Annotated in this window: 99 protein-coding genes and 3 tRNA genes (1 of these 102 only partly in view); 37 read left to right on the top strand and 65 right to left on the bottom strand. The window is 35.7% G+C overall.

Annotation, left to right across the window (positions count from 1 at the left end; genetic code table 11):
- Positions 1–535 carry the 5' portion of a SusC/RagA family TonB-linked outer membrane protein gene (locus AABL87_RS00805; RefSeq protein WP_006266896.1) on the bottom strand. The gene continues 2,525 nt to the left of window position 1, outside the view, so only the first 535 of its 3,060 coding nucleotides appear in the window; the start codon lies at positions 533–535; the stop codon falls past the left edge of the window.
- Between the two features lie 407 nt (positions 536–942).
- Between AABL87_RS00805 and AABL87_RS00810 the strand changes: the two genes are divergently transcribed.
- Positions 943–1,542, top strand: a complete 600-nt coding sequence (locus AABL87_RS00810; protein ID WP_006264663.1) for a ribonuclease HII — start codon at positions 943–945, stop codon at positions 1,540–1,542.
- Positions 1,543–1,800: 258 nt separating this feature from the next.
- Here the strand turns inward: AABL87_RS00810 and hemL are convergent, their stop codons facing one another.
- From hemL to AABL87_RS00830, 4 genes are all read right to left on the bottom strand, one after another.
- Positions 1,801–3,081 carry a glutamate-1-semialdehyde 2,1-aminomutase gene (gene hemL / locus AABL87_RS00815; RefSeq protein ID WP_341276773.1) on the bottom strand — a complete coding sequence of 427 codons (1,281 nt, stop codon included), beginning with the start codon at positions 3,079–3,081 and terminating at the stop codon, positions 1,801–1,803.
- Position 3,082: 1 nt separating this feature from the next.
- Positions 3,083–3,979, bottom strand: a complete 897-nt coding sequence (locus AABL87_RS00820) for a glucosaminidase domain-containing protein (RefSeq protein WP_341276774.1) — start codon at positions 3,977–3,979, stop codon at positions 3,083–3,085.
- An 81-nt stretch (positions 3,980–4,060) separates the two neighbouring features.
- Positions 4,061–4,939 carry a 1-aminocyclopropane-1-carboxylate deaminase/D-cysteine desulfhydrase gene (locus AABL87_RS00825; protein ID WP_341276775.1) on the bottom strand — a complete coding sequence of 293 codons (879 nt, stop codon included), beginning with the start codon at positions 4,937–4,939 and terminating at the stop codon, positions 4,061–4,063.
- A complete protein-coding gene (locus AABL87_RS00830) occupies positions 4,932–5,264 on the bottom strand; it encodes a hypothetical protein (RefSeq protein WP_006264659.1) in 333 nt (110 codons plus the stop codon). The genes AABL87_RS00825 and AABL87_RS00830 overlap by 8 nt, the downstream gene beginning before the upstream one ends.
- Before the next feature lie 180 nt (positions 5,265–5,444).
- Between AABL87_RS00830 and AABL87_RS00835 the strand changes: the two genes are divergently transcribed.
- The 3 genes from AABL87_RS00835 (at position 5,445) to AABL87_RS00845 (ending at position 9,940) form a co-directional block, all read left to right on the top strand.
- Complete coding sequence (locus tag AABL87_RS00835) at positions 5,445–7,433, top strand: urocanate hydratase (RefSeq protein ID WP_341276776.1); 1,989 nt, start codon at positions 5,445–5,447, stop codon at positions 7,431–7,433.
- 20 nt (positions 7,434–7,453) lie between these two features.
- The gene (locus AABL87_RS00840; RefSeq protein ID WP_341276777.1) at positions 7,454–8,011 is read left to right on the top strand and encodes a DUF4136 domain-containing protein; all 558 of its coding nucleotides are present in this window, start codon (positions 7,454–7,456) and stop codon (positions 8,009–8,011) included.
- A 177-nt stretch (positions 8,012–8,188) separates the two neighbouring features.
- The gene (locus tag AABL87_RS00845; protein WP_341276778.1) at positions 8,189–9,940 is read left to right on the top strand and encodes an aromatic amino acid hydroxylase; all 1,752 of its coding nucleotides are present in this window, start codon (positions 8,189–8,191) and stop codon (positions 9,938–9,940) included.
- Here AABL87_RS00845 and AABL87_RS00850 read toward each other — a convergent pair.
- The 3 genes from AABL87_RS00850 to alaS form a co-directional block, all read right to left on the bottom strand.
- Entirely contained in the window at positions 9,935–10,567 is a 633-nt protein-coding gene (locus AABL87_RS00850) for a DUF4230 domain-containing protein (protein WP_025124932.1), read from the bottom strand. The genes AABL87_RS00845 and AABL87_RS00850 overlap by 6 nt on opposite strands.
- A gap of 2 nt (positions 10,568–10,569) precedes the next feature.
- Positions 10,570–11,535 carry a GSCFA domain-containing protein gene (locus tag AABL87_RS00855; protein WP_341276779.1) on the bottom strand — a complete coding sequence of 322 codons (966 nt, stop codon included), beginning with the start codon at positions 11,533–11,535 and terminating at the stop codon, positions 10,570–10,572.
- Between the two features lie 235 nt (positions 11,536–11,770).
- Complete coding sequence (gene alaS / locus AABL87_RS00860; protein WP_341276780.1) at positions 11,771–14,398, bottom strand: alanine--tRNA ligase; 2,628 nt, start codon at positions 14,396–14,398, stop codon at positions 11,771–11,773.
- 224 nt (positions 14,399–14,622) lie between these two features.
- Between alaS and AABL87_RS00865 the strand changes: the two genes are divergently transcribed.
- From AABL87_RS00865 to AABL87_RS00885, 5 genes are read left to right on the top strand one after another with little or no spacing between them, the layout of a single operon-like run.
- Positions 14,623–15,600: a M23 family metallopeptidase gene (locus tag AABL87_RS00865; RefSeq protein WP_006259637.1), complete on the top strand. Its 978-nt coding sequence runs from the start codon at positions 14,623–14,625 to the stop codon at positions 15,598–15,600.
- Positions 15,600–15,929, top strand: coding sequence for a MerR family transcriptional regulator (locus AABL87_RS00870; protein ID WP_006259638.1), 330 nt, complete (start codon positions 15,600–15,602; stop codon positions 15,927–15,929). The genes AABL87_RS00865 and AABL87_RS00870 overlap by 1 nt, the downstream gene beginning before the upstream one ends.
- A gap of 17 nt (positions 15,930–15,946) precedes the next feature.
- Positions 15,947–16,531, top strand: coding sequence for a LemA family protein (locus AABL87_RS00875; RefSeq protein ID WP_006264653.1), 585 nt, complete (start codon positions 15,947–15,949; stop codon positions 16,529–16,531).
- An 11-nt stretch (positions 16,532–16,542) separates the two neighbouring features.
- Positions 16,543–16,983 carry a TPM domain-containing protein gene (locus AABL87_RS00880; RefSeq protein ID WP_039328589.1) on the top strand — a complete coding sequence of 147 codons (441 nt, stop codon included), beginning with the start codon at positions 16,543–16,545 and terminating at the stop codon, positions 16,981–16,983.
- Positions 16,984–16,987: 4 nt separating this feature from the next.
- Positions 16,988–17,818: a TPM domain-containing protein gene (locus AABL87_RS00885; protein WP_039328591.1), complete on the top strand. Its 831-nt coding sequence runs from the start codon at positions 16,988–16,990 to the stop codon at positions 17,816–17,818.
- A 291-nt stretch (positions 17,819–18,109) separates the two neighbouring features.
- Here AABL87_RS00885 and AABL87_RS00890 read toward each other — a convergent pair whose 3' ends face one another.
- From AABL87_RS00890 to era, 3 genes are all read right to left on the bottom strand, one after another.
- A complete protein-coding gene (locus AABL87_RS00890) occupies positions 18,110–20,809 on the bottom strand; it encodes a TonB-dependent receptor (protein ID WP_341276805.1) in 2,700 nt (899 codons plus the stop codon).
- Between the two features lie 105 nt (positions 20,810–20,914).
- A complete protein-coding gene (gene der, locus AABL87_RS00895) occupies positions 20,915–22,225 on the bottom strand; it encodes a ribosome biogenesis GTPase Der (protein ID WP_006264649.1) in 1,311 nt (436 codons plus the stop codon).
- 67 nt (positions 22,226–22,292) lie between these two features.
- Positions 22,293–23,180, bottom strand: coding sequence for a GTPase Era (era, locus tag AABL87_RS00900; RefSeq protein ID WP_006259644.1), 888 nt, complete (start codon positions 23,178–23,180; stop codon positions 22,293–22,295).
- Between the two features lie 157 nt (positions 23,181–23,337).
- Between era and AABL87_RS00905 the strand changes: the two genes are divergently transcribed.
- The 3 genes from AABL87_RS00905 (at position 23,338) to AABL87_RS00915 (ending at position 24,794) form a co-directional block, all read left to right on the top strand.
- Positions 23,338–23,994 carry a CatB-related O-acetyltransferase gene (locus tag AABL87_RS00905; RefSeq protein WP_039328593.1) on the top strand — a complete coding sequence of 219 codons (657 nt, stop codon included), beginning with the start codon at positions 23,338–23,340 and terminating at the stop codon, positions 23,992–23,994.
- A 76-nt stretch (positions 23,995–24,070) separates the two neighbouring features.
- Positions 24,071–24,143, top strand: a tRNA-Met gene (locus AABL87_RS00910).
- A 96-nt stretch (positions 24,144–24,239) separates the two neighbouring features.
- Entirely contained in the window at positions 24,240–24,794 is a 555-nt protein-coding gene (locus AABL87_RS00915; protein WP_039328595.1) for an HD domain-containing protein, read from the top strand.
- A gap of 29 nt (positions 24,795–24,823) precedes the next feature.
- Here the strand turns inward: AABL87_RS00915 and AABL87_RS00920 are convergent, their stop codons facing one another.
- Complete coding sequence (locus tag AABL87_RS00920) at positions 24,824–25,267, bottom strand: hypothetical protein (RefSeq protein ID WP_039328597.1); 444 nt, start codon at positions 25,265–25,267, stop codon at positions 24,824–24,826.
- A 332-nt stretch (positions 25,268–25,599) separates the two neighbouring features.
- On the opposite strand from AABL87_RS00920, the gene AABL87_RS00925 reads away from it, so the two are divergent.
- Positions 25,600–25,672: transfer RNA gene (locus tag AABL87_RS00925), tRNA-Met, on the top strand.
- Positions 25,673–25,785: 113 nt separating this feature from the next.
- Here AABL87_RS00925 and AABL87_RS00930 read toward each other — a convergent pair.
- The 8 genes from AABL87_RS00930 to topA form a co-directional block, all read right to left on the bottom strand.
- The gene (locus AABL87_RS00930; RefSeq protein WP_039328599.1) at positions 25,786–27,702 is read right to left on the bottom strand and encodes an ABC-F family ATP-binding cassette domain-containing protein; all 1,917 of its coding nucleotides are present in this window, start codon (positions 27,700–27,702) and stop codon (positions 25,786–25,788) included.
- Between the two features lie 12 nt (positions 27,703–27,714).
- Positions 27,715–28,776, bottom strand: a complete 1,062-nt coding sequence (locus tag AABL87_RS00935) for an NAD(P)/FAD-dependent oxidoreductase (RefSeq protein ID WP_039328601.1) — start codon at positions 28,774–28,776, stop codon at positions 27,715–27,717.
- A gap of 58 nt (positions 28,777–28,834) precedes the next feature.
- Positions 28,835–29,722 (bottom strand): type IX secretion system ring protein PorN/GldN, encoded by an 888-nt coding sequence (gene porN, locus AABL87_RS00940; protein ID WP_006259648.1) that lies wholly within the window; start codon positions 29,720–29,722, stop codon positions 28,835–28,837.
- A 37-nt stretch (positions 29,723–29,759) separates the two neighbouring features.
- The gene (gene porM / locus AABL87_RS00945; RefSeq protein ID WP_006262171.1) at positions 29,760–31,322 is read right to left on the bottom strand and encodes a type IX secretion system motor protein PorM/GldM; all 1,563 of its coding nucleotides are present in this window, start codon (positions 31,320–31,322) and stop codon (positions 29,760–29,762) included.
- A gap of 28 nt (positions 31,323–31,350) precedes the next feature.
- The gene (gene porL, locus AABL87_RS00950) at positions 31,351–32,013 is read right to left on the bottom strand and encodes a type IX secretion system motor protein PorL/GldL (RefSeq protein ID WP_006259650.1); all 663 of its coding nucleotides are present in this window, start codon (positions 32,011–32,013) and stop codon (positions 31,351–31,353) included.
- Positions 32,014–32,047: 34 nt separating this feature from the next.
- A complete protein-coding gene (porK, locus tag AABL87_RS00955; protein ID WP_006262172.1) occupies positions 32,048–33,448 on the bottom strand; it encodes a type IX secretion system lipoprotein PorK/GldK in 1,401 nt (466 codons plus the stop codon).
- A gap of 121 nt (positions 33,449–33,569) precedes the next feature.
- Positions 33,570–34,712, bottom strand: coding sequence for a formimidoylglutamase (locus AABL87_RS00960; RefSeq protein ID WP_341276781.1), 1,143 nt, complete (start codon positions 34,710–34,712; stop codon positions 33,570–33,572).
- 6 nt (positions 34,713–34,718) lie between these two features.
- Entirely contained in the window at positions 34,719–37,250 is a 2,532-nt protein-coding gene (gene topA / locus AABL87_RS00965) for a type I DNA topoisomerase (RefSeq protein ID WP_341276782.1), read from the bottom strand.
- A 476-nt stretch (positions 37,251–37,726) separates the two neighbouring features.
- On the opposite strand from topA, the gene AABL87_RS00970 reads away from it, so the two are divergent.
- The 8 genes from AABL87_RS00970 to groL all read left to right on the top strand — a co-directional run bounded on the left by AABL87_RS00970 (position 37,727) and on the right by groL (position 44,952).
- Positions 37,727–37,870 carry a hypothetical protein gene (locus tag AABL87_RS00970; RefSeq protein ID WP_155242163.1) on the top strand — a complete coding sequence of 48 codons (144 nt, stop codon included), beginning with the start codon at positions 37,727–37,729 and terminating at the stop codon, positions 37,868–37,870.
- Positions 37,871–38,226: 356 nt separating this feature from the next.
- Entirely contained in the window at positions 38,227–39,675 is a 1,449-nt protein-coding gene (miaB, locus tag AABL87_RS00975) for a tRNA (N6-isopentenyl adenosine(37)-C2)-methylthiotransferase MiaB (RefSeq protein WP_341276783.1), read from the top strand.
- Positions 39,676–39,701: 26 nt separating this feature from the next.
- Positions 39,702–40,991, top strand: a complete 1,290-nt coding sequence (locus tag AABL87_RS00980) for a sigma-54 interaction domain-containing protein (protein ID WP_006259655.1) — start codon at positions 39,702–39,704, stop codon at positions 40,989–40,991.
- 2 nt (positions 40,992–40,993) lie between these two features.
- Positions 40,994–41,497, top strand: a complete 504-nt coding sequence (locus AABL87_RS00985; RefSeq protein WP_006259656.1) for an LptE family protein — start codon at positions 40,994–40,996, stop codon at positions 41,495–41,497.
- Positions 41,498–41,516: 19 nt separating this feature from the next.
- Positions 41,517–42,482 (top strand): tetratricopeptide repeat protein, encoded by a 966-nt coding sequence (locus AABL87_RS00990; protein ID WP_341276784.1) that lies wholly within the window; start codon positions 41,517–41,519, stop codon positions 42,480–42,482.
- 4 nt (positions 42,483–42,486) lie between these two features.
- Positions 42,487–42,861, top strand: a complete 375-nt coding sequence (gene secG, locus AABL87_RS00995) for a preprotein translocase subunit SecG (RefSeq protein WP_006259658.1) — start codon at positions 42,487–42,489, stop codon at positions 42,859–42,861.
- Positions 42,862–43,011: 150 nt separating this feature from the next.
- Positions 43,012–43,287, top strand: a complete 276-nt coding sequence (locus tag AABL87_RS01000) for a co-chaperone GroES (protein ID WP_006259659.1) — start codon at positions 43,012–43,014, stop codon at positions 43,285–43,287.
- A 36-nt stretch (positions 43,288–43,323) separates the two neighbouring features.
- Entirely contained in the window at positions 43,324–44,952 is a 1,629-nt protein-coding gene (groL, locus tag AABL87_RS01005; RefSeq protein ID WP_006259660.1) for a chaperonin GroEL, read from the top strand.
- 138 nt (positions 44,953–45,090) lie between these two features.
- On the opposite strand, the gene rpe is transcribed toward groL, so the two are convergent.
- The 3 genes from rpe to AABL87_RS01020 form a co-directional block, all read right to left on the bottom strand.
- Positions 45,091–45,753 carry a ribulose-phosphate 3-epimerase gene (rpe, locus tag AABL87_RS01010; RefSeq protein WP_259637853.1) on the bottom strand — a complete coding sequence of 221 codons (663 nt, stop codon included), beginning with the start codon at positions 45,751–45,753 and terminating at the stop codon, positions 45,091–45,093.
- A 67-nt stretch (positions 45,754–45,820) separates the two neighbouring features.
- On the bottom strand, positions 45,821–46,525 hold the full coding sequence (gene lipB / locus AABL87_RS01015; RefSeq protein ID WP_006262179.1) for a lipoyl(octanoyl) transferase LipB: 705 nt from the start codon (positions 46,523–46,525) through the stop codon (positions 45,821–45,823).
- 11 nt (positions 46,526–46,536) lie between these two features.
- Positions 46,537–46,701, bottom strand: coding sequence for a YqaE/Pmp3 family membrane protein (locus AABL87_RS01020; protein WP_006259663.1), 165 nt, complete (start codon positions 46,699–46,701; stop codon positions 46,537–46,539).
- Between the two features lie 190 nt (positions 46,702–46,891).
- Here AABL87_RS01020 and lysS point away from each other — a divergent pair, with 190 nt between their 5' ends.
- Positions 46,892–48,592 (top strand): lysine--tRNA ligase, encoded by a 1,701-nt coding sequence (gene lysS / locus AABL87_RS01025; protein WP_341276785.1) that lies wholly within the window; start codon positions 46,892–46,894, stop codon positions 48,590–48,592.
- Positions 48,593–48,702: 110 nt separating this feature from the next.
- Here the strand turns inward: lysS and AABL87_RS01030 are convergent, their stop codons facing one another.
- The 10 genes from AABL87_RS01030 to AABL87_RS01075 form a co-directional block, all read right to left on the bottom strand.
- The gene (locus AABL87_RS01030) at positions 48,703–49,575 is read right to left on the bottom strand and encodes a helix-turn-helix domain-containing protein (protein ID WP_341276786.1); all 873 of its coding nucleotides are present in this window, start codon (positions 49,573–49,575) and stop codon (positions 48,703–48,705) included.
- Between the two features lie 85 nt (positions 49,576–49,660).
- Positions 49,661–50,029: a hypothetical protein gene (locus AABL87_RS01035; RefSeq protein WP_006264640.1), complete on the bottom strand. Its 369-nt coding sequence runs from the start codon at positions 50,027–50,029 to the stop codon at positions 49,661–49,663.
- Between the two features lie 69 nt (positions 50,030–50,098).
- Positions 50,099–50,962 (bottom strand): sigma-70 family RNA polymerase sigma factor, encoded by an 864-nt coding sequence (locus AABL87_RS01040; protein ID WP_002987652.1) that lies wholly within the window; start codon positions 50,960–50,962, stop codon positions 50,099–50,101.
- 187 nt (positions 50,963–51,149) lie between these two features.
- The gene (locus AABL87_RS01045) at positions 51,150–52,535 is read right to left on the bottom strand and encodes an NAD(P)/FAD-dependent oxidoreductase (RefSeq protein WP_341276787.1); all 1,386 of its coding nucleotides are present in this window, start codon (positions 52,533–52,535) and stop codon (positions 51,150–51,152) included.
- Positions 52,536–53,016: 481 nt separating this feature from the next.
- A complete protein-coding gene (locus AABL87_RS01050; protein WP_058699094.1) occupies positions 53,017–55,173 on the bottom strand; it encodes a polyribonucleotide nucleotidyltransferase in 2,157 nt (718 codons plus the stop codon).
- A gap of 173 nt (positions 55,174–55,346) precedes the next feature.
- Positions 55,347–55,616, bottom strand: coding sequence for a 30S ribosomal protein S15 (gene rpsO / locus AABL87_RS01055; protein WP_006259669.1), 270 nt, complete (start codon positions 55,614–55,616; stop codon positions 55,347–55,349).
- A gap of 206 nt (positions 55,617–55,822) precedes the next feature.
- Positions 55,823–56,287, bottom strand: coding sequence for a GAF domain-containing protein (locus AABL87_RS01060; protein WP_006266872.1), 465 nt, complete (start codon positions 56,285–56,287; stop codon positions 55,823–55,825).
- A gap of 210 nt (positions 56,288–56,497) precedes the next feature.
- Positions 56,498–56,920, bottom strand: coding sequence for a CBS domain-containing protein (locus tag AABL87_RS01065; RefSeq protein ID WP_341276788.1), 423 nt, complete (start codon positions 56,918–56,920; stop codon positions 56,498–56,500).
- 545 nt (positions 56,921–57,465) lie between these two features.
- Positions 57,466–57,539, bottom strand: a tRNA-Arg gene (locus AABL87_RS01070).
- 10 nt (positions 57,540–57,549) lie between these two features.
- Positions 57,550–58,002 (bottom strand): GatB/YqeY domain-containing protein, encoded by a 453-nt coding sequence (locus AABL87_RS01075; protein ID WP_259637855.1) that lies wholly within the window; start codon positions 58,000–58,002, stop codon positions 57,550–57,552.
- Positions 58,003–58,341: 339 nt separating this feature from the next.
- On the opposite strand from AABL87_RS01075, the gene AABL87_RS01080 reads away from it, so the two are divergent.
- The 7 genes from AABL87_RS01080 to AABL87_RS01110 all read left to right on the top strand — a co-directional run bounded on the left by AABL87_RS01080 (position 58,342) and on the right by AABL87_RS01110 (position 65,949).
- Positions 58,342–59,193: a helix-turn-helix domain-containing protein gene (locus AABL87_RS01080; RefSeq protein WP_341276789.1), complete on the top strand. Its 852-nt coding sequence runs from the start codon at positions 58,342–58,344 to the stop codon at positions 59,191–59,193.
- A 373-nt stretch (positions 59,194–59,566) separates the two neighbouring features.
- The gene (locus tag AABL87_RS01085; RefSeq protein WP_006259674.1) at positions 59,567–60,121 is read left to right on the top strand and encodes a hypothetical protein; all 555 of its coding nucleotides are present in this window, start codon (positions 59,567–59,569) and stop codon (positions 60,119–60,121) included.
- Between the two features lie 198 nt (positions 60,122–60,319).
- Positions 60,320–60,835: a hypothetical protein gene (locus AABL87_RS01090; protein WP_006259675.1), complete on the top strand. Its 516-nt coding sequence runs from the start codon at positions 60,320–60,322 to the stop codon at positions 60,833–60,835.
- A gap of 62 nt (positions 60,836–60,897) precedes the next feature.
- Positions 60,898–61,377: a hypothetical protein gene (locus AABL87_RS01095; protein WP_006262242.1), complete on the top strand. Its 480-nt coding sequence runs from the start codon at positions 60,898–60,900 to the stop codon at positions 61,375–61,377.
- A 20-nt stretch (positions 61,378–61,397) separates the two neighbouring features.
- The gene (locus AABL87_RS01100) at positions 61,398–62,189 is read left to right on the top strand and encodes a hypothetical protein (protein WP_341276790.1); all 792 of its coding nucleotides are present in this window, start codon (positions 61,398–61,400) and stop codon (positions 62,187–62,189) included.
- The gene (locus tag AABL87_RS01105) at positions 62,186–63,220 is read left to right on the top strand and encodes a hypothetical protein (RefSeq protein ID WP_006259678.1); all 1,035 of its coding nucleotides are present in this window, start codon (positions 62,186–62,188) and stop codon (positions 63,218–63,220) included. The genes AABL87_RS01100 and AABL87_RS01105 overlap by 4 nt, the downstream gene beginning before the upstream one ends.
- On the top strand, positions 63,220–65,949 hold the full coding sequence (locus tag AABL87_RS01110) for a hypothetical protein (protein WP_341276791.1): 2,730 nt from the start codon (positions 63,220–63,222) through the stop codon (positions 65,947–65,949). Before AABL87_RS01105 ends, AABL87_RS01110 begins: the two co-directional genes overlap by 1 nt.
- A gap of 66 nt (positions 65,950–66,015) precedes the next feature.
- On the opposite strand, the gene ftsZ is transcribed toward AABL87_RS01110, so the two are convergent.
- Genes ftsZ through mraZ form a run of 13 tightly spaced genes read right to left on the bottom strand, consistent with a single transcriptional unit; the run spans position 66,016 to position 81,718 of the window.
- A complete protein-coding gene (gene ftsZ, locus AABL87_RS01115) occupies positions 66,016–68,076 on the bottom strand; it encodes a cell division protein FtsZ (RefSeq protein ID WP_341276792.1) in 2,061 nt (686 codons plus the stop codon).
- A 13-nt stretch (positions 68,077–68,089) separates the two neighbouring features.
- Positions 68,090–69,517, bottom strand: coding sequence for a cell division protein FtsA (ftsA, locus tag AABL87_RS01120; RefSeq protein WP_016650327.1), 1,428 nt, complete (start codon positions 69,515–69,517; stop codon positions 68,090–68,092).
- 9 nt (positions 69,518–69,526) lie between these two features.
- Positions 69,527–70,264 carry a cell division protein FtsQ/DivIB gene (locus tag AABL87_RS01125; RefSeq protein WP_341276793.1) on the bottom strand — a complete coding sequence of 246 codons (738 nt, stop codon included), beginning with the start codon at positions 70,262–70,264 and terminating at the stop codon, positions 69,527–69,529.
- 17 nt (positions 70,265–70,281) lie between these two features.
- On the bottom strand, positions 70,282–71,625 hold the full coding sequence (murC, locus tag AABL87_RS01130) for a UDP-N-acetylmuramate--L-alanine ligase (protein ID WP_131540286.1): 1,344 nt from the start codon (positions 71,623–71,625) through the stop codon (positions 70,282–70,284).
- Between the two features lie 2 nt (positions 71,626–71,627).
- On the bottom strand, positions 71,628–72,722 hold the full coding sequence (gene murG / locus AABL87_RS01135; RefSeq protein ID WP_341276794.1) for an undecaprenyldiphospho-muramoylpentapeptide beta-N-acetylglucosaminyltransferase: 1,095 nt from the start codon (positions 72,720–72,722) through the stop codon (positions 71,628–71,630).
- Positions 72,723–72,744: 22 nt separating this feature from the next.
- A complete protein-coding gene (locus tag AABL87_RS01140) occupies positions 72,745–73,983 on the bottom strand; it encodes an FtsW/RodA/SpoVE family cell cycle protein (protein ID WP_006259685.1) in 1,239 nt (412 codons plus the stop codon).
- A gap of 7 nt (positions 73,984–73,990) precedes the next feature.
- On the bottom strand, positions 73,991–75,322 hold the full coding sequence (murD, locus tag AABL87_RS01145; protein ID WP_341276795.1) for a UDP-N-acetylmuramoyl-L-alanine--D-glutamate ligase: 1,332 nt from the start codon (positions 75,320–75,322) through the stop codon (positions 73,991–73,993).
- Between the two features lies 1 nt (position 75,323).
- Positions 75,324–76,535 (bottom strand): phospho-N-acetylmuramoyl-pentapeptide-transferase, encoded by a 1,212-nt coding sequence (mraY, locus tag AABL87_RS01150; protein WP_341276796.1) that lies wholly within the window; start codon positions 76,533–76,535, stop codon positions 75,324–75,326.
- A 19-nt stretch (positions 76,536–76,554) separates the two neighbouring features.
- Positions 76,555–78,012 carry a UDP-N-acetylmuramoyl-L-alanyl-D-glutamate--2,6-diaminopimelate ligase gene (locus tag AABL87_RS01155; protein ID WP_006259688.1) on the bottom strand — a complete coding sequence of 486 codons (1,458 nt, stop codon included), beginning with the start codon at positions 78,010–78,012 and terminating at the stop codon, positions 76,555–76,557.
- Positions 78,009–80,012: a penicillin-binding protein gene (locus AABL87_RS01160; protein WP_006264624.1), complete on the bottom strand. Its 2,004-nt coding sequence runs from the start codon at positions 80,010–80,012 to the stop codon at positions 78,009–78,011. Before AABL87_RS01160 ends, AABL87_RS01155 begins: the two co-directional genes overlap by 4 nt.
- Entirely contained in the window at positions 80,003–80,362 is a 360-nt protein-coding gene (locus AABL87_RS01165; protein ID WP_006259690.1) for an FtsL-like putative cell division protein, read from the bottom strand. The genes AABL87_RS01160 and AABL87_RS01165 overlap by 10 nt, the downstream gene beginning before the upstream one ends.
- Entirely contained in the window at positions 80,359–81,270 is a 912-nt protein-coding gene (rsmH, locus tag AABL87_RS01170) for a 16S rRNA (cytosine(1402)-N(4))-methyltransferase RsmH (RefSeq protein ID WP_006259691.1), read from the bottom strand. Before rsmH ends, AABL87_RS01165 begins: the two co-directional genes overlap by 4 nt.
- The gene (gene mraZ / locus AABL87_RS01175; protein ID WP_006259692.1) at positions 81,263–81,718 is read right to left on the bottom strand and encodes a division/cell wall cluster transcriptional repressor MraZ; all 456 of its coding nucleotides are present in this window, start codon (positions 81,716–81,718) and stop codon (positions 81,263–81,265) included. The genes rsmH and mraZ overlap by 8 nt, the downstream gene beginning before the upstream one ends.
- A 354-nt stretch (positions 81,719–82,072) precedes the next feature.
- Here mraZ and AABL87_RS01180 point away from each other — a divergent pair, with 354 nt between their 5' ends.
- On the top strand, positions 82,073–82,840 hold the full coding sequence (locus tag AABL87_RS01180) for an alpha/beta fold hydrolase (protein ID WP_006259693.1): 768 nt from the start codon (positions 82,073–82,075) through the stop codon (positions 82,838–82,840).
- A 1-nt stretch (position 82,841) separates the two neighbouring features.
- Entirely contained in the window at positions 82,842–83,462 is a 621-nt protein-coding gene (yihA, locus tag AABL87_RS01185) for a ribosome biogenesis GTP-binding protein YihA/YsxC (RefSeq protein ID WP_006259694.1), read from the top strand.
- A gap of 42 nt (positions 83,463–83,504) precedes the next feature.
- Here the strand turns inward: yihA and AABL87_RS01190 are convergent, their stop codons facing one another.
- From AABL87_RS01190 to tyrS, 4 genes are all read right to left on the bottom strand, one after another.
- Positions 83,505–84,161, bottom strand: a complete 657-nt coding sequence (locus tag AABL87_RS01190; RefSeq protein ID WP_006266806.1) for a response regulator transcription factor — start codon at positions 84,159–84,161, stop codon at positions 83,505–83,507.
- Between the two features lie 192 nt (positions 84,162–84,353).
- Positions 84,354–85,883: a RagB/SusD family nutrient uptake outer membrane protein gene (locus tag AABL87_RS01195; protein WP_006266805.1), complete on the bottom strand. Its 1,530-nt coding sequence runs from the start codon at positions 85,881–85,883 to the stop codon at positions 84,354–84,356.
- Between the two features lie 14 nt (positions 85,884–85,897).
- On the bottom strand, positions 85,898–88,996 hold the full coding sequence (locus tag AABL87_RS01200; protein WP_006266804.1) for a SusC/RagA family TonB-linked outer membrane protein: 3,099 nt from the start codon (positions 88,994–88,996) through the stop codon (positions 85,898–85,900).
- A gap of 768 nt (positions 88,997–89,764) precedes the next feature.
- Positions 89,765–91,057, bottom strand: coding sequence for a tyrosine--tRNA ligase (tyrS, locus tag AABL87_RS01205; RefSeq protein ID WP_006259698.1), 1,293 nt, complete (start codon positions 91,055–91,057; stop codon positions 89,765–89,767).
- A gap of 182 nt (positions 91,058–91,239) precedes the next feature.
- On the opposite strand from tyrS, the gene AABL87_RS01210 reads away from it, so the two are divergent.
- Entirely contained in the window at positions 91,240–92,238 is a 999-nt protein-coding gene (locus AABL87_RS01210; protein ID WP_006266803.1) for an NAD-dependent epimerase/dehydratase family protein, read from the top strand.
- On the opposite strand, the gene AABL87_RS01215 is transcribed toward AABL87_RS01210, so the two are convergent.
- The 3 genes from AABL87_RS01215 to AABL87_RS01225 are packed head-to-tail and all read right to left on the bottom strand — an operon-like array spanning position 92,171 to position 94,696.
- Positions 92,171–92,623 (bottom strand): DUF4296 domain-containing protein, encoded by a 453-nt coding sequence (locus AABL87_RS01215; protein ID WP_006266802.1) that lies wholly within the window; start codon positions 92,621–92,623, stop codon positions 92,171–92,173. The two genes, AABL87_RS01210 and AABL87_RS01215, sit on opposite strands and share 68 nt — an antisense overlap.
- Positions 92,624–92,636: 13 nt before the next feature.
- Entirely contained in the window at positions 92,637–93,974 is a 1,338-nt protein-coding gene (locus AABL87_RS01220; RefSeq protein WP_341276797.1) for a dihydroorotase, read from the bottom strand.
- Complete coding sequence (locus AABL87_RS01225) at positions 93,974–94,696, bottom strand: polyprenol monophosphomannose synthase (RefSeq protein ID WP_006259702.1); 723 nt, start codon at positions 94,694–94,696, stop codon at positions 93,974–93,976. Before AABL87_RS01225 ends, AABL87_RS01220 begins: the two co-directional genes overlap by 1 nt.
- Positions 94,697–94,800: 104 nt before the next feature.
- Here AABL87_RS01225 and AABL87_RS01230 point away from each other — a divergent pair, with 104 nt between their 5' ends.
- The gene (locus tag AABL87_RS01230) at positions 94,801–95,475 is read left to right on the top strand and encodes a DUF4271 domain-containing protein (RefSeq protein WP_006262256.1); all 675 of its coding nucleotides are present in this window, start codon (positions 94,801–94,803) and stop codon (positions 95,473–95,475) included.
- Positions 95,476–95,489: 14 nt separating this feature from the next.
- A complete protein-coding gene (locus AABL87_RS01235; RefSeq protein WP_006259704.1) occupies positions 95,490–96,233 on the top strand; it encodes a uroporphyrinogen-III synthase in 744 nt (247 codons plus the stop codon).
- Positions 96,234–96,373: 140 nt separating this feature from the next.
- On the opposite strand, the gene pckA is transcribed toward AABL87_RS01235, so the two are convergent.
- The gene (gene pckA / locus AABL87_RS01240; RefSeq protein WP_341276798.1) at positions 96,374–97,987 is read right to left on the bottom strand and encodes a phosphoenolpyruvate carboxykinase (ATP); all 1,614 of its coding nucleotides are present in this window, start codon (positions 97,985–97,987) and stop codon (positions 96,374–96,376) included.
- 74 nt (positions 97,988–98,061) lie between these two features.
- Entirely contained in the window at positions 98,062–98,457 is a 396-nt protein-coding gene (locus AABL87_RS01245; RefSeq protein WP_006259706.1) for a DUF423 domain-containing protein, read from the bottom strand.
- 117 nt (positions 98,458–98,574) lie between these two features.
- Here AABL87_RS01245 and AABL87_RS01250 point away from each other — a divergent pair, with 117 nt between their 5' ends.
- Complete coding sequence (locus AABL87_RS01250; protein ID WP_006266798.1) at positions 98,575–99,930, top strand: saccharopine dehydrogenase family protein; 1,356 nt, start codon at positions 98,575–98,577, stop codon at positions 99,928–99,930.
- Positions 99,931–99,969: 39 nt separating this feature from the next.
- Here AABL87_RS01250 and AABL87_RS01255 read toward each other — a convergent pair whose 3' ends face one another.
- From AABL87_RS01255 to AABL87_RS01270, 4 genes are all read right to left on the bottom strand, one after another.
- On the bottom strand, positions 99,970–101,655 hold the full coding sequence (locus AABL87_RS01255; protein WP_341276799.1) for an ABC transporter ATP-binding protein: 1,686 nt from the start codon (positions 101,653–101,655) through the stop codon (positions 99,970–99,972).
- A 126-nt stretch (positions 101,656–101,781) separates the two neighbouring features.
- Positions 101,782–102,231: an OsmC family protein gene (locus AABL87_RS01260; RefSeq protein WP_006259709.1), complete on the bottom strand. Its 450-nt coding sequence runs from the start codon at positions 102,229–102,231 to the stop codon at positions 101,782–101,784.
- A gap of 463 nt (positions 102,232–102,694) precedes the next feature.
- Positions 102,695–103,408, bottom strand: coding sequence for a 3'-5' exonuclease (locus AABL87_RS01265; protein WP_006259710.1), 714 nt, complete (start codon positions 103,406–103,408; stop codon positions 102,695–102,697).
- A gap of 3 nt (positions 103,409–103,411) precedes the next feature.
- The gene (locus AABL87_RS01270; RefSeq protein ID WP_341276800.1) at positions 103,412–104,569 is read right to left on the bottom strand and encodes a serine hydrolase domain-containing protein; all 1,158 of its coding nucleotides are present in this window, start codon (positions 104,567–104,569) and stop codon (positions 103,412–103,414) included.
- 439 nt (positions 104,570–105,008) lie between these two features.
- Here AABL87_RS01270 and AABL87_RS01275 point away from each other — a divergent pair, with 439 nt between their 5' ends.
- Positions 105,009–105,650, top strand: coding sequence for an O-methyltransferase (locus AABL87_RS01275; protein WP_025125441.1), 642 nt, complete (start codon positions 105,009–105,011; stop codon positions 105,648–105,650).
- 46 nt (positions 105,651–105,696) lie between these two features.
- Here the strand turns inward: AABL87_RS01275 and AABL87_RS01280 are convergent, their stop codons facing one another.
- From AABL87_RS01280 to AABL87_RS01305, 6 genes are all read right to left on the bottom strand, one after another.
- The gene (locus tag AABL87_RS01280; protein WP_006259713.1) at positions 105,697–106,260 is read right to left on the bottom strand and encodes a phosphatase PAP2 family protein; all 564 of its coding nucleotides are present in this window, start codon (positions 106,258–106,260) and stop codon (positions 105,697–105,699) included.
- On the bottom strand, positions 106,260–106,559 hold the full coding sequence (locus AABL87_RS01285) for a Sec-independent protein translocase subunit TatA/TatB (protein ID WP_006259714.1): 300 nt from the start codon (positions 106,557–106,559) through the stop codon (positions 106,260–106,262). Before AABL87_RS01285 ends, AABL87_RS01280 begins: the two co-directional genes overlap by 1 nt.
- Before the next feature lie 87 nt (positions 106,560–106,646).
- Positions 106,647–107,408 (bottom strand): hypothetical protein, encoded by a 762-nt coding sequence (locus AABL87_RS01290; RefSeq protein WP_225581470.1) that lies wholly within the window; start codon positions 107,406–107,408, stop codon positions 106,647–106,649.
- Between the two features lie 146 nt (positions 107,409–107,554).
- Positions 107,555–108,322: a hypothetical protein gene (locus AABL87_RS01295; RefSeq protein ID WP_341276801.1), complete on the bottom strand. Its 768-nt coding sequence runs from the start codon at positions 108,320–108,322 to the stop codon at positions 107,555–107,557.
- A gap of 263 nt (positions 108,323–108,585) precedes the next feature.
- Positions 108,586–109,323, bottom strand: coding sequence for a hypothetical protein (locus tag AABL87_RS01300; protein WP_341276802.1), 738 nt, complete (start codon positions 109,321–109,323; stop codon positions 108,586–108,588).
- 83 nt (positions 109,324–109,406) lie between these two features.
- Positions 109,407–110,159, bottom strand: coding sequence for a hypothetical protein (locus AABL87_RS01305; RefSeq protein WP_341276803.1), 753 nt, complete (start codon positions 110,157–110,159; stop codon positions 109,407–109,409).
- Positions 110,160–110,204: 45 nt separating this feature from the next.
- On the opposite strand from AABL87_RS01305, the gene pepE reads away from it, so the two are divergent.
- Positions 110,205–110,957, top strand: coding sequence for a dipeptidase PepE (pepE, locus tag AABL87_RS01310; RefSeq protein WP_341276804.1), 753 nt, complete (start codon positions 110,205–110,207; stop codon positions 110,955–110,957).
- Positions 110,958–111,049 lie beyond the last annotated feature (92 nt).

The following is a 111,049-nucleotide window of genomic DNA, read 5'->3' on the forward strand; positions in this document are numbered from 1 at the left end:
ACGGCTCATTAGTAGCAGTCATAGAGTTACGTCCACGAATACGAATATTTTGTTTTGCTCCAGGAGAACCAGATGAAGCAGACATTTGTAAACCTGCTACACGTCCTTGTAAAGCTTGGTCTGCAGAAGCCATAGGAGTAGCTGAAACAGCATCACCTTTAATAGCTACAGCATTACCTGTTACTTCATTTTTAGTTTTAACCTGACCGTAAGCTAACACCACAACCTCTTCTAAAACAGAATCTTCTGATTCTAAAGAAACATTATAGTTATTTGCTGTAGACACTTTATACTCCTTATCGTTCATTCCGATAAAAGAATATACTAATACATCTCCAGGTTTTACCTTAAGAGAATAGTTTCCATCTAGATCTGTTTGAGTACCCTCGTTAGTTCCCTTGATTACCACGCTTACACCTGGTAATGGAAGACCTCCTTCTGATACTACTCCAGATAGAGTCTTTTCTTGTGCAAAAGAAGTTTGCACAGCTAGCCCTGCTACCAGAGCTAAAGTCCATCTTAACTTAGAAATCATTATTAAATTGAATTAGTTAGTTCACAAATCTAAAAAAGTAATTAGATAACCTAACCTCAATACCAATTATTAACAATACAAGCCATACTTATTCACAATACATTATTTAATATTCAAAATATTAACAAATAAAAAACATTACAAATCAAATAAAACAACAACCAACACACATCAAAACAATTGTTTTTTTAACTCATTGCTAAAAAAAACAAAATTGACTTATTTTTTTTAACAATTAAAACCTACAATACTAGTAAATACGCCTTGTCACCCAAAATAATTCACTAATAAACTAACCATTTTTTAACAAAACATTGAACTAAGAACTATAAAATTTATCATAAGATTCTCTGTAACTATCCAGCTTATATTATTTACATTTGCGATAATTAAAAACGAAACTTCAGATGTTATTAAAAAATTTCTCAGAGTTTAGCTTAGAAGCTGGTACTGACGAAGCTGGTAGAGGGTGTATCGCTGGCCCTGTAACGGCTGCAGCTGTTATACTCCCACTAGACTTTATCAATGAAGAAATAAACGATTCTAAAAAAATCACCTCTAAGATACGATACAAACTCCGAGATATCATAGAAGATCAAGCATTAACTTATAAAGTAACACATCTACACGAAAATGTGATCGAAGAACTAAACATCTTACATGCTTCTATTAAGGCAATGACTCTTTCTGTACTTGACTTAGACCCTAGACCAGAGTTTCTTATCATAGATGGTAATAAGTTTACTCCTATACCAGACTTACCTCATCAGTGTATAGTCAAAGGGGATATGAAATATCTAAGCTTAGCGGCAGCGTCTATATTAGCGAAGACGTATCGAGATGATTATATGGATAAAATCCACGAGGAATTCCCAATGTACAATTGGAAGAAAAACAAAGGGTACCCAACTAAAGAACACAGGGAAGCTATTGCTAAATATGGCCCTTGTAAGTACCATAGAATGTCTTTTAAACTTCTACCTGATCAATTAAAACTAGACATATAACAACCTTATACAAATTATAAATACAAGCAGAAACTCAATAAGTTTCTGCTTTTTTTATTGATCTAATTTCCTATGATAGGATAATGATGGCACTTTGATCGCATAATGGTCGCATAAAAAATAGGCAAAAACATGCGAGCACTATCCCATAACTATGCGACCACTATGCGATAACTCCCAAAATAGCCTATAAAAAAACAACCTATTCTATCGAAAGAATAGGTTATTGATCTGTATTTTGAAAGTGCAATAAATCGCTTAAGAGAAGATCTTATTCACCGCATTAATCGTGTAATCTAAATCTTCGTAAGTCAATGCATCTGTAATAAACCATGTTTCATAAGATGATGGGGCGATATATACTCCTTCTGCTAATAGTCCATGGAAGAACTTCTTGAACGTATCGTTATTACCATACCCTGCCGTTTCGAAATCCACTACTTCTCTTTCGTCAAAGAATACAGAGATCATCGATCCTACACGGTTAATCGTATAAGCTACTTTATTATCTGTTAATACCTTGCGCATACCTTTTTCTAAATAAGCTGTCTTTTCTTCAAGACGTTTAAATAGATCAGCATCTTTATTAATCTCTTGTAACATCGTAAGACCAGCAGCCATAGCTAATGGGTTCCCAGATAGTGTTCCTGCTTGGTATACAGGCCCCACTGGTGCAAGGTAATTCATGATTTCATTACGAGAAGCAAAAGCCCCTACAGGCAATCCTCCACCTATCACTTTACCAAAAGTAACGATATCAGCATTCACACCGAATAATTCTTGTGCTCCACCTTTCGCTAGACGGAATCCTGTCATCACCTCATCGAAGATCAATAGTGTACCATGTTTATCACATAGTGATCTTAATCCCTCTAAAAATCCTTTAGCCGGAGGTACACATCCCATATTACCAGCTACTGGCTCGATGATGATCGCTGCTACCTCTCCTTTATTTGCTTCTAGGATAGACTCTACATTACTTAGATTATTATAATCTGCTAATAAAGTATCTTTTGCTGTACCAGCAGTTACACCAGGACTATTAGGAGACCCGAAAGTAACAGCTCCACTTCCTGCAGAGATCAAGAACGAATCTGAATGTCCGTGATAACAACCTTTAAACTTGATGATTTTATCTCTATCTGTATACCCTCTAGCTAATCTGATAGCACTCATACAAGCTTCCGTACCAGAATTCACAAAGCGTATCTTATCAATATTTGGCACCATAGATACAGCTAGCTCTGCTATCTGTGTCTCTATCTCTGTAGGCATCCCGAAAGAAGTACCTAATTTTGCTTTTTCGACTACAGCATTAACTACAGGCTCATAAGCATGTCCTAAGATCATAGGTCCCCAAGAGTTAATATAATCTATAAGCTTATTACCATCCTCATCGTATAAATATGCTCCTTTAGCCTCTTTAACGAAGATAGGAGTTCCTCCGACAGATTTAAAAGCACGTACTGGAGAGTTTACTCCTCCTGGTATCACTTTCTCAGCTTCTGCAAAAAGCTTACTACTTCTTTGGTATAACATATTATTTTATTTTTAAAGTTTGACCTATTGAAAGGTTTGTTCCTGTTAATTTATTCATTTTCTGTACCTGTGCTACAGTCGTATTATATCTCTTAGAGATAGAGTATAATGTATCACCTTTTTTCACTATATGTACAGTTCCTTTACTCTTAGTACTAGACTGAGTAGACTTCGATGTAGATTTAGTTTCGGTTACTGTACTCGGCTTATCAGTCGTTGTAGCTACTGTTCTAGGTCTTGGCCCTGTCACAGTCTTATTTAGCACCTCAGCATCGTATTTATACAGTTCATATCGTTCGATAAGACTGATCAGTTTATCAGCATATCTAGGATCAGTAGCATACCCTGCACTCTTTAGCCCTACTGCCCATCCTTCATAGTCATCTTTTTCTAATAAGAACAGATCACTATAACGTCCTCTATTCGTTAAAAATAGAGAGTGGTCTGTATAAGATTCGTTAGGATTACTATATTTTCTAAAGCATTCGTCTGGAGCATCATCTGTATGGCGCACAGACTCACCGTCCCATCCTTGATGACATTTAATACCGAAGTGGTTATTCGCATTTCTACTCAACGTCCCTTGTCCTGATCCAGATTCTAATACCCCCTGCGCCAACTTAATACTAGCAGGGATTCCGTATGTCTTCATATTATCTTGTGCAGCATCTTTATACGTAAGGATATAGTCACGTATCATATCAGTAGTCACACTCAGTCTAGACGTAGCTTCTAAGACTTCACTAGAGCTTCTCTTCTTTTCTTCTTTTTTTCTATCTACTTCATTCTTCTGAAGCTTATCTCTATACTCAGACTTAGACACGAGTTCTTTTTCTTTTACTTTTTTCCCAGTAGGAGCAGGATATCTCTTCGTAGTTAGAGCCTTACTCTTAGGCATTGGAGTTTTCTTGCTAGCACATCCAACAAGAAAGACCATACAAATAAAAAAAATGATTCTTCTATACATACATTACTATTGCTAAATTTTAATCTTTTCGTTCCAACCTTGTAAGCCACCAGTGTGTATTACAAGTATTTTACTATTATCCTTAAATCTTCCTTTCTTAATCTCTTCTAATACCCCGTATATCATCTTACCATTATAAATAGGGTCAAACAAAACACCTGTTTGCTTATAGAGTTCTCTTAGAAATGACAATAACCCCTCATTATACTTAGCATATCCTCCGAAGTGATAGTCTAAGACTAGGTCCCAATTATTGTTAGTAACAAACTTACGAATATCCTCATATAAAAAGCTTCCTTTAAGGGCAGGAAAGCCTAATATTGTTTGATTCGGATGAGAACTGTTAATAATACCAGCTATCGTCCCCCCTGTTCCTACAGCTGTACAGATGTAATCGAAGGTCTCGTCACCTTCTTTTAATATTTCTTCAGTCCCCTTTATTGCCTCTTCATTGGTTCCTCCTTCTGGTACTAAGTAAAAATCTCCATAAATAGCTTTTAAACTATTGATGATCTCTACCTCTCCTTTATTTCTATAATCCGTACGCGTCAGAAAGCCTAATGTCATTCCATCCTCTACTGCCTTCGTTAGTGTTGAATTACCTGCGTAGTTATTCTCTAGCTCTTCGCCTCTAATGATGCCTATCGTCTCTACTCCACAGATACGTCCTGCTGCTGCAGTAGCCGCTATATGGTTAGAATATGCGCCACCGAATGTCAAAAGCTTACTATATCCTAACTCTTGCGCTTTTAAAATATTGTACTTTAATTTTCTAAACTTATTACCCGATACTTCCTCATGCAATAAATCCTCTCTTTTGACAAAAATAGTAATCCCTCTAGGCAATTCTACTTTTAATTGTTCATTATATACATTCTCGTTCTCAAACATTGTTTCTATTTCTTAAGAATGAATAAAGTCTTCTCGTTTTTAAATACTCTAGATTGTGTTCATATTGATACGCCTCTCTCTCAAACAAGTTCTTTCTATATGCCTTTTTCATATCCTTAGTTTGAAAATAACGCCATACAAAATCTAAAACATACCAAAGGTAAAAGAACACAATCAACAGCTCTACTTGTTGTCTTAGATGGATGCGCTCATGGTTTAGCAAATAACGATCTCCTTTAGATTCTGCCGATCTTAAAATAATAAAGGGAAACAATGTTATCCCTTGATATCCTTTAGGAACTAAATATTTACAAACAACTACCACTCGCTTTTTTTAGAACTTTTTAATAATCGAGATATTAATTTTATCCAAGTTTATTACTATCTTCCCATCAGTTTTACTACAGCTAGTGTAATAAAGCGTCAACGTAGCAAAAATAGTTAATGATTTGGCTAATTCACTAGTATTTAAATAAAAATTAATAACAAACAAAAAATTATAAAAATGACTTTTCAAGAACATATTTTACAAGGGATACCAACTGTGTTACCTCCTAAGAAAGAGTATGATTTATCTATCAACCACGCTCCTAAGAGAAAAGAAATCTTATCAGATGATGAGAAAGTACTAGCTCTTAAGAATGCGCTACGCTATTTCCCAAGTGAGAATCACAGCACGCTTATCCCTGAGTTCAAAGAAGAACTTGAAAAGTACGGAAGAATCTATATGTACCGTCTACGCCCTGACTACAAGATGTATGCTAGACCGATAGATGAGTATCCTGGACAATGTCTACAAGCGAAGGCGATCATGCTGATGATCCAAAACAACCTTGACTATGCTGTAGCTCAACATCCACATGAGTTAATTACTTACGGAGGGAATGGGGCTGTGTTCTCTAACTGGGCACAATACTTACTGACGATGAAGTATTTAGGAGAGATGACTGACGAGCAGACATTAGTAATGTATTCTGGTCATCCTATGGGACTATTCCCTTCTCATAAAAATGCGCCTCGTGTAGTGGTGACTAATGGTATGATGATCCCTAACTACTCTAAACCGGATGATTGGGAGAAGTTCAATGCATTAGGTGTTACACAGTACGGTCAAATGACTGCGGGTAGCTATATGTATATAGGCCCTCAAGGTATCGTACACGGGACAACTATCACAGTGCTAAACGGTGGTAGAAAAATAGCTAAAAACGGAGAAGGATTAGCAGGTAAGTTATTTGTAACCTCTGGTCTTGGAGGTATGAGTGGCGCTCAACCAAAAGCAGGTAATATAGCTGGATGTATTACAGTATGTGCAGAGGTAAACCCTAAAGCAGTACATACAAGACATTCTCAAGGATGGGTAGATGAAGTAGTAACTGATATCAATGCTTTAGTCGTTCGCGTTAAAAAAGCACAAGAAAATAAAGAAATCGTATCTATCGCATACCAAGGTAACGTAGTGGATATATGGGAAGAATTTGACAAACAAGATCTATACATAGACTTAGGTTCTGATCAGACTTCTCTTCACAACCCTTGGGCAGGTGGATACTACCCAGTAGGTGTTGCTTTTGAAGAAGCGAATGACTTAATGGCTAATAACCCAGCTAAGTTTAAAGAACTAGTACAAGAGTCTCTAAGAAGACAAGCTGCTGCTATTAATAAACATACAGCTAAAGGAACTTATTTCTTTGACTATGGGAATGCCTTCTTATTAGAAGCTTCTAGAGCAGGAGCTGATGTTATGGCCGCTAATAATATCGACTTTAGATACCCTAGTTATGTACAGGACATTATGGGACCAATGTGTTTTGACTACGGATTTGGGCCATTTAGATGGGTATGTACATCTGGAAATCCAGAAGATCTAGCGAAAACAGATGAGATTGCTTGTGAGGTATTAGAAGAGATGATTAAAAACTCTCCTGTAGAAATACAACAACAGATGGCTGATAATATCCGTTGGATAAAAGGAGCTCAAGAGAATAAACTAGTAGTAGGGTCACAAGCTCGTATCTTATATGCAGATGCAGAAGGCCGTATTAATATCGCAAGAGCATTTAACGACGCCATTAAAGCAGGTAAGATAGGCCCTGTAGTATTAGGAAGAGATCACCACGATGTATCAGGTACAGACTCACCATACAGAGAAACATCTAATATCTATGATGGCTCTAAATTCACAGCTGATATGGCTATCCATAACGTTATCGGAGATAGCTTCAGAGGAGCTACTTGGGTATCTATCCACAACGGTGGTGGTGTAGGATGGGGAGAAGTAATCAACGGAGGTTTTGGTATGTTACTTGATGGTACTATTGAAGCACAAAAAAGATTAGAGTCAATGCTATTCTGGGACGTTAATAATGGAATCGCTAGAAGAAGTTGGGCTAGAAATGACGAAGCTATTTTTGCAATAAAAAGAGCGATGGAAATAGAGCCACTTCTAAAAGTAACTATTCCGAATATAGTAGATGAAAACTTATTGAAATAACAATTAAAACAATTTCACTCATGAAAGCTATTAAACTATTACCTCTAGCTCTATTGATGTTATTTGTAGCATCATGTAGTAGCGTTAAAGTAACAGCTGATTATGACAAAGCTGTGGACTTCGAACAATACAAAACGTATGCTTTCTTTAAAGAAGGCATTGATCAAACAAAGATTAATGACTTAGACAAGAAGAGAATTCTAACTGCTATTGATAACAATCTTACTGCGAAGGGTTTTACAAAAGCTAGTAGCAATCCTGATTTTGTTATTAATATTTTCACTAAAGCGTCAAAACAAGTCAATGTGACAACCCATAACAACTTCTATTCTCCTTACGGATACTATGGTTGGGGATGGGGACCATATTGGGGACCTAATAATACGACAGTGTCAACTTCTATAGAAGGAACACTTTATATAGACGTTCTAGACACAAAGAAAAAAGCATTAATCTGGCAAGGAATAGGGACAGGGTACTTAGACAATGCTCCTACTCCAGAGAAAAAAGAAGAGAGAATACACGAGTTTATCGAAAAGATACTAACTAAGTTCCCTCCTACTCTAGAGAAGAAATAATTCTTCCTGTAGATGATATACACAGAGGCTTTCCTTTAGAGGAGAGCCTCTGTTCGTTTATAGTTTCCTAAAGAATTATCTTAATGATTCGATTAAAAACACAACAATAAGGTATTCTGAGTGCCTATCGTCCATTGTTTTTATTATATTTACGACAAACAATAACAAATTTCATTTATGAAAACACAAGAATATGAAAGTAACGACTTGATCGAAAGATTACCACAGCATTTAAAACAATTTATCAAACCACAGAGTTATCAGGAGTATACACCTATTAATCAAGCTGTGTGGCGATACGTTATGCGTAAAAATGTTGATTATCTATCTAAAGTTGCACACGAATCATATCTTGACGGTCTAGCTAAAACAGGTATTTCTATAGAAAGCATTCCTAGTATGTATGGAATGAATAGAATATTAAAAGAAATTGGTTGGGCTGCTGTAGCAGTAGATGGCTTTATACCACCGAATGCCTTTATGGAGTTTCAGGCTTATAAAGTACTTGTTATTGCATCAGATATTAGACAACTAGAGAATATAGAATACACACCTGCACCAGACATTATACACGAAGGTGCAGGACATGCTCCTATTATCGCTAATCCAGAGTATGCTGAGTATCTAAGACGCTTCGGAGAGATAGGCTGTAAGGCTATTTCTTCAGGGAGAGACTATGAGATATATGAGGCTATCCGCTTACTGTCTATTTTAAAAGAAGCTGAAGGTGTAGACCCAGAAGAAATCAAAAAAGCAGAAGAGCAAGTAGATTATTTACAAGGCATAACAGAAGAACCTTCTGAGATGGCACTTATCCGTAATCTACACTGGTGGACAGTAGAGTATGGACTAATCGGTACTACGGATAACCCTAAGATATACGGAGCAGGCTTATTATCTTCTATTGGAGAGAGTGCGTGGTGTATGACTGATAATGTAAAGAAGCTTCCTTACAGCATAGAAGCTGCATACCAAGGCTTTGATATCACTAAACCTCAACCTCAGCTATACGTGACTCCTGACTTTGCTTACCTAAGTGAAGTACTAGAAGAGTTTGCGAATAAGATGGCTTTAAGAAAAGGGGGCTTAATGGGAATAAACAAACTAATAGATTCTAAAGCCTTAGGTACGATAGAACTGAATACAGGACTACAGATATCTGGTGTATTCACACGTGTAATTGAACATGAAGGTAAACCTGCTTATGTACAGACAACAGGAAACACTGCTCTAGCATATAGGGAGAAAGAGCTAGTAGGACATGGTACAGAGACACATCCACACGGATTTGGTACTGCATTAGGTCGTTTAAAGGGAATCAACCTTGCTATCGAAGACATGAGTCCTAGAGACCTTAAAGCTTATAACTTATATGAAGGCAAGCCAGTAACACTAGAGTTCGAAGGAGGTATCACTGTGTCTGGAACTAATATTACAGGTATTCGCAATATACATGGGAAGATTATTCTGATTAGTTTTAGTGATTGTACAGTGAAGCACAATGACGAAGTACTATTCCAACCGGAATGGGGTACTTATGATATGGCTGTTGGTGCTCATGTCATATCTGCTTTTTCAGGGCCTGCTGATTACCACAGTTTTGATCTAATCAATCACGTTCCTTCTAGCCAAACAATCAAAGCAAAAAGAGACGAGAGTAAAATAAAGCTCGAAAACTTCTACCAAGAAGTTAGAGCCATGAGAGAAGAGAATAAAACAACTGATTTAAACAACGTATTAGACGTTCTAATCAACGACTACTCTTCTGATTGGTTACTTACAGTAGAAATACTAGAATTAGCTAAAAAAGCTTCAAATACAGTATTAGCTGAAAAAGCAATGAGCCACCTTAAATCTGTTCAAACAAACAGACCTGAAGTAGCTCATTTAATCAAAGACGGTATAGATATTATTCTAAAAAGCTTATAAAGCCATATCTAATACCAAGTCTTTATCACTTTGAATAACGTTGCCCTGATACTCTAGTTTCCAACCTAGAGTATTGGTAACTATTAATATTTTAGAAAGTTCACTGATAAGTCGATTCTCTGCATTCGATTTTAAAGTGGACTTTTCTATTTTATCCTCTAAGTCTTTCTTTACTTTCGCATTAATCTTATTGTAGTCATCCCCTTTAAAAGGGTTGAAAGTACTCTGTTCTACATCTAATATTTTATAGTCAGGATAGATATTTACTTCCGCTTCTGGGATATATATTAATTGCACTACCTTATTCTTCTCATCGATCTGATATTGCAGTTGACTCAAATCATACGCTACAGTAGCCTTAGCGTTAATAATAACAACAGCCTTCTTGTCAAAAGAAAGCATATTTAAAAAGTACTTCTGCTGATCCTTATACGTCATTACTTGTGAGAAGGTAGCTTCTGTCACTACTAGTTTGCTCACATTTTTTAACTGCTCTTGGATTAGAGCTGTATTGTATTGCATATCGTCTTTACTTCCTTTTACAAAGCTGTTATACAAAACAACTCCTGCAAACATAAAGAAGAGCACTATAAATATACCGAAGAGTACGCGCAATAACTTTCTCATAACTATCTAAAGTTCATAAATGGATATTTCTCTAATAAGTAATCTATCTTGGCTACCAATGTATCTAAGAAAGCTAAATGTTGCTCTGCAGTAGGGTTAAAAGGTCTATGGTTCAGTCCTTTTTGTACCTCATCTACTTTATGCATGATCGGATACATATCAGGATGAATCCATGTCGTCACAAAGCGCTCCCAGATATAGTCTATCGCCAACTCATTTGGATGTAACATATCAGCTTTATAAAAGCGATAATCTCTCAGCTCATCCATCACAATCTCATAAGAAGGGAAGTAACTAATCTCTGCTCCCTGCTCATCTTTTTGCACATCTAACACATCGTGTAAGGCAGTAAATAATGCTGACTTACTTCTCTGATTCTCTACGATACCATCTTTAAAATGTCTCACTGGAGATACTGTAAACACAATCTGTATATCAGAGTTAATAGCTTGTACTAATTTAATGATTTTAAACAGACTAGCCTTTATTTCCTCGTAACTTAATAATCTCTTTTTGAAACTGTGCTGTGGTACCTTATGACAATTAGCAACAACCATTCCACTCTCGATATGCTCATACACCCAAGCCGTTCCTAAAGTGATATACATAAAGGCACTTTCTTTTAACGCTACCTGTAGGTCAAACAACTTTACATTCAGCTTCGTCACAATATCTTCTTCTTCTAACTCATTCAAATCAGAATGCGCGATAAAGCTACTCCACACCTCGTTATGACAGAACACATCTGCACTAGTAAACTCATGCCCTTTCACAGCATATTCTAATACACGCTCTATCACAATAGGATGAAACAGAATACCGAATGGGTTCACCACACTCTGGAACTGATATTCTTTTAACTTATCACTGATATTCACAGCAAAGCAAGACCCCATAGATAAGATCTTATCCTCATACTTAATTCTGTCCTTGGCTACCTTAGTAGGCACTACTGTACTAAACTTCATCCTCCTAAATTTATTAATGCACCTTAAATCCACAGTTACCATTTACTGCGAATAAATTCTACTTTACATAGCTTCAATTAGCTTTAAAACCACACTATAGTGTGCTTTAATCACTAATCTTGCTCTGTTTTGTATAATTTATTCTCGTTTAAACGTTTTCTATAGATTTAAGGTTGTATAAAAAAAGATTCTCATATGAGAATCTTTTTTATCTATTATTATTACAAATATAATACTATTTCAAATAATCTTTTGCGTGAGCAATAGCTTCTGCCATACCAGCTGGGTTCTTACCTCCTGCTGTAGCGAAGAATGCTTGTCCACCACCACCACCTTGGATGTGTTTACCTAACTCACGTACGATAGTACCAGCATTAAGACCTTTGCTTTCTACTATATCTTTAGATACATAACAAGTCAACATTGGCTTATCATTAGCTACACTACCGAACAGTACATATAGATTAGAGAACTCATTACCTAACTCATACGCTAAGTCTTTCGCTCCTGAAGCATCTAAATCCACTTCTACTGCTAAGAAAGCAATACCGTTCACTTCTTGGATTTGACCTTTTAAGTCTCCTTTTAAGTTCTTCGCTTTCTCTTTTAATAGTTGCTCTACTTGCTTTTTAAGCTTAGCATTCTCCTCTTGAAGAGCACCTACAGCTTTTAGAGTATCTTGTGGATTCTTTAATACCATCTTGATCTCTTTAAGAGTCAACTCTTGTTCAGCGTAGAACTGACGAGCAGCTTTATTCGTAATCGCCTCAATACGACGAATACCAGCAGCTACAGCACCTTCACTTACGATCTTGAACTGCCAGATATCACTAGTATTCCCTACGTGAGTACCTCCACACAGCTCCATACTCTCTCCGAACTTAATAGCACGTACCTCATCACCATATTTCTCACCGAATAATGCCATAGCACCCTCAGCGATAGCCTGAGCCATAGGGATACTTCTGCGCTCTACTAATGGCAAGTGATCGTGAATTCTATCATTCACAAATGCCTCTACTTGTGCTAACTCTTCTTCTGTCACTTTAGAGAAGTGAGAGAAGTCAAAGCGCAAGTGCGTAGGAGCTACTAACGAACCTTTTTGTTCTACGTGAGTACCTAAGATAGTACGCAATGCTTGGTGTAGTAAGTGAGTAGCAGAGTGGTTAGCCATAGATTGTTTACGAGCATCTACATCTACCTTCGCTACTAAAATTCCTTCTACATTAGCAGGAAGCTCTCTTACGATATGTAATATTAAGTTATTCTCTTTTTTCGTGTCGATTACTTGGATTGTATCATTAGCAGATACTAATACTCCAGTATCTCCTACCTGTCCTCCTCCTTCTGGATAGAATGGTGTAGCGTCTAATACGATTTGGAATAACTTACCATCTTTTTTACTATCAATCTTTCTATAACGAGTGATCTTCACTTCATTCTCTAACTGATCATATCCTACGAACTGCTCTACATTACCTGATACTAATACAGTCCAGTCATCTGTAGATACTTCTGAAGCTGCACGAGAACGTGTTTTTTGTTCTAACATTGCCGCGTCAAATCCAGCTTCGTCTAGTTCATACCCTTTCTCTCTTAGGATAAGAGCTGTCAAGTCAATAGGGAAACCAAAGGTATCGTATAGTTCAAAAGCCTTCACTCCTGATACTACTTTACCTTCTGTTTGTTTGATCACATTGTCTAATAAATGTAACCCTTGCTCTAACGTTCTTAAGAAAGAAGTTTCTTCTTCTTTAATCACGTTTTTCACTAATTCTTTTTGACTTGTGATTTCTGGGAAGAATGCTCCCATTTGTGCACTTAATACTTCTACTAATTCGTAGATGAATGGTTCTTTCTTATCTAAGAATGTGAATGCATAACGAATAGCACGACGTAAGATACGACGGATCACATACCCTGCACCATTGTTAGAAGGCAACTGTCCATCTGCAATAGCAAAGGCAACTGCTCTTACGTGGTCAACGATAACACGGATAGCGATATTAATCTTCTCTTCCTCATCATCTTTCGCTTTTATTGTGTACTTACCACCTGTAAGCTCAGATACTTTAGCGATAAGTGGAGAAAACACATCTGTGTCATAGTTAGACTGTACTCCTTGAAGCACCATACATAGACGCTCAAATCCCATACCTGTATCTACGTGCTGAGCAGGTAACTTCTCTAGAGAACCATCTGCTTTACGGTTAAACTCCATAAATACGTTATTCCAGATCTCTACTACCTGTGGGTGATCTCCATTCACTAATTCTCTACCCGCTATCTTTGCCTTCTCCTCAGCACTACGGATATCTACGTGAATCTCAGTACATGGTCCACAAGGTCCTTGATCTCCCATTTCCCAGAAGTTATCTTTCTTATTCCCCATCAGGATACGATCCTTATCGATTAGGGTACTCCAGATATCATAAGCTTCTTGGTCAAAAGGAACGTTCTCCTCTTCGCTACCTTCAAATACAGTAACGTATAAAATATCTTTAGGGATGTTATAAACTTCAGTCAATAATTCCCAAGCCCAATTGATAGCTTCTTTCTTAAAGTAATCTCCGAAACTCCAGTTCCCTAGCATCTCGAACATTGTGTGGTGGTATGTATCGATACCTACCTCTTCTAAGTCATTGTGCTTACCAGACACACGAAGACACTTCTGTGTATCAGTGATACGGTTACTTTTAGGCTTGGCGTTTCCTAAGAAATACTCTTTAAACTGGGCCATCCCAGAGTTATTAAACATTAAAGTTGGATCGTCTTTAAGAACGATCGGCGCAGAAGGTACAACCATGTGACCTCTTTCTTCAAAAAAGTTTAAAAACTTCTGACGAATTTCTTGTGATTTCATATCCTTTGGAAACTAATTTATTCTTTTATATTCTTATTATTAAGTTATTCGGTTAGTTGTTAAACATATTATAAATTAACGAATAACTAGCTTTTATTTTATTCTCTTTGGCACTTAAACTATCATTATAACGAAAACATTTTTTAAATTTGTTAGCTAACCAATGACAGCACTTTTTATAAGATACAAAAAAGATAGTGCAAAAATAGTGTTTTTTTAAAAATATGGCTAAGGTAAAATATTATTACGACCCTGAAAAATTAGCGTTCCTTAAAATACGCCCTAAAAAGTTTAGACAGATAGGTAATATACTCTTGTTTTTACTGACAGCAGCTATTTTTGGAGTGCTTGGATTAATCTTTTTAATTAATAGTGACATCCTACAAACTCCTAAAGAAAAGAAACAAGCTAGAGAAATAGCAGAATTCAAAACTAACTATACTCTTCTTAACAAGAAACTTGACCTGATCACAGAGGTACTAGACGAATTAGAGGTGCGAGATAACGATATTTATAGAGCTTACTTTAATACCGCGCCTATCCCTGATGAACAACGCAAGTCTGGTCTAGGAGGTATTAACAGATATAGATCATTCGTAGGGCTTAACAACGAAAAGCTATTGACAGAAACGAATGTGAAGATGGATCAACTACTGAAACAGGTAGCCATACAGTCCCAATCTTTAGATGACATCATCGCACTAGCCAAGAAGAAAGAAGAATTCTTATCTTCTATCCCAGCGATACAGCCAGTGAAGAATGAAGATCTAAAGAGAATGGCGTCCGGATACGGATATCGTAGTGACCCTTTTACTAAAATCAAGAAATTCCACGCTGGTATGGACTTCTCTGCAGAGGTAGGTACTCCGATATATGCTACTGGAGACGGTAAAGTAATCCGTGCTAACAATGAACTATCTGGGTATGGTAACCTAATCGAAATAGATCACGGATATGGATATCTAACTAGATATGCTCACTTAAGCAAGTACCAAGCTCGAGCTGGACAATCTGTTAAACGTGGAGATATCATAGGATATGTAGGTAGTACTGGGCGTAGCTCTGGTCCTCACTTACACTATGAGGTACACTACCAAGGGAATGTAGTCAATCCACTGAATTACTACTACGGAGAAATCTCTGCTAAAGAATTTGAACTTCTATCACAAGAAGCTAACCAAGAAAACCAATCACTTGACTAATGGAATTAAACTTACCTGATAAACGATACTATAGCATTGGCGAACTTGCCAAGGCATTTGATGTAAATGCTTCGTTATTGCGATTCTGGGAGAAAGAATTTGACATTATCAAACCTAGAAAGAACGCAAAAGGAAATCGAATGTTCACACCTCAGGATGTGCAAAATCTTCAACTCATCTATCACTTAGTGAAAGAAAGAGGATTCACACTAGACGGTGCTAAAGAACACATGAAGAAGAATGCAAAAGACATTATGGATAACTTCGAAATCATACAGAAACTAGAAGGAATCAAAACAGCGCTACTGAATATTAAAAATGAACTCTAAATAACAATAAAATCAAAATGAAAAAAGCTTTACCAATTATCATCGTACTTGTAGTATTAATCGGAGGATTCTTTATGTATTCAATGAGTGTACGCAACAAAGCATTAGCATTTGACCAAGAAGTTAATACCTCATGGGCAGATGTACAAGGGGCTTACCAACGTAGAAACGACCTTATCGGAAACTTAGTAAACACTGTAAAAGGGGCTGCAGATTTCGAAAAATCAACATTAGAAGCTGTAGTAAATGCGCGCGCAAAAGCTACTTCTATTAATATAGATCCATCTAATGTAACTCCTGAACAATTCCAAGAATTCCAACAAGCTCAATCTGGTGTATCTAGTGCTTTAGGAAGACTATTAGTAACTGTAGAGAAATACCCTGATCTAAAAACAAATCAAAACTTCTTAAAACTACAGGATGAACTAGCTAGTACAGAGAATCAGATCTTTACTCAACGCAGTCGTTTTAATCAGACTGTAAAAGCATACAACACTTATATTGGTGGAGAACCACAAACTTATTTTTTAGGAAAATACCAACCTAGAGCGCACTTCCAAGCAGAAGCTGGAGCAGAGAAAGCACCTGAAGTAAAATTCTAAAAAACTAGATAATGGATAGACTAAGAGAGTTTTTAACCAAAACGGATGAAGAAGAAATTGTTCTTGCTATTACTCAAGCAGAGAAGAATACTTCTGGAGAGATTAGGGTTCATATCGAAACGACTTCTAAGAAAGATCCTTTTGAAAGAGCTCAGGAGGTCTTCTTCGAATTAGGCATAGATAAAACAGCTGCTAGAAATGGTGTGCTGTTTTACATCTGTATTAGCTCTAAAGCATTCGTGATACTAGGGGATCAAGGAATAGACCATAAAGTTAAATCAGACAACTTCTGGGAAGGAACCAAAGAACTAGTCATTAATCACTTCAGACAAGGTCTGTTCAAAGAAGGATTAGTCTACGGTATCCTTAAAGCAGGAAGTCAACTAAAAGTACACTTCCCTTCTCTAGAAGAAAATAAGAACGAATTATCAAACGAAATTTCAAAAGCATAAATCAATGATCAAGCTATTACTAAAAGCATATCATTTTATAACCCTGATTATAATTCTATTATTATCACAGGTAACTTATGCACAATTAGACGTTCCAGAGAAACCTTCTTTCCAAACTTCTGTATACGACTATGCTACCATACTAGAAGCGAATCAAATGAAGCAATTAGAGCGCAAACTTATTGCTTATAGTGATTCTACTTCTACTCAGATAGTACTAATTACCATTCCTTCTCTAAAAGGAGAAAATATTGGTATACTAGGACCTAAATGGGGACAAGAATGGGGCATCGGACAGAAAGGAAAGGACAATGGTATCGTGATCCTAATGGCGGCAAAAGAACGTCAGATCGGTATCTACCCAGGTTACGGAGTAGAACACCTTATCACAGCTGGACAAGGAGGAGAGATTATCCGTAATATCATTATCCCAGAGTTTAAGCGCAATGATTATTACGCAGGATTAGACAAAGGGACAGATGCTATCTTCGAGCTATTGACTGGTACCTATAAGGCAGACAAGACCGTTAGAACAGATGGGGATAATAGTATCGGTGGTCTAGCCTGTTTAGGAATCATCATATTGATCATCGTACTGACTATTGTATTCGGTAAGAAAGATAACAATGGAAGAGGCGGAGGTAATCATCGCTCACGTGACTTTGGAAGTAGCCTACTAGACATCCTGGTATTAAGCAGTCTTGGCCGTGGTGGCGGAGGCGGTGGAAGCTTCGGTGGCGGTGGTGGCTTCGGAAGTGGAGGTGGTGGCGGAGGCTTCGGTGGAGGCTTTGGCGGCGGTGGATTCTCCGGAGGAGGATCTAGCGGTAGCTGGTAGACATACGTCATTCTAAATATATAAGCAGGTAATATAGTAAGTGCTAGTCGCTTCTACATTACCTGCTTTTTTTATGCACTCTCGCTTGCTTTCATTAAAACACAACTGCTTTACACCTCCGTACTGACTGCGTTATTTCACTAAATAAAACGGAGTCAGTACGGACTCATAACGGACTCACTACGGACTCAGTCCGCACAAATCAAAAAGGCAAGTCGAGTATAACTCCTATTCTAGCTATACTCTACTTGCCTTTATTATATTTTCTTGTATTTTATTTATGTACTGTTTTTAATAACTCATCACACGCATCGGTCTAGAGACTCCTCCTCTTCCTCTATTCCCTCCTTTTTTAGTTCCTGCGAACTCATTAAGCTTATAAGTCAGTGAGAACATCACATATCGCTTCAGTACTAAACTCTCAGAATCCACTATCTGCATTGGGTCTATCGTACGTGTACTACTTGTATTCTGATTTAATACATCATACACTTTCACCTTAGCACTGAATTTGTCTTTATAGAAATCATACGCTAGACTAATATTCCACATATAGAAATCCTTCTTAAACCCTTTAGCAATCTGTGAATTATAATTATAAGCAAAGTCGTTACCAAATGTAACCTTCTTCGGCCAATATGTTGTAGTCTGTATATTAAATCGATGCGTAAAATTAGAAGCCTTATCCACTGAAAAATTAGTATAACTCGTTGTATTATAATTATAGTTATACGATGGTTTTATAGACACCCATTCTCCGTAATCATAGGTTAGGTACACACGTGGCCCCATCGTATTCCCTCTAGCGGTATAGGTCTCTCCGTCTATATACCCATTATTAATGGTCTTATTATATCTAAACATAATACCGTATCTCAGCGCATGCTCACCCCATTTACTATTCTTAAACCAGTCAGCCGTAACTCCCCACTGATAGTTCCCCTGTATATTCTTATACGTAGAGATAGCCTTCTTATCCTCATCATAGATTACAGATCCTACTATACTATTATCAAATATTCCTGCATTAGCCGAAATACTATATCCAGCACGAGTCTGAAAGTCATACGAACGGTAGCTAAGATTAACGTTATGCTGACCAGTAGGTTTTAGATCAGGGTTACCGATCGTAGTCGTTAATGGGTTAGAGATATCTGTGATGTCAAGTAATTGACTTGCGCTTTGATAATTGACATTATATCGATAGATACCGAATAGACTCTTGTCCTTCGTCAGTCTATAATTAATCATTGCATTAATATTCGGGTCGATATAATGTTTATCTAGACTATACCATTTCGCATTATAAAGAGCTGTAGCCGTATTCTTAACGATCTGAGTCCTCGTCGAAATATTAATATTGTACTTATTCTTATTCAACGCAAAGTTTACATAAGGAGACACCTTATTCCCAATATCCGTATATCTATTTGTCTCTAGTACATTGACATCAGTATACCCCTGTTCTGTCTCATTATAGTTAAATACTTGGAGATCATTAATGCTCTGATTTCTACTCCAGTCCACCCCCACAGATACTCTTAATGAATCTGTGATAGGCTGTGTGAACTCTACAGATAGACCATAACTATCCGTAGTCGTATAATTCTTTCTATATTGTCTACGCCAATCGTCTTCTGTATCTGATTGAAAAAACTGCGTCAGAGATTCACTCAATGCATTATTCGTAGCACTCCTATTACTGTTATTAAAACCAATACTTAGATACTGTCCTTCTTTTTTAAACTTGCGTGTATATTGTGCAGACGAACCAAAACTATCAGAATTCCCTCTAGACGAAGAATGAGCATTACTGCTATTCAGTTTTTCTCCATGCTCATCATAAGAAACTTGATTGCTCTCACTAGTCGAATAGGTGTGATCTGTACTAAAATGAGGGCTAAAATAGAAAGCGTCTTTTTCTCCCATATAATCTACAGATACATTCCCTCTATGCCCTTCATTCCCTCCTAGTGAAGAAGAATTAGAATCTGTGCTAAACTGCCCTGAAGGCAAAAACTTAGTACTAGACGACTTATTAGCTTGTTCTGTCTCTGCAAAGTTATAATCGTAACTACCATTAACCTTGAGCTTATCAGATACATCCTCTACAAAGTTTAGTCCTAACATACGCGATTCTGTAAGCCCACCTCTAGAGCGCCCCGTACGCATATTATCAAACACCTTGTCCATAGAGAATCCAACAGCATTGATATTATTAGCAGATCCAATCAAACTAATCTTTCTACGCTTATTAAAGGTATTTAAGAACATTCCTGCTTCATAGTGCTCATCTGTTCCATATCCACCTGATACTCGCCCAAAGTGCCCTTTATTCTTATCCTCGTCTATCGTGATATTGATACTCGCATCATCTGTTCTACTGCGTTCACCTGTGAATTTCTCTTTCTTAGTCTTTTTTTCAGTGACCTGTACTTTCTTGATAATCTCAGCAGGTAAGTTCTCTAGTGCTACTGCACCATCTTCGTTAAAGAAAGGTTTGCCATTGACTAAGATTTCATTGACAGGCTTACCATTGACCGTGATCTTTTTATTCTCATCTAGCTGCACCCCTGGTAGATTCTTTAAAAGTTCTTCAAGATTAGCATCAGGTCTTACCTTAAACGAAGCGGCGTTAAACTCTAAGGTATCTTTCTTCATTCGAATAGGAGGAACATCAGCCACAATCAATACTTCGTCTAGCTGATTGCCATATTCTTTAAGGATAAATGTTTTAAGGTCTATATTCTCTTGTACCCCTTTTTCAAACTTCTTAGCATAATCTTGGTACCCTACCATAGAAAGTTTGAGCACTGAAGGATCAGATAGCTTACTGAAGGCAAGCTTAAAGTTACCTTTGACATCCGTCATGGTGTACTCCACTAGCGTAGAGTCTTTCTCTTTCGATAGATATACCGTCACCGCTTCTATCGGCTGTTTTAAACTATCTACTACTGTCCCAGTAATATTCACAGTGCTCTGTGAGTACATATTCACACAGGAGATTAATAGTAGTAACGTCAATAAGTTTCTCATAAAAAAAGCGGTCAATGTTATTACACAAAGACCGCTAGTATATATAGAATATATTACTTACTATTTCTGACGGAAATAAATATCGATAGGCACACCACTGAAGTTGTACATTTCTCTTAACTTATTCTCAATATATCGTTTGTAAGGGTCTTTGATATATTGTGGCAAGTTAGCAAAAAATACGAATTGAGGTGTAGCTGTAGGCAATTGCATACAGTATTTTATCTTGATATATTTTCCTTTAATTGCAGGAGGTGGCGTATTCTCTACGATAGGCAACATCGCTTCATTAAATTTAGAAGTCGAAATTCTTGCTTTTCTATTTTCATATACTTCCACAGCAGTCTCTAACGCTTTTAATAAACGTTGTTTAGTCACTGTAGATGTAAAGATAATAGGCACATCTGTAAATGGCGCGATTTCTTGACGGATTCTATCTTCAAACTGTTTAGTAGTCATAGTATCTTTCTCTACTAAATCCCATTTGTTTACAAGGATAACAACCCCTTTTCTATTCTTCTCTGCTAACCAAAATATATTCTGATCTTGTCCTTCGAACCCGCGTGTAGCATCTACCATAAGGATACATACATCACTGTGCTCGATAGCTCTCACAGATCTCATCACTGAGTAAAACTCTAAATCTTCTTTTACTTTTGATTTTCTACGGATACCCGCAGTATCTACTAAGTTAAAGTCAAAACCAAACTGTGTAAAACGCGTATCAATAGCATCACGTGTAGTACCAGCAATATCTGTAACGATATAACGATCTTCACCGATAAGTGCATTGATAAAACTAGATTTACCAGCATTAGGACGACCTACAACACAAAAACGTGGTAACTCTTCTTCTTCTGTCTCTCTTACTTCTTCTTCTGGCAATGCAGCTACTACAGCATCTAATAGATCTCCAGTACCACTTCCACTCATCCCTGCGATAGGGTATATCTCTCCTAAACCTAGGTTATAGAACTCGAATGTATCATCCATACGCTTCGAGCTGTCCACTTTATTAACAGCTACGAACACAGGTTTAGTCTCCTTGCGCAATAAACGAGCTACTTCAGCATCCATAGGTGTGATACCCTCTTCTACATCTACTACAAATATTACTACATCACACTCTTCAATAGCTAAAGATACTTGACGTCTAATCTCACCCTCAAAAACGTCGTCAGATCCTTTTATATATCCTCCGGTGTCAATCACTGAGAACTCTCTTCCATTCCACTCTGACTTGCCGTAGTTTCTATCACGTGTCACTCCACTAACCGAATCTACGATGGCATCTCTTCTTTGAATCAATCGATTAAAAAAAGTTGACTTCCCTACGTTTGGTCTACCAACTATGGCTACTATATTACTCATAAATATTTTAAATATGTCGCAAAGTTAGTATTTCAATGCGATATTTTAATGATTATTTTATTATTCCTTATTTCTTTTGATTATATCCAAAACGACGTAGTTGATAGTCGCTCGATCTCCAATCTTTATTCACCTTTACGAATAGTTCTAAGTGAACTTTCTTCATAAAGAATTGTTCCATTTCTTCTCTAGCTGTTATCCCTACTTTCTTTAAAGCAGCACCTTTATGTCCGATGATAATCCCCTTCTGACTATCGCGCTCTACCATAATAACAGCTTTAATACGAATGATATTCTCTTCTTCTTTAAACTCCTCTGTCTCTACCTCTACAGCATAAGGCACCTCCTTATCATAGTTAAGCAAAATCTTCTCACGTATAATCTCGTTCACGAAGAAACGTTCTGACTTATCTGTTAGGGCATCTTTAGGGAAATACGGTGGAGATACTGGCAATAGTTCTATGATGCGATCATATACAGCCTGCGTATTAAACTTCTCTAAAGCAGATATTGGAAATATCTCAGCATTAGGAACCTTCTCACTCCATAGGGTTACTTGTTCTTCTAGTTGTTCTTGATTAGATTTGTCTATCTTATTTAGAAGCAACATTACAGGTACTTTAGAGTTGTTAATTCTAGCGAAGAACGCTTCGTCTTTTAACTCTCTCTCCCCTATCTCTACCATATAAATCAATACGTCCGCATCCTCAAAAGCAGATTTAACGAAGTCCATCATTGATTCTTGTAATTCGTATGCAGGCTTAATAATACCAGGAGTATCTGAGAAAACGATCTGATAATCATCTCCATTTACGATTCCTAATATTCTATGTCTAGTAGTCTGTGCTTTAGAAGTGATGATAGACAATCTCTCTCCTACTAAAGCATTCATTAGTGTTGATTTACCTACATTTGGATTACCAATAATGTTAACGTAACCAGCTTTATGCGTCATATTATTTAATTTTTTCGGTAGCAAAGGTAGCTTATATCAATGACATAGGAAAAATTAAATATTATTTATAACAACACTTTATATATATTTAGCTTTTGAAATATAGATAAACAATTAGCCTATCTAAGGTTATATACTTAAAAATAGAAGAGAACAAATGATAGATGAGAACAAAAAACATTGGTCTAAAGTAGAATACCTACACGAAACAGTCAAGAATCCTAATATACATATCAAGGGAACAACAAGTTATTACAGCAATGCCTGGACGGACAGCTTTGAAGATAGTGTAGTACGTTACCTATATGGTGATGAATACAGTCTACAAGCCTGGGAACCACTATGGCATATAGATCAGTTATACATAGGATCTCATGTCTGTATAGCGGCGGAAGTCGTTATCTTAATGGGAGGGAATAATACGCATCGCACAGATTGGTTTAGTCTATACCCTTATCTAGATGTGATACAAGAAGCGTATCAGGCAAAAGGAGACACTACGATAGGTGATGGCGCATGGTTAGGTATGCGATCTATGATCATGCCAGGCATCACTATAGGTGAAGGAGCTATTATCGCTTCAGGTGCTGTCGTTATAAAGGATGTCGAACCGTATACTATCGTAGCTGGTAACCCTGCAAAGCCAATAAAACAGCGTTTCTCAGAAGAAATAATAAAAAAGTTATTGGATTTAAAAATTTATGATTGGTCAGAAGAAAAACTAAATCATCTCCTTAAACACCTATGTAACAATGACATTGAGGCTTTAGAATCAGCTCATTCTGAGTATACACAAGGCTTACAATCAAAATAAAAGTAAAAAAGAGCGAATTATTTTAGGAGCTCATTTGTGAGTTCCAAATATTCGTTCTATATTTGCACCACAATAACGCGGGATAGAGCAGTAGGCAGCTCGTCGGGCTCATAACCCGAAGGTCACAGGTTCGAGTCCTGTTCCCGCTACTAAGTAAAAGCCATTTCTAACGAAGTGGCTTTTTTTATATCCCTACTTTAGTTTAATTCAGATTTATATCAAGAACAAATAATACATTGTCAAAAATGAATAACCTAATCAAAACTTTATTAGAATTAGAAAAACTAAAATATGTTGAACGAAGTACATCTGTAAAAAATCGAAAAGAAAGTACTGCAGAACACTCTTGGAGTTGTTTAATGATTGCCGATGTATTAATAGAATATATAGATAAACCACTTAATAGACTAAAAGTCTTCGAATACTTACTATACCACGATATAGCAGAAGTCTATGCTGGAGATGCTAAGTTTAATAATCCTCAAGAATTACTTTTAAAAGAACAGAAAGAAAGGGATGCATTAAAAACTATTGAGTCTTTCTATCCTAATAAATCTAGATTAATCAACATATTAGACCAATATGAATCACGTTTAGATTTAGAATCGCAATTTGCTAAAGCAGTCGACTGCCTAGACTCTTGTATTAGAAATATCAACGATACCAATAAAACTAGTGCAGATGGTTTTACAGAAGAACTGATTCGCCATAAATATCTACCTTATGTATCTAAATTTACGATTACATTAAATCTATTTGAAACTTTTATGTCTATACTTAAGGAGCAAAATAAATTATAGTGTTTTATCTAATAGTTCTTATCTAAATATCAGTTTACTATAATACTCTGTTGGTACTTATACATATTTATGGCAACACTTAGCAATCCAAGCAAACCAATACCTAGTACAAGTAAACCAACTGCTATCTCTTCTAAAACACTAGAAACAGCAAAATAGTATCCTACTCCACCACCAATAAAAGAAAGCACAGCCATTAGCGTTATAATATATAAGGCTATTACACCTTTCTTCTTGTCCTGCCATATACGTTTAGAAAAATTATTCTGCGTCTTGGTCGAATCCTGCAATGCCGAAAAGCTGACCCCAATTCCTATAAACATCAATGCATTATTCATACACGATAAATAAGTATCCATATTACCGAAAGCTATTCTATCATAGATCGGTTTAAAGCTATAGAATAAAGCTATTAATAGAAAAGGGTACTGTAGGTAACTAATAATTTGAAATGTTTTCTCAATATTCTTCATATAATAGGGAAGTATTAATTCATAATAAGTCTCAGAAACAGAATAAGTACTATTATTACCCTGACTAACACAGTCAAAAATACTAAAATATTCACAAAATAAATGAATCACCTCTTTTTTAATTAACACTTACACACCTATCAAACAACTTTCTTAAAAAGAATATAACCTTCTAGTAATATTACTTCTATAAAATATATTATCAATAATAATTAAGTAAAAAAGACTCCTAGCAGTGAAAAACATTTAACATTAAAGCCAATAAACACTGTTTTACTCAATTGTCTGATTTTGTCAACCCGAATATTGGTTGTACATTTGTACCACAATAGCGCGGGATAGAGCAGTAGGCAGCTCGTCGGGCTCATAACCCGAAGGTCACAGGTTCGAGTCCTGTTCCCGCTACTAAGTAAAAGCCACTTCAATCACTTGAAGTGGTTTTTTCTTGAAATAATATAACTTTATTACGCCTATTTTATAAAAAAAGGGATTACTTAATGTAATCCCTTTTTTATTATCTATTGTAATTGTTCGTGGATTTCTTCCCACTCAATCATCAAATCATCAATCTTATTCTTTTTCTTCTCATAGTCACTAAAGAAATTAGAGTCAGCCATTAGTTTTTCATAGTCCACAGCTAGACGTTCATCATCCTTAGCTACCTTTTTTTCAAGTTCAGCTATTTCATTCTCAATCTTGCTCAATCTATTTTGAAGTGTCTTTTGCTTCTTTTGTTCTTCATAAGATAAAGCAGGTGCTTTTTTCTCCTCCACCACTACTGCTTTAGCTACTGGAGCAACAGTTACTTTCTCGATTTCACGCATATTCTGTGCATTGCGCTCTTCTAAGAAGTAATTGATATCACCTAAGTACTCTTTTATCTTTTGATCTTTAAACTCATAAACTAACTGCGTTAACCCTTGTAAAAAGTCACGGTCGTGAGATACTAACAGTAAAGTTCCCTTAAAGTTCTCTAGAGCTTTCTTCAATACATTCTTAGACTTAATATCTAAGTGGTTCGTCGGCTCATCCATCAGCAATACGTTGATAGGAAGAAGTAACATTTTACACAACGCAAGTCTGTTACGCTCTCCTCCAGAAAGTACTTTTACTTTCTTCTCGACATCATCTCCTCTAAACAAGAAAGACCCTAGCATATCACGTACTTTCACACGGTTACCATCAGTAGCTGCATCTAACATTGTGTCTAATACCGTTTTCTCACCATCTAAGTAGTCTGCCTGGTTCTGAGCGAAGTATCCTAACTGAACATTGTGTCCTAGTTTAATAGTACCCTCGTATTCAAACTCCTCCATTATAGCTTTAATCAACGTAGATTTACCTTGACCATTCTGTCCTACAAATGCTACTTTAACCCCGCGCTCTACTAATAAGTCGATATCTTTAAAGATCACTTTATCACCATAACGCTTCGTTACTTTATCAATTTCTAAAACTACTTTACCTGGATCTATACTCACAGGGAAAGAGATATTCATTACCGCATTATCATCCTCGTCTACTTCGATACGCTCTACTTTATCCAATTTCTTTATAAGAGATTGTGCCATAGAAGCCTTCGTCGCTTTATATCTAAACTTCTCGATAAGTTTCTCTGTCTCCTCTATCTTCTTCGCCTGATTCTTTTGAGAAGCTAACTGCATCTCACGAAGCTCTTCACGCAATACTAAATACTGTGAATAAGGCTTATTAAAGTCATATATCTTCCCTAGTGATATTTCTATCGTACGATTCGTTACGTTGTCTAAGAACATCTTATCGTGCGAAATAATCACTACTGCACCAGCATACGACTTTAAGAATTGTTCTAACCAAATGATACTCTCGATATCCAAGTGGTTCGTTGGCTCATCCAGAAGTAACAAATCGTTATCTTGTAATAACAATTTCGCTAGCTCGATACGCATACGCCATCCTCCAGAGAAAGTATCTGTCTGATTATTAAAATCCTCACGTTTAAAACCAAGTCCTAATAAGATACGTTCTGTGTTACCAACATAATTATATCCTCCGATAATCTCAAAGCGGTGCGTCAAATCACTTAACTTTTCGATTAACTCACTATAACTTTCAGACTCATAGTCTGTACGTTCATTTAATTCAATATTAACCTTTTCAAGATCTGCTTCTACCTTCTTGATTTCTACGAAAGCTTGATAAGCTTCGTCTAGTACAGTCCTACCAGGTATAAAATCAATATCCTGTCTTAAGAATCCGATACGGAGGTCTTTTTCAACAGCCATACTTCCAGTATCAGGCTCTAAATCTCCTGATAATAATTTCAACATAGTGGACTTACCAGCTCCATTCTTCCCAACTAACCCCACACGGTCACCTGCACCGATGCGGAATGTCACATTCTCAAATAAATACTCACCAGAAAAAGAAACTGATAGATTGTGTATATTTAACATACTTAGATTGTACTAAAATTTAAACTTCTTATATCTATGAATAGAGATATTCTCCTCTAGCTCCATAGCCTTTTCTATATTATTATATAATTTCTCTGCTAAGAAAGGGCCTAATAACACCCCTCTAGTTCCCAATCCATTCAACACATGGATTCTCGCAGACTCTCTACTTCTTCCTAACAATGGACGACGATCTTTTACAGTAGGACGCACACCAGCATTATGAGCTACTACTTCAAAGTCTAAGTCAACAACATCTCTCAATCCTTCTAATAACTCTCTTAACCCTTCTTCTGTAGTCGTATCTGTTTTATCTTCCCAATCATAAGTAGCACCTACTTTATATAGATCATTACCTACTGGGATTAAAAATACATTTGCCTTCAATATAATATCTATATTAAGATTTGGAATCTTCACCAAAAGCACCTCACCTTTAGTACCATCTAAAGGCAAATCTTTAAAGAATGGATTCTGTAACATCCCAAAACCTTCTGCAAAAACAATATGCTTAGCCACTATATCCTTATAGCTAACTTCATCCTCTGTATAACTTAAACAATCGTAATCAAAATCCTCTTGTCTATAACTATTGATTTCGTTCAAATAAGCTCTATAAGCCTTAATCAAGGTTTTAGTTTCGACATAACCTGTATAATTCACTTCACCAAAACCAAAAGGAGACTTCACTCCATTAATTTCATTACGAACTAACTTAGGCGATAAATACTTTTCTAAATTAGGTTTATCAGCTGCATGAAACCAATTATTCTGCTCCTCAACAGATAACAATCTTCTGTACAAAGGCATTTCAAAGATAAACTTCTCTCCTAACTTCTTTTCTAATGCTGCATAAAAAGGCAAAGCAATATCTAATTGTTCTCCTACTTTCCACACATCCGTGAAACGCTTTAATACAACAGGGTTATACATACCACCGGCCATTAGTGAAGATGAGCGCTTCTCATTGTCTATCACCACAAAGGTCTTTCCTTCACTAGCTAGTTTTTCTGTAAAACAGATTCCTGCCAAACCCGTACCTACTACAATATAATCTACCATACTTAAAGCCATTAAAAAAGCTCTTATCTATTCTAATAGATAAGAGCTTAATAAATTAGAAACTACAAAATTAGTAATTCCACATATCATCTTCAAGGTTTCGAATCAATTCTTTAATTCTTTCTGCCTCAAATAAACGTTTTAAATCATTACTCTTGATGTAATCATCAATTTTACGATTACCGTATTGGTTATCTGCTTTATAAATAGTAGCACTGAATCTTCTCGAGTTTAACAAATGGTCAAAATTGATTGGATTAAGTGGGTTCTTAGCATTGAATGCATAGTTTTGGAACAATGTATTACGAGCATCAGCAAAGAATATCCAGAATAACTCTACATAGTTCTCGTTAGCTGATCCTTTAGTATACAAGTCTGCTACTACTGGAGCAATACCTAATAATCTATATTTTAACTGTCCTTCATTTCTATCGAAATACCACATACCCATGATGTGATACTCTTTAACATCAGAAGGTCTTAACTCTACTTTCTGAATATATTCCTCAGGAATAGCTTCTCCAGCATTGTAATATTCGATACCAGCATCTGTAGTATCAACTCTCACGAAAGAGTCTTGAATATCTTTTAATGTACGTTGATTTTTAAAATCACTATTATCATACACTTCAGTAATCTCTCCAGATTTAATACCATCGATTAAAACTTGGAACAGAGGTTTTCTTCCTTCAGATGAATACTCATCAATAGGATATAGATACATCTCATTCGCTTTCTCAGCTAATGAAATATTCTCCCATACTTTAATACCGAATAAGATATCTTTCTCACGAACGTGTCCGTAAGGTATTGGTCCTTCTGCTTTGATTAGAATCTCCGAGATTGGCATAATACCAATATCAGCAGCAGATTTTGCATTCAATAGATTCGTCTGAGCGAATGATGCTATTGAAAACAGCGTAAACACTATATATAGTGAAAAATTCTTCAAGTTCATATTCTTCAAAATTTTCTTCTTATAAATTTAAGTGAAATTACATAATCTCAAACGTACATGGTGATGTTTTTTTCAATGCATAGTCTCCTGCACCTTCTAAACGCACTTTAATATCCGAAATTACTACCACGTCACCTAACTGAGCTCTACGAATAGCCGCTTTTGCTCTTTCATTCATTCTATTTCCAGGAACAACGATACTAGGTTGTCCAGGTATTTGCAATACAAAACTAGTAACTGTAAGATTTAAATCAAAGTCAAAGTCTTCTAATTTAGCACCGATAGTCACAATCTCTAAGTTAGACTTAGGTCCCTTAGCATTGAACTCCCCACGTACTGTTCCTCTTGGAGAAGGAATATCTTTAATACGGAAAACTTTTCTATCAGATACTTTTTGTCCATCAGGTAAAGTCCCTGTTACATTGATAACTACTTCTCTTCCTGATTGTGGTCTTAATGTATATTTACCACCTCCTTGACTTGTAAGTCCTGGAGCAGAAGCTTGTACTTTATCATTAGCGATACCAGCAAACGAAATAGTCATAGGGTTAGAAACACCACGATATACTACGTTCATCTTATCAGCAGATATATTAGCTGAGTTTGGTTTAGGTACTACTACATAACTACCTTTAATATCAATCTCTACTGGCTGGCCATCCTCTACGAAAGTAAACTTACCTCCGATTTGGTGCTCACCTACGTTACCAACAGTAAACCCTAAGTTAACTTGTCCATCAACTAATGATTTAGATAAATCAATGTTTTGACCATTAACAACTACTTTAGTAGGAACAGTTGATTTGTCATAACGACCTAAGACAACTTTACCTTTATAAGTTTCACCAGCAAAAAGAGTAGATTTATCAGCTACTACGATTGCTTGATAGTTCTTCATAGATGCAGCTTTACTAAGTGTATTACCCATTAAGCTGTTATAAATCTCTGCCTCAACTATTTTTGCATCGTTTTGCATTGTTGATAACTTAGTCAAAGAAGCAATAGCTGGGAAACCATAGAAGTTATAATTTAAATAAGCTCTATCTTTTCCTTGGCTATCTTTAACATCGTTTAGATTAAATTTACTATTTATATCTAATACGATAGGTTGGAACTTAGCATCTTTTTCTAAGATATCAAGAAGTGCTTTTTTGTACTTATTAATACCATCGATAAAAGCCTGTCCTTCTGCTGAATAATTATCACCTGTGAACCAAGCATCATTGATAATATCAGATTTATTCATACGCTCAGCAGGTAACTTACCATTCTCTGTGCGTTCTCCTTCAAATTCGCTAGTAATTAGAGTTTTATATTTACCCACGAAGTCATAGAACTCTTGCGTAATTTTCTCTACTTGCTTTGCTTTTTTTGCAGGGTCAGCGAATTGAGCTGGGTTTTCCTCAGCTTTCTTCTCTAAAGCCCCTAGCAAACCTTCATTATTTGCTTTTGCACCTTCATTAGCTGCCTCGAACTTCTCGTTCACTACACCAAAAGCTGATAAAACCTCTGTAGATACCTGAAGTGCCATCATCGCGATAAACACCAGATACATCAGGTTAATCATCTTTTGTCTTGGGGTCAGTTTTTGTTTAGCCATTACCTTATAATATTTTAAAAATTATAAACTAATTAGCATTTCTTCCACCACCCATAGCAGAAAGCATTCCACCATAAACGTTGTTTAATGACGCTAAATTGTTTGTTAATGCTTGCATTTGCTCTTTTAACTGAGCATTGTTTTCAGCTACTGCCTTATTGATTTCAGCATTCGCTGTTGCGCTTTCTAATTGTACTTTATAAGCTTTATTTAGAGACTCTAACTGTTGAGCAGCTAATGTCATTTCTTGCGCATATTTTTGTGTTGAAGCAACAGAATTCACAGAAGGCCCCATCTCTCTAGAAGCAGCCTCGAAGTTACGAATACTATTTCCTAAGCTATTCATTAACTCTCCATCAATTTTAGCATCCTTCAACATCTGATCTAATTTTTTAGAAAGCATCCCTTCTGTATCTTGAGGCTCTACAACAGCTTGTTTAGCCACTTTTACTTCTCTAGCTTTCCCATCTTTTAATTCTGGATATACCTTTGCCCAATCTAATTCCTCATCAACTGGCTCGAATGCAGAGATTGCAAAAATAAACGCCTCTACTAATAGACCTGCAGTTAACATATTGTTACCATTAAAAGGTCCAAATTCCATGTGCGTAATTTTAAATAATGCACCGATGATTACTACTGAAGCTCCCATTCCATAACAGAAGTTCATCACTTTTTTAGATATTGCCATAGCCTTTTTCTTCTTTTATTTTTTTGTTTGATTATTAACGAGCCATTTTTGCTTGGTTAACACGTGATAAAGAACCTGACACAGATTGTACTGTTCTAAATCCAATGTAACTTCTTGCTGAATCTGCGTACTCAGAATCACGAGTAGCAACTTGTAAGAAATATGCTGGGTCTCTCCAAGAACCACCTCTTACTACTTTTAGTGGGCTTTCGCTAGGTCTATTTCTAGGCTTTAAAGCTGACATGTGATCGTAACTAGAAGCATCATAAGTAGAGCTAGTCCACTCTGCTACGTTACCTGCCATATTGTATAAGTTATATCCATTAGGAGGGTAAGAACGAACATTAGCTGTATAAAGAGCTCCATCTGCTGCATAATCAAAACGAGTTGGTTTAAAGTTTGCCATAAAGCATCCTTTCTCATCCGTTGCATAAGGTCCACCCCAAGGATACATAGCTCCTTCTAGACCACCTCTAGCAGCGTACTCCCACTCACTTTCCATTGGCAAACGGAATTCATTGATCTCAAGAGTCATCTTATTATCTTTCAGATAAATGTTTTTATACATTGATCTCCATGCAGCGAATGCTTTAGCTTGGTGCCAGTTTACCCCTACTACAGGATAATCACCAAAAGCTTCGTGCCAGAAGTAATCGTTGTGCATTGGTTCGTTGTAAGAATATTGGAATTCTTTAATCCAACGTGTTGTGTCAGGATAGATTAATAGTGTCTCCGTTTTTAAGTGTCTATTTCTCTTTCCTCTATTTTCTGTTGATCTATCTCTAGTAGCTGCATCTACATCTACATAAGAATATTTAAACTTCAACTTAGAGTTATCGAAAGTAGTCATACCATTATACGTCTCACTAGCTGGGATATATAATGAATCCATTACTTCCACATAGTTAGCGTCTGGATACTTTCTAGTATCTTTCACTAAAGGAACTTTTTTATTTAAACGACGTCCAGAGTAGATATCATCACTCACCTGAAGGCTGTAATAGTTCTCATACATATATCGTTGGTATGGGGTCATTCTTTCTAAATCCTCTTCGGCATCTAAGAATGCATACGCACCGATACCACCTGATTCTTTAGCCACACCCATTTCATCAGCTGCAATAGCTAATTTAGTTCGAACAACTGAATCCTTTACCCATTCTACGAATTTACGGTATTGGTTATTCGAAATTTCAGTTTCATCCATATAAAATGAACCGATAGTAACTGTTTTTGTTGGTGCATCTTGGGCTCCTAAGAAATCCTCATTGGCTTGACCCATGGTAAAAGTACCTCCTGGAATAAGTGACATCCCTTGTGGTTTCTCACTGCTCCATCTTTTTCCAGCCTCACCATGCATCAATTCACCTCGATCTCCAGTTCCACAACTGGTCATCAAAGCTAAAACTGCTCCTAACGTAATGATCTTCTTCATATAATTTTAGGTTTTTATGTACTACTATAAAATACTTACAAGTAATTTTTTTTCTTTTTATTTCACAAAACAAAGCTAAAAATTAATTTAACTTAATTATTTATTTTTGTTAAATTAATTTTTATACTACACTTTTTTTTATTGTTCGCCACCATCTTTCAGGTATAACTTGGCTTATAGCCAGCTCATAATCCTCATAACTACAAGGCAACAACACTTTTCTTTCGGCATCCATCGTTTCTATAGAAGCCTCTATCCACCAGCGTTCAGAGATATCACTCTTATAGAATATCAAGTCGTCATATCCTTCTATCGGCACGATATACTTCATATAACTAGCCTTACTGACAAAAGGGTATTCATTCGATCTATAATTAACACCTTCCACAAAATACCAAAGGATTTGTGCTATTAATAACGTTTCATTTTTATTATTATTATAATTAAATATTCCAAAAGATGAAACTCTATCACTTAACCCACTATATCTAGCTAAGGCACATATCTCTCTTCCATCAAATCCATTCGGATTAAAGAACTCAAAATTACCAGAATCAGCAGACTTAACAGAAGTCATATCGATACTTACGATATCTGCATCTCTAAGTACTGGCTCAGCTAATTTTATATTACCAGATATTTCTCCTACTCTATACGCTTCAAAATATAAACTAGCGATTAAGTCTATTTCTTCTTGCGCATTGAAGTAAGTCTGATACCCGATATTAGAAAAATTAAACAGATTCGTAGGTTCTTCTAGTATAATACGCGTCAGATAACTATTCGCCACATCACCTTCTGTCTTAGAAAGATCTAACTTAGCATCTATAGACACCAGATTCACTGACTGCTCTAGCGCATCATATGCTCTGTACATCGCATAAGTCATATCCTGAGACCCTCCTACGAATACAGGGATTACCCCTTGTCTCACTAGATCAGCTACTAGAGTCTTTACTAAATAGTATGTATCCTCTAGTCTCTCACCAGCCATTATATCACCTAAGTCTATAATATTCACTCCCCAGTTACCAGGATATAACGAATACCAAGCCTTTCTTATTTTAGTGATATCTACTATACTCACTCCTTCACCATTACCTCGATTATCTCCTATTCCGATAATAGCGATATTATATCGACCTTCATTCTCAAAAGAACCACCAGAGAAGAACGTTACTTTCTTCCCTATACACTGACTCTGTAAACCATCTATATAAGTGATTAATTCGTTATTTATCGGTCTTAGCAGTTCGTAGATCATTCTTTATTATTTTTTAGTCGTCTTCTTAGTTGCTGTTTTCTTAGCAGTAGTAGTTGCTTTTTTAGCTGTCGTTTTCTTAGCAGCTGTCTTTTTAGCAGGGGTTTTTGCTTCGATCATTGCCTTTACCTCATCTAGAGATAACGCTGCTGCATCCACATCCTTACCTAGCTCTATCTTCGTTTTTCCTTTTAAGATTACAGAACGACCCCATCTTGCTTTCTCTACTCGGATACCTTCTTCTGCCCAATCGTGAATTACCTTATCCTTCTCTTTCTGAATCTTATCTTCGATTAACTCGTTGATATCCGCTTGAGATAGATTGTCGAAGTTATACTTCTTATTCACGTTGATAAAAATACCATTCCACTTTAAGTATGGTCCGAAGCGTCCCACACCTTTCTGTACAGGTAGTCCTTGGTATGTAGCGATAGGAGCATCTGCTTGCTCTTTCTCTTTGATTAATTCTAATGCTCTATCTAGCGTCACATCAGCAGGCTCTTCTCCTTTAGGCAGAGAGATAAATGACTTACCTACTCTCACATAAGGACCAAATCTACCATTGTTTACCTCTACTTCTTCTCCTTTATATTCTCCTAATACCTTTGGCAATAGGAATAATGCTAATGCTTCTTCTAATGTAATCGTACCGATATTCTGCTCAGCAGTAAGGCTAGCATATTGCTTCTCTTCATCCTCAGGATTACCGATCTGCGCCACAGGGCCAAACTTAGCTAAACGCACTAATACTGTACGTCCACTCTTAGGGTCAATACCTAATATACGCTCTCCAGACTCGCGCTCTGCGTTCTCTTCTACATCTTTCACTGTTGGGTGGAAGTGATCGTAGAACTCTCTCATCATCTTAGCCCAATCTTCATTACCAGCTGCGATCTCATCGAAGTCCTCTTCTACCTTAGCAGTGAAGTTATAATCTAAGATCGTCTTAAAGTTTTTCACTAAGAAGTCATTCACGATCATACCAATATCTGTAGGTACTAGCTTCCCTTTATCAGATCCCGTCTTCTCTGTCAGTACCTTCTCTTTCACCTCAGCACCTCTAAGCATCATCATCTTATAGTTGCGCTCTTTACCTTCAGTCTCCCCTTTTTCTACATACGTTCTAGCGATAATAGTAGAGATAGTAGGTGCATAAGTAGACGGACGTCCGATACCTAGCTCCTCTAATTTCTTCACTAATGACGCTTCTGTATATCTAGCAGCAGGCTTAGTAAAGCGTTGAGTAGCTACTAACGCATTTTGTTCTAATCCTTCTCCTATTCTCAATGCTGGTAAGATTCCTTCTACTTCTTCATCCTCATCATCATGCCCTTCTAAGTACACTTTTAAGAATCCTTCAAAAAGCAATACTTCACCCGTAGCCACAAATAGCTCTTTAAACTTATTTGCCTCTATACGCACATTCGTTCTCTCTAACTGAGCATCGCTCATCTGAGATGCCAAAGTACGCTTCCAAATCAGATCATATAGACGAGCCTGATCTCTATCTACAGGGGCACTGTGCAGAGCCATATTCGTCGGACGGATAGCCTCATGCGCCTCTTGAGCTCCTTTGCTCTTAGTCGTATAAGTACGTGGTTTAGAATATTCTGCTCCGTAAGACTTCGTGATTTCAGCTGCTGCTGCACTCATTGCCTCTTTAGATAAGTTCACACTATCCGTTCTCATATACGTGATCAGTCCACTCTCGTATAAACGCTGTGCTAACATCATCGTCTGACCTACTGAGTAGTGAAGCTTTCTAGCCGCTTCCTGTTGTAGTGTAGAAGTGGTGAATGGAGCTGCAGGTGATTTCTTAGCAGGTTTAGTCTCTAAATCTGCTACTCTATACGCTGCTCCAATATTAACTGCTAAAAAGTCTCTTGCTTCTTTCTCAGTCGCAAAGTTCTTAGGCAGTTTAGCTTTTAATGTTTTTCCTTCAGCAGTCTTAAACTCTGCTGATATATGATAAGATGACTCTACCTTAAAGTCATTAATCTCTCTTTCTCTCTCTACGATAAGACGTACAGCCACAGACTGTACACGTCCAGCAGATAATCCTCCTTTTACTTTTTTCCACAGTACAGGAGACAGTTCATACCCCACTAATCTATCTAGTACACGACGAGCCTGTTGTGCATTCACTAAATTATAGTCTATCTGACGTGGGTTATCTATCGCTTTTAAAATAGCATTTTTTGTAATCTCGTGGAATACAATACGCTTTGTGTTATTACTCTTTAAATTTAGTTCTTCCGCTAAGTGCCATGCAATAGCCTCTCCCTCGCGGTCCTCATCGGATGCTAACCAAACCATTTCAGCTTTCTTCGCAAGATCCTTTAACTTCTTAACTACCGCCTTCTTATCACTCGATACCTCATATTTAGGCTTAAAGTTATTCTCTACATCTACTCCTATTTCTTTAGAAGGCAGATCCGCTATATGTCCATAGCTAGACTCTACCTGATAATCCTGTCCTAAAAATTTTTCAATGGTTTTTGCCTTTGCAGGTGACTCAACAATCACTAAATTCTTTGCCATACTTCATTATTTTGTGAAGCAAAAATATATGATTTTTTTGAATATATCCGTGCCACTACTTATTAATGCTTCTTTTAACTAATATGCCAGCATATAAAAATTGTAATAATTACCTAGTTATTCGTAAAATAAACCAACATTCTAGCAATAAACCGATATATTGATTTTTTTTACAAACAAAATCAAGAAATTACACAATTTAATAACAATTCTCTAAATTTTTTAATTTTTACCTCTCTCAATGCTTTTATCCCCCTTTTATTTCGCACAATGCTTAAAGTTTTCTAAACCTTTAGAAGTAAAAAAGTCAATAGTGAATCTACTGTTTAACAACTAAACAAATTCCATTTTTTTAAAATCACTTTTTATTTATATGTTTTTGTTTAATGTTTATAGTTTTATATATGTGTCCCACTACTAGTCCAGGACTTGTCCCAAAAGTGGGACAAGTCCTGACCACCTATAGTGTCCCACTTTTGGGACAAGTAGTGGACCCTATCACTAGTTCATTTATTGGACTAGTGTATCGAACTATTTATCATATCGCGATCAGAAACTCCCTAGTGATCTATTTTATTTTGGTAGTAGATGGTTCGGGTAGAGATAGGGTACGCTTTTAGAAAACACCTCTCATCCCAAGTAAGCACTGACTATCTCCGAACAACTTCCGAACGAAAATAAACCAAAACAACACTAAATACTGAATATCAATAAAATAAAACCAAAACAAAAGTGCATACGAGGTCAAAAAGGGATTATAGAGCCATAAACGCCAAATCAGTTCATTAGTATCCATTCTGTAATAATCAACTCAACGACTTAGGATTACAACTCAAAGATTATGAGCAAAAAAGGTATTCTATAGCGTTAAATAAAATGGGGTACAAAAAAACTTTAAAACTAACACTGTCATCTTGTCAGTTAGACAAAAAAAAGTATCTTTGTCCCTTAAAGTAAAACATCCTTAAAGTATCTTATGGAAAAGGTAATTGACGAAAATAAACAAGGTACAAGCTTACATTTAGAACAAAAACAAGACAACAACAAGAAGCTATTTATCGAAAGCTACGGTTGTCAAATGAATTTCTCTGACAGTGAGATTGTAGCATCTATCCTATCTAACGAAGGGTATAATACAACAGACAACTTAGAAGAAGCGGACTTAGTGTTAGTAAACACTTGTTCGATCAGAGATAAAGCAGAACAAACTGTTCGCAAACGTTTAGACCAATACAACCAAATAAAAAGAAAGAACCCTGGTATGAAGGTAGGTGTTCTAGGGTGTATGGCTGAGCGTCTTAAAGCAAAGTTCTTAGAAGAAGAAAAAATCGTGGACATGGTAGTAGGTCCTGATGCTTATAAAGATCTTCCTAACTTACTTAAAGACGTAGAAGAAGGTAGAGATGCGATCAACGTGATCTTATCTAAAGATGAGACTTATGGTGATATCTCTCCAGTGCGTCTACAGAGTAATGGGGTGACAGCATTCGTATCTATCACTAGAGGATGTGATAATATGTGTACATTCTGCGTGGTACCATTCACTAGAGGTCGTGAGCGTAGCCGTGACCCACAGAGTATCATAGAAGAAATCACAGACTTACAAGAGAGAGGTTTTAAAGAAATCACGTTACTAGGTCAGAACGTAGATAGCTACCTATGGTATGGTGGAGGTCTTAAAAAAGACTTCGATAAAGCTAGCGATATGCAGAAAGCGACAGCTGTAGATTTCGCTCAGTTATTAGATCAGTGTGCTACTACATTCCCTAAGATGCGTTTCCGTTTCTCTACTTCTAACCCTCAAGATATGCATATCGAGGTGATAGAGTCTATCGCTAGACATGAGAACATCTGTAAGTATATCCACTTACCAGTACAGTCTGGAAGTACACGTATCTTACAGGAGATGAACCGTCAGCATACTAGAGAAGAATACATCGAACTAGTAGATAAGATCTATGCATTGATACCAGATATCTCGTTATCACAAGATATGATCACTGGATTCCCTACAGAGACTGAAGAGGATCACCAGGACACATTATCACTAATGGAACACGTGAGATATGACTTCGGGTTTATGTTCGCCTACTCTGAGAGACCAGGTACATTAGCTGCTCGTAAGTTAGAGGATGATGTGCCAGAAGAGGTTAAAAAACGTCGTCTTACAGAGATCATCGCTGTACAAAACAAAATCAGCCTTGAGCGTACAAAACGCTTCGTGGGTCAAACGGTAGAAGTACTTATCGAGAAAACATCTAAGCGTAATGAAGACGAGTGGTCTGGGCGTAACTCTCAGAACACTACCGTAGTATTCCCTAAGGAGCACTATAACGTAGGAGACTTCGTGATGGTAGAGATCGCTGACTGTACTTCTGCTACATTAATCGGTAAAGCGGTAGGATACTCTCCTATGCAAGGATAGTAAATAGCAATATTTAAAATATAAGAATGGAAAACCTTCAAGTCATAAAACAACGCTTCGAAATTATCGGTAACGATGTCAAACTAAACCGTGCATTGGAAAAAGCTATACAAGTAGCTCCTACTGATATCTCAGTCTTAGTCACTGGAGAGAGTGGTGTGGGTAAAGAAAGTATTCCTAAGATTATACACTCTATGTCTCATCGAAAGCACGGTAAGTTCATCGCGGTGAACTGTGGTGCTATCCCAGAAGGGACGATAGACAGTGAGTTATTCGGACACGAAAAAGGGGCTTTTACGGGTGCTATAAGCACTCGTGAAGGTTACTTCGAAGAGGCAGATGGCGGTACAATCTTCTTAGATGAAGTGGGAGAACTACCTCTGACTACTCAGGTAAGGCTATTGCGTGTGTTAGAGAATGGAGAGTTTATAAAAGTAGGTTCTTCTAAAGTCCAAAAAACAGATATACGCATCATCGCTGCGACTAATGTCAATATGATGGATGCTATTAATAAGGGCAAGTTTAGAGAAGACCTATACTACAGACTGAGTACAGTAGAGATCACCTTACCTCCTCTACGCGAGCGAGGTGAAGATATCCATCTACTGTTCAGAAAGTTTGCTTCTGACTTCTCACATAAATATAAGATGCCTCCGATAAAGCTAGAACCTGCTGCAGCTGCATACCTTATGCGCTATAGCTGGAATGGTAATATCCGTCAGTTAAGAAACGTGGCAGAACAGATATCGGTATTAGAGACCAATAGAGATATTTCTCTACCTGTACTTCAAGGGTATTTACCTAACCATGACAGACAGTTACCTTCTATCGTGAATGGGCCAAAGGCAGAGTCTGACTTCAGCAATGAACGAGAAATACTGTACAAAGTCCTATTCGACATGAAGAGTGACTTAACTGATCTAAAGAAGCTGACACTAGAGCTACTACAACACGATAAAGGGACAGTATCCGAAACCAACAAATCTCTTATCCAAAAGATCTATGGCACGAAGAAGACTGAGCTACCAGAACTGATGGCTCCACCGAGTACTAATCTAGATATCATCGCGATGGATACTCCGGTATCTCCTAGTGCTAATCTAGGTTTTCACGAGACAGTAGATGATGACGAAGATACTTCTAACTATCTAGAAGCAGAGACAGTAGATGATGAACCTCTAAACTTAGCAAATCAGGAGATAAAGCTGATCAAACTAGCACTAGAGAGACATAACGGCAAGAGAAAGGCTGCTGCTAAAGAATTAAACATCTCAGAGAGAACATTGTATAGAAAAATAAAACAATACGACTTATAGACATGAGAATCAAACAATTATTTGCTCTAATATTTATATCTTTATTTTTTACTAGCTGTAAATATTATAACTTTACGGGAACAGGTAAGATAGATGCTAGTTCATTTCAGGTCAACTCATTCCAGAACAATGCTCCTTTAGTAGAGCCTGGTATAGAGCGTACCTTCACAATGTCCTTACAAGATCTTATCCAAAACCAAACTAGTTTAAGTCTTACTAATGCTGATGCTGACTTAGTCTATGAGGGAGAAATCGTAGAATACCGTATCAGTCCGATGACTGCTACAGCTGATCAGAGAGCGGCTCAGAACAGACTATATGTGTCTGTGAATGTGCGTTTCTTCAACAAGAAGAAACCTGATGACGACTTCGAAAAGAGATTCTCATTCTACTATGACTATGATGCGAACGTACAGTTAGCAGGGGCTAGTCTTAACACAGCTATCGAGACTATCTATGAGCGTATCACACAGGATGTGTTCAATGAATCATTAGCTAAGTGGTAATTATATAAAAATAAATATCTTGACTCTAAACGAATTAGACATATTGCTTCGTCAACCTCAGCAAATCCAAGAGAGTGACAGTCCTCAGTTAAAGCAACTCATAGAGAAGTATCCGTACTTCCAGTCTGTGAGAAGTCTTTATTTGAAGAGCTTATATGTACAAGAAAGTACAGAATATAACTTAGAGTTAAAGAAGACTGCTGCACATACGCTAGACAGAGATATTCTTTTTGATTTCATCGTTTCTCCAGAGTTCGCTACGTATACTCCTATCGTGATAGACATGACAGAGCCTACAGCTGCTGAGGAGTCTAAAATACCAACAGAAGAAGAACCTCAACAAGAGGCTCCAGAACCTAAGCTAACCTCTACGGCTATTAAGAGCTTACTACAGTCTATCACCTTCCACGAGACAGACGATAAGGAAGAAATACAAGATCCTGTAGAAGAAACACCTACAGAAGTCGTTATAGAGCCTGTAGAGGTCATCACAGAGGATCCTATCGTCACTACGCTAGAAGAAAGAGAAACTGTACAGCAAGAAATAGAAAAGCTAGAAGAGAAATTAGAAATAGGAAAACCATTAAACTTCTCAGAAAACGAGAAATTGTCTTTCCAAGAGTGGTTACAATTATCTAAAATAAAGCCGATAGACAGAGAAAATGATTCTATTTTAACAGATTTAGAACAAAAATCAGATATCGAAAAACAAAAAAAAATAGAATTAATAGATAAATTTATAGAAACTAACCCCAAGATAGTTCCTACTAAGAAACCAACCGTAACCCCTGCAAACATTGACACTTCGGTACAAGAGAACAGTAGTTTAATGACAGAAACGTTGGCAAAAATATACTTAGAACAAAAGAAATATCAGAAAGCAATACAAGCTTATGAAATATTAATTTTGAAATATCCAGAAAAAAGTAGTTTCTTTGCAAACCAAATATTAGATATAAAAGCGTTACAACAACATAATAGTTAACACCATGAACACATTTACAATATTTTTAATCTTAATCGCAATTGTATGTTTTTTACTAATCGTAGTAATTATGGTACAGAATCCTAAAGGTGGAGGATTAGATTCTTCTTTCGGTGGGTCTACTGTAGCTGGAGGAGTTAAAAACACAAATGATTTCTTAGATAAAAGTACTTGGACATTAGGTGCAGCATTAATCATCTTAATTCTGTTATCATCTACTAGTTTCAGTGGTGGAGCTGCTGGAGATTCTAAATTATTAGATCCAAACGCAGTAGTACCTACTCAAAATCTGACACCAGAAGCGCCTGCTACGCAAGAGGCTCCTGTGACAACAGAAGAGACTACTCCAACTCAAGAGACTCAAAATCAAGCTGAATAATTTTAGCTTTAAACAATACACGAAATGCCGGCTGTCAAGCTGGCATTTTTTTTTGCCTATATTGTCACTTTTTAGCTTTGGCACACTTTATGCCTTTTGATTATCTATAATAATTAAAAATAATAATTCAATTTCATAAACTATAAAACTATGGCAGTAAATATTAAACCACTTGCAGACAGAGTTCTTATCGAACCATTACCAGCTGAAACTAAAACTGCTTCAGGATTATTCATCCCTGATACAGCAAAAGAAAAACCACAAAGAGGTACTGTAGTAGCTGTAGGAAATGGTACTAAAGATCATGAAATGACAGTAAAAGTAGGAGATACTGTACTATACGGTAAATACGCTGGTACTGAACTAAAATTAGAAGGTACAGACTATCTAATCATGAGAGAGGACGACATTTTAGCAATCGTTTAAAATTGAATCATTAACAACTAAATCCAAAAGAATAAAATGGCAAAAGATATTAAATTCGACATCGAAGCTCGCGAAGGTTTAAAACGCGGAGTAGACGCTTTAGCAAACGCAGTAAAAGTAACATTAGGACCAAAAGGAAGAAACGTAATCATCGGTAAATCATTTGGTGCGCCTACAGTAACTAAAGATGGTGTTTCTGTAGCTAAAGAAGTTGAGTTAGAGAACACATTAGAGAACATGGGTGCTCAGATGGTGAAAGAGGTTGCTTCTAAAACGAATGACTTAGCTGGTGACGGTACGACTACTGCTACTGTATTAGCTCAAGCTATCGTAAAAGAAGGACTTAAGAACGTAGCTGCTGGTGCAAACCCAATGGACTTAAAACGTGGTATAGATAAAGCTGTAGAAATCATCGTAGAAGACTTGAGAAAACAATCTCAAGAAGTAGGTGGTTCTATGGATAAAATCAAACAAGTAGCATCTATCTCTGCTAATAACGATGACTTCATCGGTGAGTTAATCGCTCAAGCATTCGAAAAAGTAGGTAAAGAAGGTGTTATCACTGTAGAAGAAGCTAAAGGAACTGAGACTTATGTAGATGTAGTAGAAGGAATGCAGTTTGACAGAGGGTACTTATCTCCATACTTCGTTACAAACTCTGAGAAAATGGAAGTAGAATTAGATACTCCATATATCTTATTATACGACAAGAAAGTATCTTCTCTTAAAGAACTTTTACCAGTATTAGAGCCAATCGCTCAATCAGGAAAACCTCTATTAATCATCGCTGAAGATGTGGATGGAGAGGCGTTATCTACATTAGTAGTAAACAAATTAAGAGGAGCGTTAAAAATCGCTGCTGTTAAAGCTCCTGGATTCGGAGATAGAAGAAAAGCTATGTTAGAAGATATCGCTATCTTAACAGGTGGTGTGGTTATCTCTGAAGAGCAAGGGTATACATTAGAGAATACTACTTTAGAAATGCTAGGTACTTGTAAGAGAGTTAGCATCGATAAAGATAATACGACTATCGTTAGTGGTGATGGTGAGGCTGAAATGATCAAAAACAGAATCAACCAAATCAAAGCTCAAATGGAAACTACTACTTCTGACTATGACAGAGAGAAGTTACAAGAGCGCTTAGCTAAGTTAGCTGGTGGTGTAGCTGTATTATACGTAGGTGCTCCATCTGAAGTAGAGATGAAAGAGAAGAAAGATCGCGTAGATGACGCTCTTCACGCTACTAGAGCTGCTGTAGAAGAAGGTATCGTAGCTGGTGGTGGTGTAGCTTTATTAAGAGCTAAAAATACTTTAGTTGACATTAAAGCTGAGAATGCTGACGAAGAAACAGGTATCGCTATCATTGCTAAAGCAGTAGAAGCTCCATTGAGAACTATTGTTGAGAATGCTGGATTAGAAGGTTCTGTAGTTGTTTCTAAAGTATTAGAAGGAAAAGAAAACTTCGGATACAATGCTAAAACGAACGAGTATGTAGATATGCTTAACGCTGGTGTAATCGATCCTAAGAAAGTAACTAGAGTAGCTTTAGAAAATGCTGCTTCTGTAGCTGGTATGATCTTAATCACTGAGTGTGCATTAGTAGACATTAAAGATGACAGCGCTGCTGCTATGCCTATGGGTGGTGGTATGCCAGGTATGATGTAATACCTTATCTTATTTCAATATTATATAAGAGGCTGTCCAAAAAGACAGCCTCTTATTTTTTACCTTACCAATAATAACAAAAAAAGGCTTAGTGTATTCAGTACACTAAGCCTTTTTTATATCTCTTAATTAAACTTCTTACTTAGAAGTAATTTCTTTTAAGTCTGCAATAGTTGCGATAGGATCAGCAGCACTGAACACAAAGTTACCTGCTACTAATGCATCTACTCCAGCATCTACTAAAGCTTTTGCATTTTTATTATTAACTCCTCCATCTATCTCTATCATTACCTTCGCTCCTTTAGCCTCTATCATTGCTTTTAGTTTACGCACTTTTTCATACGTGTTCTCAATAAAGCTCTGTCCTCCAAAACCAGGATTAACACTCATGATAAGTACTAGATCTAAGTCTTGAATAATGTCTTCTAATACACTTACAGGTGTATGTGGATTAAGTGCTACTCCAGCTTTCATACCTTCAGCTTTAATAGCTTGTACTGTACGGTGTAGGTGTGTACACGCTTCATAATGCACAGTCAAGATATCTGCTCCTAGCTCCTTAAACGTCTTAATATAACGATCAGGGTCTACTATCATTAAGTGAACGTCTAATGTCTTCTTAGCATGCTTATTAATAGCAGCTAATACTGGCATTCCAAAAGAAATATTTGGCACAAATACTCCATCCATAATGTCAATATGGAACCAATCTGCCTGACTGTTGTTCACCATTTCAATATCTCTCTGAAGATTAGCAAAGTCTGCTGCTAATACTGAAGGTGCTATAATCGTATTTTTCATATAATTGTGTTGTTTGTACAAAGATAAAAAAAATCCCAACAGCGAAGGCTCTTGGGACGTATATTGCTTATTGTTCAATAACTTCTGCTTCGAATAATTCTGAGAAATATTGGATAATCTTAGCTCTTACCTCATCTTCATCTACTTGCTCTACACCTAGTTCTACATTCAAAGAAGTAACTCCTTTACCACGAATACCACAAGGGATAATATTATCAAAGTAACCTAAGTCCGAGTTTACGTTTAAGGCAAAACCGTGCATCGTCACCCAACGAGAGGCTCTTACCCCCATCGCACATATCTTACGTGCAAAAGGTGTTCCTACTCCTAACCATACTCCTGTCTCTCCTTCACTTCTACCAGACTCTATTCCGTAATCTTTTAAAACTAAAATGATAGTCTCTTCTAATAAACGCAAATACTTATGTATATCTGTAAAGAAGTTCTCTAAGTCTAAGATAGGATATCCTACTACCTGACCAGGTCCGTGATAAGTAATGTCACCTCCTCTATTAATCTTATAGAATGTAGCACCTTTTGCCTTTAACTGTTCATCGTTTAAAAGCATATTGTGCACATCTCCACTTTTTCCTAATGTGTAAACATGTGGATGTTCTACGAATAGTAAATAGTTATCTGTATCATCTGTACGCTCTTCTCTTCTATTTCTAATTTTGACATCTAAAATAGATTGGAATATCTCTTCTTGGTAATCCCAAGTATCTTTATAATCTTTCTCGCCTAAATCAATAAGCTTTACTTGTTTATTCATTGTGTTGTTTGTTATTTATTGTATTTAGGATTATTTAGTATGACTAATGCCGCAATAACCCCTGGTACCCAACCTGCGATAGTCAACAGTGTCACTATCAAAATAGATCCACATCCCTTGTCTAAAACGGCTAAAGGTGGTAAAAAAATAGATAATAATACTCTTCCTAAACTCATAGCTAAATAATTTTGTCTGATACAAATTTCGGCATTTTTTAGTCAACTCCCTCGTTAATGAAGTTAAAATGATGAGACCTACCTCGTTTTATTACAAAGTATTGCAAATTAAGTCGTTTTATAGCGAATACTAATTGTCGCATTTTCAAAGATTAACTATATTTGCCTTTTAAATTAATTTACAGTTATTATGCAACTTTCAGAACAAGAAATCATCAGAAGAGAAAAGCTGAGCAAGTTACAAGAGCTTGGTGTGAATCCCTATCCTGCTAATCTATTTCCAGTAGACCATACATCGAAGGAGATAAAGAACGATTTTGAAGAAGGTAAGAAGGTTATCGTGGCTGGTAGATTAATGTCTTCAAGAATTCAAGGAAAAGCTTCTTTTGCAACTATTCAAGATAGCGAAGGAAAGATTCAGTTATATATCAATCGTGATGAGTTATGCCCAGGAGAGGACAAGACTCTTTACAATGAGATTTACAAAAAACTTATTGACTTAGGTGACTTCGTTGGTATCGAAGGAGAGTTATTCACTACACAAGTAGGAGAAAAAACAGTACGTGTACAAGGATTACAACTATTAAGTAAATCTTTACGACCACTTCCATTACCAAAAACGGATGCAGAAGGAAATACATTTGACGCTTTTACAGATCCAGAATTGCGTTACAGAATGCGTTATGTTGATTTAGTGGTAAATCCAATAAATAAAGATATCTTCATTAAACGTACGAAGTTATTCAACGCTATGCGTCAGTTCTTCAACGAAGCTGGTTATATGGAAGTAGAAACTCCTATATTACAGTCTATCCCTGGTGGAGCTTCTGCTCGTCCATTCATCACTCACCACAATGCATTAGACATTCCTCTATACTTGAGAATTGCTAATGAATTGTACTTAAAACGTTTAATCGTTGGTGGTTTTGATGGTGTGTATGAGTTCTCTAAAAACTTCCGTAACGAAGGTATGGACAGAACACATAACCCTGAGTTTACTGCTATGGAGATCTATGTAGCTTATAAAGACTATAACTGGATGATGGAGTTTACAGAGCGTTTATTAGAATTCTGTGCTATCGCTGTTAATGGAACTACTAAAGCTACTTTCGGAGAACACGAAATCGACTTTAAAGCTCCTTACAAACGTATCACGATGGCTGACTCTATTAAAGAGTTTACAGGATTTGATATCACTGGTAAATCAGAAGATGAGATTCGTCAAGCTGCTTTAGGCATGGGTATTCCAGTAGATGAAACAATGGGTAAAGGAAAACTTATCGACGAAATCTTTGGAGAGAAATGTGAAGGAAACTATATCCAACCAACATACATTACTGACTATCCAAAAGAAATGTCTCCATTGACAAAAGCTCATAGAGATAATCCAGAATTGACAGAGCGTTTTGAGCTAATGGTTTGTGGTAAAGAGATTGCGAATGCTTACTCTGAGCTTAATGACCCTATCGACCAAAGAGAGCGCTTCGAAGCACAAATGGCTTTAGCTGATCGTGGAGATGATGAAGCGATGTTTATCGACCAAGACTTCTTACGTGCCTTAGAGTATGGTATGCCTCCTACATCAGGATTAGGTATCGGTATGGACCGTTTAATCATGTTCTTAACCAATAATCCTTCTATCCAAGAGGTGTTATTCTTCCCTCAAATGAGACCAGAGAAAACAGCTCCTTCAATAGAGTTATCAGATGAAGAGAAAATCATTATTCAGATATTAGAAAACAATGACAATAAAGTGGAGTTGGGTTCTTTAAAAGAACAAGCTGCTTTAAGTGGTAAGAAATGGGATAAAGCAATGAAAGGACTTTCTTCTCACAATCTTACTAAAGTAGAAACTGAAGGTGATACAAAATATGTAGTGTACCAACACTAAGAAATAAAAAACGAGACTTAATAGTCTCGTTTTTTTATACCTATATTCAAGCGTCATCTACTCCTCCTGAAGGATATGCTCATGTGCTCTAACTAGGAACTACCTTTTATTCAAGAAAATGACTTGCGGTAATGATCTGGTGTAATCCCTTCTTGTTTTTTAAAGAATGTAACAAAGTAAGACGTACTATCAAAGCACAATTCCTGCGCAATCTCATTGACATTAAATGTGCTAAACTGCAACAATCTCTTTGCTTCTACCACAATGCGTTGACGAACTAATTGTCCTGCAGTTATCCCTCGCTCTTGTTTGCAAAGTTTATTGAGATAGTTAGGAGTCACACATAGCTTCTCGGCGTAAAAAGAAGGTGTTTTAGCCTCTTTAAAGTGAACTTCGACCAAATCCATAAAAGCGAGAATACGATCGTTATAACCAGCCTTATTATACTCTATCGAAAAATGCTGATCACCTTCATCAACACTCTGTAACTCACATAGCAATATATTTAAGTAAGAGCGTAAAACCTTCATTCGATATACTCTATCTGTACTGTACTCACCCAGCATCATATCCACCAATAACACAACCTTAGTACGCACACTCTCACTCACTATCTGCTGAGAGGCACTATCTAATTGAAAGAAATCAAAATAACGCAAGATATTCTCATGATAGCGTTGAGAAAAGAAAGAATCCTCAAAACCGATGAATACACCTGTACATTCAGTATTGAACTGCATCTGTACAACATCACCTGGTTTAATAAAGTAAACACTTGACTGATAATCGACATAATCAATCCCATTAATCTTAATAGAATAGTTTCCCCTATACACAAAGGCAATCATGTAAAAGTTAGCCCTAAAACTATCTTTTAATAAAGGATAAGCATTGCCTAAGACACTTATTGACTTAATAAAAAATGAAGACTGATCCTGTGTAAAATAACTGATTGGAAAGGATTTTATAATCTTAGTAGACATAAGAATCTTTAATTAATATTATACATAAGCTCACTGACCGCACTACTATAGATAGACGATCAAATAATCACATTATAAATACTAATTAAACGAGGGGAGGACGTAGATCCTGACGGCTAAATAAAGAGGAATACAAATTATTATATCTATCATAAACCTTATGTACTCCTTTTATATCAAAATTAGGAGTAGGTAGTTCAGATTTATAATCAACATACATCAAAACAAAAGCAATAGTATATACCTGCTTAACAGCATCTTTCTTTTGTTCTTCCTTAGCTATCTTAGCTAATTCTTGCATTAGATAACACTGTCCATTACAATGCATCTCAGGCTTGTCTTGATTCACACATAAAAAAGTAGCGATATAATCATAGTCTACCAGGTAGTCTACCAACGGCACTACTGGTCTAAATACTAATAAGGATATGATTATAAACAAAAACTTTCTCACAATACAAATATACGCTAACCTAAGGTATAAAAAAAAGCGTTACCTAAATAGTAACGCTTCTAATCTATATTATCCTAAGTATGTCTTAAGAATTTTACTTCTAGACGTATGTTTTAATCTACGAATAGCTTTCTCTTTAATCTGTCTAACACGCTCTCTAGTAAGATCGAATGTTTCTCCTATTTCTTCTAATGTCATAGGATGTTGATCACCTAAACCGAAGTATAAACGTACAACGTCAGCTTCTCTAGGAGTCAAAGTCTCTAATGCTCTCTCGATTTCAGTTCTAAGAGACTCATGAATAAGCTCTCTATCTGGATTAGGAGACTCACCTGAACGCAATACATCGTATAAGTTAGAATCTTCTCCTTCTACTAACGGAGCATCCATTGATAAATGACGACCAGAGTTTTTCATACTCTCTTTTACATCATTTACAGTCATATCAAGTTCTACAGCGATTTCTTCTGCTGAAGGTGGACGTTCATTAGATTGCTCTAATAAAGCATACATCTTATTAATTTTATTAATAGAACCGATCTTATTCAATGGTAAACGTACGATACGAGATTGTTCTGCTAAAGCTGATAAAATCGACTGACGAATCCACCATACTGCATAAGAAATGAATTTGAATCCTCGTGTCTCATCAAAACGCTGTGCAGCTTTGATCAGACCTAAGTTTCCTTCATTAATTAAATCGGGTAATGTCAATCCTTGGTTTTGATATTGCTTTGCCACCGATACTACGAAACGTAAGTTTGCTTTCGTTAATTTCTCTAGTGCTCTTTGATCTCCTGCTTTGATTCGTTGCGCTAACTCTACTTCCTCATCCGCAGTAATTAAATCTACTTTACCAATTTCTTGCAAGTACTTATCTAGAGAAGCGGTCTCACGATTCGTTACCTGCTTGGTAATTTTAAGTTGTCTCATATTATTTCTATCCTTATTTTTGCTATGATGTGCTCTTCACACATTAGTTATACGTACACTATTACTAAAAGGTTACAACATTTTTAAAAATATTTTTTAACCTCATATTACCTACACAAAAAAAGCGCCACAAAATCAAAATCCTGTAGCGCTAACTTTATTTTATAAAAAATATAACTCTTTTATCTTAGTAGTAATTCTCTTTACTTAATTCTAACTCATCTACCTCTACCTCATCCAGATACCTTTCTAAGCTATCATCTAACTCCTTCATCCATGGTGTATGATGCTCTTCTGCAGTGACACCTGTCATCACAGAAGTATATACTTTATCTCTATAATTTAGAATATTAGTTTCTTTATCATTTAACCAACTTTTAAACATCTCTGCCACTCTATCTAGATCAAATGTAGGATAATCTGTCATCTCTATCAATTCTTTGATATAATCAGTCTGGAAGTCTACATGCTCCTCTCCTGTTACAGACGCTTTTTCTAGTTCTACCCACTTAGCGATATCCTTATCCCTAGTTTCTTTATTAGGTAAAGCGATACGTCCTAACATATAATCTCTAGCAAACCAAGCTTGCGTATCGAACATATTGAACGTATAATATTGATCTTGCATTCCTAAAAAGATTAGTCGCTCATTCTCATTGAACACAACTCCTTTGTACAGATTATCTGGATATAAATTATTCTTTGTCTTTAACCTTAAATTATCTGGCAAGAACGGGAACTTATGTTGGTACCCCGTACACAGAATTACTGCGTCATATTCCTTCTTAGAGCCATCTTTAAAGTGAGCCACATTATCCTCGAAATGGGTTACAATGGGTTTCTCCTCAATCCCCTTAGGCCATTTAGCCCCAATAGGATTGGTTCTATACGAAATAGTAACTGATCTACTACCGTGTTTAAAACATTGTACACCGATATCCTCAGCAGAATAACTACTTCCTATTAACAAAATATCTTTATCTATAAACTGATCTGCACCTCTAAAATCGTGCGCATGCATCACTGTTCCAGGAAAACTATCTATTCCCTTAAAATAAGGCATATTTGGCGTTGAGAAGTGTCCCGTTCCCACAACTAAGTAATCGAAGTACTCCTCAAAAGTTTCATTCTTTACTAAGTCATCGAATATAACTCTAAACTGCTTCTTATCTTCTAGGTAATCTACCCATCTAGCCACAGTATTAAACTTGATAAAATCTCTTGCATTACTCTGCTTAATACGCCCTTGTATATAATCGAATAAAACCTCTCTCGGTGGGTATGAAGATATAGGTTGTTTAAAGTGCTCCATAAATGTATAATCAGAGAACTCTAAACATTCTTTAGGCCCATTAGACCATAAGTATTTATACATACTCCCGTGTATTGGTTCACCATATTTTCCTACACCTGTACGCCAAGTATAGTTCCACATTCCTCCCCAATTATCTTGTTTTTCATAACATTTAATCTCTGGAATAGGGTTACCTTTTTTTTGTTCTGACTCGAACGCACGTAACATGGCTAATCCACTCGGACCAGCACCAATAATTCCAACTTTTAAATTTAACATAACTACATAACGAATTTGTCCTCACTATAAAGTGAAGAAATTAATAAAATGATTATCACTGATTGCTCAGCCGAGATAGAATACCACATGTTCGTATTCTATAATAGATACATCTAATAAGCGATGTACATTAGGCAGCATAATTATATGCTGAAAATAAGGTCAAGTATATCAAACTTGAATTTGGATAGGAGTTGAATACACGTGCTAGAAATATATAAGCACGCCACCCCCTATTAACGTTAATTGCTAATATAATACAAATTAATGACTTAACCAAAAAACACCATTATTAAACGCAAAAACACAACTGTCACAATGACAATAATCAGCAATTTACAATATAGATATGAAAATAAGAAGCGGAATATACTAACATATATCTAATATAGTCCCCCACAGACTAGCTATCTCATAAAAATGAATACAAAAAAAGGACACCTATTACTAGATGTCCTTTATATAATAAAAAGAATTACTCTTATTTATTTTCTTGTTTTGGAGCCGCGTCTTTTTTCTCTTCTCTAGGAGGACGTGGCATTAAAGCTTTACGAGATACTTTAGCTTTTTTAGTTTTAGGGTCTATACCTAAATACTTAACATCTAATTCATCTCCCATTTTAAGAACGTCAGATACATTCTCAATACGTTTCCAATCTAATTCAGATACGTGAAGTAAAGTTTCTTTACCTGGTACAAATTCTACTACTGCACCGAAGTCAAGCATCTTAACCACTTTAACATGGTAAGTCTCACCTTCTACTGGAGAGAAAGTAGTATTACTAATAGCAGCTAATGCTCTATCCATACCTGCTTGATCAGTACCTAATACTTCGATGATACCATAATCACCTTCTTCGTTAATAACGATAGTAGTACCAGTTTCTGCTTGAAGCGCTTGGATATTTTTACCACCTGGTCCGATAACTGCACCGATAAAATCTTTAGGAATTGTAACAGTAACAATCTTAGGAGCTTTAGGTTTAACAGTAGGATTAGGCACAGCGATAGTCTCTTGTAATAATCCTAAGATATGCATACGACCATCATGAGCTTGTTTTAACGCTTGCTCCATGATATCATAAGCTAATCCTTCGATCTTAATATCCATTTGACATGCAGTGATACCATCTTTAGTACCAGTAACTTTAAAGTCCATATCTCCTAAGTGATCCTCATCACCTAAGATATCAGACAATACAGCCCAACGTCCAGTTTTTGCATCAGAGATAAGTCCCATTGCAATACCTGAAACTGGTTTTTCAATTTGAATACCTGCATCCATTAATGCTAGAGTACCAGCACATACAGTAGCCATAGAAGAAGAACCGTTAGACTCTAATACCTCAGATACTAAACGAATAGTATAAGGACAATCTGCAGGGATCATGTTTTTCAAAGCACGTTGTGCTAAGTTACCATGACCTACCTCTCTACGAGAAGTACCTCTTAATGGTTTTGCCTCACCTGTAGAGAATGGAGGGAAGTTATAATGTAAGTAGAACTTCTCTTCACCTTGCTCACTTGGTAAGTCGATAATATTCGCATCTCTTGATGTACCAAGTGTTACAGTAGCTAACGCTTGCGTTTCACCACGTGTAAAGATAGAAGACCCATGCACTGAAGGTAAGTAATCTACTTCACTCCAGATAGGACGAATCTCAGTAGTCTTACGACCATCAAGACGAATGTTTTGATCTAAAATAAGGTTACGTACAGCCTCTTTTTGAGTTTTCTTAAAGTATGTACTGATTAGTTCAGCTTTCTCTTCTAAATCTTCTTCAGAGAATAAAGCTTTAACTTCTTCATACACCTCAGCGAATTTCTCTCCACGCTCAGATTTAGCACTAGCATGAGAAGCTATTTCATACAATTTAGCATATGCTGCATCATGTACGATTTTCTCCACCTCTTCATCAGTTGCTTCTGGTTCGTACTCACGGTAAGTAAGTCCTAATGCAGCACGCATCTTCTCTTGAGCTTCGATCTGAAGTTTAATCGCCTCATGAGCAAACTTAATTGCATCAATCATTTCTTGTTCTGAGATTTCTTTCATCTCACCCTCCACCATACATACAGAGTCTTTAGATGCACCGATCATCATATCAAGATCAGACGCGTCTAGTTGTTCTCTAGATGGATTGATGATGAACTGCCCATCAACGCGAGCAACTCTTACCTCAGAAATAGAATTATAGAATGGAATATCTGATACTGCTAATGCTGCAGAAGCAGCTAATCCAGCTAATGCATCAGGCATTACATTTTCGTCATGAGACATTAATTGAATCATAACTTGTGTTTCTGCGTGATAGTCATCTGGGAACAATGGACGTAAACAACGGTCTACTAAACGCATTGTTAACACCTCTTGATCACTCGGACGAGCTTCACGTTTAAAAAAGCCTCCTGGAAAACGTCCAGCAGCAGAAAATTTTTCTCTGTAATCTACAGTTAAAGGAAGGAAGTCTACACCAGGGTTAGCAGTTCTCGCTGATACAGCTGTAGCTAAAAGCATACAGTCTCCCATACGAACAACTACAGAACCATCTGCTTGTTTCGCTAATTTCCCAGTTTCGATCGAGATGCTACGGCCATCTCCTAAATCGATAATCTCTTTAGTTACCTTAGGAATCATAATAAATTAATACTTTAGGGTTTCTGTCTCTCCGAAGAGAGACATTAATAATTGTGTGTTGTGTTGTGTGTGTTGTTGTGTAGTTGTATGAAACCCAATGAAAAACCAGTCTTTTTCTGCAAAAAGGCTAAAAAGAAAAAGAGGCGCACAAAGGCACCTCTTCTCTATATTGATTATTTTCTAATACCCAATACTTTGATAATCTCACGATATCTGTTAATTTCTGTATTCTTTAAGTAGTCAAGAAGTCTTCTTCTTTTACCTACTAAAAGAACTAATGAACGCTCTGTATTATAATCTTTACGATTTTTTTTCAAGTGCTCAGTTAAATGCGTGATTCTGTATGTGAACAAAGCGATTTGTCCTTCAGCAGATCCAGTGTTAGCTGCAGCTCCACCGTGTTGTGCGAAGATCTCAGCTTTTTTCTCTTTTGATAAATACATGCCAATATTATTTTTAATGATTTTTATGCATGAAATATGGTGTATCCATATTTACGTTTGCAAAGGTAATTTTATTTTTCAAAATACAACTATAAATAATACACTTTTTTTTAGGTTCTTATTTACCCTCTAGTACATTGATTACCAATACCTCAATTAATAACAGTATAATCTAAACAAAACGCAAGTCTTCTTTATAATAGGAACTAAATAAACAATTTAGCTATTTCTACATTTAGTAATTCTAAAAATGATTGATCCTCAGCTGTAAATGCATTAATTGTATTAGAATCAATATCTATTTGTCCGATATTAACTCCATCAACAAATAACGGAACTACGATCTCAGACTTAACAGTAATACTACAAGCAATATAATTATCTTGAGCAGTCACATCTTCTACTAAAAAAGTCTCATTACTAACAGCCACCTGTCCACAAATCCCCTTACCAAAGGGAATCACTGTATGGTCTGTCTCAGGACCGCTGTACGGTCCTAAATGAAGCACTCTCTCTTCTGGCACTGCAAAGTAGAAACCAACCCAATCATAGTACGATATTTTCTCGTTTAAAAGAACACATACCTGTTTTAACTTCTCTGTTCTATCTAATACATTAGATTCTAATATTGCCTTAGCTGCCACTAAAAGCTCTTGATATAAATTATTCATCTTAAATATGGTTTTATAGAAAAACAAATATAACAATCACTTCATTCTATCAATAGAAGTATTTCAAAAAAACGTACACATAGGTATAAAAGCAAAAAAGCATTAGAACTCACCTCTAATGCTTTTTTCAAACAACAATATGTAATTTCGTAGCCAAACTCACAAACTACAAAATATAATAATCTTTTTTATAGCAATTCTTTTTATTCCTTATTCGTATTGCTTTATCAAATACTTAATCAAATCAGTACTAGTAAGCATTCCTACTAATATATCTCCATCCATAACAGGTAATGATCTAAATCCTCTTTCGATAATTATTTTGGCTGCATCCTTAATACTACAATCTGCTTGTATAGTCACAACGTCCTTAACCATTACTTGTTCTATAGAGAACATATTATATATAGTGGTATCAATAATATCATCATTATCTCCTACCGTCTCTGCTAAACTAATTCTTACTAAGTCAGTATAACTGAGAATCCCTACTAACTCTCCTCCAGATAACACAGGAAGATGTCTAATCTTGTTCTCTTTAAATAACTTTTCAGCATTTGTCAATGAATCTGTTAGATTTAACTTGACAAGTTTTGAAGCCATAATACTAGAAATTGGTACATTCTGTCTCATATCATAACTTATTTTGTTAGGACAAATGTAACCTAACACTATATCTAAAAATATGATATTTATCAGATTCCATCTTTTTTCATTTATTTTTTTAAAAAAGGCAATTTTATTTTCAGTCTAACACAACACCAATTGCGTCCTCCCTTAGCGTTTATCACTACTTATCACTTCACACAAAAGAAATCTACCCCTACAGAATAATCTCTACCCACTACAAAAAAAGAATATTACCTCTCTCTTCAGCAGTCTTTTTTATTACTAAAATAGGGGTGGTCGGCTTGTGGTCGGCATATGATAGGCATGTGCTCGGCTAAAAAGTACTATAAATAAGCCCATCACTACCCGATCACATCCCCATCAATATCCGATAATATAAAAGTAGGAGTATAATAAAGAGATAATAAGAGTATAAAACAGGCTTTTAAAAAAATCTATTCTTTAACTAGGAGATAGCTTGCTACATAAGTCATCATTATAGCAAACAGTAAAGTTTATAAAACAAAAAACGCTATTATCTAATCATAGATAATAGCGTATATATTTTGCGTCCGCGGGAGGGTTCGAACCCCCAACCCTCAGAGCCGAAATCTGATATTCTATCCAGTTGAACTACACGGACATTAAATCTACTATTTAGACAATAGAGATTTTACTGCAGATGAGATGGTCTTACCATCAGCTTTACCAGCTAATTCTTTAGTAGCGATTCCCATTACTTGTCCCATTGAAGACATACCACTGAAACCACCATTCGTAATTACCTCACCTATTATTTTTTGAACTTCTTCTTCTGATAATTGCTCTGGCAAGAATTGTTCTATGATTGCAGCTTGTGCTATTTCTGGCTCAGCTAAATCATTTCTCCCTTGCTCTGAAAAAATATTAGCACTGTCTTTTCTTTGTTTTACTAACTTCTGAAGAATCTTAATCTCCTCTTCTTCCGTTAAATCAGCTTGTGCTCCTGATTGAGTTTGAGCTAATAATAACTCTGACTTTACTGCTCTTAATGCTTCTAAAGCTACTGTATCCTTCGCTTTCATTGCACTTTTTATAGCGTCCATGATCTTTGATTGTAAACTCATATCAATTATTTTTATTTTTTGCAAATATATAAAAAAGCCCATGTAACTAACAAAATCATATAGTTATAAGTTCACTAAATTCTTTATATTATACAATAATCAACTTATTTATCCGAATAATGTACCTCTTTTCTGTTGGGAATCAGAATTAAAAGTTTTAAAAATTAACTTTTAAAAATATTCATAATCATAATAAAATTTGATATTTGTCAAAACTCGTCTGAACCCAATATAGAGACGGTCTACTAAAGCATCAAACCAAAACTAACAAACATAAGAAGCGATATAACGTAAACAAGCAATAAAACATTATAAACACCTATTACTACCTTACAAAATATGCTAACTTCTATCGAACTAAAATCTACCTATGGTATAGAGGTAGGTAGAGCTACTTACCTTACAGAAGACACTGTGCCGTTCGAACAACACAAAGAAGTCTACCAACTACTTTGGTTACAAAAAGGAAAAGTAACTGTCACCCTAACTACGAACAAAAAAGAAATTAAAGAAGGAGACTGTCTATTCTTAGGAAAGAACGAGCTATTTCGCTTAACGGCTTCTGAGAGTTACACCTTATACTATGTGCAGTTTACAGATAATTTTTACTGTAGAACAGAACTTGACAGTCACTTTCTAAGCAAGTGCTTCTTCTTTGATAATACGAATGCTATTAATTCGATCACGCTTAAGCCGGAGCATGAAGTTTTTGTACAGTGTTATTTCACCACCTTACTAAAGCTAAAGTCAAAAGAATATAGTGAAGTACATTATATGTTAGCTCATAATATTATAGAGCGAGTTCTTCTATATATTATGGCAGGACATATAGAGAAGTTTGTCAGCTTTAATAAAGAGAAACTTACTCCACTACAAATACAACATACTGTAAAATTTAATGAGTTGATCAAAAATAACATCAGGAAAGAAAGAAACGTTCATTTCTATGCAGAACAGATGAATATCTCTATCGCTAAGTTAACTGAAGTGTGCAAAGAAGTATTTGGAACTACGCCTAAAAAAATAATAGCGAGTGCAGTGGTCAACGAAATAAAGCTATTATTAAAGCATACTCCGATGACCATTAAGGAAGTTGCTTTTGAGCTAAACTTTGAAGACGTGAGTAACTTCATCCGTTTCTTTATAAAAGCAACAGGATTAAGCCCTAAAGAATATAGAGAACTATTATAATATCGTTTATCCCTTCTCCCCTTGTAATGACTATTTACAAGGGGATTTTTTATATCCTTCACAGTCAATTCTCTCTCCGACTAAATAGTCCTAACAAAAAGAGGTTTTAACACCATTTAAACCTAAAAACCTAAATAACAACAATCTACTAGGAATTAAAGTATCAATAACGAATAAAAAGACCTCTTAGGCAACATAAAACAAATTCACAATTCTTTAAAATCAAAGCTTTTATTAAGAATATTTTATCACATTATGTGATAAATGACAATTCTTTAAAGAGAAATGACACTATTTGAGAATCAAAGCTGCTATACTTTTGCCAAACAAAATAACAAATCAAGTATTCCCACAATTAAAAAGAAATAAGCAAATGAAAACAACATTTAAATTAGTATTAGTAGCAGTTTTAGCTTTCGCAAGTACTTCAACTTTCGCACAAGACAAAAAAAGTACAGGAAGCACAAACTTAAACGTTAACTTATCAGACGTTTATGAATTGACTGTTAAGAATCCTAATGTAAATATCCAAATGAACACTGTAGAACAGTTTCAAAAAGGTAGTACTTCAGGTGAATTACAAAACCACTTAGAAGTAACAGCTACTCAAAAATATGAAGTAAAAGTGATCGCTAGCAGTGATTTAACAAATGATGGAGTTAGCATCCCTGTAAACACAGTAGAAGTAAGAGTAAAAGGTAACAATAACTTAGCAGAAGGTGCTGCACCAGCTAACTTTAATGCTACTCATAACATCACTCCATTAGCTACTACAGAGAGCAGCTCTTTAATCACTACATCTGCAGGAAGTGCTAAGATGGGATATGCTATCGAATACGCTATACCAGCAAGCCAAACTTCTGCATACACAGACAAAAAAGCAGGTACATACAGCACTACAGTTACTTATAACTTATATGCTCTATAATAAGATATAGCCTTATACAATATAAATCTACTGTAGTGATATCATTCACTTCAGTAGATTTTTTTTTGGACTAAAAAGCGAATTAATACCCTCTGCTTCTATTCCAATTATTTGTTACCCAAAACAGCTAAAAACATTGACGATTATTGACTTTGTACGCTTTTTTTTACTAAATTTAGAATATCTAAAACAGATGATATGAGACAATTATTCTTTACCTTCTTTTTGATCTTAGTCAGTGTGGTAATGCATGCTCAGAATACTGCGCAAACTAACCTTATCGTGACTCTAAAACCAATACAGTCAATAAAGATTAATGATCAACAATCTAATATCAATCTGTCTTTCGAAACAGTAGAAGATTATACTAAAGGAAAGATCAGCGACCAAGCAGATCATATAGAAGTAATGAGCAGTGGTACTTATGAAGTAAGAGTGGCTGCTAGCTCTCCGCTGACTAGTAATAATGAACAAATAAGTTTAGAAAACATTAGTCTAAACCCTACATTAGGAACTATCGGTGACTTTAGAGAAAATATAACCATGATACCTGTATCACTATCTATGAAAGAACACAATATGATTAGTTCTAATCTAGGTGATGTGAAAAGAACATTCAATGTGTCTTATAAAATGGATGCATCCGAAGAATTATTAAATAAACCAGTAGGTACTTATAGTACTGTAATTACTTACACTATCTTATCATTGTAATATTACACGTGTTTAAAAAATCATTATTCATCACACTCCTCTTCTGTGTCACCAGCATCGCTATGGCTCAGATAGGATCTACAAGGGCTAGGATAGTACTAAACTTTAAGGAGCAACAATCCTTGGTTATCTCACATTCTACTGTAGATTTAAACTTAAATAGAGGAGAAGTATATACACAAGGGGCAGAAACAGGTATTCTGAAAAATCATGTGATCATAAAGTGTTCTACTCCATACGAATTGTCAGTACGCACCATAAATCCATATTTTCAATATGAGTCAACATTGTCATCACTGCCTGTGTCTATCATTCATATCAAGCCAAGTGTAGCCACATCTACCCTATTAAGCTTCCCGTTGAGATTAAGTACAATCAACTTATCTGATAAGCCTCAGATAATCTTACAATCTGAGAACAGAAGTAACAGTCAACAAATAGATGTCAATTACGCGATTCCGAAACAAAACATTGTAAGTATATTAAATAAAAAAGCAGGAACATATAAAACAGAGATTATATACACGCTACTGCCTCACTAAAATTAAAGCACCACATCATAATGAAAAAACTAATACTACTATTCCTTTTACTAAGCGCTCTTCCAATATTCGCACAAGCAGGACTGTCTATCTCTCCTGGTAAGATGTACTTTAGAAATGCTGCTGGAACTATAGCTACTCAAAAAGTTCGTATAGCCAATCCAAATGACAAAGCTGTCGAAGTAGGAGTCTCTATTGGAGATTGGAATTATGATGAGAGAGGTAGTAATAATGTAGTAGAAGCAAATACATTAGAAACTTCGGCTTCGCAATGGATTCAAGTATTACCTAATTCTTATTTTGTAATTGAACCAAACGAAGTCAAAGAAGTAGAGATTATACTTAATGTTCCTCTAGACCTGCCTGCTAATATACCTGTACATACAGCGATGGTGTTCTTCACTCAGTTAAATCCTGGGAATGCAGTGGATGAAAACGGTGCTGCTATCAAAGTGACAGTGCGTATGGGACTAAAAGTATATCATGCAAATCAAAATAATACAGAGTCTGTAGAAATAGTAGATATCAAACCTGCCAAGACTGCTGAGGGAGAAAAAGCGATAGAAGTTAACTTTCAGAACGATGGAAAACTATGGAGTGACGGAAAGATGACAGCGAGTATCTTCAATCAACAAACGGGAGAGAAAACAGCATTGAATACACTAGATTTTTACAGTCTACCTACTGACTTAAGAAAGCATATTATACCACTACCGAATCAACTAAAAACAGGCACTTACACCTTTATTATCCAACTAACTTATGGCAAGGATAATATCGTAAAAGTGGCAGAACTAGACTTCACGCTATGAACCTAAAGTTAAATATATACATCAGCCTATTTTTATTACTACTGAGCAATACGGTATTAGCACAGTATGACTTAAATATTTATGGAGGCGGACAGTCTGTATTAAATTCATATAATGATCTAAAAGTAGGGAAGACAGAAGATAAACAGATCTCTGTACAGTTTCGCAGATTCTACGGAACGCCTTCACCTACCAAATGGAAGTTAACGGTAAGACTACTCGATGATTACTATGCAGGAAACTATATGGTACCTGCTGAGATGTCAACATTAAGTACGAATAAACAAGGGGGTAATTTTAATCAACTTGCCTTCAGTGTCGTGGGAAGAGATTTACCTCTAAGCAAATATCAAGAAAATACGATCATAGAGAGTACAACACCTCTACCAGAAGGTAACTACTATACCTTAAACTTTGACTTGACTATTCGAGGAGGGGTACATTTACTGACTATTCCTAACAATACTTATATGAGTACATACGAGTTCTCCTTATATGATACTTCGTCAGGTAGAGACCAGTTACTTCTACGTAAAACATCTGGTACTGGTAATGCAAGATTCCAAATTAACTATGTAGGAAATCACGGAGATCAAATAGCAGAGTTGCGAAATGGTGCTAGTGAATTTGTCTTTAACTTTGATTCACCAGATGATATTGTAAAAGGGAAAACGATCACGATAAGCAATGCTCTTTACATCAAGAGTTATCAAGGTCATCAAGTACTCGTAAAGACAGCAGATAATATGATGTATAATAACACGATGTCGAATAGCTTACCTGTTTCTATACTAAAATTAAAGGCGACTTTAAATAACCTTGAAGGAGGTAGTCCTTCAGATGCTAGAGATGTAAAGATATTCGGTCCATTATCACTATCTGCTAATGAACAGCCTCTTGCCTCCTTCTCTAGATGGAGTCAATCGATGTCTTATAACCTTGAACTGAGCATTCCTCCTAATCAGAAGGAATTACAACAAGCCAGTGGTAGATACGAAACTTATTTATACTTTGTAATTGTCCCTAATTAATGCTTAAACAGCTTTATACATTACTGTTTATCTGTTTGTTTTTTCTTTCTAACGCACAACAAACACCTATACACCTAAAGTTTACGGATATAGAAACTCCTGCGGATGAATATGGTAATATCTCATCAGCCATAGAAGTATCTAATGTCAGTAATACACAATGGTCTGGGAATATAAAGATAGAAGGTAATTCTACTAACTTACGTATATCTAGTAACGCTAATAAAATCATTCAGATACATCCTGGACAGAGAGTCTATGTCCCTATCATAGCGAATATAGACCAGTCTGCTAGTAGTGAGATAGATTTGTTCATAAGAGCTAGTCTAAGCAACAATTTAAATCAAATCATACAAGTAGCTGAACAAAAGATTTTAATACAAAGAAACAGACGTATCTTACTTCAAAATCAGAACAATCATTTACAGTTCCAAAAAATAGGAGATACTATTCACTTAAAAGCTTTAATTCAAAATAGAGGTAATACATCAGAAAAGCTTCATTATATCATAACCTTTCCGAATCAGGTCAATAAACAACGTACTCATACTTCTCATATCACATTAGCTCCACAGCGAGATACACTTATTACTATCAACCAAATCATCTCGAAAGAAGCTGTTAAACTAGAGGATTTTGATATCACTGCTACACTACTATATGAAAATGGAGATTTTATATCACGTACTAACTATAGTGTCAGTTCTTTACAATCTAAACGACGATATAAAATAGATAATTCGAATACAGATCCTTATTACCAAAGAAACACAATAGAACTCAACCGTGTTAGTGGTAATAATGTAATGAACTCATTTCAGTTGATAGGTTCTACAGAAGTTCACTTAAGCGAAAAGACTAAAGTAGGATTAACTGGAGATCTAATCTATTGGGACAAGGAGAACAAATATAATCTACGTCACTTCCTAGCAGATATCAAGACCGAAAAAGTACAGGTACTAGCTGGTAATATTTACCAAACAGGGGAATTCTCATTACAAGGACGAGGGATACAAACTAATATTAATATAAAAGACTCCATTTCTATACAAGGTGGATACTTAGATAAAACCTATTTAATCACAGATGCAAGTGATCGCTCTATTGGCTATAATACATGGATTGGGTTTACTTCGCTTAAACACAAGTGGAGACAATCACAGCTGTACTATGATCTAAACCATCGCTATGATGAGAAAAAGACACTGTGGTATAATACATTTAGCCTATGGAATACTCCTACATTTAATTTAGAAATGATGGAAGGTATCTCTACTATAGATAGTAAAGAAAATAATCAATTAGGAGCCTTTATAGGGATAAATGCATATGCCCAATGGGACAAGTATCAATTCCAAACAAATAGCTTCTACAGTAGCCCTTATTATGCAGGTATTAGACAAGGTGCTTCTCAGGTGTCTAGTAGCATCAGAAGAAACTTTGATAAGCATAGTTTTGGCTTGACACAAAGTTTCGTCCACTATGCTCCTAAATACAGTTATACAGACTATAATAACTCAAAACAACAATCTAATACAATAGGACTGAACTATTCCTATAGAATGCAGACCAATATGCTTCTACTAAGTCCACGTTTTGTAAATGAACAACGCTTCAATTACAAAACTCAATTAATGGATGACTTAGATGCATTGAGATTAAGTACTTCATTCAATCACAATAGTTTCACTAGTGGCTTAGGATATAATGTATCACTTGACTTAGGAAACTATCTCTCTAAGGTAAGTTTAACAGATAAATTACACTACCGCTTAAATGCAGGTGTCAACTATAAAAGTGTTGATTTTGGAGTGAGCTATCAGTACAATTATAGCAATCTAAGTGAAGTCATCAACTCGAGTTACTTAGGCTTTATAGATACAAGTACTTATACTAATCTGATGATTATGGGAAACTATAGACAACGTTTTTTCAATAATCATGTAGGAGTGGTACTTAACGCTTATTATACGAAGACATCAACAACAGATGACTTATGGCAATTAAATAGTCGTTTAGAATATAAGTTGACAAAGGACTTTGATATCTATGTTAGTAGTTATAACAACTATGGAGGCTTTTCTAAGAACAATAAAACAAATTATGTACAAATAGGTGTAATCAAACAATTAATGCCTTATAAGCCTTATGAGAAAGCGTATACTCTAAAGGTAATCGTTTACTACCAAGATGAAGCGAATAATAACTATCCAGCATCTAATAGAATAGTCTATATCAACAACAAATCATTTATCACGAATAAAGAAGGAGCAATAGAATATAAAAAGTTACCTCTTGATAGCTATACCATACAAGTCAAAAATGATCAGGAATGGTTTGCTAATACAGATAAGATCATATTAAAATCAGATACCACACATAGCATTCACTTAAGACAGACAACTACGTTATCTGGTAGTATTAATTATGAATTCTCTGAGAACTCACATCTTATCAATAGAAATCTCTCTGGACAACGTATCGTAGCTCAAAGCCATACTGGAGAAAGCTACACTACCTATACGTCAGATAGTGGTAACTATATTCTATACATTCCTAAAGACGACTATATACTAACGTTATACCCAGAGAATAGTGCTTATGTAGATGTTCTAAAAAATGCTATCAAAGTAAGTACCCATATCAATCAACCGCAGATAAATAATTTCACTATTAAAATCAAGGATAAAGAAGTACAAACTAAAAAGTTTAACTCTATCCAGTTCTAGCATCAAAATATGACAAAAAATAAAAGGACTATCTTTCGATAGTCCTTTTAAATAATATACTTGTAATTAATCTACATTATCGTGTAAATATGAGTTGTTAGATCTTAACTGCCCATCGTTATTACTATCTAACCCGAAAGTAATACGTGACTTATTAGTTGTCTCGTCTGACTCGTGTAAGTCTACTCCACTTCTTTTATAAGCTGGCTCACGCTCTAACTCTGTTAACTGACTGTTCGTATTATTAAACTTGTAGTTAAACTCTTTCATCTTTTTTCTGCGTTCAGCAGCGCGACTCTTAAGTGTAAACTCCTCGATACTCATCTCGATAGGGTTTACTTCATCTAGTTCCTCTTCTACTACTGTATTAGATGCTTCTACTGCAGCTGGAGTTGGTTCCTCAGATTTAATAGAAAATCTAAATTCATCTTCTATTGCATCTTGATGTTTATTAATCGGTTTTGCTGATGCTAACTCACTTTCTTTATCTGTATAATCTTCTAAAGAGAACATGATAATTTCTTCTTTAGGAGCAGCCATATTTTGAACTGATTTAGCTTCATTACCATAAGCAATATTGCTTTTTGCTTCTACCACATCATCCTCTAAATGATACACAACAGGAGCATTTGCTTGTGGTTGTTGAGACACTTGTGTTTCTGGTCTTTTTGCTACATTTACAATAACAAACTCAGGATCAACAACATTTATATCTCTTATATCTTTTGTTTTTGCTAAATTTTGCTCTTCTGAAATACTAGTATTTTTTTTTACTTCCTCAGAAGGCGTTACGATTTCAAAAAAAACATCTAATCCATTAGCATCACTTACTTTCTCAGTAGCTTCTGCTGTCACTTGATTTACTTGAACGTCTTCCTCATTCATTGCCTCTACAGAGATACCTTCATCAAGATCTTCATCTTCAAAATCACCTAACTGATGTACAGTAATTTTTTCTGTTTCTTCTACTGCATCTTCTGAAGAAGAAATAATAGTAGTAACCTTAGATAATGGCTCATCTGGAGAAGAGTAGCCGAAAGACTCTACAGATGAAGCTTGCATTAAATTATGCTCTAACTTCTGATCACCTTCTAATACGTGAATAATCTTATTAGGCTCACCTGTTGTAACAATACTTTTTTGTTGTTCGATATTGAAACCTGTAGCAATAATTGTTACAGAAATAGCATCTCCTAAAGACTCATCTTCACCAACCCCCATAATGATGTTAGCATTATGCCCAGCTTCTGTCTGGATGTGGTCGTTGATTTCACCTATCTCATCAATTGTAATCTCATTTGCACCAGACACAATTAATAACAATACATTCTTAGCACCGCTAATCTTATTATCATTTAATAGAGGAGAATCTAATGCATCTACAATAGCATCTTTAGCTCTAGTTTCACCAGAAGCTGTAGCAGATCCCATTATAGCAGTACCACTATCAGATAATACAGTCTTAGCATCCTTTAAGTCAATATTCTGAGTATAGTGATGCGTAATAACTTCTGCGATACCACGAGCTGCAGTAGATAAGACTTCATCGGCTTTGGAGAAACCAGCTTTGAAACCTAAATTACCATATACCTCTCGTAACTTATTATTATTGATAACAACTAAAGAGTCAACTTGTTTACGTAGACGTTCAACCCCTTTTAAAGCTTGGTCTTGTCTTACCTTACCTTCGAATTGGAAAGGAATAGTAACAATACCTACTGTAAGGATATCACGTTCTTTAGATAACTGAGCGATAACTGGAGCAGCACCTGTACCAGTACCACCACCCATACCAGCAGTGATAAATACCATCTTAGTGTTGGTATCTAACATCTTCTCTATCTCTTCTATACTTTCTAAAGCAGACTGTTGGCCCACTTCTGGATTAGCTCCTGCTCCTAACCCTTCAGTAAGGTTAACCCCTAACTGAATTTTAGTTGGAACTGGACTATTTTCTAATGCTTGAGAGTCAGTATTACACACTATAAAATCTACACCTTTAATTCCTTGTTGGAACATGTGATTAATAGCATTACTTCCACCGCCTCCTACACCTATTACTTTGATAACGTTTGATTGGTTTTTCGGTAAATCAAACTTTATTCCTCCAAAATCTGTATTCTCCATATACGTAGCCTTTTTATTCTTGCTTTTCAATAAAATCTTTTATTTTTCTAAAAAAAGTACCAAAGAAATTTGATTCAAATTTTTCTGCCGTTGGCGATCTAAATTCAGTCTCTTTTGGTTCTTCAGAAACCTTAGGTCTTTCTTGACTTACTGTTTCTATTGGATCTTGTGACACAACTGGTTGTTGCACCACAGGCTCTGCGCGATTAACAACAGGCGCCTCCACTTCTGGAACTTTATTCTCAACAGCAATATCTGCTAATGAAACAGCTCCTTTTATATGATGTCTTTCACTTTCCATTACTAACCCTACCGCAGTAGCGTATAATGGACTAGATATCTCTAAATTAGAATCTCCTGCTAAGTGCTCATTAGGATATCCTATACGAGTATCTATACCAGTGATATATTCTACTAATTGCTTAATATGTTTTAATTCAGAACCACCTCCAGTTAAAACAATACCAGCAATCAGTTTCTTCTGTGGGCTTTCATATCCATAACTCTTAATTTCAGAAAATACCAATTGTATGATCTCTTCTACTCGAGCATGAATAATCTTAGACAAGTTCTTTAAAGATATTTCCTTTGGTTCTTTTCCTCTTAATCCTGGAATAGAAACAATCTCATTATCTTTATTTTCTCCTGGCCAAGCAGACCCAAACTTTACTTTTAGTATCTCAGCTTGACGTTCTATAATAGAACATCCTTCTTTAATATCTTCTGTAATAACATTTCCTCCGAAAGGCACTACAGCTGTATGACGAATAATACCGTCTTTAAAGATAGCTAAGTCCGTTGTACCACCACCGATATCGATAAGTGCTACCCCAGCTTCTTTTTCTTCTTGACTTAGAACTGCTTCAGCTGATGCTAAAGGCTCTAAAGTAATACCTGAAAGCTCTAATCCTGCATCTTTAATACATCTCCCTGCATTCTTTATTAATGCGGCTTGACCTACTACTACATGGAATACAGCTTCCAAACGACTTCCATACATTCCGATAGGTTCCTTAATACCAGGCTCTCCATCTATTTTGAACTCTTGTGGAAGTACGTGTATAATTTCTTCTCCTGGAAGCATACTCAACTTCTGAACTTGAGTAATTAATTGCTCAATGTCCTTGTCTCCTATTACTTCATCAGGATTATCTCTACTTATATAATCACTATGTTGAATACTACGTATATGCTGTCCAGCTATACCTACTACTACATTCTTAATCTTATACCCAGCTGCTGACTCAGCATCAGTCACAGCGTTTTGAATAGATTGAATGGTCTGCGTGATATTGTTAACAACACCTCGTTTAACACCTAGACTTTTAGCTTTACCTAATCCTAAAATTTCTAGTTTACCGTATTCGTTTTTCTTTCCAATCATTGCGACAATCTTCGTTGTCCCAATGTCTAAACCTACAGCTATATTTTCTTTTTCCATACTCTTTTTCTATTTCGTGCATACCACTTGTTGGGTAAACTTGAGGTTTATATACTTGTATTTCTCTTGTTCAACATTCTCTCTTATCAAATACTGTACAAAGGCTTTATAGTTTTGTAACTTTATTTCCATTTCATCAAACCCTCCAAACAAAATGTCAAAACGATTTGTACGACTAATCAGTCTTAAAGTCCCTTTGGGTTCTATAACGATTCCTGTGATATCTTCTCGTAAGAATTGATCTTTGTTGATCAATTCAAGTATATCCTTAATCTCTCTTTCATTACTTCTAGTCACCTTTCCCTGCACCATAGGAACTCTATCAGAAAAATTACTTGACAATGGCATCCTCTTCCCTAACTCATCAAGATAATAATTATTATCCCCTTCTATCACTCTTCCTATTGCTTTTTTTTGCCAAATATCTACGATTATTCTATTATCTATCGTCAAATAAACGTCTGCATTTCTGATTAATTCATTTTTTAGCACGTTTTTCTCTAGATTATTCAAATCTAAAACACTTCTATTAATCTCGGAAATTTTTGGAAATTTATTTTTAAGCAAATTGCGAATTTCACTACTGGTTACAAAGTGTTCTTCACTTTCCTTAAAAACCACATCGATATCCTTAACTTCACGGTCATTACTACGTTTATTAGTAAAAGAATATAAAAATAGTAACAGTCCACACAATAGCAATATGCGAACATCAGACCACTTTATTTTCTTAAACAACTTTTCCACGTACTAAAACTTCTATATTATTCTAATCCTTTCTTTATATCTTCTACCATTTCTCCTAAATCACCAGCTCCTATAGTCAAAACTAATTCAGCCTTAGAAGCCTTTAAATAAGGTAATAACTCCTCTTTTTGCAAGACCACTTTATCCACTGATGTCATTTGATCTAACAATGCTGCTGACGTCACTCCTTCTATAGGCAACTCTCTTGCTGGATAAATATCTAATAACACTACATGATCGAAGGTAGATAATGCTATAGCAAACTCGCTCATAAAGTCTCTTGTACGACTATACAAATGAGGTTGGAACACAGCTACTATCTTCTTATCACTATATAACTCATGTACCGCCTGACTTACTGCTTGTATTTCTGTCGGGTGATGAGCGTAATCATCTATATAAATAAGATCATCTCTTCTGATCTTATAAGAAAACCTTCTTCTAACACCTTTAAAGCTTCCTAAACCATCTACTAATACATTTGCATCTATTCCGTAATTATAAGCCATAGCGAAGGCTACTAATGCATTAGATAGGTTATGTCTACCTGGTAATCCAAAGCGAACACCTTCAATGCTCTCATTAGGAGTTATAATATCAAAAACATACCATCCATTATCAATAGATATGTTCTCTATTCTATAAATACAGTCCTCTCCAAAACCAACTTTAATACCATTTAAGTCTACTTGTTCAGTTTTAAAGAATTTAGTCTTATCCTCAACCTTATTTGCAAAGTCTTGGAATGCTACTAACATTTCTTCTGCAGTACCAAATATATCTAAGTGATCCGCCTCAGTAGAAGTAATACAAGCTGTATCAGGATACAATCTTAAAAAAGAACGATCAAACTCATCTGCCTCTACTACTGTTACTGTTTTACCACTTCCGATTAAGTTAGTCTGATAATTCTCTACTACTCCACCAACAAATGCTGTTACATCAACACCTGCTTGAAATAATAGATGCCCTAGAATACTTGTCGTCGTAGTCTTACCATGTGTTCCGGCTACTGCAAAACAATAAGTATCCTTAGTTATCAAACCTAATACTTCAGAACGCTTACGAATATCAAAACCATTATCGATAAAATAGTTCCACTCTGTATGTGTACTAGGTATCGCAGGAGTGACTACAACTAAAGTTGTTTCCTTATCCTTATACACATCCTTTACTAACTCTAAATTATCTTCGAAGTGGATATCAATCCCAGCTTCTTTTAATTCATCTGTTAATTGTGTTGCAGTACGATCATACCCTGCAACATTCTTTCCTATAAATTTAAAATAACGAGCTAAGGCACTCATACCTATGCCTCCTATTCCTATAAAAAATACGCTCTTTATCTTACTTAATTCCATACTTAAATATTCATTATAGCTTCTACTTGATCTACTATATCTTTTGTTGCATTAGGTAACGCTAACCTTCTAAAGTTAGTTCCTAACTTATTTTGCAACACTTTATCTTCTACTAACGCAGTAAATGTTGGCAAGAACTGCTCTGCTAGCTCTGCTTCTTTTAGCAATATTGCTCCTTCTTCGCTTACAATACTCATCGCATTTTTAGTCTGATGATCTTCAGCTACATTAGGAGAAGGAATAAATATAACAGGCTTACCTACCAATGCTAATTCAGAAATAGAAGAAGCTCCTGCTCTAGAAATCACATAGTCTGCTGCTGCATAGGCTAAGTTCATCTTCTCCACAAAAGCAGTTACTAATACCCCCTCTGCCTGATATTTCTTATACTCCTCATAGTACAACTTACCACATTGCCATATAACTTGTATATTCTTTCTCTTTATTTCTTCTAAATTCTCTTCAATCAATTGATTTATTCTCCTAGCTCCAAGACTTCCTCCTAAAACTAAAAGAATTTCTTTAGAACTATCTAATCCAAAAGAACGAATACCTTCCTCCTTCATAGAACTAACATCTAATAAATCATTTCTAACAGGGTTACCTGTCTTTATAATCTTTGACGCAGGAAAGAATCTTTCTAGATGATCATACGCCACACATACCTTATTTACCTTCTTTCCTAATAACTTATTCGTTATACCTGGAAAGGAATTCTGCTCTTGGATTAATGTCGGTATATTCTTACCAGCAGCAACTTTCACTACAGCTCCACTAGCAAAACCTCCAGTACCAATTACTACATCTGGTTTAAACTTTTTAATTATTTTACCAGACTTCCATAAACTACTAATCAGTTTAAACGGAAACGCAAGATTATCTACAGTCAACTTTCGTTGAATACCTGATATCCATAATCCTTCTATCTTATAACCTGCCTGCGGCACCTTCTGCATCTCCATTTTATTATCAGCTCCTACGAACAAGATTTCAGCATCTGCATACCTTGCCTTAATCTCATTGGCAATAGCTATCGCAGGATAGATATGTCCTCCTGTTCCTCCTCCACTTAATATGACTCTCGGTGCACGTTTCATTTATTATATTATTTCCTATATTCTATTTTACTAATTCTTGATTTTGCCTAAGCTCTTCTTGTTTACCTAGCTCTTCTTGCATACGCTCTTCCTCTATCATTCTTTCCATCTCTTGTTTCTGTATCTCCTGTTCTTTTTTGGTAACACTTAGAATCACTCCTAACGAAATACAAGTCATCCAGATCGATGTTCCTCCACTACTAATCAGAGGTAACGTTTGTCCTGTCGTAGGCAGTAACGACACAGCTACTCCCATATTGATCAAGGCTTGGAATATAAAATAAAACCCCAACCCAGTAACCAACAACTTCCCAAATAAAGTCGGAGCCTTATGTGCTGCAATCAAAAACCTAAAGAACAAATACAGATAAAGAAACAGTATCGATAGTCCACCCACCATACCATATTCTTCAACAATAATAGCATAAATAAAATCCGATGAAGACTGTGGTAAAAAGTTCTTCTGAACACTTTTCCCAGGCCCTTTTCCCACTAATCCACCAGATGCGATAGCTATCTTAGCGTTGTCAACTTGATAAAGATCCTTTCCTCCTTCATCTGCATTAGCGAATCTATCTATACGACTTATCCATGTATCAACACGATTAGGCATCGTTCCTTCAGGCAGAGCTTTTGCAGCCAATACAAACAAGGTTACAAACAACATTCCTGCTCCAAAAATAGCTGCTAGATATTTAAAAGGATACTTCCCCACAAATACCAATATACCAACCATCAAGAAGATCAAAGCTGCTGTAGAAAAGTTAGCTGGAAAGATTAATCCAACTACAACCATAACAGGCAACCATAACTCTAATACTGAAGGCCAAAACTCAACTTTCTTATCTTGAATACTGACCAGATACTGCGCTACATACCCTAGTACAACTACAGCTGCTATCGCAGATGGTTGTATCTGAATAACGCCTAAGTCTAACCACCTACTCGCATTTGCTCCCCCTATGGTCTTACCTTGAATCAAAGTAAAGAACAGTAACACAATGGCTACTGGCATCATAAGAATGGACAATTGCCTAAAATATCTATACTCTAGTTTATGTGCTAAATACAATAACACAAAACCTATAGATAAGTGAGCAAAATGCTTAAACAAATAAGAGAATGTAGACTTCCCTGTACCTATCGTATAAACTAAGTTAGTACTCGCACTATATACAGGTACAAACGAAAATAAGGCCAGTAAAAATATTACTGTCCATATATGTTTATCCCCATATAAATTAGCAACTAACTTTTTCATTTTCTATTTATAGATTATTTACTTCAGCCTTAAACTGATGTCCTCTATCCTCGTAATTTTTAAACAAATCAAAACTTGCACAGGCTGGTGACAGTAATACTGTATCACCACTCTCAGCTAAGCGTTGTGCCATCTTCACAGCATCCTCCATACTCTGAACCTCGATCAATGTGTCCACTACCTGTTCATAAGCTGCTTTTATCTTACTATTATCAACACCTAGACAAATAATACTCTTTACTTTCTCGCGAACTAAAGGCATTAACTCATCATAATCATTTCCTTTATCTACTCCTCCAACAATCCATACTGTTGGTGTCTTCATACTTTCTAATGCAAAAAAGGTAGCGTTGATATTAGTTGCTTTAGAGTCATTTATATACTGAACATTCTCTACTTTCATTACCTTTTCTAAACGATGTTCAGCTCCTTGAAAATCGGATAAGCTCTCTCTAATACTCTGCTTTCTTATTCTTTTTAATTGCGCCACAGCCGTAGCTGCCATAGCATTCTTAACATTGTGCTTTCCTTCAACACCCAATTCGCTAATTGGTAATACCACTGTTTCCTTGTCCATAGCCACTACAATATTTTGCCCTTCTAAATAAGCTCCATATTCTAACTTTTTAGTAATAGAAAATGGTACTCTTTTAGCAGCAGTTTTATTATTAGTTAACCAACGTTGAATCTCCACATCATCATCATCATAGATTAAATAATCTTCTTTGGTTTGATTCAATGTAATTCTAAACTTAGCATTGATATAATTTTCATACTTATAATCATATCGATCTAAGTGATCTGGGCTAATATTAGTAATAACAGCGATATGAGGTCTAAACTTGCGTATGCCATCTAATTGAAAACTGCTCAATTCTAACACATAACACTTTTCAGGATTCACAGCTACCTGCTTAGCGTAGCTATCACCTATATTTCCTCCTATACCAACATTCAATCCTCCCTTACTCAATAGATGGTAAGTAAGCATCGTCGTTGTTGTTTTTCCATTACTACCTGTTATAGCGACAGATGGCTCTGTATTAAAAGTATAAGCAAACTCTATCTCCGAAATAACATCAATATCCGCTGCTAATGCTTTTTGAATAATAGCTACTTTATCTGGTATTCCAGGACTTTTAACTATTATATCTCCACTTAATATTTCTGTTTCTGTATGTTTTCCTTCTTCCCAGCGTACATTGAACTCGTTAAGAACAGTCTTGTACTTATCCTCAATCTGTCCAAAATCTGAAACGAATACATCATACCCTTTGGTCATAGCTAGTACAGCTGTACCTACTCCACTTTCTCCTGCTCCTAATACAACTACCTTCATACTATCTAATCTTTAAAGAAACAATACAGAATATCCCTAACAATATTCCGATAATCCAAAATCGAGTTACAATCTTACTCTCGTGATATCCTTTCTTCTGGAAATGGTGGTGAAGTGGAGACATTAAAAATATCCTTCTTCCTTCCCCATATCTCTTCTTCGTATATTTAAAGTAGCCTACCTGTAATACTACTGATAAGTTCTCTGCTAAAAATATTCCACATAATACTGGAATGATTAATTCTTTTCGTACAGCTATAGCTAATACTGCTATAATACCTCCGATAGTTAAACTACCAGTATCTCCCATAAATACCTGAGCAGGATAAGTATTATACCATAAGAACCCTATCAATGCACCCATAAAGGAGGCTATATAAATAGTCATCTCACCTGAATGGGGTATGTACATTACATTCAAATAGGCTGATAACACAACGTTCCCCGAAATAAACGCAAAAATTCCCAACACAAATGTTGAGATTGCTGACGTACCGGCGGCCAGACCATCGATACCATCTGTTAGGTTAGCTCCGTTAGAGACAGCTGTCACAATAAAGATCACAATAGGAATAAAGATCAACCAAGTATATTTCTCTGCTCCTTCTCCTAACCAACTGATTAAAATCGAATAATCAAATTCATTATCTTTTAGAAAAGGAATAGTCGTTGCTGTTGATTTCACATCATATCTACTAGCTACATCTTCTACTAACGCTCTATTTGCAGGCATTTCTCTAACCGTTACGGTAGGGCTAAAATAAAGCACTGCTCCTACGATTAATCCTAGTCCTACCTGTCCTATTACTTTAAATCGTCCTTTTAGTCCTTCCTTATCTTTTTTCTTCATCTTTAGATAGTCATCTAAGAATCCGATAGTCCCCATCCATACTGTCGTTAATAAAAGTAATAAAACGTATGTATTGTCAAGTTTTGCAAATAATAGAACTGGTATAAGGGTTGCTACAATAATGATTAGCCCTCCCATAGTTGGTGTACCTGCTTTTTCCTTCTGCCCTTCTAATCCAAGCTCACGCACAGTCTCACCAATCTGCATTTTTCGTAGATATTTGATAATTCTCTTACCGTAGATGATCGAAATCAGCAATGAGAATATCATAGCCATACCTGATCGGAAAGTGATGTATTGAAACATCCCCGCTCCAGGAATTTTGAAATAATCATCTAAGTACTCAAATAAATAATATAACATACCTTAAATCTCCCTTATTCTATTGTTCTAAAAATTCAGTTACAATCTCTAAATCATTAAAATGATTTCTTACCCCTTTAATCTCCTGATAAGTCTCATGTCCCTTACCAGCGATTAAAATAATATCCCCAGCTTCTGCCTGCTGACAAGCTAATTTGATAGCTTGCTTACGATCTACCACTATTATCGTCTTCATCGTATTCTGAGGCTCCACTCCTTTTTCCATTTCTTCTAAGATTACAACAGGGTCTTCGAATCGTGGGTTATCTGAAGTGAATATTACTTTATTACTCAGTTCTGAGGCTATCTGTGCCATCTCTGGTCTTTTTGTTTTATCTCTATTACCTCCACATCCTACTACTGTGATCAGCTTCTCATTATAAGTACGAATAGAGTTAATTGTTTCTACTACATTTTTTAATGCGTCAGGTGTGTGAGCGTAATCTACTATAGCAGTAACCTTCTTAGAAGATACTACGTATTGGAATCTTCCTGCTACACTAGTTAACTTACTTACTTCTAATAAAGCCTCATCTTCATTCACTCCTAATTGAATAGCTGCTGCATAAACAGCCAATAGATTAGAAGCATTGAAGAGTCCTATTAGTTGAACCCAAATCTCTCGCTGATTAATCTTCATCAGCATTCCTGAGAACTGACTTTCTAATACTTCTGCTTTATAATCAGCTACATTCTTAAGACCGTAAGTCTTGATAGTTGCATCTGTATTTTGGGTCATAATCAACCCATTTTTATCATCTACATTCGTTATTGCAAAAGAACCTTTAGGCAACTGATCGAAAAAGGCTTTCTTCGCATTTCTATATTCAGCAAATGTTTTGTGATAATCTAGATGATCGTGTGTTAGGTTAGTAAATATCCCTCCATCAAACTCTAGACTATGTGTACGCATCTGAACAATACCATGCGAACTAACTTCCATAAAACAGTATTCACATCCAGCCTCTACCATCTCATTTAAATAATGATTGATCGTAAGAGAATCTGGCGTAGTATGAGTAGCATTATAATCTATATCTCCTACTTTTATAACTACAGTAGACAATAAACCTGCCTCGTATCCTAAATTCTTAAACAATGTATATAGTAGAGTAGCAATAGTCGTTTTACCATTGGTACCTGTTACTCCTACTAATTTTAATTTAGAAGAAGGATTGTCATAAAAATTACTAGCAACGATGGCTAATGCCTTATTACTATCTTCTACTAAAATATAAGTTACTCCTTGTGCAATATCAACTGGTAGTTTCTCACAAATAACAGCACTAGCACCATCTTTGATTGCTTGTGTGATATAATCATGACCATCTACTACAGTACCAGGTATAGCTACAAATAGAGTCTCTTTTGAAACTTCACGTGAATCAAATGCAATCTTTGCTATAGAAAGTTCTAAATCACCTCCTGTAACAGATATCATTTTTGCTTTGTATAATAATTCGTTTAACTTTTTCACGATAGTTCTAATACTACTTTTTGATTTCTACTTATTTTTTGTCCAGCTATTACAGACTGTTTCTTTATTTTTCCTATTCCTTTTATTTCTACTTTTAAGCCTAGATTTTCTAAAAGAGGTACTGCATCCATAGCATACATTCCTCTCACATCAGGCATAACTTCAAGATTATCCATTACTATTTCATGATAATCTTGGTAACTCGTTCTCACATTAGATGGTACTTCATCTATATTGCTCAAACTTGTTGTTGTAGGCACATCCGTATATATCTTCTGTGCTATACGTTTAAATACTGGTCCAGACACATCCGCACCATAATAACTCTTCGTTCTATCTGGTTTATGTATAATTACTATACATGAATATTTCGGATTCTCTGTCGGGAAATAACCAGCAAAAGAAGAAGAATAATACATATCCTTTCCTTTTCCTTTTCCATAATTTACCTGAGCAGTTCCCGTTTTACCCGCCATTGAGAAATTAGGAGAACCTACTTTTCTACCTGTACCTTTTACAACTACATTAGTCAGTACTCCTTGTACCTGTTTAATAACCTCTGGAGAAGCAATCTGAGGGTTTAAAACCTCTGGTTCGAACTTCACCACTGTTTTATTAAACTCTTTTACTTCTGAGACAAACATTGGTTTCACCATTACTCCATTATTTGCTACTGCATTATACAATGTCAATGTATGTAAAGGTGTTATTGAAATACCATACCCAAAAGCCATCCAAGGCAGCGCTAATCCACTCCACCCTTTTTTACCAGGTTTCGGTATATAAGGTACACTAGCTCCTTTAATAGGTATATCTAATGCCTTATCCATACCTAGAGTAGATAGATAATTAGTAAACTCACTAGGCTTATCTTTAAATCCTTCATTCACTGCTTGTGTTATTACAGTGTTTGAAGACACCTCTATTCCTCTAGCTAACGATATCTTACCATATCCTCCCCATTTAGAATCACGAACTCTAGCATTATAGAATTTCACAACACCATCATTCGTATCGTATATCCTAGCAGTATCACTTTTACCTTTTTCTAAAAGAGCTAATAATGATGCTAGCTTAAACGTAGAACCAGGCTCGTGTTTCTCTCCTACAGCATAATTAATCGTTTCATAATAATTACCACTTTCAGATCGTCCTAAATTAGAAATAGCCTTAATAGCACCAGTTCCAACTTCCATTACCACCACACACCCATGATCTGCACTATAATACTCTAATTGTTTTAGTAGTGCATGGTGAGCGATATCTTGTATATAGACATCAATGGTAGATACGATATCTTGCCCATCGATAGGCTCTATCTCATTTTCATCATTAATAGGCTTCCATTGATCCTTTCCAAGACTTTGCATCTTTCTACGACCATCTACTCCACTTAAATAAGATGTAAATGCTCCTTCTATTCCCACTCGAGTGAAAGAATTATCCTCATTCTTTCTTTCATACCCGATTGTTCGTTGTGCAATCTTACCAATAGGATGTTGCCTAATTGTTTTTTGCAGAGATATAAGCCCTCCTTTATAAGGGCCTCTTTTTAAAAGAGGAAAGCTTTTAACTCTTACATATTGTGTATAACTAAGATCTTTAGCTATGAATACATATCTGTTTCCATTCTTTCTAGCCTTTCTAAGCAAATTCTCATAATAGCTAGAAGTTTTCTTAAACATCACTCCTAAAGAATCAGATAACGGCTTCACATTCTCATAAAAATCCTTCTCACTAGGTGCCAAACCATCAAAACGAATTTCAAAGACCGGTACAGAAGTCGCTAATAGACTTCCATCTGACGAATACACATTCCCTCTATTCGCAGGAATCTCTTCTATCTTTACTCTAGTTTTATCTTGAGCCTTAGCTCTTAGCTCCTTTCCTTCTATCCCTTGGATCTGTACTAATCGATAGACAATCCCTCCTGCAAAGAGCAAAACCAAAGCAGAGATAAGGTATATATTCACATAAATATTCTTATTATTTAGCGCCATAACTTATCCCAAAAACTTTCTTTTTCTACTTCTCTAGTTACTTTAATCTTCGTCGCTGGTGTCTCAGAAGGAAATATCCCATCCTCTTCTAAGTTCTTAGTGATGGTAGATTCCATCTTTAATTCCATTAACTCTGATCTTGTATCAACAAACTCTGCACGCAACATCTTCACTTCATGAGTTAGTTTTGCTATTTTAAATACTTTCGCCTCATACGACTGAGTATTACCAATTAACAATAAACTTAAAATGATTACATAAATAATAAATGCCCAAGTCTTAGCTGAATTCTCATTAACAAGAATCTTCGCTTTGATAATATCTCCTGGGCTACTTATTTTATTTTTCATTTTTTCTCGGCAATTCTCAATTTCGCAGAGCGAGCTCTATTATTTACTGCAATTTCTTCATCAGTAGGCAAGATTAACTTCCCTAACTGTTTCATCGGAACTTCAAATCTTCCAAAGAAGTCTTTTTCAGGTTCTCCTTCGAACATTCCGTTTTTCATAAATCGTTTCACTAAACGATCTTCTAATGAATGGTAAGAGATAATACTTAATCTTCCTTTCGGCTTCAAGACCTCTTGACTTTGTGTCAACATTTCTTTCAATACATCCATTTCCTGATTCACTTCTATTCGAATCGCTTGATATATCTGAGCCAAAATTCTAGCACTCTTATGTGCAGGTAAAAATCTAGCCAACACCTCTTTTAATTCATCTGTATTCTTGATTGGGGCATCTGTTCTAGCTTTGACAATTGTATTTGCAATTGCTCCGGCATTTTTTAATTCCCCATACATATAAAACATATTTCTAAGATCTGCTTCCTCATACTCATTCACCACGTTAAAAGCAGAGATATCTCCAGACTGATTCATTCTCATATCTAGCTCACCATCAAATCTTGTCGAGAATCCTCTCTCTGGCACGTCGAACTGATGTGATGACACTCCTAAATCTCCTAACACTCCATCTACCTCCTTCACTCCATGAAAACGCAAATAACGTTTCAGGTATCTAAAGTTTTGATTAATCAAAGTAAACCTTGGGTCATCTATCGCATTAGCTAATGCATCTTCATCTTGATCAAATGCAAACAACTTTCCTTCACTTCCTAGACGGTTAAGTATCTCTCTAGAGTGCCCTCCTCCTCCGAATGTCACATCTACATAGACACCATTCGGATCAGTAATTAATCCATCAATACTCTCTGTCAACAAAACAGGTCTGTGATAACCGTATTCTTCTTTACTCATCAAAACTTATATTACTCATTACATCCTGAGCCAACTCTCCGAAATCAAAATCATCTACCTCTAGCGTTGCCTCATACAATTTCTTATCCCAAATTTCCATTATATTCACTTTAGACGAAAAAACAAGATCCTTGCTTATTTGTGCAAAATCGATTAAGTCTTTCGCTATCAAAAGACGTCCTGCATCATCTATTTCAACATTCTTCACACCGGCCATAAAACGACGAATAAAAGCATCATTCTTTTTATCAAAAGGATTCAACTTTCCTATTTTGCTCATCATTTTATCCCATTCCGCCATCGGCCATAACTCTAAACAGCTCTCAAAAACAGAACGTTTTAATACAAAACCATCACCAATACCAGGCAACTGCTTCTTTAGAGAAGCAGGTACTAGCACCCTTCCTTTGGCGTCTATTTTGCATTCATATGTTCCGATTATTGCCATCTATGTACACCTATAAATATAATCTTAGCAAATGTAGTCAATTTTTTACCACAATTTACCACTTTTTCCCACTTTGTTGATAAGTTTTGAGTGTTAAACTAAATAATTCAAGTAAATAGGGTAATCAGCTGACTAATAGCCCTTAATTTTAAAATACAAATCACAATTCGAACCCTCGCATTTGACTATAAAAATGCTTTTATCAACATCCATAAATTAGCATTTACAACAAGGCCAGAAGCGCTGAAATGGACAAATTCACACTTTTACAATAAATTATTACTCCTTTTAGAATTTTTCTCATATTTAAAAACGTATATTTGTGGGAATTTAAAAATCGCATTTAGAAACTACATGGAGCGAACTTTAAAAGAAGATGGTAAATTCCGTTTTATAGAAATTGGCGAAGGTACACCAATTGTTATCTTACACGGATTAATGGGAGGTCTGAGCAATTTTGATGGTGTTACAAATTTTTTCCCAAATGAAGGTTACAAAGTAGTTCTTCCAGAACTTCCACTTTACACGAACAGCATTTTAAAAACGAATGTAAAGGCTTTCGCAAAATTTGTAAAAGATTTTATAGATAGAAGAGGTTATAAAAAAGTGATCTTGCTAGGGAATTCTCTAGGAGGACATATCGCTTTGTACTTTTCAAAAATGTATCCTGAATATCTTCAAGCGATGGTATTAACAGGAAGCTCTGGCTTATACGAAAGTGCTATGGGAGACAGCTACCCTAAACGTGGGGACTATGAATATATCAAGAAGAAAGCTGAAGATGTATTTTATCACCCAGAAATAGCTACTAAAGAAATCGTAGACGAAGTCTTTGCTACAGTTAATGATCGAATGAAAGTAATCAAGACTATTACTATCGCCAAAAGTGCGATACGACACAATATGTCTAAAGATTTACCTAAAATAAAAGTACCTACGTGTTTAATCTGGGGAAAGAATGATAAAGTAACCCCTCCTGAAGTAGCTGTAGAGTTCAATGAACTACTACCTGACTCTGACCTGTATTGGATCGACGAGTGTGGACATGCTGCTATGATGGAACACCCAGATCAATTCAACGAATTACTAAACGCGTGGTTTATCAAAAGAAATATCAAGTAAAATGAAAATAAATACAGCTGAATTTGTTGTTAGTAACTCTGACGCTAAGAAGTGTCCTAATGAACCTATCCCTGAATACGCATTCATCGGTAGATCTAATGTAGGTAAGTCTTCTCTGATCAATATGCTTACTAATCAAAAATACTTAGCCAAAACCTCTTCTAGACCAGGAAAGACACAACTAATCAACCACTTTAAAATTAATTCTAATTGGTATTTAGTAGACTTACCAGGTTATGGGTATGCAAAAGTATCTAAAAAGACTAAAGCTGTATTCCAGAAGTTCATCACAGATTACTTCGAGAATAGACAACAATTAGTAAGTGCCTTTGTATTAGTAGATATCAGACATGAGGCTCAGAAGATTGACTTAGAATTCATGCAGTATCTAGGAGAGACAGAAGTTCCTTTCTCTATCATCTTTACTAAAGCTGATAAAGTAGGTAAACAAAAAGTAGCTGGACTAATAGCCGACTACAGAAAGAAAATGTTAGCTGATAACTGGGAAGAAATGCCTCCGTGCTTTGTTACCTCATCAGAAGACAAGACAGGTAGAGACGAAGTCTTAAACTATATCGAAGAAATAAACGTTGAGATGTTTAAAAATCAAAACTTTATATAAAACAAAAAACTGCTTAATAGCAGTTTTTTTTTATTTTCATCTTTAGATATAATACTCATTTACAGTAATAATACCGGCTCTAATAGCATATCGCGTTGCATCATACACGTTGCTAACACCTAGTTTCTTAAATATATTCTTGCGATGTGTTATCACTGTATGAGCACTAATATTGCGGTCTGCAGCTATCTCCTTAGTCATTTTTCCTGATGCTATTTCTTTTAGTATCTCACGCTCAGCATTAGTAAGCACCTGTTCTACTTTCAGAATACTATCCTGATGCTCTTCTAACTTCTTCATTATCCAAGGTGCGAGATAGGTCTCCTTAGAAATAGTCTTATAGATACCTTCCTTGATATGTTCTAGTTTATCATTTTGAAAGACAATATTAAAAGCAGAAATGCGATTAGACAAAAACTGTTTTAACCATTGCTCATTTAACTCACTAAAAAACAACAACCATTGTGACTTCTCACTTTGCTCTCGCAGCAGTAGCAATAACTCCGTTTGCTTCTCTAGACATCTACTAAAAGGATCTACAATGATGATTGCACTAGGGTTCTTTAGAAGATAACTCTTTAAGCCCGTCAAATCATCAATCTCAACAATACTTACCTCTCCTGAGCAAACCTCTCTAATAAGCCCTTGTAAAGCGTAACGCGTGATTTCTTGACTCTCTACTATCCCTATATTTAACATCCTTATCTCCTTAAGTTAACTCTTCCACTCCTCTATTGCTAGAATAAAGTATCTTATTAATATTCTACTACAAAAATACATAACTTTTTCTAGTATTAACATAACGCTAAATAGTCAATACTCTGTATAAAAAAATGGAGCCTTCAAATATTTTGAAAACTCCATTTTTGCTAACTAATTAATTCATTTATTTTAAAGATGTGGATTCTCATTTATTTCAGAATCTGTAATACGGTATAAGTAATATTTACTATTCGGAACAAAATTACTTTTATCTGGAAAATTCAATACATTATGTCCATTTGCAAGTAAATTCACTGTTACATTACTTACTGTACCATCAGTATTTGTCACTTCATAAGTAAAAGGTACTGTCATTCCAGTTGGTATGGCCTTACGTTCTACTGCCTTCTGATTTCTAACAATATCAACAAGAGCAAAACCTTCTCCAAACAATTCCTTACGACGTTCTAAATAAATAGCCTCTAAAAGATCTTTTCCTCCTAGTCCGTTAACTACTTTTGCACCTCTAGCAGACTTTAATTGATTTAACTTTACAATAGCATCACCATCTCCCAAGTGAGCTTTCGCTTCAGCATTAATTAAATAAACCTCCGAAGTTCGCATTAATACAATGTCAGCTATTTGCCCCGCTTTAAACTTAAATTTAGCATAACGCATATAAGCTGCATCTTTTTCTTTAGGCTCCTTATTAGAAGGATTAGGAGCCCAGTAAATCATACTTTTTCGATAATCCCCTTCATCAAACAAGTCTCTAAAATAAGGATCCGCATTAAAGCTATAATAATAACTATCAGGAGAAGTGGTATCTAAATAATGAAATTGATAAGATGCATTACTCTGTTCTGGAGTTTGCAAGTGCCCCCAAATCCACTCTACATTACTAGCATCATTAAAACCACTCTTATAATCACTTTCACTCATTAATCTATCACTGTTTTCTAAAGCTAAATTTGAATACTTTTTAGCTTCTTCCCAATTACGCGCATATAAATGAACTCTTGACAACAAACCTAAGACCACTTGTTGGTCTATTTTAAATTTATCAGAACCTCTCTTATAAGTATTCAAATCAGGAATCATACCATATGAATCCTCCAAGTCCTTAATCGATTGATTATATAACTCCTTAACAGAAGCTAATGGTCTTGGTTCAGTATTAGCTGTAGTTGGGGTTAAATAAATAGGTGCAGTCTTAGCTTCTGGATCATAATCTATTGCAAATGCATAACTAGAAGCTAAATGTAAATACATAAATCCTCTCAAAGCCAATGCCTGACCTTTTATACGTCTTTTATCAGCTGGTGTTCCCTCTGACACATCTATCTTATCAATAATATTATTCATATTATCAATAACTTTATAAGTCATGATCCAGCTTAAACTATTCGTTCCTCCCTTACCATATATCGCAGAAAATCTATAATGACTTACAAAACCATAATTTCCATTAAGCACAGCATCATTCCCCATAGCATCACTAGCTCTTAAAAAAGATCCATAACCTGGATTAGCATAACTATTAAAAGTTTCCATTAAGTAAACCCAAGAACCAATCCAAACTTTTTCATTTCCAGCAGTTGTCTTAAACACTTTTGTATCCTCTAAAGCTGTTGTAGGAGAAGTATCTAAATCACATGATGCTAAAGTTCCTGACATTAACACAACTCCCAATATATATTTTATAAATCTACGTTTCATAATCTATTCGTTTTTTAAAGTTTTACATTTAATCCAAAAGAAACAACTTTCATAGCAGGATATCTGTAATAAGTAGTTCCGTCAAATGTTTGTTCAGGATCCATCCCTTGCTCTTTAGTCCATGTAAATAAATTCTCTGCTTGAAAAAATATACTAGCCGAACCTAAGTTGATTTTTCTCAACCACTCTTTAGGAAGATTGTATGTCAATGTCAAGTTCTTCAATTTTAAGAAAGAACGATCAACCAAGAATCGATCTGATTGACTAGTCCATGAGCTACCAGGGCTAGTAGTTAATCTTGCAATATCCGTATCCGTATTCTCTGGTGTCCATCTTCCCATCATGTCTGCACTCCATGTATTACCATTACCTGCTTGTCTATATAAACTAGTTTTATCCCCATTATAGATTTTTCCTCCTATAGTATAAGAAAAATTAGCAGATAACGTCCAGTCTTTATACGTTACTTCCGTTAAGAAACCTCCAGTAACATCAGGTAAAGAGTTTCCTTTATAAACCTTATCCTTACTTGTAAGCGAAGAATAATCTTCTGTTATAGTTTTACTTCCGTCTTCATTTTGCACATACCATTGTCCATTTCCATTTTCTGGATTTACTCCTGCCCATTCTACTAAATAAAAATCATACACAGAACCATATTGAATCCACTTTTTAGTCCCATTCCACATTTCTTGAGAAGGAAGAGAAGTAATTTTATTCTTATAAGTAGTCAAGTTAGCACCTAAATGAATCTTCCAATCTTCAGTCACCAATGGATATCCATCAACTGTAAATTCCCATCCATAATTCTTAACACCTCCAATATTAGTCTGTAAAGATGTAAAACCTAAAGAAGGCGCTAATTGTCTAGAAAACAATAAATCTTTTGATTTTCGCTCAAAGTATTCAATTGTACCATTTAATCTATTATTAAACAACCCAAAATCAAATCCAATATTCAAGTTTAAATTCGTTTCCCAAGATAATTCTGGTGTAGCTAAACGAGAACTAATAACTCCTGAATTACCATTGTAGTTTTTGATATCATACAATGCTTGGAAAGCATATAAATTACCAATATTATCATTTCCTTGTGCCCCATAACTTGCCTTTACTAATAAATTAGACAACCAAGTATCACGATATTTTGTCATAAAGTCTTCATCTACTAATCTCCACGATGCTCCTACAGACCAGAAATCTCCCCATCTATTATCTGGATGAAAACGAGAAGATCCATCACGACGATATGATGCTGACAAAAAATATTTCTTATCATAAGAATAGTTAGCACTACCAAAGAAACTCAACATTTTATATTCATCTGAGTTACCGTAAAAAGACACTAAACGAGAAGCTGCATCAGGCTCTTCAAAACCAACAGTAATAATTTGTTGACGTACTCCACCGAAATTAGAATAATCATTTTGAAAATACTCTTGTCCTGCCATTAATGATAGTGTATTTTTATCATCAATATCTAAATCATAATTAAGAACATTATTAAATGTAAGTGCCACTCTTCTTCCATTTGATTTTGACACAGATCCACCAGTCGAAGCACCTGGTCCTACCTCTGGATTAGTTACATTATGATTATTCACACTACTGTAATCAACATTTAAAGACGTTTTAAACTTTAAGTTATCTAAAATTTTAGCTTGCGCATAAGTTCTAAATGTCGCAACATCTCGTTTTACTTGCGCCTTATCTAAAGGCATAGTAGCTGCTAAATTATATTTAGCATATGAAGTAGTTCTATATAATCCGAAATCATATATTCTCTCTCCTGTTTCTGGATCTCTTAGATACTCTCCTGTATTAAGATCTCTTTCATATACTGGATAGAAAGATGGAAGTCCTCTTGCGAATCCTATTACATTAGAAATAGCGCTATCGTCTTGTTTAGGAGCATCTTGAATAGAGTGAGAAGCAGAAACATTCATACCCAATTCTAACCAATCTTTAGCATCCACAACCACATTAGATCGTAAATTAAATCTCTTAAAACCTGATTCTATTACATATCCTTGGTCATTTAAGAATCCACCTGAAACATAATATCTAGACTTCTCTCCACCACCACTAACACGTAAATTAATATCTGTAAATCTTGCATTCTGACTTAATGCATCATTCCAATCGTCATTCCACAAAGGCTTTAACCCTGCTAATAATTTACCATCTGTACCAACTGGATTTGGATTAGCTAAACCATAAGGATTTATTCCAATAGAATTCACCAATTGATTAGTAGCCTCTAAAGCAGCGTCTGCAGCATTCATTTTTCTACTATCCATATATCCATTACGCAATGCCTCCCACTGCAATTCCATGTACTGATTAGTACTTAACTGCTTATAATCACTACGGGCTCTTGAAGAAAAACCATGCTTAGCTGATATTTCAATTTGTGGAGCTTCACCTTTTCTTCCTTTCTTTGTTGTAATCATTACCACTCCATTAGCCGCACGAGACCCATATAAGGTTGCAGCAGTAGCATCTTTTAATACCGTAATTGACTCTATATCTGAAGCTGCAATAGCATTAAGCCCTCCTTCATAAGGCACTCCATCAACCACAAAAAGTGGGTTACTACTTGCGTTAATAGATCCTACACCTCGAATTCTGATTGTAGCTTCAGATCCTGGTTGCCCACTTGCAGAAAAAGACTGAAGACCAGCTACAGTACCCTCTAATGCCTTAGTAACATTACTTACTTGTGCATTTTCTATCGCTTTTGCCTGAACAACTCCTACAGAACCAGTATATGTCTTTTTATTAGCTGTACCATAAGGCACTGTTATTACTACTTCACTTAATTCACTTGACTCATCATCTAGTCTTACATTTAAAACACTCTGTCCCTTATAAGTAATATTTTGTGATTTGTATCCAATAAAAGAGAAGACTAAGACTTGTCCATCATTGACTTTAATGGAGTATTTTCCATCCAAATCTGTCATTGTACCTTCTTCACTTCCTTGAATCAAAACACTAACGCCTGGTAACGTTCCATTAGCATCTGTAACATTACCTGTTACTAGCTTTTCTTGTGCATGTAGGCTAAGGAACCCTACAAACACAAACAAGATTGTGTAAATTTTTTGCATAAAAGTTTTGTTAAATAAAAAGATTAGATCTTAATATGGTTTTTTGATTTGCCCGAAATATATAAATAAAAATGACATTACGTGACAAAAAACAAATAAATAATAAAAATATATTCATATCGAACTAAATCAATATGATAACTAAATGTTAAAAAAGGAAAAATCTAAATAAAGCAACACATGCACATCATAGAAGATGCGCTAGAAGAAAAGAAATCAGGAAATCTAAAAACACGAGTGTCAAGTTCTCGCTTTTGTTGAATTGATTGCATAATATTTAGGTTATATAATTTTTTCTTATCAGTGAAAAAAGCAAAGTAGGGAAACCCTTATATGTAATTATTTTCTTACAAAACAAACAATAATTATACACAACAGATTAAGGATATAGCACTCCCTACTTTTGTAATACAAAGGTATTTCAACACCTCATTCTGTGAAATACCATGTATATGGTATATTTTAATTCTCTCTCATAATACTCAGAGAAGAAAGACACCATAACCATCCAAAACGACAGAATAGTCAACCTTTTAATTAGAACCAAAAACTAGTAAATACAACGAGGGAGTACTCCTTTTTTCTCAACAAAAACGCGACTGGTCGCATAGTTATAGCATAGTGATGGGATACTGCTCGCATAGTTTTACCCATTTTTTATGCGATCACTATGCCATCAATACCCCATTACCTTATGACCAGATAAATTATAGACCAAAAAAAAGGGCTCCCATTACTGAGAGCCCTTATATAAGTGTACTTATAATCTTACTTTACATGTAAAACGAAGTAATTTTTCTTTCCTTTTTGTAGTAATACGAATTGATCATTAATCAAATCATTTGTAGTCACTACGTAGTCTTCAGCTACTTTCTCTTTGTTTACAGAGATAGAATTAGCTTGTAACGAACGACGAGCATCACCATTAGATGAAGCCAAATTTGAATTAGCTGCTAAGGCATCTACGATAGTTAACCCAGCTTCTATATCTGCTTTTGCTACTTCTGACTGTCCTACTCCATCAAATACCTCTAAAAAAGTCTTCTCGTCTAATTGTTTTAAATCTTCTGTAGAAGAGTTACCGAATAAGATATTAGACGCTTTGATAGCATTATCTAATTGCTCTTGACCGTGTACCATAATCGTTACTTCTTCTGCTAGGCGACGTTGTAGCACACGTAAATGTGGAGCCTCTGAATGCTCTTTTACTAATGCTTCAATATCTTCTCTAGAGATGAATGTAAAGATCTTAATATAACGCTCAGCATCAGCATCAGCCACGTTTAACCAGTATTGGTAGAATTTATATGGAGAAGTGTACTCTGCAGACAACCAAATATTCCCCCCTTCTGACTTACCGAATTTAGTTCCGTCAGCTTTAGTAATCAATGGACAAGTAAGCGCATATGCTTTCTCGCTAATTGTTCTACGAATTAACTCTGTACCAGTAGTGATGTTTCCCCATTGGTCAGATCCTCCCATTTGTAATGTAATATTATTCTCTTTGTATAAATGCAAAAAATCATATCCTTGCATTAACTGATAACAGAACTCTGTAAAAGACATTCCATCTTGGAACTCACCGTTTAGACGTTTCTTTACAGAATCTTTAGCCATCATATAGTTTACCGTGATATGCTTACCTACTGTACGGATAAACTCTAAGAAAGAGAAATCTTTCATCCAGTCATAGTTATTTACTAACACAGCAGCATTCTCAGCACCTGAATTAAAATCCAAGAAACGACTTAATTGTTCTTTAATCGCATTTTGATTATGACGTAAAGCTTCTTCGTCTAATAAGTTTCTTTCATTAGACTTTCCTGAAGGGTCACCTACCATACCAGTAGCACCTCCCACAAGAGCATAAGGTTTATGTCCAGCTAATTGAAAGTGTTTCAATAGCATTACTCCTACTAAATGTCCAATATGCAATGAATCCGCTGTTGGGTCAATTCCCACATACGCAGCACGCATTTGCTCCAACAAATGTTCTTCAGTGCCTGGCATTACGTCGTGGAGCATTCCTCTCCAAGTCACTTCTTCAATAAAATTCTTCATTTAAATAAATTTTACACAAAGATAGCTCAAAACCTTAGCTTATGGAATAAAAATTCTCAAACACTGCATTTTTATACGTTTTCTACATTTATCCTTTAAGAACTAATAATAGGGGCGTTAGAATTCAACTTTATTTCATAATTTTTCACTATGTAAAACATATAACTTACTTTTGTCTAAATATGATACTAGTAACAGGAGGTACAGGCTTAGTAGGAGCACATTTATTATTACATCTTCTTCAGTCAGAAGGTGCAGTTCGTGCTATTTATAGAAATGAGGATAGTATTAAAAAAACGAAAAACCTCTTCGTCTTAAACAATCAAGAAGCCCTATTCTTAAAAATAGAATGGGTCAAAGCAGATCTAATAGATGTACCTGCCTTAGAAAAAGCCTTTGTTGGAATTGATTACGTATATCATTGTGCAGCTTTAGTCTCTTTCGAGCCTAAAGATGAAAAAAAACTTCGCAAGACGAATATAGAAGGCACCGCTAATATCGTGAACCTATCTATCGCCTTTAACGTAAAAAAACTGTGCTATGTTAGTTCTATCGCCGCTCTAGGTGAGACGATAGCCAAAGATAAAATCATTACAGAAAAGACAGATTGGAACCCTGAGCTATACCATGGAGACTATGCTATCACTAAGTATGGAGCCGAAATGGAGGTATGGAGAGGAACTCAAGAAGGACTAGATGTAGTCATCGTCAATCCTGGTATTGTATTCGGACGTGGCTTCGGTTATGAAGGTAGTGGAGCTTTCTTCCAAAAAGTAAAGAAAGACTTCCCATTCTACACCACAGGTATTGCGGGAATCGTAGGAGTAAATGATGTAGTAAAAGCAATGCATCTCCTCATGATCAGTGATATTAAAAATGAGAGATTTGCATTAGTTTCTAATAATATTACTTACCAAGAGCTTATCAATCATATCGCAGACTTAATGGGTAAGAAACACCCTAGTATCCATGTATCGCGTACATCAAGTCTATTCGCATGGAAGTTAGACAACTTCGTCTCTCTGATAACGAGAAAAAAAAGAAGCTTTACACGATCAATCGCGCAAGCTTCTCATTCTTCTTATATTTATGATTGTTCAAAAATTAAAAACACTATTGAATTTGATTTTGAAGACTATCGATCTTTTCTCGGTCCAATTTCAAAGTATCATCAAGTTTAATATCTTCTTTCTTTAATTCGTCTTTAGGCTCTTCTTGAGATTTAGACAATAAAGAATCTGCTACAACCTTAGCCGCTTCTAGACGACTTAGAATATTGTTCTGCATACTGTGGTACACACCATCGCCTAACTCTACATAGTATCTATTATTCGATACAAAAGCAAGACTGTCTATATCGTATTTTTTAAAGACAGAGTTAACGTTAAGCCTTTTCAGAGTATCTTCTCTACTATACGCACTTACACTCTCAATAGAGTATAACAATGCCATATCATATAAGATATCTTCCATTTTTTGTTGCTCGATAAATGGAGACGGTTTTACCACATCATTCTTACATGACATAAGTATAAACACAGCTAATATTACTAAGTATTTATTCATCTATTCTTTGATTTTATCGTACGAATAATAATCGTTGTCCTTTGTGTTCTTCTTTTACCTTGTCGTTTTCATAAGCTAAGAAACCATTTACAAAAGTATGAGTAATTTTAGAACTAAATTTCTCTCCTTCGAATGGAGACCACCCACATTTATATAAAATATTGTCTTTATTTACTTCCCAGTCATGATTCACATCTACGATAGCGATGTCAGCATGGTATCCTTCTTTTACATATCCTCGTTTCTCTACTTGGAATAAAATAGCAGGATTATGTGCTGTTTTCTCTACGATCTTCTCTATACTGATCTTCCCTTGTTTAGAAGCTTCAAATAGCGAAACTAAAGCATGCTGCACAAGTGGTCCTCCAGAAGGAGCAGAAGAATACGCTTTACTCTTCTCTTCTAAAGTATGAGGTGCATGGTCAGTAGCGATAACATCTATTCTATCATCTAATAACGCCTTCCAAAGACCATCTCTATCAGCTTCTGTTTTTACAGCAGGATTCCACTTAATAAAGTTACCTTTTTTATCGTAATCTTTATCCGTGAACCATAGATGGTGAACACATACCTCTGCAGTAATCTTTTTATCTTTTAAAGGAATATCGTTTCTGAACAATTCTGTTTCCTTCGCTGTAGAAAGGTGGAATACGTGTAGTCTAGCTCCTGTTTTCTTGGCTAGTTCTATCGCTTTAGAAGAAGATAAATAACAAGCTTCTTCACTTCGGATAATTGGGTGATACTTCACAGGGATATCTTCTCCAAACTCTTCTTTATACTTCGCTAAGTTAGCCTTAATCGTTCCTTCATCCTCAGCATGTACAGCGATAAGCATAGAAGTACTCGAAAAGATCTTTTCTAATACATCCTGTCTATCTACTAACATATTACCTGTAGACGAACCTAAGAAAAGCTTAATACCAGCTACATTACGTGGGTTTGTTTTTAGCAATTCTTCTAAGTTATCATTTGTACCTCCCATCATAAATGAATAGTTAGCAAATGACTTAGTAGACGCTATTTCGTACTTCTGTTCTAACAATTCTTGAGTCACAGCATTAGGTACTGTATTCGGTTGCTCTATAAAAGAAGTAATCCCTCCAGCAATAGCTGCTCTAGACTCAGATTCTATATCACCTTTATGAGTCAAACCTGGTTCTCTAAAATGCACTTGATCATCGATCATTCCAGGAATAACATAATTCCCTTTTGCATCAACAACAGTTACATCATCAGAAACTTCGATATTAGGAGCTACTTTCGCAATAAAGCCATTCTCGATTAGAACATCCGCTTCTACAATAGTCCCTTCATTTACGACTTTTCCGTTTTTAATTAAATAGTGTGTCATTATAGTGTGTTTAGTAGTTTACGTATACGTAGATTAATAACGCCAAAAACAGCTTCTTTAATAATTCCTCCAGACATTTTAGATTCTCCTCTCGTCCTATCTGTAAAAATAATAGGCACTTCCGTAATCGAAAAGTTCTTTACATAAGTACGATACTTCATCTCTATCTGAAAAGCATACCCAACAAAGCGCACCTTATCAAAATCAAAACTCTCTAATACTTTGCGCGAAAAACAAACAAAGCCTGCTGTCGTATCTTTAATTTTCATCCCAGTTATCATTCTAACATAAATAGAAGCTCCATAAGACAACAAAACACGGTTTAACGGCCAGTTCACCACATTAACACCTGTAACATATCTAGAGCCAATCGCTAAGCCTTGATTCGCTTTACAAGCCTCTAAAAGTTTAGGAAGGTCATTCGGATTATGAGAGAAATCCGCGTCCATTTCAAATACATAGTCATAGTCACGCGCCAAAGCCCATCTAAAACCATGGACATAAGCAGTCCCTAGACCATTCTTACCTTCTCTCTTCTCTAAAAACAAAGATTCGGGATACTTACTTTGTAACTCTTCAACTACAGCTGCAGTACCATCAGGGGAATTATCATCAACAATCAGAACATGAAAATGCTGAGGCAATGCCATAACAGCATCGATAATCAATTCTATATTTTCAATTTCATTATACGTTGGTATAATGACAAGTCCTGACTCCATTTTTTAAAACGTTTGCCACAAAAATAACCTTTTTCTAGAAAGTTATCACTTAAATAAAATACAAAGTCAATCTAAAAGGTTTTTTTGCTAATTTTGCAGATATTATGGAGAATCTAATACTTATCGAGCGTGTACTCCCTAGTAAAGATTGGGCAACAGTCCTATTCTTTATCGGATTCTCTATTATTGCAGTTAACCGTACCATCTTCGGCGTACGTTTTTCTGAGTTTACAAAACTAGCAGCATCGAATAAGTACTTAAAGATTTATAAGGATAATACAAACTTAAGAAATAGTTTCACCTTATCTTTTTTACTTGTACAGCTTATATCGATTACTTTCTTTATACAAATAACATTAAAAGCTTTCGAACTCATACCAGATTACAGTTTTGGTTCGTTCTTAATGCTTTTAAATTTTGTAACCACCTTTATCATCGGAAAGTACTTAATAGATAAGATTATATCAACAACATTTGGTATAGACGAATTTTCGGATGCGTTAAATCTACAAAAAGCTACCTATCGAAATTATATCGGAATGTTACTGTTAGCAGTAGACGTTCTTTTATTCTACAACAATATAACCAACAAACTTATAATCGGATTCATGTTGATTGCATTAATCGCAACAAATATCCTTTTATACGTTCTTTTTATAAAAAACAACCAAAAATCAATAATGAATAAGGTGTTCTATTTTATTTTGTATCTTTGCACCCTTGAAATAGCTCCTTATCTATTATTATATTTCTGGTTAAAAGATTACGGAGCATTATAAGAAAAAGTACAATTATGAAAGTGAAAACAATTTTGGTTTCTCAACCAGAGCCTAAAGTAGAAAACTCACCTTACTTCGAATTAGAGCAGAAATTCAAAGTAAAAATTGACTTTAGACCCTTCATCCACGTAGAAGGTGTACCAGCCAAAGAGGTAAGACACCAAAAGATTGATTTAAACAATTACACTGCTATTATTTTAACAAGTAAGAACTCTGTAGACCACTTTTTCCGCGTAGCAGAAGAAATGAGATATAAAGTTCCTGAAACGCTTAAGTATTTCTGTCAGTCAGAGGCGGTAGCATATTATTTACAAAAATATGTAGTATACCGTAAAAGAAAGATTTATGTAGGTCAGAAAGACTTTGCAGAATTAGCTCCTTTGATTAAGAAGTATAAAGATGAGACCTTCTTACTTCCTGCATCAGATCAATTAAATCACGATGTACCAACTACTTTAAATGATTTAAAAGTAAATTGGACTCCAGGTACATTCTATCGTACTGTTATGAGTGACTTATCAGATTTAGCAGATGTGAAATATGATGTTTTAGCTTTCTTTAGTCCTACAGGTATTAAATCTCTATTCAAAAATTTCCCTGACTTTAGTCAAGACAATACGAGAATAGCTGTATTTGGAACTACAACGCAAAAAGAAGCTTTAGACAATAACTTAAGAGTAGACATCATGGCTCCTGCACCAGGAACACCGTCTATGACTATGGCATTAGAAAAGTACATTCAACAAGTAAATAAATAATATCTATTTATATCATAAAAAACCACCTCTATATAGAGGTGGTTTTTTTATACAAGTTAAACAAGTATTCACTGTTTAATTAAGAGTACAAAAAAAGGAGATGATATAATCATCTCCTTTTTATATAGCTATATATTATATTATAATTGAGGTCCAGCAGCTACTAGCGCTTTACCTTCGTCATTATTAGAATATAACTTAAAGTTTTCTATGAATAATCCAGCTAATTCTTTTGCTTTCTCTTCCCATTCAGAAGCATTAGCATACGTATTACGAGGATCTAGAATAGTAGTATCTACACCTTCTAAAGCTGTTGGTACAGCGAAGTTATAGATAGGCACGATAGTAGTCTCAGCATTCTCGATAGAACCGTCTAAGATACGATCAATGATAGCTCTAGTATCTTTAATAGAGATACGTTTACCAGTACCATTCCATCCAGTGTTTACCATATAAGCAGTAGCATTGTGCTCTTCCATTTTCTTCACTAGCTCTTCACCGTATTGAGTTGGGTGTAGAGATAAGAAAGCTTTACCGAAACAAGCAGAGAATGTAGGCTCTGGTTTAGTTACTCCACGCTCAGTACCTGCTAACTTAGCAGTAAATCCTGATAAGAAGTAGTATTTAGTTTGCTCTGGAGTTAACTTAGAAACTGGAGGCATAACACCAAAAGCATCTGCAGTTAAGAAGATAACTTTAGTAGCATGTCCAGCTTTAGACACAGGCTTAACAATATTCTCGATATGTTCGATTGGGTAAGATACACGTGTATTTTGTGTTACAGAACCATCGTTAAAGTCAATAATACCATTAGCATCAACAGTAACGTTCTCTAATAAAGCATCACGACGGATAGCACCATAGATATCTGGCTCATTCTCTTTGCTCAAGCTGATTGTCTTAGCGTAGCAACCTCCTTCGAAGTTAAATACACCTTCGTCATCCCATCCATGCTCATCGTCTCCGATTAACTCACGTTTTGGGTCAGTTGATAAAGTTGTTTTACCTGTACCTGATAATCCGAAGAATACAGCTACATCACCATCTTTACCTTTGTTAGCAGAACAGTGCATAGCAGCCATTCCTTTAAGAGGTAAGTAGTAGTTCATCATTGCGAACATACCTTTTTTCATCTCACCACCGTACCAAGTACCACCGATAACTTGAATCTTCTCAGTCAAGTTGAACGCGATATAAACCTCAGAGTTTAATCCGTAATCTTTATAGTCTTTGAAAGTAGTTTTAGAACCGTTCATTACTACGAAGTCTGGCTCACCGAAGTTAGCTAACTCTTCTGCAGTAGGACGGATAAACATATTAGTTACGAAGTGCGCTTGCCACGCTACTTCCATAATAAATCTAACTTTTAAACGAGTATTCTCGTTAGCTCCACAAAACGCATCAACAACGAATAATCTTTTTCCAGATAACTGATTAACAGTATTCTCTTTTAAAGCATTCCAAGTTCTGTTATCGATTGGTTTGTTGTCATTTGGAGATTCTGGTGAATTCCACCATACTGTGTTTTCTGTAACTGAATCTTTAACGATGTACTTATCTTTAGGAGAACGTCCTGTAAACTCTCCAGTCATTACGTTAACTGCACCTAGCTCAGTTACAACTCCTTTATCATACCCTGTTAAGTTAGGGTTAGTTTCTTCATTATATAAAACGTCGTACGAAGGATTATAGATTACCTCTACAACATCTTTAATACCATATTTTTCCAGTGAAATTGATTCAGAAATATCCATTTTCATTATTTAGGTTGTGTATTAATTTGTTTGCAAACTTAGAAATAAATTTAAAATATAAATATACAAAAGAATTATTTAATCATGTTTTTACTTTTATACGCCTGAATTCCAGCGTATAGCCATGCAACAATGAACAATACTCCTCCTACAGGAGTAATTGGACCAACAACTCTTAAGTCTATGGTTATCATATCTTTAAAGGTAAGAAGGTATATAGAACCGCAGAAAAACAATATTCCAAACAAAACCAGATACATAACTATTTTTTTAGCCTTGTCTGAAAATATTCCGCATATACCTATAAAAAGTAAAAAAAGTGCGTGGTACATTTGATAACGAACGCCAATTTCAAAAGTAGCTACTTGAGCCTCTGTTACAACTTTCTTTAGACCATGAGCTCCAAAAGCTCCCAGCATAATACCAATTGCGCCGATTATAGCAGCTATAAATATAACTTTTCGTCCCATTTATTTTTCTTTCAAATATACAACTTATCAGACAAATAGCACATTAAAAATTTTGTAGAATTTAATCTATTTATTGAACTACTAATTTTTGTATCTTGAAAAACCAACTAGAATATTATGACAAAAGAAATTTTAATAGTAGGAGCAGGCAGATCCAGCTCTTCATTAATCAAGTATCTCTTGGACAAATCAGACTCAGAGAACTTACACCTTACTATAGGAGATTTATCTCTAGAATCCGCGAAGCAAAAAGCGATGAATCATCCTAACGCTACTGCTATCGCATTTGACCTATTCAATGAAACAGAAAGACAAACCTTAGTACAGAAAGCAGACATTGTAGTTTCTATGTTACCTGCCATACATCACCTAGAACTAGCTAAAGACTGTGTGAAGTATAAAAAACACATGGTTACGGCATCTTACATCAGCCCCGCTATGCAAGAACTCAATGAGGAAGTAACTAAGAGCAACCTCATCTTCATGAACGAAATAGGCTTAGATCCAGGTATAGACCACATGAGTGCGATGAAAATCATACACGATATCGAAAGAAAAGGAGGTAAAGTCATCTCTTTTGAATCTTTCTGTGGTGGACTAATCGCTCCAGAATCTGACAACAATCTATGGAATTACAAATTCACTTGGAACCCACGCAATGTAGTATTGGCAGGGCAAGGTGGTGCAGCTAAATTCTTACAAGAAGGCCAATATAAATACATCCCTTACAACAAAGTATTTAGACGTACTGAGTTTTTAGATGTAGAAGGATATGGAAAGTTCGAAGCTTACGCCAATAGAGATTCTCTAAAATACAAAGATGTCTATGGACTTCGTGATGCTAAAACCATCTTTAGAGGTACGATCAGAAGAGTGGGATACTCTAGGGCTTGGAATCTTTTTGTAGAATTAGGAATAACAGATGATAGCTATACTATAGATAATTCAGAAGAGATGACCTATAGAGAGTTTATCAACTCCTACTTGCCCTACCACCCTACAGATACTGTAGAGACCAAACTAAGATTAGCACTAGGTATTGACCAAGATGACATTATATGGGACAAGCTACTAGAGCTAGACTTATTCAACCCAACTAAAAAAATAGGATTAAAGAAAGCGACACCTGCACAAATCTTAGAAAAGATTTTAAGTGATTCTTGGTCATTAAGCCCAGAAGATAAAGACATGATCGTTATGTATCACAAGATAGGATACGAACTACATGGACAGAATCACCAGATAGACTCACGTATGGTCTGTATAGGAGATAATCAGATCTACACTGCTATGGCTAAGACAGTAGGTCTTCCTGTAGCGATCGCTACTCTAAAAATCTTAAAAGGAATCATCACTACACCAGGTGTACAGATGCCTATAGAAGAGGAAGTATATACTCCTATCCTAAAAGAATTAGAAGAGAATGGCATTCACTTTATAGAAGAAGAAGTTCCTTATTCAGGATATAACTAACTAAAAAAAGCTCCAGTATCGGAGCTTTTTTTCACTATCTTATTTCGGGATAGAACTAATCAATCCTTTTGTGTACACAGTCTTAGGGTGAGCATACAACTCATCTGCCTCGCCTATTTCCTCTATCTTACCTTTATTCATCACCATCACCTGATCAGACATATACTTCACTACAGACAAATCATGGGAGATAAATATATAAGTAAAATTATACTTATCCTTCAAATCGTTTAGTAGATTCAATACCTGAGCTTGTACAGATATGTCTAGTGCAGACACAGACTCATCACATATGATCAGTTTAGGTTGTACTGCTATCGTCCTAGCGATACCGATACGCTGTCTCTGTCCTCCAGAGAACTCATGTGGATAACGGTTAAATACAGATTCGTCTAGCCCCACTCGGTATAGTATTTCTATCACTCTCTCCTTTCTATCCGCATCACTACTTCCTATCTTGTGTACTTTCATAGGTTCTAGAATAGCTTCTCCTACAGTCAGACGAGGGTTTAAAGACGAATACGGATCTTGGAATATAATCTGTATATCTTTTCTAAACACCCTAAACGTCTTAGAAGAAAGCTTCGTGATGTCTTGCCCTTTATAGAATATCTGCCCTTTAGTGGCTCTATCGAGTTGTAGGATAACATTGCCTAATGTAGACTTACCACACCCACTCTCACCTACTAGGCCAAGTGTCTCACCTTCATACACATTAAAACTAATATCTTGTAGTGCGTGGAATACACCTTTTTTAAACAGTCCTCCATTAATGACATAATCCTTGAACACATTCCTAATCTCTAGCAAAGGAGCATTACTATATAACTTTTCTAATCTATCTTTTCTATCCTCAGTAGTCACCACATCTCTCACCACCTTATTATTCAGAAAGCCTCCTATCGTTGACAGTCTTTTTAATCGCTCTGTAAGAGAAGGTCTAGACGTTACTAAGGCTTTAGTATACATATCTTGTGGATTGTTAAACACTTCTGTTGACTTTCCTTGTTCTACGATATCCCCTTTATACATCACTAGAATACGGTCGCTGATAGACGACACTAGATTCAAGTCATGAGAGATAAATAAGATACTCATCTTATTATCGCGTTGTAGGTCTTTCAGTAGATTAATGATTTCGTTTTGCACAGTCACATCTAATGCTGTCGTAGGCTCATCAGCTATCAGTAGCTTAGGCTTGCACGCTACAGCCATAGCGATCATGACTCTTTGCTTTTGTCCACCAGAGATTTGGTGAGGGTATTTAGTATAAACTTGATTAGGATTAGGCAATTTAACTCTATCGAAAAGGCGTAACACCTCTTCTCTTAAAGCCTTCCCCCTGAGCGAAGTATGCTCTCGAAGTATCTCAGCCACCTGTTCGCCACAAGTAATAGAAGGGTTTAGAGCACTCATCGGCTCCTGAAATATCATTGATATCTGAGCTCCACGCAACAGTCGGAACTCACTATCTATATTATGCGTAATATCTTTTCCTTCAAACACGATATTACCCGAGCTAATACGAGATATTTCTCGAGGCAATAGCCCCATTAACGCAAGTGATGTAACTGACTTACCAGAACCCGACTCTCCTACTACACCAAGAATCTCGTTAGCATAGATATCAAAAGAGCTACTTTTGATAATAGTATTCCAAGATTTCTCTTTCAGAAAATCGATTTGTAAATCCTTTACAGATAATATAGGTATATTTTCTTTCATTTTTTATATTCAGTACGATCACTAGAATAACAAAAATATATAATAATTGTGATATAGTATAAGCTATCTAATAAACTAATTAAACATCTATACTATACCACAATTTTTACAGAATATACGGACATACTACGCTACTTTTACTTGGTCATATTCCTTGACTAACGTAACGATAGTAGGAGTTTTTTCTTTAAAATTTGCAAACATTGGGCAAGCTGATTTTACAGCATCTAGCCATTCTTTTAGCAACACTATAGATGCCTCAGAAGTAGGTTTTACGATTACATCTACTCTGTTGAAGTGGTCTAAGCTATCCTTTTCGAAGCCTTCCCCTTTTATCACACCAGACACTTCTATCTGGATAGATTTTAGATCTAACCCCAATGTATTACCGATTAATTTCCCCACTGCGTGGATACTACCTGCTAGCTTCGCTAATAATAACTCTGCAGAGTTCGCATTCACGTCTCTTACTAATTCTCTTCCATCTTTCACTGTGAAAGAGTAGTTGGCTGTTTTTACAGCGAATTGTTGTTCTCTTACTGAGAAGCCCAACACTTTTAAAACTTTACTTTCCATTCTTTTAATTATTTATAAAATTGACACTATACAAAAAGGTCCCTTTAGCTATCTGCCAAAAGGACCTTCTTATTTATTCTTAACTATAAAAATAGTACGATCAAAACAAGCTATCTCTCTTGGCTACGTATGTATACATCGAACGCTTAGGAAAACAAATTCCCTTATACGATGTTGACGTTAATAGATTATAGACTAAATTCATTACTTTATTTTTATATGTTTCTTTCTTAAAAAAAATAAGCCCCTGTGAGGTACAGAGGCTTATTAAATATCTTTATCATTATCCAAAAGACAGCTCTATACCATAAACGATGCATTCTTCTTAGAGAATACACATTTTGTTGAATAAACCATATTTGAATAAATTTTCTGCATTACTATTTCCTTATTTGAAGTCAAAATTAGAAAAAAATTATTTTAACAACAAGCACTAACCAATGTTTTTTAATATTTCTTTAACTTAAACAGAAAATATCTCGCTTTGACTTAATAGTTCCTCACGCTTAAACCTCAGCAAAACCTGTGCCACTGCTACCACATCTTTCTCACAATACACGATAATTCTGTCAATATCTTTATCTTCATAATACACCTTAGCCACCTCACTCCCGTCTATATCGTCTTTAGGAGAGGGTATACCTAATATTCTAGTCAAAAGCCTTAAAGATGTAAAGTGTTTATAATCTCCTATCTTCCACATTTCCATGGTATCTAGATGATTCACCTCCCACGGTTTTTTCCCAATAATACACAGTTTGTTGGGGATTTTTACCTCATTTATCAACATCCGCCTCACGACAAAGGGAATATCAAATTCCTTAATATTATGCCCACATAGAACGCGAGTAGGATCATTAAAATATTCGTCTATTAAATTAGAAAATTCTTGTAACAGACGGCGTTCCTCTCCTGCAAAGGATTTGACCCTAAACTGTCTATCTCCATTCTTATAGGTGAAATATCCCACTGAGATACATACCACCTTACCAAACTCTGCCCAAATCCCTGCACGTTCATAAAACTCCGCCGCAGTCTGCCCATCCCTTCTCTGATAAGCCGTTTTGATATCAAACAGATCTTGCATCTCCTCATCTAGATCATTAAAAGCAGGCACTTCAGGCACTGTCTCAATATCAAAAAAGAGTAGGCTATCTAGCATCACATTTCTAAGCATATCTTACTTCCTTTGGTTCAACATATTATAAGCCTCATCGATATAAGTGTACAGATCGTTACTATGAGGATCTTCCTCTGTCTGTAATCCCTTTAAGTGTCCTAGACGCACAATGATCACATTATCCTTAGGAGACACAATCACGAACTGTCCCAAATGACCTCGCATATAGAAGAAATCTTGTCCCTTGTGATTCACTAACCACCAACCATAGCCATACTCAGGCGCATCTTTAAAACGTGGGGTAACTGACTTTTTAATAAATGCGCTGTCTAATATCTGCTCACCATTCCACTGTCCTAGATCTTTATACAACTTACCAAACCTAGCAAAATCACGTGCATTACTCGTAAAACAACAGTATGACTTCTCTACCCCATCCCCTTCATGGTCTAGCTGCCATAACGCCGTATTCTCTGCTCCCATAGGCTTCCAGAAATGTTCTGATATATAATCCGTCATATACTTACCAGTTGCTTTCTCTAACACCATCGTCAATAGCTCTGTATCTCCACTTTTATAAATAAACTTTTGCCCAGGCTTATCCTTTATCTCTAAGCCTAGCATTACATTTCTCAGATCTTTATCAAAATAAGCTCTCGTCACCACTGAGAACGGACTGTAATATGCCTCATCCCAATCTAATCCTGATGCCATAGAAGATAGATCTCCTACCGTTACTTCATCTTTATACTTCCCTTTTAACTCTGGTAAAAACTCTATTACCTTCTGATCTAAGCTCTTGATCTCCCCCCTCTGTAATGCCTTACCTAAGGCAGCAGATACGATACTCTTAGCCATCGAGAAAGAGTTGGTATAAGAGTCCTTTCCATATCCGTCATAATAAGCCTCATAGAAGATACTATCATTCTTGATGACTAAATAAGCTATAGACTCCAGTTCTTTATGCGTATTCTCTAAGTTGTCACTCGCTTTTATCGTATTATAATCCTTCGTGAATGCCCACGGCTGCCCTACATCATTCTTAATCTCCCTAGTCGGAAAATATTTATAATCATCTAAGAATGCTGTCTTATATCCATTAAAGTATATGGTACGCACCGCCGTAAAGAGGTAATCCACTTTAAATATATACATCAGTGCCACAACTAGCGCTATCAAAATCACTAGCCACTTCAGAACTTTCTTTAATACCTTCATAATAGTTTAAATAATTGGTTCCTATAAATTTAGAAAAATAAATCACTTCTCTAGGAGTTATTTTTAATAACACCTTTTTATATGATTACATCACGATGACTCTATTTGGAGTATTTGGCTATTAATTACCTTTTTGACCTATTATGAAGTTCTACATAGAGGATAATCTCCTCTATATCAACACTTCTTATTTATTAATGTAATTTCTGTTCGGATAGTGTTCGGAAATACCAAGTAAATACTAGGGTTAAGAGGTGTTTTTGCGAACTGTACTAATTCTCTACCCGAACCATCTATACAGTAGAACTACAGTATATATCGCTATTTACAGCCTAAGCAAACTCTAAATAGACTAATAATCATAAAATTATAGGAGTATTTGGTCAACGTTCAATCTAGGATTATATTTGTGCCTTTAATTATTACTTGAATTTCGATTATGCATTTTATATCACCAGAGTTAGAGGATTATGCGGCAAGACACTCAGAAAATGAGCCTGAGTTATTAGCCAAACTAGATAAAGAAACGTACCAAAAAGTACTACAGCCTAGAATGCTGAGTGGTCACTTCCAAGGTCGTTTTTTGAGTATGATCTCTAAGCTAGTTAACCCTCAGCACATATTAGAGGTAGGTACATTCACTGGATATGCTACACTATCGCTAGCAGAAGGACTGAGAGCTGATGGTACTATCGATACGATAGATGTAAATGAAGAGTTAGTAGACTTTCAACGAAAATACTTCGATATGTCTGACTATGGGCATCAGATTACCCAGCACTTAGGTAGTGCGTTAGACATCATCCCTACTTTAGATAAGAAATTCGACTTAGTGTTCTTAGATGCAGATAAAAAGAATTACACAAACTACTTTCACCTCATCATCGAGAAGATGAATAAGGGAGGAATCATCCTATCTGACAATGTTCTATGGTCAGGTAAGGTAGTAGAAGATATCAAATGGAATGATAGAGCTACCCTAGAGATCGATCAGTATAACAAATTACTGAAAGATGATCCTCGTGTAGAGACGATACTATTACCGATAAGAGATGGACTTACAGTATCAAGAGTACGATAACAAAAAAGGCTTAGAATCTAGATTCTAAGCCTTTTTTTAATGTTAGTTAGACTAACTTATATTTCTTTTCTACCCATTTAAATCCTTGGTAGAATAATGTTCCTGAGATAATTCCTGCACACATTCCTACGAAAATGTCTGTAGGGAAATGCAATGACAAGTAGATTCTACTATATGCAAATACGAGTGGGAATATAAATACTAAAAACGCGTACTTATAATATCTTCTCAATATTAAGAATAAGAACAGCATCGTCGCAGTAGAGTTAGAAGCATGACCTGAGAAGAAACTCAGTGAGCTACTGCACTTCACTACTCTAAGCATCGCTTTAATATCTTCTGTACTACACGGTCTAGGGCGACCTACTGTACTTTTGACTAGATTAGTAGATTGATCTGTAAAGGCGATAAGCCCTGCTATGAACAGTAGGATAATACCCAGTGTCTTTAGTGATACTTTCTTATATACTAGATACAGTAATAAGAGGTAAAACGGAAGCCAGTTAAACTGCTTCGTGATAAATAACCAAAATGGGTCAAATGTAGGAGTACCTAAGTTGTTTAAGAACAACATTAGTTCCTTATCCCATTGCACAATTGTTTCTAACATTAAAGTTGTCTTTTTATTGGCCCTGTAATATTCTCAATGTCCTCTTTCTGCTTCTCTACTTCATTCTGAATATCCTTCATAGGATTAATATCTATATCAAAAGTCTCTGTTATATCTTTTTTAATACCAGACTCTTCTGCGCTTTTATTGATTTCGTGTTTGATATCGTTTGTTGCATTCTTTAACTGAGCCATAAACTTACCAAAGGTACGTGCCATCTCTGGAACCTTATCAGAACCAAACAACATTAAAATTATAATAATGATGAAAAATATTTCACCCCCTCCGATTCCAAACATAAATATTCGTTTTTCTATTTATAAGGTTACAAATCTACGAAGTTTATTAAATTCTCACATAGATTTTATCTAAAACCATTTGTTAAACTATTCTATCTTAGTCTGCTTCACTTCTAGATCTAACTTCTCATGGATCAGTTCGATAAACTCTAAGGCAAGTTCTCCAGCCCTACTAGCGACTTTCTTTTCATCTACTATATTCGTGTTCAGAATAGAAGCCATTAGTTCATCTGTAGCCACATAATAGGCAAACCCGTAAACATAATCTTTAGGAATGCTGTAATCTTTAGTCAGCTTCTCTGGGCTAATATACATTAAGAACTTATCTTTTCGTCCTTCTTGTCTTTCATAAGCTAATGCTTTCTTCAGCATCTTAGTACGTCCTGAGATCATATTCACTATCGCATCTACAGAGATCAGTCCGCTTCCTGTAGTAGCGGTATATAACTTACGCTCAGCTGGTGTACGTATCTTAGTCCCTTTAGGGATTAGCCCTAGAGATTCTGAAGTGATCTTCGTGATCACTATTTCGTCTAATTCATAATAGAGTGAGTTAGGCTCTAGTGGTATTAAAATAATATCTCTCTTTAAATCTATATCATCTAACTGATGTCTATATCCTAGAAAAACAGGTCCTGAAAACATAATCGTATCATTCTCCTGTGCCTTCAGTTTAAAATATCCTCCAGGAGCAGTCATCGTAGACTCCCCTGTATTAATATTCGCTACATATACCCCATCTAATCTCTTCGTTCTAGATACAATCTTACCATCTATCATCTTTCTTTCTTGCGCGAAAACAACAGAAAAGTTCAATATTAATAGAAAGGCTACAAATATTCTCATCATTCCTTAATTATAATTGTAAAAATATTCCATTCTATAGGATACACAAATTTTACCCTCGCAAACTTATGTTAAATAAAAAAATGTGCTTATAAACACTATAACTGATCCTGTTTAAATAATGACCTATAACTAGATAAATCACTTATTTAATCGCTCTGCCCCGGTACTTGTTGTTCTAATTCTTTAAAAGGTCTGTCCTTAATCACTTCTAAGAAGTCGACTGCTACAGGAGCAATCACTGTCTCTAGGTAAGTCATATCTACAGGTGTTACCTCTAGTGCTTCTTTTACCTTCTCATCGTTCACTGCATAAAGAGCAAAACTCTCTACGTAGTCATAAGGTATCTTATATTTATCAACCAATAGCTCATCACTTACGTAGTCTAAAAATTTATCTGCTCTAAACCCGGCACGCTCATAGACCAGCGCTTTCTTAAGCATCTTCGTTCTACCATTGAGCATATTGATTAAAGGTGCGATAAGACCAGAAGTAGCATAAGCTAGCTGTCGCTCCATAGGGCTAGGTCCTTTAGACTTATATGTATATTTAGGATATGGAGACTTACTCTTTTTCGTAACAACTATTTCGTCCAATACCTCTCCTGTAGTATTTCTTTCTAAAGAAAACAGAACAAGGTCTCTGTTTAAATCTACTTCAGTAATCATATACACATGTAATAGGTATGATAAACTAACGAATCTCAAAATATCATTCGCTTCCCCCTGCAGACTGAAGTATCCCTTATCATCTGAAAATACAGAAGTTCCTTTAGAAGCATTAAGAACCAACACTTCATCTCTATCGCCATCTCTAAAAAGAATTTTTCCATTTAATGTCTTTAATCCTTCTTGAGCTAATACAAGTTCTCCCAAAAGAAGAGTTACTATAATGGCAATGTATTTTACATTCTTCATATACTAGTTTATAAAGTGTTCACTTCTAAGCAAGCAAAGCATTGATAAACTCTGCTAACATTCCTAAAACTCAAAATAAGTATTCAATAAAACTTCCATCTAACCACCTCCCATCTATCTCTATTACCTCAATGCCACCCCGATCTATTTAAATCTCTAATAACTCAGAGGTGATCAAAAGAAAAGAAGTTACACCTCCTCTATTCTTCTAGAACAAGCAAATACTACAAGACTAGGAAGAAGTATAAGTAAGCTATAATAGATTATTTTGTCTTCGTTTTGACCATTTCTAGAAAATCTAATACAACTGGAGCTATCATTCTTTCTAAGAATTTAGTATCAATTATCGTAGCATTCACGATATCTCTTATCTCTTCTCTAGACACAGCATAGTATGCAAAGCTCTCTACATAATCAGGAGGTATCTTATAATACTCTACTAACCTTTCTTCGTCTATCGTGTTTAACAACTTACTTACTCTGAAGTCCTCCCTCTCATATGCGAGATTCTTCTTAAGCATGGCAGTCCTACCAGATAATAAATTCACCAGCGGATCTAATATTCCTGTAGTAGCTGTTCTGAGCTTTCGTTCTGCAGGAGTATATCTCTTCGTATATTTATTTGTAAATCCTTGTCCTCCTGCATCTACTTTAGTGATTAGAATCTCGTTTAATCTCGTACTTAAATCAGGCAAGGGTTCTAAGGGAAATAAGAGCACGCCTCCCTTCATATCTGCTTCTGCTATGATATAAGTATATTCCATATGGTATACACTACTAAATCGTATAGTATCTTGTGGTTCTCCATATATATCAAAATAACCTTTCTTATCCGCTAATGTCGTTTTGTTTCTATTGATATTAGTGACCACCGTCCCATCTAAATCACCTCCACGAGTGACTAGCTTACCACTTATCATCCCTCCCTGTTCTTGAGCCAAACAGTGACCTATCCCAGTTAACAAGATTAATAAAGTCAATAACTTCTGAATTATATTCATTATAATACCTCTATTTATTAGAAGACAATATGCTGTCTTTACAGCCTTATTTATGTTATACTAAATATGACCTAGTACACATATTATATTTCTTCTTCCTTCTTATTCTTAATCATCTCTAGAAATTCAAATACCACTGGTGTAAGCTCTCTTTCTAATTCATTGACATTAACCATTCCTACATTGAGTAACTCTTTTATTTCTGTTTTTTCTACTGCATAATACGCAAAACCCTCCACATAATCTAAAGGTATTTGATAGTAATCAACTAATCGTTCGTTAGTAACCACTTCTATCAGCTTATCTACTCTGTGGTCTGTCTTCTCATAAGCAAGGTTCTTCTTAAGCATACTCATTCTCCCTGACAGCATATTTACAAAGGGATCTATTGGTATCATTCCTCCACCTGTTTTAGCAGTTCTAAGCTTGCGTTCTGCAGGAGTATATCTTCTTGTATACTTATCTGTAAAGCCTAGTGCATCACTATCTATCTTCGTGATGACAATCTCGTCAAGTCTATTGATGCTGTATAACGGTTCTAATGGAAATAGTACAGGACTGCGCTTGATATCAAATTCGTTAACTACATACTGATACTCTGTATGATTAGGACCGATAAATCTTATCGTATCATTAATATGACTGCGAATAGAGAAATACCCCTTATCATCAGATAATACAGAAATATCCTTTGAAGAATTTAGAATCACTATTCCTTCAAAGTTTCCGTCTCTAGTCACTATTTTTCCATTAAGAACGGATGGGGAGTCCTGAGCAAAACAAATACTGCTTATCAAAAGCAGGATTATACTCAAGGCGTTTTGAGCATGGTTCATGATAGTGTTTTTTAGTTAGGTGAACATTTGCAGGTGAAAAGGCAAATGTTCTATTTAAACGACTTATTTTTACAAAAATTATTTATCCACATGAAAAATCTAATTATTGCGAGTACTTCTACCATATATAATGGGACTTATCTAGAGTACTTATTACCTACATTAAAAGAACATTTTAAGAACATATCTACTTTATTATTTATCCCTTATGCACGTCCAGGAGGCATCACGCATGATCAATATACAGAAAAAGTAAGAACCGCTTTTACTACTATCAATATTGATGTCAAAGGAATACACGAGTACACTAACCCTGTAGAAGCTGTACAACAAGCAGAGGGAATCTTCACAGGAGGAGGAAACACCTTCTTATTAGTACAACAACTATATAAAAACAATGTACTGAATGCGGTAATAGATGTTGTAAACAACGGAACGCCATATCTAGGATGTAGTGCAGGAAGTAATATCTGTGGGCTTACAATGGAAACGACTAATGATATGCCTATCGTATACCCACCTTCATTCAAGACATTTGGTTTCGTACCCTTTAACCTAAACCCTCATTACCTAGACCCTATCGAAGGTTCGACTCACATGGGAGAAACTAGAGAAACACGTATCAATGAGTTCCACGCTTTTAATACACAACCTGTAGTAGGGCTTAGAGAAGGTAGTTGGTTAGAAGTAAAAGGTGACCGAATCACTCTAAAAGGTGAATTAGACGCTAGAATATTTGAGCAAAATAAAGAAGCTTATGAAGTAAAAACTAATACAGACTTAAGCCATCTTAACTAAACAAAAAAAGCCCTAACAAATGTTAGGGCTTTTTTTATAGAGCGGAAGACGAGGCTCGAACTCGCGACAACCAGCTTGGAAGGCTGGAGCTC

Origin of the sequence: Myroides sp. C4067 (assembly GCF_038039665.1) — a bacterium.
Classification (GTDB): domain Bacteria; phylum Bacteroidota; class Bacteroidia; order Flavobacteriales; family Flavobacteriaceae; genus Flavobacterium; species Flavobacterium odoratimimum.

Bases quoted from the DNA above. Each gene is read 5' to 3' on its own strand.
- AABL87_RS01030 (WP_341276786.1), bottom strand. From the start codon at position 49,575: ATGTCTACTAAGATTATAAAATCCTTTCCAATCAGTTATTTTACACAG.
- AABL87_RS00985 (WP_006259656.1), top strand. From the start codon at position 40,994: ATGAGAATCAAACAATTATTTGCTCTAATATTTATATCTTTATTTTTT.
- porK (WP_006262172.1), bottom strand. From the start codon at position 33,448: ATGAAGAAGATCATTACGTTAGGAGCAGTTTTAGCTTTGATGACCAGT.
- pckA (WP_341276798.1), bottom strand. From the start codon at position 97,987: ATGGATATTTCTGAATCAATTTCACTGGAAAAATATGGTATTAAAGAT.
- AABL87_RS01075 (WP_259637855.1), bottom strand. From the start codon at position 58,002: ATGAGTTTACAATCAAAGATCATGGACGCTATAAAAAGTGCAATGAAA.
- AABL87_RS01280 (WP_006259713.1), bottom strand. From the start codon at position 106,260: ATGTTAGAAACAATTGTGCAATGGGATAAGGAACTAATGTTGTTCTTA.
- AABL87_RS00905 (WP_039328593.1), top strand. From the start codon at position 23,338: ATGATAGATGAGAACAAAAAACATTGGTCTAAAGTAGAATACCTACAC.
- AABL87_RS00850 (WP_025124932.1), bottom strand. From the start codon at position 10,567: ATGAGAAAGTTATTGCGCGTACTCTTCGGTATATTTATAGTGCTCTTC.
- mraY (WP_341276796.1), bottom strand. From the start codon at position 76,535: ATGTTATATTATTTATTTGAGTACTTAGATGATTATTTCAAAATTCCT.
- AABL87_RS01230 (WP_006262256.1), top strand. From the start codon at position 94,801: ATGGAGAATCTAATACTTATCGAGCGTGTACTCCCTAGTAAAGATTGG.
- AABL87_RS00865 (WP_006259637.1), top strand. From the start codon at position 14,623: ATGGCTAAGGTAAAATATTATTACGACCCTGAAAAATTAGCGTTCCTT.
- AABL87_RS01225 (WP_006259702.1), bottom strand. From the start codon at position 94,696: ATGGAGTCAGGACTTGTCATTATACCAACGTATAATGAAATTGAAAAT.
- AABL87_RS00855 (WP_341276779.1), bottom strand. From the start codon at position 11,535: ATGAAGTTTAGTACAGTAGTGCCTACTAAGGTAGCCAAGGACAGAATT.
- porN (WP_006259648.1), bottom strand. From the start codon at position 29,722: ATGAACTTGAAGAATTTTTCACTATATATAGTGTTTACGCTGTTTTCA.
- AABL87_RS00845 (WP_341276778.1), top strand. From the start codon at position 8,189: ATGAAAACACAAGAATATGAAAGTAACGACTTGATCGAAAGATTACCA.
- lipB (WP_006262179.1), bottom strand. From the start codon at position 46,525: ATGAATAAACAAGTAAAGCTTATTGATTTAGGCGAGAAAGATTATAAA.
- alaS (WP_341276780.1), bottom strand. From the start codon at position 14,398: ATGAAATCACAAGAAATTCGTCAGAAGTTTTTAAACTTTTTTGAAGAA.
- tyrS (WP_006259698.1), bottom strand. From the start codon at position 91,057: ATGAAGAATTTTATTGAAGAAGTGACTTGGAGAGGAATGCTCCACGAC.
- AABL87_RS01020 (WP_006259663.1), bottom strand. From the start codon at position 46,701: ATGAGTTTAGGAAGAGTATTATTATCTATTTTTTTACCACCTTTAGCC.
- AABL87_RS01045 (WP_341276787.1), bottom strand. From the start codon at position 52,535: ATGTTAAATTTAAAAGTTGGAATTATTGGTGCTGGTCCGAGTGGATTA.
- murD (WP_341276795.1), bottom strand. From the start codon at position 75,322: ATGAAGGTAGTTGTATTAGGAGCAGGAGAAAGTGGAGTAGGTACAGCT.
- AABL87_RS01275 (WP_025125441.1), top strand. From the start codon at position 105,009: ATGCATTTTATATCACCAGAGTTAGAGGATTATGCGGCAAGACACTCA.
- AABL87_RS01090 (WP_006259675.1), top strand. From the start codon at position 60,320: ATGAGACAATTATTCTTTACCTTCTTTTTGATCTTAGTCAGTGTGGTA.
- pepE (WP_341276804.1), top strand. From the start codon at position 110,205: ATGTTCTATTTAAACGACTTATTTTTACAAAAATTATTTATCCACATG.
- secG (WP_006259658.1), top strand. From the start codon at position 42,487: ATGAACACATTTACAATATTTTTAATCTTAATCGCAATTGTATGTTTT.
- AABL87_RS00935 (WP_039328601.1), bottom strand. From the start codon at position 28,776: ATGGCTTTAAGTATGGTAGATTATATTGTAGTAGGTACGGGTTTGGCA.
- groL (WP_006259660.1), top strand. From the start codon at position 43,324: ATGGCAAAAGATATTAAATTCGACATCGAAGCTCGCGAAGGTTTAAAA.
- porM (WP_006262171.1), bottom strand. From the start codon at position 31,322: ATGGCTAAACAAAAACTGACCCCAAGACAAAAGATGATTAACCTGATG.
- AABL87_RS01295 (WP_341276801.1), bottom strand. From the start codon at position 108,322: ATGAAGAATGTAAAATACATTGCCATTATAGTAACTCTTCTTTTGGGA.
- yihA (WP_006259694.1), top strand. From the start codon at position 82,842: ATGAAAATAAATACAGCTGAATTTGTTGTTAGTAACTCTGACGCTAAG.
- AABL87_RS01300 (WP_341276802.1), bottom strand. From the start codon at position 109,323: ATGAATATAATTCAGAAGTTATTGACTTTATTAATCTTGTTAACTGGG.
- porL (WP_006259650.1), bottom strand. From the start codon at position 32,013: ATGGCAATATCTAAAAAAGTGATGAACTTCTGTTATGGAATGGGAGCT.
- AABL87_RS01085 (WP_006259674.1), top strand. From the start codon at position 59,567: ATGAAAACAACATTTAAATTAGTATTAGTAGCAGTTTTAGCTTTCGCA.
- AABL87_RS01270 (WP_341276800.1), bottom strand. From the start codon at position 104,569: ATGAAGGTATTAAAGAAAGTTCTGAAGTGGCTAGTGATTTTGATAGCG.
- AABL87_RS01265 (WP_006259710.1), bottom strand. From the start codon at position 103,408: ATGCTTAGAAATGTGATGCTAGATAGCCTACTCTTTTTTGATATTGAG.
- AABL87_RS01060 (WP_006266872.1), bottom strand. From the start codon at position 56,287: ATGAATAATTTATATCAAGAGCTTTTAGTGGCAGCTAAGGCAATATTA.
- AABL87_RS01260 (WP_006259709.1), bottom strand. From the start codon at position 102,231: ATGGAAAGTAAAGTTTTAAAAGTGTTGGGCTTCTCAGTAAGAGAACAA.
- AABL87_RS01245 (WP_006259706.1), bottom strand. From the start codon at position 98,457: ATGGGACGAAAAGTTATATTTATAGCTGCTATAATCGGCGCAATTGGT.
- AABL87_RS01000 (WP_006259659.1), top strand. From the start codon at position 43,012: ATGGCAGTAAATATTAAACCACTTGCAGACAGAGTTCTTATCGAACCA.
- AABL87_RS01235 (WP_006259704.1), top strand. From the start codon at position 95,490: ATGAAAGTGAAAACAATTTTGGTTTCTCAACCAGAGCCTAAAGTAGAA.
- AABL87_RS00920 (WP_039328597.1), bottom strand. From the start codon at position 25,267: ATGAAGAATATTGAGAAAACATTTCAAATTATTAGTTACCTACAGTAC.
- AABL87_RS01180 (WP_006259693.1), top strand. From the start codon at position 82,073: ATGGAGCGAACTTTAAAAGAAGATGGTAAATTCCGTTTTATAGAAATT.
- AABL87_RS01100 (WP_341276790.1), top strand. From the start codon at position 61,398: ATGAAAAAACTAATACTACTATTCCTTTTACTAAGCGCTCTTCCAATA.
- ftsZ (WP_341276792.1), bottom strand. From the start codon at position 68,076: ATGGAGAATACAGATTTTGGAGGAATAAAGTTTGATTTACCGAAAAAC.
- der (WP_006264649.1), bottom strand. From the start codon at position 22,225: ATGAGTAATATAGTAGCCATAGTTGGTAGACCAAACGTAGGGAAGTCA.
- AABL87_RS01105 (WP_006259678.1), top strand. From the start codon at position 62,186: ATGAACCTAAAGTTAAATATATACATCAGCCTATTTTTATTACTACTG.
- miaB (WP_341276783.1), top strand. From the start codon at position 38,227: ATGGAAAAGGTAATTGACGAAAATAAACAAGGTACAAGCTTACATTTA.
- AABL87_RS00875 (WP_006264653.1), top strand. From the start codon at position 15,947: ATGAAAAAAGCTTTACCAATTATCATCGTACTTGTAGTATTAATCGGA.
- AABL87_RS00835 (WP_341276776.1), top strand. From the start codon at position 5,445: ATGACTTTTCAAGAACATATTTTACAAGGGATACCAACTGTGTTACCT.
- AABL87_RS00885 (WP_039328591.1), top strand. From the start codon at position 16,988: ATGATCAAGCTATTACTAAAAGCATATCATTTTATAACCCTGATTATA.
- AABL87_RS01040 (WP_002987652.1), bottom strand. From the start codon at position 50,962: ATGAGACAACTTAAAATTACCAAGCAGGTAACGAATCGTGAGACCGCT.
- AABL87_RS01050 (WP_058699094.1), bottom strand. From the start codon at position 55,173: ATGATTCCTAAGGTAACTAAAGAGATTATCGATTTAGGAGATGGCCGT.
- AABL87_RS00915 (WP_039328595.1), top strand. From the start codon at position 24,240: ATGAATAACCTAATCAAAACTTTATTAGAATTAGAAAAACTAAAATAT.
- AABL87_RS01095 (WP_006262242.1), top strand. From the start codon at position 60,898: ATGGCTCAGATAGGATCTACAAGGGCTAGGATAGTACTAAACTTTAAG.
- AABL87_RS00870 (WP_006259638.1), top strand. From the start codon at position 15,600: ATGGAATTAAACTTACCTGATAAACGATACTATAGCATTGGCGAACTT.
- AABL87_RS01215 (WP_006266802.1), bottom strand. From the start codon at position 92,623: ATGAATAAATACTTAGTAATATTAGCTGTGTTTATACTTATGTCATGT.
- rpe (WP_259637853.1), bottom strand. From the start codon at position 45,753: ATGAAAAATACGATTATAGCACCTTCAGTATTAGCAGCAGACTTTGCT.
- AABL87_RS00825 (WP_341276775.1), bottom strand. From the start codon at position 4,939: ATGTTTGAGAACGAGAATGTATATAATGAACAATTAAAAGTAGAATTG.
- murC (WP_131540286.1), bottom strand. From the start codon at position 71,625: ATGGAATTAAGTAAGATAAAGAGCGTATTTTTTATAGGAATAGGAGGC.
- AABL87_RS00930 (WP_039328599.1), bottom strand. From the start codon at position 27,702: ATGTTAAATATACACAATCTATCAGTTTCTTTTTCTGGTGAGTATTTA.
- AABL87_RS00890 (WP_341276805.1), bottom strand. From the start codon at position 20,809: ATGTACTCACAGAGCACTGTGAATATTACTGGGACAGTAGTAGATAGT.
- AABL87_RS00840 (WP_341276777.1), top strand. From the start codon at position 7,454: ATGAAAGCTATTAAACTATTACCTCTAGCTCTATTGATGTTATTTGTA.
- AABL87_RS01190 (WP_006266806.1), bottom strand. From the start codon at position 84,161: ATGTTAAATATAGGGATAGTAGAGAGTCAAGAAATCACGCGTTACGCT.
- AABL87_RS00820 (WP_341276774.1), bottom strand. From the start codon at position 3,979: ATGCCTAAGAGTAAGGCTCTAACTACGAAGAGATATCCTGCTCCTACT.
- hemL (WP_341276773.1), bottom strand. From the start codon at position 3,081: ATGTTATACCAAAGAAGTAGTAAGCTTTTTGCAGAAGCTGAGAAAGTG.
- rsmH (WP_006259691.1), bottom strand. From the start codon at position 81,270: ATGAGTAAAGAAGAATACGGTTATCACAGACCTGTTTTGTTGACAGAG.
- AABL87_RS00810 (WP_006264663.1), top strand. From the start codon at position 943: ATGTTATTAAAAAATTTCTCAGAGTTTAGCTTAGAAGCTGGTACTGAC.
- AABL87_RS01140 (WP_006259685.1), bottom strand. From the start codon at position 73,983: ATGAAAAAGTTAGTTGCTAATTTATATGGGGATAAACATATATGGACA.
- ftsA (WP_016650327.1), bottom strand. From the start codon at position 69,517: ATGGAAAAAGAAAATATAGCTGTAGGTTTAGACATTGGGACAACGAAG.
- AABL87_RS01160 (WP_006264624.1), bottom strand. From the start codon at position 80,012: ATGGCGCTAAATAATAAGAATATTTATGTGAATATATACCTTATCTCT.
- era (WP_006259644.1), bottom strand. From the start codon at position 23,180: ATGACGCATAAAGCTGGTTACGTTAACATTATTGGTAATCCAAATGTA.
- AABL87_RS01195 (WP_006266805.1), bottom strand. From the start codon at position 85,883: ATGAAACGTAGATTTATAAAATATATATTGGGAGTTGTGTTAATGTCA.
- AABL87_RS00880 (WP_039328589.1), top strand. From the start codon at position 16,543: ATGGATAGACTAAGAGAGTTTTTAACCAAAACGGATGAAGAAGAAATT.
- murG (WP_341276794.1), bottom strand. From the start codon at position 72,722: ATGAAACGTGCACCGAGAGTCATATTAAGTGGAGGAGGAACAGGAGGA.
- AABL87_RS01200 (WP_006266804.1), bottom strand. From the start codon at position 88,996: ATGCAAAAAATTTACACAATCTTGTTTGTGTTTGTAGGGTTCCTTAGC.
- AABL87_RS01110 (WP_341276791.1), top strand. From the start codon at position 63,220: ATGCTTAAACAGCTTTATACATTACTGTTTATCTGTTTGTTTTTTCTT.
- AABL87_RS01250 (WP_006266798.1), top strand. From the start codon at position 98,575: ATGACAAAAGAAATTTTAATAGTAGGAGCAGGCAGATCCAGCTCTTCA.
- AABL87_RS01080 (WP_341276789.1), top strand. From the start codon at position 58,342: ATGCTAACTTCTATCGAACTAAAATCTACCTATGGTATAGAGGTAGGT.
- AABL87_RS01305 (WP_341276803.1), bottom strand. From the start codon at position 110,159: ATGAACCATGCTCAAAACGCCTTGAGTATAATCCTGCTTTTGATAAGC.
- AABL87_RS00980 (WP_006259655.1), top strand. From the start codon at position 39,702: ATGGAAAACCTTCAAGTCATAAAACAACGCTTCGAAATTATCGGTAAC.
- AABL87_RS01165 (WP_006259690.1), bottom strand. From the start codon at position 80,362: ATGAAAAATAAAATAAGTAGCCCAGGAGATATTATCAAAGCGAAGATT.
- AABL87_RS01290 (WP_225581470.1), bottom strand. From the start codon at position 107,408: ATGATGAGAATATTTGTAGCCTTTCTATTAATATTGAACTTTTCTGTT.
- AABL87_RS01210 (WP_006266803.1), top strand. From the start codon at position 91,240: ATGATACTAGTAACAGGAGGTACAGGCTTAGTAGGAGCACATTTATTA.
- AABL87_RS01065 (WP_341276788.1), bottom strand. From the start codon at position 56,920: ATGAGACAGAATGTACCAATTTCTAGTATTATGGCTTCAAAACTTGTC.
- rpsO (WP_006259669.1), bottom strand. From the start codon at position 55,616: ATGTATTTATCAAAAGAGAAAAAAGCTGAGATCTTCGCACAACACGGT.
- topA (WP_341276782.1), bottom strand. From the start codon at position 37,250: ATGGCAAAGAATTTAGTGATTGTTGAGTCACCTGCAAAGGCAAAAACC.
- AABL87_RS01220 (WP_341276797.1), bottom strand. From the start codon at position 93,974: ATGACACACTATTTAATTAAAAACGGAAAAGTCGTAAATGAAGGGACT.
- mraZ (WP_006259692.1), bottom strand. From the start codon at position 81,718: ATGGCAATAATCGGAACATATGAATGCAAAATAGACGCCAAAGGAAGG.
- AABL87_RS01285 (WP_006259714.1), bottom strand. From the start codon at position 106,559: ATGTTTGGAATCGGAGGGGGTGAAATATTTTTCATCATTATTATAATT.
- lysS (WP_341276785.1), top strand. From the start codon at position 46,892: ATGCAACTTTCAGAACAAGAAATCATCAGAAGAGAAAAGCTGAGCAAG.
- AABL87_RS01255 (WP_341276799.1), bottom strand. From the start codon at position 101,655: ATGAAAGAAAATATACCTATATTATCTGTAAAGGATTTACAAATCGAT.
- AABL87_RS00960 (WP_341276781.1), bottom strand. From the start codon at position 34,712: ATGATCTACGAACTGCTAAGACCGATAAATAACGAATTAATCACTTAT.